We start from the raw sequence: 115,343 nt of genomic DNA, 5'->3' as shown, positions 1-115,343 counted from the left end.
GCCCGTCGGTCGTTTCGACCTCGCACGCGATCAGCGTGTCGACGCCGAACGCGGTCGCGATCGGGCGCGTGATGAATTCGTTGGTTGCCGTCACGACGCAGCACAGGTCGCCTGCATCGAGGTGCTTGCGCACGAGCTCGAGTGCGGCGGGCGTCATCGCGGGACGGATCACCTCGTGCATGTACTGCTCGTGCCATTGCGCGAGCTGCGCGCGCGAATACTTCGCGAGCGGCGTGAGCATGGCCGTGAGGTACGCGTGGATGTCGAGCTTGCCGGCCTTGTAGTCGGCGAAGAACTGATCGTTCTGACGCGAGAAGCTTTCCGCGTCGACGATGCCGAGCTTCACCATGAAGCGGCCCCATTCGTGGTCGCTATCGGTCGGGATCAGCGTGTGATCGAGGTCAAAGAGTGCCAGATTAGTCATGGAAGCGCATTTTACTCGAAGCGGTTCGGGCCCGTGCCCGGTGGTGTGATGTCGTCGCCGGGACGCGCCAGCATCCGGCGCAGCAGCGGCAGCGTGACCGCGCGTTTCTGCTCGAGCGAGAAGCGGTCGAGCGCGTCGAGCAGCGCCATCAGGCTCGGCATGTCGCGGCGGAAATGGGTCAGCAGGTAGGCGGCGATGTCGTCGGTGAGCGCGATCCCGCGCTCCTTCGCCGCGAGCTTGAGCACGGCGATCTTGCCGGCGTCGGACGGCGGCGACAGGTGGAACACGAGCCCCCAGCCGAGGCGCGTGCGCAGATCCTCGCGCACGTCGAGCGCGAGCGGCGCGGCGGGGCCCGCCGCGACGAAGGCGCTCGACGGGTGCGCGCGCACTTCGTTGAACAGGTTGAACAGCGCGACCTGCTGCGCGTCGCTCATCCGGTCGCAGTCGTCGATCGCGTAGATGCCGATGCGCGGGTCGAACGTGAACGCGCCGAGCGGGCTCTGCGGCGTCAGGTAGCGCGCGTAGCCGTACGACGCGTCGCTCACGAGCGCCTGCAGCAGATGGGTGCGGCCGCTGCCGGGCTCGCCCCAGATGTAGAACGACCGGTCCGGCACGGGGCCCGCCGCGAGCGCGAGGTCGAGCTTCTGCAGGCGCGTGACGAGCTCGTCGTTCTCCTCGCTCATGATGAAGTTGTCGAACGTGGCGGGCGGCGGCGTGCCGAGATCGAGCGTCAGTTGACGGGTCACGGCAGTCACGATGCGGGTCGGTTGAAAAAACGCGTGCCGTACGCCGGGCACGCGCGGGGGAATACGGCCCGGATGGCTGCACACGCGACCGCACGCACGGCGCCGCGCCGGTTTCGGCGCGGTTCGCTCGGCGATGAAAACGGGGACGTGTTGACCAAGATGCAATCCCTGACGATTCGGTGCTGGGAATTCCGGCCAACGGGCCGGCTTCGGGTAAAATCGCATTTTACCGACCTTCTCGCATTCCCCCATGAATCCTCCGAAATCCGCTCCCGACGCTCAGGGTCTGTCCTACCGCGACGCAGGCGTCGACATCGACGCAGGCGACGCGCTCATCGACAAGATCAAGCCTTTTGCGAAGAAAACCCTGCGCGACGGCGTGCTCGGCGGCATCGGCGGGTTCGGCGCGCTGTTCGAAGTGCCGAAGAAGTATCGCGAGCCCGTGCTCGTGTCCGGCACCGACGGCGTGGGCACCAAGCTCAAGCTGGCGTTTCATCTGAACAAACACGATACGGTCGGCCAGGATCTCGTCGCGATGAGCGTGAACGACATCCTCGTGCAGGGCGCCGAGCCGCTGTTCTTCCTCGACTACTTCGCGTGCGGCAAGCTCGACGTCGACACGGCCGCGACGGTCGTCAAGGGCATCGCGCACGGCTGCGAACTGTCGGGCTGCGCGCTGATCGGCGGTGAAACGGCCGAAATGCCGGGCATGTACCCGGACGGCGAATACGACCTGGCAGGCTTCGCGGTCGGCGCGGTCGAGAAGAGCAAGATCATCGACGGCAGCACGATCGCCGAAGGCGACGTCGTGCTCGGCCTCGCATCGAGCGGCATCCATTCGAACGGTTTTTCGCTCGTGCGCAAGATCATCGAGCGCGCGAACCCCGACCTGTCGGCCGATTTCCACGGCCGGTCGCTCGCCGACACGCTGATGGCGCCCACGCGCATCTACGTGAAGCCGCTGCTCGCGCTGATGCAGAAGATCGCCGTGAAGGGCATGGCGCACATCACGGGCGGCGGCCTGGTCGAGAACATTCCGCGCGTGCTGCGCGAAGGCCTCACCGCCGAACTCGACCAGAACGCCTGGTCGCTGCCGCCGCTGTTCAAGTGGCTGCAGGAGCACGGCGGCGTGGCCGACGCTGAAATGCACCGCGTGTTCAACTGCGGGATCGGCATGGCCGTGATCGTCGCGGCGGCCGATGCCGACGCCGCGATCGCCGACCTGGCCGCCGCCGGCGAACAGGTGTGGAAGATCGGCGTCGTGCGCGCGAGCCGCGAAGGCGAGGCGCAGACCGTCGTGGTCTGACGCACTGCCGCAACGGATGCAGCAGGCAAAACCGCCCGGAGTCGATCCGGGCGGTTTTTTTTCGGGCATCGCGCCGCCGCTTACGTCGACGGAAGCGGCTTGCCGGCCGGGCGCGCGGCGGCCAGCAGCGGCGGTATCAGCAGATAAAGCAGCGCGGCCGCGGCCCATACGAGCCCCGGCCACGTCGCGCGTGTCGCCGCATAGGCCGCGGTGACGACCAGCGGCCCGCCGACGCCGATCAGGCTCGCCACGCTTGCGAGCGTGCCCTGCAGTTCGCCCTGGCGCGCATCGTCGACCTGCCGCGAGAGCATCGCCTGCAGCGCCGGCAGCGTCATGCCGCCCGCCGCGAACAGCGGCAGCAGCGCGAACGGCACCCACGCGGCGGACGCGAACGCGATCGCGACGAGCCCGAGCGCGTCGCCCGCAAGGCCCATCGCGAGTGCGCGTCGCTCGCCGAGCCGCGCGATCAGCGGCCCGATCGCGAACGCCTGCGCGAGCGCGTGGCACGCGCCGTAGCCTGCGAGCGACAGCCCCGCGATCGGCGTCGACCAGCCGAAATGCGCCTGACCGTACAGGATCCACAACGTCGCGGGCGCCTGCGACACCAGCGCCACGATCACGTAGATGCCGAGCAGCGGCACGAGCGCGGGCGTGCCGCTCAGTCGCCGCAGGCTCGCGAACGGGTTGAGTGCGACCGCCGGGCGGCCTGCGTGCGCCGAGGGCGGCCGCGATTCCGGCAGCGCGCGCCAGACCAGCACGAGATTGAGTGCGTTGAGCGCGGCCGCCGCGACGAACGGCGCACGCAGGTGCAGCGCACCGAGCAGCCCGCCGATCAGCGGGCCCGCGATGAAACCGATGCCCATCATCGCGCCGAGCTGGCCGAAGCGTCGCGCGCGGTCGGGTTCGGCCGTGACGTCGGTGACGCACGCGGTCGCGACCGCGACGTTCGCGCCCGTGATGCCCGCGATCAGCCGCCCGACGTAGAGCCATGCGAGCGTCGGCGCGAGCGCCATCAGCAGGTAGTCGAGCGCGGCGCCCGCGAGCGACACGAGCAGCACGGGCCGGCGGCCGAAGCGGTCGCTCAGCGCACCGAGCAGCGGTGCGCACAGGAACTGCGCGAACGCGTACAGCGCGAGCAGCACGCCGTAGTGCGTGTCGATGCTGCCCGCGCCGGCAAGCGCGCGCAGCAGCCCGGGCAGGATCGGCATCACGATCCCGACGCCGATCGCGTCGAGCAGGACCGTGGCCAGGATGGCAATCAGGGACGGATTCAAGAGCGTAACTCTATCGATGATAGAGTGAGGATTATTCCACAGTTTCCCTATCGGTGATAGAGATGAAGGACGCAGGGGCGCGGCTGACGCGCGACACGGTATTGCGTGCGGCCCTCGAGCTGCTCGATGAAGCGGGGATCGACGGGCTGTCGACGCGGCGGCTTGCCGAGCGGCTCGGCGTGCAGTCGCCGACGCTTTACTGGCATTTCCGGAACAAGGCCGAACTGCTCGACGCGATGGCCGAGGCGATCATGCTCGAGCGTCACGACGCATCGCTGCCGCAGCCGGGCGACGCGTGGGATGCATGGCTTGCCGACAACGCGCGCAGCTTCCGCCGCGCCTTGCTCGCCTATCGCGACGGCGCGCGGCTGCATGCCGGCACGCGGCCGCGCGCGCTGCATTTCGGTTCGATCGAACGCAAGATCGCGCTGCTCGGCGACGCGGGTTTCGCGCCGGACGAAGCGGTGGACGTGATGTATGCGCTGGGCCGCTTCGTGGTCGGATGGGTGCTCGAGGAGCAGGCGGAACCGCCCGCCGCTGCCGATACGCCGTTGCCCGATGCGGCCGACTATCCGCTGCTCGCGCAAGGGTGGGCCGCGCTGCGCGAGCGCGGCGGCGATGACGCGTTCGAGCGCGGCGTCGCGTTGATCGTCGACGGCGCGCGCGCGCGTCTGGCGGCGCGCAAGCCGGGCTGATCGCCGGCCGCGCGCAGCGCGTTCAGTCCGTCGCGCGGCCGTCCAGCACGCGTTCGAGCGCGTCGAGTGCGCGGGCGGTCGAATCGGGCGCGATGCAGTCGACGACGATCCGCTCCGGCATCGCGCGCAGCCAGGTGATCTGGCGCTTGCAGAGCTGACGCGTCGCGAAGATGCCCTTGTCGCGCATCGTCCGGTAGTCGGTGTCGCCGTCGAGGAATTCCCACGCCTGGCGATAGCCGACGCACCGCATCGACGGCAGGTCGGGGTGGAGATCGTCGCGGCGGCGCAGCCGCTCGACTTCGTCGAGGAAGCCCGCGTCGAGCATCGCGTCGAAGCGCTGCGCGATCCGCGTGTGCAGGACCGCGCGATCCGACGGCTCGAGCGCGACCGGCACGAAGCGGTAAGCGGCCGCCGCATCGTCCGTGCGGCGCGGCGCGGCCAGCAGCACCGACATCGGCTGCCCGCTCAGCATGAACACTTCGAGCGCGCGCTGGATCCGCTGCGAATCGTTCGGCGCGAGCCGCGCGGCCGTGTCGGGATCGACTTGCGCGAGCCGCGCATGCAGCGCGGGCCAGCCGTCGCGCGCGGCGTCGGCGTCAAGCGCCGCGCGCACGTCCGGATCGGCGCCCGGCAGGTCGTTGAGCCCCTGCGTCAGCGCCTTGTAGTACAGCATCGTGCCGCCCGCGAGCAGCGGCGTGCGCCCGCGCGCGGCGATCTCGCCGATCAGCCGCAGCGTGTCCGAGCGGAAACTCGCGGCCGAATAGGCGTCGGCCGGATCGATGATGTCGATCAGGTGATGCGGCACGCTCGCGCGCTCGTCGCGCGACGGTTTCGCGGTGCCGATATCCATGTCGCGGTAGACGAGCGCCGAATCGACGCTGACGATCTCGATCGGGCGGCGCGCGGCGAGCGCCAGCGCCGCGGCCGTCTTGCCCGAAGCGGTGGGGCCGAGCAGGCAGGCGATCGTCGTCGGGCGGGCGTGCGGTGCCGCGCTCATTGGCCGCGCATGAAAAGGCGGTCGAGATCGTTCAGCGTGAGCTGATACCACGTCGGCCGGCCGTGGTTGCACTGGTCCGCGCGCTCGGTCGCTTCCATCTGGCGCAGCAGCGCGTTCATCTCGTCGAGCGTCAGGCGCCGGTTCGCGCGCACCGCGTGGTGGCATGCGAGCGTGCCGAGCAGTTCGTGCTGGCGCTCGGTGAGCACGCGCGAGCCGCCGAACGCGTGCAGATCGGCGAGCACCGCGCGCGCGAGCGACTGCAGGTCGGCGTCCTTCAGCAGCGCCGGCACGGCGCGGATCGCGAGCGTGGTCGGCGACAGCACCGCGAGATCGAAGCCGAGCGATTCGAGCGTGTCGCGTTCTTCCTCGACCGTGCCGATCTCGACCGGCGTGGCCGTCATCGACACCGGAAGCAGCAGCGCCTGCACGGCGACCGAGCGGTCCGCCAGCGCGTTCTTGAACTGCTCGTACAGGATCCGTTCGTGCGCCGCGTGCATGTCGACGATCACGAGGCCGTGCGCGTTCTGCGCGAGCACGTAGATGCCGTGGATCTGGCCGAGCGCGAAGCCGAGCGGCTGTTCGTCGTGCGTGGTGGCGGCGATCGGCGATACGGTGAAACCGGGCAGCGGCGCGACCGACGCATCGGCCGGATCGCGCGCGACGGTGGTCGTGCCGTCCGGTGTGCCGGCGCCGGTATCCTTGCGGCCGAACATGGCGTCGTAGAGCGCGAGCGGCTGCGCGACGGGCAGCGTGCCCTGCGTCATGCGCGCCTGGCGCATCCAGGTGTTGCCCGCCGACGAGGACGACGGCGACGAGAAGCCGCTGCCGCCCATGCCGCCGCTCGCGTGGCCCTGGCTCTGTCCGAGCGGCGTGTCCAGGAACGACGACGGCCCGCGCGGCGTCGCTTCGATATGCGCGGCATGGCCGCCCGCCGTGGTTTCCGGCGACGCGCCCGCATGGCGCGCGAGCGCGCGCTGGACCGCATGGAACACGTACTGGTGGATCGAGCGCGAATCGCGGAAGCGCACCTCGATCTTCGACGGATGCACGTTCACGTCGACCGCTTCCGGCGGCAGGTCGAGAAACAGCACGTACGACGGATAGCGATCGCCGTGCAGCACGTCTTCATAGGCCGCGCGCACCGCGTGCGTCAGCAGTTTGTCGCGCACGAAGCGGCCGTTGACGAAGAAATATTGCTGGTCGGCGCGGCCGCGGCTGGCGGTCGGCAGGCCGGCGCAGCCGTAGACGGCGAGCGGGCCGGCCTGTTCGTCGAGCGGCAGGTGCGCGGTCGCGAAGCCGTCGCCGAGGATCTTCGCGACACGCTGCGCGGGCTCGGTCGCGTTCCAGTGCTCGACCGCCTTGCCGTTGTGCAGCACCGAGATCGCGACGTCCGGCCGCGCGAGCGCCGCGCGGCGGATCATTTCCAGGCAGTGGCCGAACTCCGTTTGCTCGCTCTTCAGGAACTTGCGCCGCGCGGGCGTGTTGAAGTACAGCTCGCGCACCTCGATCGTCGTGCCGACGGCGCCGGCGGCGGGCGACAGCACGCCCGTCTGCGCATCGATCTTGGTCGCGTGCGCGGCGTCGGCCGTGCGGCTCGTGATCGACATCTCGGCGACCGACGCGATCGACGCGAGCGCTTCGCCGCGGAATCCGAGCGTCGCGACGGCCTCGAGCTCCTCGAGCGAGCGGATCTTGCTGGTGGCGTGGCGCATCAGCGCGAGCGCCAGCTCGTCGGGCGGAATGCCGCAGCCGTCGTCGGTGATCGAGATGCGCTTGACACCGCCTTCTTCCAGCACGATGCGCAGCGTCGCGGCGCCTGCGTCCATCGCGTTCTCGAGCAGCTCCTTGACGACCGACGCGGGGCGTTCGACGACCTCGCCGGCGGCGATCTGGCTGATCAGCTGGTCGGGCAGGGGCTGGATCGCGCGCGGCGGGCGCGGAGCAGGGGCGGGCGCGGCGCCCGCGGCCGTTTCGGTGATATCGGACATGGCCGAATTATAGCGAGGCGGAGAATGCGTGCCCGGTCCGCCAACGGCTACGTTTTTTCACGGAGCGCCAAGGTAGTTTCGGTATCATGGCTGCGTTGCGCGCGCCGCCTTGGCCGGCGGGCGCCTGCGCCATGTCCGGCGCGCTTCCGGCCGCTCCGGCCCTATCGCCTTCGAGGAATTGCATTTGGATACGCTGCTTCATTTCGTCAACCTGGTCCTGCATATCGACGCCTTCCTCGGCGATTTCATCCGGCAGTACGGCGCCTGGGTCTATCTCGTGCTGTTCCTGATCGTGTTCTGCGAGACGGGGCTCGTCGTGTTCCCGTTCCTGCCCGGCGATTCGCTGCTGTTCATCGGCGGCGCGTTCGCGGCGACGGGGGAAATGAACGTCGGCGCGCTGATCGTGCTGTTGCTGGTCGCGGCGATCGCCGGCAATACCGTGAACTACCTGATCGGCCGCTGGGTCGGCCCGAAGGTGTTCAATACCCATATTCCGGTGCTCGAGCGCTTCCTCGATCGCGCCGCACTGCAGAAGACCCACTCGTTCTACGACAAGCACGGCGGCAAGACGATCGTGCTCGCGCGCTTCATCCCGGTCGTACGCACGTTCGCGCCGTTCGTCGCGGGCGCGTCGTCGATGAGCGTCGCGCGCTTCCAGTTCTTCAACGTGGTTGGTGCGCTGGTGTGGGTGCTGCTGCTCGTGCTGCTCGGGTATTTCTTCGGCAATATTCCGTTCATTCGCCAGTACCTGAACGTGATCGTGCTGGCCGGGATCGGCGCCGCGGTCGTGCCGGTGGCGCTCGGCGCGGTGTGGAAGCTGGTGCGCGGGCGGCAGTCGGATGGGGTGGAGAAGACGGGCGGGCGTTGAGCGGGCTTCGTTTCGGTCGATGAAAAAGCGTGGCGGCTGTGAGGCGCCACGCTTTTTTTTCGTCCGGCGCCGCTGTTACGCGTTGCGGTGCGAGAGTGGGGTTTCGGGTGTCGTCGGGCGCCGGATCGAGGCCGGCAGTCGTGCGAACCGGGACGCGCCGCGGTTACGGCGCTGCGCGGCCGTAGGTATCTTCGAAACGGACGATGTCGTCCTCGCCGAGATACGAGCCGGACTGGACTTCGATCAGTTCGAGCGGAATCTTGCCGGGGTTTTTCAGTCGATGGGGGGTGCCGAGGGGAATGTACGTCGACTGATTCTCGGTCAGGATGATTTCCGACTCTCCATTTGTGACGAGCGCCGTCCCCTTCACGACGATCCAGTGCTCGGCGCGGTGATGATGCATCTGCAGGCTCAGTTGTGCACCGGGCGCGACGATGATCCGCTTGACCTGGAAGCGGTCGCCGGCGTCGATGCTCTCATACGAACCCCACGGTCGCGGAACACGACGGTGCGTCACCGATTCGAGTCGTCCTGAACGATTCAGGTTTTCGACGACCTTCTTCACGTCCTGAACGTGGTCGCGATGTGCGACCAGGACAGCGTCCGCGGTTTCGACGATGACGACATCCTGCACGCCGATCGCGGCAACCATCCGGTGTTCCGCGCGGATGTACGAGTTCGAGACTGTGTCCGTATGGATGTCGCCGGAAATGGTATTGCCTTGCGCATCGCGCGTGGCGATATCGGCGAGCGCGCTCCACGAACCGACATCGCTCCAGCCGAGCTCGGCGGCGGCGACCACGGCTGCGCGCTTCGTCTTCTCCATGACTGCGTAGTCGATGGAGATGTCCGGACACGCGGCGAATGCCTCGGTATCGAGGCGCAGAAAATCGTAGTCCTGCTTCGCATGCTCGAGCGCCCGTGCGGTGTGTCGGCCGATCTCGGCCGCATGTTGCGCGATATCGTCGAGGTAGGCCGACGCATTGAGCAGGAACATGCCGCTGTTCCAGTAATAGCGGCCGTCGTGGACGAAGGCCTCGGCTCGTTCGCGGTCGGGCTTTTCGAAGAACGCGTCGACGGCATGAGCGCTTCTGCCGGTGTCAAGCGCTTCGCCGCGGCGGATATACCCGTATCCGGTATGAGGTTCGGTGGGAGGGACGCCGAATGTGACGAGATGTCCGCGCTTTGCGACCGCGGCAGCCGTTTCGACGGCCGTGACGAATGCCGAAAGACTCTGGACGATGTGGTCCGACGGCAGCACAAGAAGCAACGCGTCCGGATCGTCACGCAAGGCGATTTCCGCTGCGACGGCAATCGCCGGTGCCGTGTTGCGGCCAAGCGGCTCCAGCACGATGGTCCGTGGCTTGATGCCGGTGTGCTGAAGTTGTTCGGCGATCATGAAGCGATGCGCATGATTCGCGACGATGATGGGAGGGGCGACTCCCGGCACTTCGCTGGCGCGCAGGACGGTCTGCTGGACCAGGGTTTGCTCTCCTGCCAGTTTCAGATATTGCTTCGGGTAGTTGCTGCGGGACATCGGCCACAGCCGACTGCCGTTGCCGCCGCACAGGATGATCGGGTGGAGACTCATGCGGAGATGCCGGGGTCAGGGCGATTGGATCGTGGCTGGATTGCCGGGGGAGTCATTCTAGCAAAGCGCTGAGGGCCGATCTGTTTGCCCGTGGTTGCCGGCCCTGACATGACCGAGGCGGCCGCGCACGAAGCGGTGTGGCAGCAGGTGCGCGGGCGCCAGTCGGACCGGTACGCATAAGACGGGCGGGCGTTAAGCGGGGCGCTTGCGGTTCTGTTCCGGGAAATTGATAAAGCGTGGCGGTTGATGTCGCCACGCTTTTTTCGTCCGGTGCTGTCGTTACGCGTTGCGATGCGAGATCGGGGTTTCGGGCGTCGGGTATTGAGCGTCGCGGAACGTGTCGAGGATCACGCGATTGGTGTCGCAGTACACCTGCCAGTAGTTCTCGGGTGCGGTGGACGGGCGCACGAACAGCAGCGGGCCTTCCGGCGTGAATTGCAGCACGCCGACGTCCGGCGCCGGGCTGGTCAGCACGTTCGGGATCTGCTGGATCGACGTTTTCAGGCGGTTGATCGCGTCGACCGCGTCGACGCCGTTCGCGATCTTCGCAGTCAGGTCGACACGGCGGTACGACGTCGCGCTGTAGTTCGCGATGTTGTCGGAAAAGATCTTGTTGTTGCCGACGATCGTCACGATGTTGTCGGGCGTGATGATCGTCGTGCCGAACAGGCCGAGCTCCTTGACCGTGCCCGTGACGCCGCCGGCGTTGATCACGTCGCCGATCTTGAACGGGCGCAGCACCTGCATGAACACGCCGGCGGCGAAGTGCGCGAGCAGGCCGCCCCAGGCGGTGCCGATCGCGAGGCCGAGGCCGGCGAGCAGCGCGGCGAACGAGGTGGTCTGCACGCCGAAGATCTGCAGGATCGCGAGGATCAGCAGGACCGTCAGCAGCACGCCGACGACGGAGGTCAGGTAGTCGGTGAGTGTCGGGTCGACCTTGCCGCTGCGGCGCACGACCTTGCCGAGCAGGCGGGTACCGATGCGGATCGCCCAGCGGCCGACGAACCACAAGACGATCGCGGCGAGCAGGTTGAGGCCGAAGTCGAGGCCGCGGGTCATCAGGAATTGCTGGGCGGTGGCGAGATCGATCATGCGTTCTCCGAAGTCAGGATTAAAAAGGGCGGCGCATGCAGCGGGTGGGTGGCGCTTTTATAACCTGACCAGGGAGGAACGGGCAACCCGCCTTACATTGCTTGACGTAATGAAAGGCGGGCAGCATGCGGTTGCGTGCTGCCCGTTTGCGGAGGGGACAGGCCCTGAGCAGCTGGCGCCTGAATCAGCTCGGGCGTGACGTATCGGACACCGTTGCTCGGCGATGGCTGATCGGTTTCAGCGCATCGCCCGGTCGCGAAAGTACTGCCGTCCCTGCCATGCCGCATAACGAAGCGCATTGCGACTCCAGCGTATCGCCTTGACGAGCGGACGGGCGCGGTTTCCGCGTATTTTCTCGAGCGGACGGGCGGCATTCGGGGCGAGTTGCCGGGCGATCGCCTCGGGTGTCGTGAACAGCGAGAGCTGCCAGTCCCAGTAGATCGCGTAACGCAGCAGCACCCCCGCCGTCAGCATGTCGAGCGAGAGCCTGCGCTCGCGCCACGGCTGTTCCAGCGCGTCGTGCGTCAGTCCCCAGCCGGCGTAGAAGGGCAGGCCATACGTGTGGACTTCCTTCCCGCGCATCAATGCGTCGAAGCCGGCGAGCGACGAAAGTGTGTGCAGCTCGTCCGCCACGTCGATCAGCGAGATGAGATCCGCGTCCGCGTCCACGATGTCCGCGAGGTCTTGCGCATCCACGAGTCCCGCACGATTGCCCGACAGCACGTCCGGATGCGGCTTGTAGACGATGAAGGCGTCCGGTCGCCGCGTACGCACTTCCCGCAGCAACGCCTCCGACGTGGCAATCGTGCCGGTTCCCAGGCGGATCGACGCGTCGTCCGCAACCTGGCCCGCCACGAGCACGATGCGCTTGTCTCGCGGAATGTGCCAGGTCGGTGCCAGGCGGCCGAGATTGTATTTCGTGAGGCCGAGCTGCACGATCGTCTGCCTTAGCGCGGCCGCGCGCCGCAACTCCGGTTCGTCGAACGTGGCCTGGTTCAGGATGACGGTCAGGTCGCTCGGGCGACTTGCGTCGAAATACAGGCCGCGGCGGTCGATGACCTGGCTGCACGGCGGCGACATGTCGGAACCGAGTCCCGTCGAGTGGATGAAGCCGTCTTCGATTCGGATGCGGGCGACGCCGTCAGCCAGGCCCTCGGCAGAACGCCCGCCCCATATCGCCGCCTGTTCGTCCGCGTGCGCGTCGCCCGGATCCGCTATCCAGCGCAGCGCTCCGCCGCCTGCGGACAGATAGGGCGTGGCGTACGGCCGCTTCCACCATTGGAAGCGGATGCCGGCTACCCGACCGAGATCGCCGAAGCGTGCGGCGACGGCGTGCTGCAGTTCAATGCTGTCGAGCACGTTCTCTAGCGCGCCCTGGGTGCCGCGTGCCGGGTCGAGGTAATGCGCAAGTTGCAGGAACGCCGCATCGAACAACGAGAAGACGGACGGGCGGGCGCGGCGTTCCGGCATCGCAACGCGATCCCGCGTCAATCCCCAGCCCGCGTAATAGGGCGTGCCGAACACATGAACGGGGACGCCGGCCAGCAGCGCTGCCATCCCTTCGGACGCGCCGACGACATAGACGGCGTCGGCGCGTCGAAGCACGTCGCGCAGGGAATGTGCGACGTCGAGCACGCGAGCCTGCCCGGGCAACTGGTGCTGGTTCGACAGCCAATCGCCGGCGCCTGCATCGGCGGAACGCAGGATCCACGGATCGGCGTCGGGATGTGCGATGCGCACGGCATCCATCATCGCGGCAAAGTTCCGTCGGCGGTGCCTTGCCGGCGTGCAGATGTCGGTACGCGAGGTTTCGCGTTCGTCGATGAGCACAATGCGGTTCCCGCGGCCGGATTCGTGCCACGCCTCGGGCAATTCGGCCAGGCGGTGCCGAACGTGCAAGGCGTCGCTGTCCAGCACGCGGCGAATCAGATCGCGACATCGCGCATTCGCGTCGACGGCGTCAGTGGCCTGCAGTGTGCGTTCGAGTGCGGCGACGAGCCCGCCGTGCGCAGCCAGATCGGGCGGGATGCAGAACCACGAAAGCGGCGGCGCATGTGTCGCATGCCGGGCGAAGACGGGGCCGGGGCAGACCGGGTAGACGGTGCGCCCCATCGACGCAAACGCTCGCGCAAGCGCGGCGCCCGCGGGCGAATCGATCCAGATGAACGGCGATCTTCCCGTCAGCCAGCCGACCATGTGCTTGCCGCGTGCGATTGCGCTGGCGTCGAATGACCGGATTCCTGGCGTCATCGGGGGTTCGGTGGTTACCCGCGTCATTTACCGGAGCGACTCGAGGAAGCCATCGATGCGCTCGAAATGCTCGGCCCAAGTCGGTGCGTGAAAGCGCTCGATCCGCGCGATCTGGCTCGCGCGCTCGATGCTGTCCGCCCGGGCGTATGAGCGAATCCGCGTGAGCCATCCGGGTCCGTCGAGCGGGTCGAGGTAGTCGGGAATGTCCGACGCGATTTCGTGAAAGACAGGCAGGTCGCTGGCGAGCACCGGCAGGCCCAGCATCAAAGCCTCGACGAGCGGCATGCCGTAGCCTTCGGTGAACGACGGGAAGATGAGCGCGCGCGCGTGCTGCAGCCATGCGTGCAGCCGCTCGTCGCTGCAATCCGACTCCTCGATGACCGCGTCGCGAATTGTTGCGCAGCGCTCCAGCATGTCGACGACGTTCTCGCACTCCCAGCCGCGCCGGCCGATTACGATGAGTTTGGGCGCGGCATCCCCCATTTGTTCGACCAGCCGCCGCCACACGTGCAGGATGAACCAGTGGTTCTTGCGCGGTTCGATCGTGCTGAGCATCACGAAATAGGGGGCGTCGAGTGGAGCCGGGCTCGGCGGATGAGGTTCCACTGCCGGTGCGAGCGGAGCGACGACGACCGGCGGGAGCGGCAGCGCCGCCTTCCGTGCTTCGTTCGCCAATTCGTCGTAGGTTGCCTGTGAATTGCTGATCAGGCCGCTCGCGTGTCGCAGCGCGGTATGGATACGGAGACGATGCGATGCGTCGACGCCGGGGCGGCAGTACTCTGCATGCGTCAGCGGAATCAGGTCGTGGACCATGAAGACCGAGCGCGCGTTGCGTTGCGCCATCGCCCGATAGTAACGGGTGAACTCCATCCCGTTGTGACTGGTATGCAACAAAATTGCGCGATCGAATCGGGCGGGCCGCAGCCGGTTCAGTAACGCGGAAGCAACAATCTTGCGCAGCGCCCATCGGTCGCGAGCCGACGACAGCAGCAGCGAAAACAGCTTTTGCGAGTCATTTTCCGTTAAAACAGTCGAAAAGCCGCGTTCGCTCAGGACGGCACGTGCGCGATCGCCATATCGACGGATGTAGGCCAGTCCTACCCGGTCTACTCCGGTGGGGATCAGGCCGTCATAAAAGCGGGTGGCAAGACGAGTGACGTCTAGAAGTATTTTTGTCACGCAGGTGCAATGTAGTTGTGCGTGCGGAATGAAAAATGTTTCCGTTTGCCGAAGCCTGACGGCTCATGCAACAATTCCGCCGGGCAATTTTATGGCATCTCGGATGGCGGGACAATTCGCAAGTGCGCGTCCATTGATCAGTTCAATGTCGAGCATGCCAAACAAATTGAAGCTTGATGTCAGATTTACCGAGCCGTGCGCCCTTGCGCGCGGCCGCAATGTACCACCGAGCCCGCTCCCGTTAGCGTCAAACCGGCCCCGCGCCTTAGCGGGCCTGGGAGTTGGCTGCGCGTAAGCCGGGGTTGCTGGATTGAAAGAGGCCGAGGGAACGGTGAGGTTGTATATCGGCGTTTCGGATGCGTTACGCCGGTAAGTTCTCCGGTACATCTTACATTGTGCGGTAAAATCCGGCGGCCTTTGAATGACTGGATTGGTAAATGCAGAGTTTAAATCGCAGTGTTTGGTTGGCTGCTGCCATCGGCGGCGCCATTGGGTTGGCTGCGTGCGGGGCCATTCCCACGTCCGGACCGAGTCGTTCCGAGATTAATGCCAGTGGTGGTGGCGGCACCGATCAGGTTAGCTCGCAAGGGATTCAGGTCGTCGACGTGACGGACCAGGTTGCGCGGCAGCTCTACGCCGGACGCAAGAGTGCGGATTTTGCCTCGGCGCTGGGCGACAATTCGGCGTTTCAGCAACAACTGGGCGTGGGCGACGTGGTTGAGGTGTCGATCTGGGAAGCGCCGCCGGCGACGCTGTTCGGCGGTGGCGTAAGTGACTCCCCGACGCCCAGCGGGGTGCCGACCGGTGCGCGGCTGACCAAGCTGCCGACGCAGGTGATTGACGGCAACGGCAACATCAGTGTGCCTTTCGCCGGTGCGATCAAGGCAACGGGCCGTACGCCAAGCCAATTGCAAGCGTATATCGCAGCGCGTCTCAAGAATATCGCGCACGATCCGCAGGTCCTGGTGCAACTGGCGCGTAACGAGACCTCGTACGTCACCGTCGTGGGAGACGTATCGAGCAGTACGCGCATGCAATTGAGCGCGCGCGGCGAGCGCGTGCTCGACGCGCTTGCGGCGGCCGGCGGCGTGAAGCAGCCGATCAACAAGACCATGATCCAGGTGACGCGTGGCGAGACTGTTGCGCTTGAACCGTTGGACACGGTGATCCGCGATCCGCGCCAGAACGTACCGCTGAAGGCGGGTGACGTCGTCACTGCATTGTTTCAGCCCTACAGCTTTACTGCGTTCGGTGCGACGGGCAAGAACGAGGAAATCAATTTCGAGGCGCAGGGCATTACGCTGGCGCAGGCATTGGCGCGGGCAGGCGGCTTGCAGGACTCGCGTTCGGATGCGAAGGGCGTCTTCATTTTCCGGCTGGAAGACCAGCAGGCGCTCAAGTGGCCCAACCAGCCCGTGCGAACGACGGCAAACGGCAAAGTCCCGGTCATTTATCACATCAATCTGAAAGATCCGGATTCGTTCTTCGTGGCGCAAAGCTTCATGATGGATAACAAGGACGTCCTTTATGTCTCCAATGCGCCGGTGGCAGAACTGCAGAAAGTGCTGAACCTGGTGTTCTCCGTGGCCTACCCGATCGTGTCTGGTGTTCAGACGTTCAAATAATTATGAAATTCCTGAAGCGCGTTAACCGTTTGTTTTTGATAACGGTTGTTATACCCACCATCATTGCGATCATTTATTTTGGTCTCATCGCTAGCGACCAATATACGTCGGTCAGCAGCTTCCTGATTCGCAGCCCGCAACAGTCCAGTTCCGTGGGCCTGGGGGGGCTTTTGAAGGGGGTCGGGGGATTTTCGCAATCGGAAGGTGATGCATATACGGTTCAGAAGTACATTCTGTCTCGTGATGCGATGGTGGTGCTGGATAAAGAGCAGCACATCAAATCTGAATTTAAAAACAGCTCGATAGATTTCGTTAACAGATTTTCTCTGTTCGGTTTGAACGACAGCTTCGAAAAATTTTACATCTACTATGGAAAGAATATTGTCGATGCAAAAGTCGAGGCCGACTCGCCAATCGTGACTTTGAGTACCAATGCGTACGATGCACGTCTCGCATGGAGCATGAATAAACGTCTGCTGGAATTGAGCGAGCAGATCGTCAATCAGATGAATATCCGTGCTCGTGCCGATCTGATCAATACGGCTCAGCACGATGTTGACATGGCAAAGGAGAAGGACAGGGCCGCTACACTGGCGCTGGCACACTATCGGAATACCGCAGGTGTGATCGACCCGGAGCGCCAGTCCACCATTCCTTTGCAACAGGTTGGAAAGTTGCAGGATGATTTGATCGGCACTCGCGTGCAGATTGCTCAAATGGAGCGGTTGTCGCCGAGCAATCCGGGACTGCCGACGTTGAGGGATCGTGCCAAATTGCTGCAACAAGCCATCGATCAGGTGAGCCAGCGTGTTGCCGGCGAGCGAGGCGGTTCGCTGGCCAGCAAGGCCGCCGAATTCCAGCGATTGACGCTCGAGAAGGAGGTTGCCGACAAGATCCTTGCCGGGGCGATTACCCTGTTGGATCAGGCGCGTGTCGAGGCTGAGCGCAAGCAGCTTTATCTCGAGCGCATTTCCGAACCCAGCGTGCCTGACTATGCGATGAACCCGCGCCGTGGACGAGCCATACTCGCTACCTTCCTGCTCGGTCTGATTGTATGGGGCGTGTTGACGATCGTCATCGGGGGAGTGAAGGAGCACCATGACCGGTGATTATCGTCCGCCGACCTTTTGGGAGCAGTCGCGTATCCAGATAAGAGTCATCTGGGCATTGTTGATGCGCGAAATGATCACTCGCTTTGGCAGAGAAGGGCTAGGGGTACTCTGGATGATGGCCGAGCCTGCCATGTTTGTGGTCGGTGTGATGGTTATCTTCAGTCATACGGAAACAAGGGCGAAGTATTCGGTGGCTGAGTATTTGGCCGTCAGCTATCCGACTTTGTTGTTTTGGCGAAATGCAACCAGTCGGATGACCAAGGCCATCGAGTCCAATCGTACCCTGCTGCATCACAAGCCGATTCGGCCGATGGACATATTGTACGCACGGATCATTCTGGAATTTTCGGGAGCAACTGCTTCGTTTTTCGTGCTGTATGCGGTGCTGGTGGTGGTCGGTATTTGCCAGTTTCCGGCCGATTTGCTCGCCATGATTGTCGGGTATTTTTTGGTTGTCTGGTTTTCGTTCAATTTTGTCATAACCATGGCGGCGTTGTCGGAATTGAGCGAGACGGTCGAAAGGCTTTCGCACATAATTTTGTATCTGATGTTGCCGTTCACCGGGGTATTCATTCCCTTGTACGTATTGCCGCCGAAAATCGCGGAGATGATGACGTATTTCCCGCTAATTGATGCGGTTGAATACTTCCATCATGGTTATTACGGGGACAGGATGCCGACGCTGTATTATCTGGATTATACGGTGATGGTTTTGGCGGCATTTACTCTCTTTGCTTTATCGATTGCGCATTACGCCATCAAGCGTGTGCAATTGAACTGAGGTCGAGCATGATTGAACTGCGCAACGTGTCCAAGCGTTATCCGATCCATCATGGTCGGTCCCACCGGGAGGTACTCAAAGATGTCAATCTGCGCGTCCAGGCGGGGGAGCGGTGGGGTATTCTTGGTCGGAACGGTGCGGGAAAATCAACCCTGATTCGTATCATCAGTGGCTCGGATCGTCCGCACACGGGAGAAATCGTCAAAACGATGTCGGTGTCGTGGCCGTTGGCATTTGGCGGTACGTTCCAGGGGAGCCTGACTGGCAAGGATAATGTACGCTTGATTTCTCGTGTGTACAATGTCGATTATCGAAAAACGCTCGACTTGGTCGAAGACTTTGCTGAGCTTGGTGCATATCTCGATGAACCGGTCAAATCGTATTCTTCCGGCATGGCATCGAGGTTGGCATTTGCCATTTCGATGTCAATTGAATTCGACTGCTTCCTGATTGATGAGGGTATGTCGGTCGGGGATCATCGATTTCATCAAAAATGTAATGTTGAGTTATTCGAGAAGCGTGGCGATCGAGCCATGATTATTGTGGCGCATCAGACCGATCTTATCCGTAACCACTGCAGTCATGCTGCCGTTCTGGAGAATGGCACGCTCAGGGTTTGCGATACGGTTGAAGATGCGATTCAAATTTACGAGTCGCTTTGAGAGAGTGGCGATAAATCTTCCGGTTTTTTGGAAGATTCCGAATGTTGAGAGATGAAGGAAAGAAAATGATTCGGGAAGCGGATTTGGCTGATTTTCGTGCTAGCAACAAGTTCGACGCGGATTGGTATCGGAATGAGTACCTGGACGTAGCGCTCCTGGGTATGGACCCTGCATTGCATTATCTGTGGCTGGGTCGCCAATTGGGTCGCCGGCCAGGGCCGAACGCAGAATCTGCCGAGATGCTGACTGCCCCGAGGCGGCGTGTCACCCAGGGACTGGGTGTTGAAGAGCGGATCATTTGGCGTGAGAGTCTCGTCTCGGGCCCTTCAGTAGCGGCTGTAGTGCATGTCTATTATGCTGACCTGATCGATGAGGTATGTGCGCATCTTGCGAACATACCCTATCGTTTTTCGGGTTTCTTCGCTATTCGCAGTTCCGACATGATCGAGCTGATCAAGGAGTCGCTCGCTCGCCATGGTGCTGACTGCGACGCCCATTTCGCGGTAACGCCTAATCGCGGACGGAATTTCGGCGGTTTTCTGGTGGACTTCCGGAAGGCTGTGCGTGCGCACGACGTATGCGTGCATATCCATACGAAAAAATCATTGCGTACGGGCACGGAGCAGCGTGACTGGCGAGGCCACCTGTTTGACGGTTTGCTCGGTGATCGGAGCAAGGCGGCAACCATCCTCAATCGTTTTGCCGAGGACGAGCGCATCGGGCTGATTTTCCCGACGACGTATGAAGGTATGCCGTCGTGGTGCCACCATTGGTTGAGTGCAGGGCATCGCGTCCACGAGATCGGTTCGATGCTGGGCATTCACGACTTGCCGCGCCGGGGATTGATCGATTTTCCGGTTGGCTCGATGTTCTGGGCGCGCACCTCGGCGATTGCGCCGTTGCTGGATTTTGATTGGACGTACGAACACTTCGAACCGGAGCCGATGGCCGATGATGGCACCATGGCGCACCTGGTGGAGCGTGTGCTGGGTGTGTTGTGCCGGGCTAAAGATTTCGATTTTCTCGAATTTTCGCCGAGCGAGAATATTTTCCGGCGTAATTGGAGCGAAAAGTTGCTGCACCATCACAAAGAGGCATTGGCCGGCGCCAGCTGGAATGCGGACAACTGTGATGTTTTGTCGTTCGATTTCTACGATACGCTGTTCTGCCGTCGTGCTTTTACGCCAGATGATGTCCATAATTACATCGGCTGGGCGCTGCACATGCGCGGTGTAATTGATGCCGAGGGGGATTTCTACCGGTATCGAAAGGCGGCTGAAGAGCGTGCGCGTGTTTGTAGCGGCAAAGGAGATGTGACGTTAGATGACATTTATGCCTATTTCCCGTCGGTCTGTGACTGGTCGGTTGAAAGTGTCATCCTTGCTCGCCAACTGGAGTGGGATATCGAGGTGCGCTGCCTCGTGCCGCGGCAAGATGTAATCGAGTTGGCGTGGCGAGCCAAACGGCGCGGTGCGCGGGTCATTATTATCAGCGACTCGTATATGCCGCGTCACTTCTTCGAACAGGTTCTTGCAGAACACCAGCTGACATCCCTGTTCGACGAACTGTATATATCCTCGGAGGTGGAACTCCGCAAGGATAGAAGCGATATCTGGCCGTGGATTAAGGCCAAAGAGGTGGATGGGCGCCGTTACTTCCATGTAGGCGATAACGAGCACTCTGATATCCAGAATTCGTTGGCTGAAGGTCTGGGCAGTACATATGTGCTTAATACGACCGTGCAGGCACATTTGTGTGGTCTGGGCCCGCTGGAGAATTGGCGGGTCAGTAGTCCTGGCTGGCGCGATGGCATCGTGCACGGGCCGGTAGTGGCGCGGCTGTGCAGCAATGCATTCCTCGGCCGGGATGGTTATCGACCGCTGGTCCTGAACGATACTCGCGATACGGGTTATGCCGTCCTTGGGCCTTTGCTTTTTGGCTTCCTGACCTGGGTGCTCGGGCGGGCCAATCGCGAAAAGTGCGAGCGGGTATTTTTCCTTGCGCGGGAAGGGTGGTTCCTCATTCGGCTGTACGAGCAAATGCGTGCGGCTTTGGCTCCCTTGGGTATTGTGCTGCCGCAAGGTCAATACCTGGCAGTTTCTCGTCGAGCGGTAATGGGGCCGATGGCTGCGGTCAGCTTCGAGCCGGAATTTATCGTTCGCGGATCGCCGTTCCGTGGAACGGTGGGCGAGCTCTTGAAAGCGCGGCTGGGGCTGGACATCGGCGCGGGCATTCCCGGGGTCGCGGTCGAGATCGATACCGGGGCCGATCGTGCCGGCGCGATCGCCGTACTGGAACAACTGCGCGAACCGATCGTCATCGCAGCTAGCGAGAAGCTGGTGCGGTTGCGTCAATACCTTGCGCAGGAAGGCGTGGACCAGCCTGGTGGGTTGATCGTGGACGTCGGTTACAGCGGCACGATTCAGTCGGCGCTGCAGACCGTCACCGGTGTGGGTCTGTCAGGGGCTTACATGGTTACCTCGCAGGCCGCGAGCGACGTGGTTGCGCGGGGAGGTAGTGCCATCGGCTACTTCTCTCATGACTATACCCCTTGCGTAGTGCGAAATTACTCCATGATTCTGGAGGCAGTGCTGACCGCTCCGCATGGCTCGACCGTGGATTATGTGCAGAACGCTCATCGGATCGAGCCGGTGTTCGGTTCTTTGGGTAGCGCCCAGCGTGATTTCGCCTATCTTGAAGAGTTGATTGCCGGAGCGAGCGCCTATATTGGGGACTTGTTGTCCAGCTACGGGCCGGAAGTCGTGATGGCCACTTATTCTCCGGGCGAGTGTGAGGCAGGGCTCCGCCAGCTCGTTGAAGGCATTTTGCGTCCGCCTGCCGAGTTCTGGCGCAAGCTTAATGTTGAAAACGACTTTTGCGGAGATGGCGAGCTGGATATCAGTCGCCTTTACGGGTTGGGTTGAGTGCAGGATCGGTGAATTGAGCGATTCTCAATGAATATTTTAAGGAATGGTCATGCATGACACGGCATATGTAATCGGTGGTTTGGTCATGAGTACCTATTTGCCGTCGAGCTCTGCAAAGATACTTGAAATTGGCGCACAAAATGTCAATGGCACACTGAGGGATCACGCACCCCGTAACGCCGAGTATGTCGGATTGGATTTCGAGGCCGGCGACGGGGTCGACGTTGTTGTCACTGGTCTGCGCGATTGGAATGTGCCGGAGGCACATTTCGATCTGGTCATGGCATCGTCGGTTTTCGAGCATGACAAGGCCTTTTGGCGGACATTCATTGAAATGTGCAGGAGGACGAAGCCGGGTGGGCATATCTATATCAGTGCCCCTTCCAATGGCCTCGTGCACCGCTTTCCGAAAGACTATTGGCGCTTCTATCCCGATTCGGGTCTGGCGCTGGAAGAGCTGGCTCGCGAGGAAGGTTTCGATATTACGTTGATCGAGAGCTTCGTTGCGGAGCGCGAGGCGGATCTCTGGAACGACTTCTGTGCCGTGTTTCGACGCGGCCCGTGCGATACCGATCTTAATCGGGATTTTGTTCACGGCAAGATTCGCTGTACCAATGCGATTAACTGGCGTTCGTCGTTGATCGTCAATGCAGTCAACGACAGTGAGGATATGCGCCTTCTGGGACTGGCGCGCGAGGACGTGCGCCGCACGACCGAGCACAAGCAGTTTCTGGAGTCGCAGATTGGTGAACTCAATGTACGAAATAATGCAACTGAAGGGCGGCTATACGACCAAACGCGCCTGACCGAGCAGCAGCTCGGACAGTTGCAGGCATTGGGTGACGAGGTCGCCCGCGAGCAGGAGCGTCGGCGCTTTCTCGAGGTACAGCTTTCCGAGCTTGCGGTGCAGAAAGCTGAAAGCGACGAACGCCTGCAAGGTCAGATTGAATTGAACGAGCAGAAGTCCACGTTGTTGCAGGCGCTCGGCGAGCAGCTTGTAAATGAGCAGAACAACTCGGCAGAGTTCCGACGATCTTTCGAGGTACAACTCTCCGAGATGGCCACACAAAAATCAGTGAGCGAAGAGCGTTTGCAGATGCAGGTAAACCTGAATGAACAGCAATCCCGGCAGATGCAGACGTTGAGCGACGGGTTTGCAAAGGAGCAGACTAATTCTGCCGAACTTCGTCGATCCATCGACGCGCTGCTTTCCGAGCTGGCAGTTCAAAGAGCGGCGAGTGACGAACGCTTGCAGGCGCAGGCCGATCTGAACGAGCAACAATCCGGGCAGATACAGGCATTGCTCGAAGAGCTTGCAACCGAGCGGGCCAGCTCCGAGGAACTCAGGCGGTCCGTCGAGGTGCAACTGAGCGCTATTACTGCTTCGAAGCCAACGCAGAAGGAAGTGGGCAAAGAGTATCTGCAGTCCCAGGCGGTTCCGGGTAAGGTGCGAGGAGAAACGCTGCCGATGCTGGCCGTGGAATCTCCCCAGGAGGTCGTTGAAGTCGTTGCGCCCCGGCATGCTTTCGAAGAGAAGCTTGGCGAGCTTACCAGCCAGAAATCCGAAGTCGAGACGCGGTTGCGTGAACGTTTTCGCGAAATCGCCGGGTTGACACGGGTGATCCAGGAGCGCGATCAGCAGCTTTCTGATCTGCGAATGCAGAAGCAGCATCAAATGGATGTGTGCGATGAGCGGGGCAGGCAATTGCAGGCGCTCGCAGCAGAGCTTGCGCAAGGAAAAGCCAACTCGAACGCACTTCAGCGCTCCTTGGAAGCCAATATTTTCGAGCTTTCCGCGGCGAAAGCGTCGAGCGATGAGCGTTTGCAGGAGCGTTTCCGTGAAACTGCCCATTTGACACGAATGATTCAAGAGCGGGATCGGCGTATCTCGGAAGTACAAATTCAAATTGAATGGTTGTGTCGGGTCGTCTCTGTCTTGACAAAGGGATTTTCTACTTCGAGCAAAGCTCGTGCGATGGCTTGGTTGCCTACCTATTTCAGCCATAAGGCACAGAAGGCATCATTGAAAGAGCATGGTTTGTTTGACCCGGATGATTATGTCGCGACTTACCCGGACGTTTTAAAGGCAAACACGGATCCTTTGCGGCATTATATTAATCACGGCATCAAGGAAGGGCGTGTTATAAAAAAGTGAGCGATGGCTGCGATCGATGTCTTCGTTCAGTTAAATAATGCTGATTTTATAAATTTGCAAGGGTTGTGGTAAATGTTGCTTATTACGGGTGGTGCGGGATTTATCGGTGGAAATTTTGTTCTCGACTGGCTTGCCGGCTCTGACGAGTCCATTGTCAATCTCGACAAGCTGACTTATGCCGGGAACCTGGACACCTTGAAGTCTCTGGACGGTGATTCGCGCCATCATTTTGTTCGTGGCGACATCGGCGATCGTCAACTCGTCTCGAAGCTACTTGCCGAATATCGACCGCGTGCCGTGATCAATTTTGCTGCCGAGTCGCATGTCGATCGGTCGATTGACGGCCCGGGCGATTTCATTCAGACGAACATTGTCGGGACATTCAACCTTCTTGAATCGGTACGCGCGTACTGGTCGAACCTCGGTGCGGACGAGCGTCAGGCATTTCGTTTCCTGCACGTCTCTACCGACGAAGTGTTCGGCACGCTCGGCGCGAATGATCCGCCGTTCACCGAAACCAATACCTACGAACCGAACAGTCCGTATTCGGCGAGCAAGGCTGCGTCGGACCACCTCGTGCGCGCGTGGCATCACACGTACGGATTGCCGGTGGTGACGACCAACTGTTCGAACAACTATGGTCCGTATCACTTCCCCGAGAAGCTGATCCCGCTGATCATCCTGAATGCCCTTGCCGGCAAGCCGCTGCCGATCTACGGCGATGGTCAGCAGATCCGTGACTGGCTCTACGTCAAGGATCACTGCTCGGCGATCCGCGCGGTCCTGGCGAATGGCGCGCTGGGTGAGACCTACAACGTTGGTGGCTGGAACGAAAAGCCGAATATCGAAGTCGTGCATACGATCTGCGCGATCCTCGACGAACTCCGGCCGCGTGAGGACGGCAAGTCGTATGCGGACCAGATCAGCTTCGTACAGGACAGACCGGGCCACGACCGACGTTACGCAATCGATGCGCGCAAGCTCGAGCGCGAACTCGGATGGAAGCCGGCCGAAACCTTCGATACCGGTATCCGCAAGACGGTCGAGTGGTACCTGACGAATCAGGCCTGGGTGACGAACGTCACGAGCGGCCAGTATCGTACGTGGATCGAACGCCAATACGGAGACGCATGATGCCGCGCGTCCTGATTACAGGTTCGAACGGTCAGGTCGGCTTCGAATTGCGGCGCGCACTCGCTCCGCTCGGGGAAGTGATTGCACTGACGCGACGCGACGCAGACCTCGCTGATCCGGCGAGCCTTGTCGCCGCGCTGGATCGGTATCGCCCCGACCTGATCGTGAATCCTGCCGCCTACACGGCGGTGGACAAGGCCGAGAGCGAGCCGGAGCTGGCCCGGGCAGTCAATGCGGGGGCCCCCGGCGCGATGGCTCGATGGGGGGCGGCTCACAATGTGCCGCTCGTTCACTTCTCGACCGATTACGTGTTCGAGGGCACGGGTGTGACGCCGTATCGCGAAGACGCACCGGTCAATCCTCAGTCGATCTATGGGGCAACCAAGTGTGAAGGCGAGAATGCGGTTCGTCAGGCCTGCGCGCAGCACCTGATTCTTCGGACGAGCTGGGTCGTGGGCGCGCATGGCGGCAACTTTCTCAAGACGATCCTGCGCCTTGCCCGCGAGCGGGACCAGCTTCGCATCGTGGCCGATCAGACCGGCGCGCCCACGTCGGCTGCGTTGATCGCCGACGTGACGGCCCACCTCGTTGCCCGCTATTTCGCGGATCGCAAGAGCTTTGCGTTCGGCACATACCACCTCGCGGCCTCGGGCGAGACGAATTGGTGCGAGTATGCGCGTCACGTCGTGGCGCTTGCGGAAGCGCGAGGCCTTGAACTAAAGTTGCGCTCGACCGATATCGTGCCAATTGAGACGCATGAATATCCGCTGCCGGCAAAGCGGCCGATGAACTCACGCCTCGACTGCAGCAAGCTGATGTCGACGTTCGGCATATCGCTCCCCGATTGGCGAAACGGCGTTGATTACGTCTTCGAGCAACTGCACGACTGACACGGAACAAGACAAGCATGAAGCGCAAAGGCATTATTCTCGCCGGAGGGTCGGGTACCCGTCTCTATCCGGCGACACAGGCGGTCAGCAAGCAACTGCTGCCGATTTACGACAAGCCGATGATCTACTATCCGCTCAGTACGCTGATGCTGGCGGGGATTCAGGATGTTCTGATCATCTCGACGCCGCAGGATACGCCGCGTTTCGAGCAGTTGCTGGGCGATGGCTCCCAGTGGGGGATGCGTCTCCAATACAAGGTGCAGCCGAGCCCGGACGGGCTTGCCCAGGCATTCCTGCTCGGTGAGTCCTTCATCGAAGGCGACCCGTCGGCGTTGATTCTCGGCGACAACATTTTCTATGGCCATGATCTCGGCGGCTTGTTGAAAGGGGCGGCCGACATGACTTCGGGCGCGCAGGTCTTCGCGTACCACGTTCAGGATCCGGAAAGGTATGGCGTCGTCGAGTTCGACTCGACCGGCAAGGCGATCAGTATCGAAGAAAAGCCCGAGGTTCCGAAATCGCATTACGCGGTGACCGGGCTCTATTTCTACGACGAGCACGTGGTCGAGCTTGCGAAGTCGTTGAAGCCGTCGCGGCGCGGGGAGCTGGAGATCACCGATCTCAATGCGCTCTACCTGAAGGATGGCTCGCTCAACGTGCAGACCATGGGGCGGGGTTTCGCGTGGCTCGATACCGGCACGCACGATTCGATGCTCGAGGCCTCGCACTTCATCGCCACGATGGAGCATCGACAAGGGCTGAAAATTGCATGCATCGAAGAGATCGCGTATCGCTTCGGCTATATCGACGAGGAACAACTCGAGCGTCTCGCGCAACCGCTTAGCAAGAACGGTTATGGCCGGTACCTGCAAAGTATTCTGAAAGAAGGAAGAGCCCGGTGAACGTAATAGCGACCGCCATTCCCGACGTAAAGATTTTCGAGCCGAAAGTATTCGGCGATGCGCGCGGGTTCTTCTACGAAAGTTTCAATCATCGCGTCTTCGAAGAGGCGATCGGGCATTCCGTCGAATTCGTCCAGGACAATCATTCGAAATCCGCAAGGAACGTCGTTCGAGGCCTGCACTACCAGATCGATCACGCGCAGGGAAAGCTGGTTCGGGTCGTTGCGGGGGAGGTGTTCGATGTCGCGGTCGATATCCGTCGCACGTCGCCGACGTTCGGCCGATGGGTCGGCGTGATGCTGTCCGCCGAGAACAAGCGCCAGCTGTGGATTCCGGAAGGTTTCGCGCATGGCTTCGTTGTCGTTTCCGACACGGCGGAGTTCTTGTACAAGACCACCGATTACTGGCATCCGGCCGCCGAACGAGCGATCCGCTGGGACGATCCGACGCTCGCGATCGAATGGCCCATCTCGGGCGAAGCGCTGGTGTCCGGCAAGGACGGAGCGGCGCCCGCTTTCAAGGATGCCGAGTACTTTTGAGTTGCTTCCAGCAAGTCCATGTTTGACTTCAACGCCCTGCGCCTGACGTGGGGAATGCCCTTCCTGGTCGATCGGTCCGATGCCGCATCGTGCTTGCCGGCAGATCGACCGGGGTCCCGGGCTTATCTGGTCAACGTCCAGTTGTTGCCGGGTTGGTACATGATCGAGCTTCGCGCGGCCGGTCATGCGGCGCAGTTGCGAGCCCGGTTGCGACTGCCCGGCGGCGCATCGTCTGCAACGCTTGCGACGGCGCTCAGCGCGCGGCAGGTGAGCAAGCGAATCGTTCATCTGCCGGTGCGCGGCAAGATCGAAATCGAGATCGATTGCGACGATCGGTCGGTCGATCGAATCGAGACGTTCCGGCTTGCCAGGGTCACGACGCGGTTCGCACATTCGCGCATCATGACCAAGCTTGGTGCGCTGCACCCGAGGTACAAGCCCTGCGGCGACGATTACGACCTGACGGATGCGGGGCATGGTCGCGTCGACATGGCGCAGGCGTGGCGCGATTACTGCTGCCTGTTCGACGAATCGGAGCTCCTGGTCGAATATCCGGACTGGGTTCGTCACTTCGATACGCCGGCCCCTGACACGTACCGCATCATGCGGGACAACCTGCGCCACTTCGCCGACGGTCCGGCGTTCGCGATCGGCATGGAGGTGGCGGATGAATCAGCGTCGCACCGGGAGGCGGCAATCCGCTCGATCGCCACGCAGATTTACCCGCACTGGCAACTTCTGATCGTCGATCGACGTTCCGGCGCCGATCGCGGCGCGCTGATTCCCCAGGATCTCCGTGCCGATGCGCGCATCCGTGTCATTTCGGACGGTGCTGCCGATGAAGCGCATTCGGCGCTGGATCGGGCGCTCGCCGAAAGCGGTCATTGGGTCCTGTTCGTCGGGCAGCACGATGTGCTTCCACTGCATGCCCTCTATGTCGTGGCTGACGCGATCAACCGACGCCCCGACGCCGACCTGATTTACGCGGATGAGGACAGTATCGGCATCGACGGTGTGCGCCACAGCCCGCGCTTCAAGAGTGACTGGAGCGAGGATCTGATGCTTTCGTCGGATCTGTTTACCGGCCTTGCCGTTTATCGACGGGACGTTTTCTCGTCGTCCGGCGGGCGTGACCATTGTCACGGGGTTGCATCGCGCTATGACATGACGCTTCGCTGTCTCGCGCATACCGGCCGAGACAGGATCCTGCACATACCGCGCGTGCTTTACCATGTCCGGGCCCAACCCGAAACAGTCCAGGATCCGGCGGCGCAACACGATGCACGCGACGCCGGCCGGATGGCGGTCGTACGCCACCTGTCGCGGACGGGTGTTCGAGCGACGGTTTCGTCGACGGAGCATGGTCGTCACGTCCGGTATCCGTTGCCGGAGCAGGCGCCGCTCGTCACGCTCGTCATTCCGACTCGCAACGGATTCGCGCTGCTCAGCCAATGCGTCGATTCGATTATCGGGAAGACGCGCTATCGGGCCTTCGAAATCATCATCGTCGACAACGGGTCCGATGATCCGGAAGTCCTCGACTACATGGAGCGGGTTTCGGTCGAGCACGGCGTACGCATCCTTCGGGACGATCGCCCGTTCAATTACTCCGCACTCAATAATCGCGCGGTCGACATGGCTCGGGGCGAGTTCGTCGCACTCGTCAACAACGACGTGGAAATCATCGACGGTGACTGGCTCGACGAAGTGATGGGGCACGCGTTGCGCCCGGAGGTCGGTGCTGTCGGCGTCAAATTGCTCTTTTCGAACGGAACCGTTCAGCATGCGGGTGTCATCGTCGGACTCAGCGGCTGCGCCGATCACCTGCATCGCGGATTGGGGCGCGACGAACCGGGATACCTCGCGCGTGCGGTAACGACGCAATCCCTGTCCGCCGTAACGGGCGCATGCCTCGTCGTCCGACGATCCCTGTATCTGCAACTGGGGGGATTGAACGAGCGCGATCTCGCCGTTGCATTCAACGACGTCGATTTCTGCCTGCGCGTTCGGCAGGCCGGCTACACGGTGGTCTGGACGCCGCATGCGGTGCTGTATCACCATGAGTCCGCGACGCGCGGGCGGGACGATACCGAGGAGAAGATGGCGCGGGCCGCGCGAGAGATCGCGTACATGCGTCATCACTGGCGCGACCTGATCGAGAATGACCCGGCTTACAACCCGAATCTGTCCCTCGATCGATTCGATTGTCAGCTCGCGTGGCCGCCGCGTGTGGTGTCTCTCAAGCGTCTTGCGCTCGGAGCGGTGAAATCGTGAATGCAGATGGCTGGCAGGCGATGTGCCGAATGCTGCCGCTGATCTGATCCATCCCTTCAGCGTCCGTCGCCATATGGGCGGGGCGAGGGACGACTGCATGACAGCGCGTGTACGCTAGCGACTGATGCGCCCGGCTGCGCCGCTGCTTCGCGCTTCGTGACTGCGCGGCTCGAGTTTTTGCCCGCAGCCCGTATGCGCCGGCTGCCCTGCATCTCCGTCGATACGCTTTTCGTCGGGGAAGCCGGGGTCTCGCGTTGGTGCGTCATGCCGTCGATCCAGATTCATCTATTTTCAATCAATATGAAAGATTTTTTCCTGTCGATGGTTCGTCGAGAGGTTCGATTCAAGGTCAATCCGGTGCGGGATCTGATCTTGTCGGGGGCGACGTCGGTCGACTGGATGTCGACGGGAGACCATCCTGTTTTTGACCTTGAACCGGAAGACGAGGGCGAGGCTGTTCCATCCGGCTGGGTCTATATCGAGTCCCGGTTGAACAGACGGGGCGCGTCTCTGGTGGCCCGGCTGTATGTCGATACCGGCTCGGGATTTGCCGAGGCGGAATCTTTCGCCCTGCCGGCGGCGCGCACGGGAAATATCAAGCAGATCGTCAAGATTTCACGCAATGCTCGCCGGCTGCGCCTGTCGCCAATGCGAGGCGAGGGCGCAATCACGCTGGAATTCTTGCGGATAACTGAAATATCGGCGGCGGAACGAATTGCCAGAATGGCCGAATGGGTCGCTGGAGATATAATAAAATTCAGGAAAACCGATCGCGCTAAAAAATATGATATTACCTGGCGGCGTTTGCTGGTCGACCTGAATGGCGCCTATGAAGATTGTGCGAAACTGAGATTCCATTCCGTTCCTTTGGGTTACAAGGAGTACGTGGAAAAATTCGATACCCTGCACCGCTCGGATATCGAATCGATCCGGCGGCACGTAGGTTCGTTCAAGCGGCACCCGGTGATTTCGATTCTTGTTTCGGTGTGCGGATCGTCGCTGGATCATCTGGAATCCGCCGTTCAATCGGTCCTGAAGCAGATTTACGAGCACTGGGAGTTGTGCATCGCTGTCGACGAGAACGATGCGTCAAGGGTTGCTGAATATCTGGAATCTGTTTCGGAAAAGGATGATCGTATAAAAGTTGTTTTTCTGAACTCGGGCGGAAGTTCGTCGGCTTTGGCGAATGGTGCCCTGGGTTTGGCGACCGGGGAGTTTTCTGCGATTCTCGGGGGAAGTGATGTTCTTGCGGCCCATGCGCTCTATCTATTTGCTCTTAAGATCAATGAGATCGACGGGCTGAATCTCATATATTCGGACAACGACGAAATCGATGGTGGCGGTAATCGGGGCAACGTTTGTTTCAAAAGCGCGTGGAATCCGGATTTGTTCTTTTCCCGTGACATGATTTCGGGCTCGGCCGCATACAGGACATCTCTCTTGCGTGAGACAGGTGGGTTTCGAGTCGAGCATGAGGGTTGCCAGGAATACGATCTCACGCTCAGGTGCGTAAAGAGCAGCGCACCTTCCCAGATTTGCCACATTCCGCGCGTGCTCTATCATCTTCGTCAATGCGGCGAACGGGGAGTGATCGATTCGGATTCGGGGTGCGGCGAGTGGAGCGCAAAAAGAAGCGCACTTTCCGAATTTTTCAAAGATCAGCCGGGAGTGAGTGTTTCCAGAGGAAGCCTGGCCGGCACCTGTCGAGTGAAATACCCGATACCCGTTCCCGCGCCCAAGGTCACGATAATCGTACCGACTCGAGACGGTGGGCCGTTGCTGAAAAAATGTATTGTCAGCGTACTTGAAGGAACTGCCTGCGAGAATCTGGAAATCATTGTCGTGGACAATCAAAGCGAGGACAGGGAGACAGTCGATTTTCTGAAGTCTCTGGCTCCGAGAAGTAATGTCGTCGTTTTGAAATATGATTTCCCTTTCAATTATTCATCGATCAATAATTTTGCGGAAAAGCATGCATCTGGCGATGTCTTGTGTTTTCTCAATGACGATGTGGAGGCAATCGAGCCGGACTGGCTGGGAGAGATGGTCGCGCATGCGTTGCGTCCGGATGTCGGTGCAGTAGGAGCGAAGCTTCTGTATGCCGACGGATTCGTCCAGCATGCAGGTGTCGTGATGGGGATCGGGGGCTTCGCGAGCCATGCGCACCGGTTGTATCCGTCGACCCACCCGGGGTATGCGGGAAGGGCGGCCCTTGTGCAGAATTTCTCGGCGGTCACGGGGGCCTGCCTGGTCATGCGTCGGGACGTATTTCGTGCGGTTGGCGGTTTCGACGAGAAAAACCTTCCGGTCGCGTTTAATGACGTGGACCTGTGCCTCCGCGTACGGGAGGCAGGCTACAGGATAGTGTGGACGCCATATGCGGTCCTGCATCACTTCGAATCCTACAGCCGGGGGGACGATCAAATGTCGCCCGAGAAGCGGGCCAGATTTAACAGGGAGAAGAATTTCATGCTCTCCCGGTGGCGTACCGATCGAATGGACGATCCATATTACAATCGGAATTTGACGCTCGATCGGGAGGATTTTACGATTGCCGATTTCCCGAGAATGTATGAGCCTTGGAGGGACTGGTCGGCATGATCGGTATTGACTCTATTGTTTTCGGTCTTGTGCATGGGCATTGGGCTTCATGGAGTTATATAAGCTTGGGCTGTTCCGCGGCATCTTTTGGGGCGTCTCGGGGTGGATTGAATAAAGTAACGCGGAAGGAATATTCATGGATGTAAAAAAGCGCCTGCTGCCTGGCATTCCACTGATTGAATCACCTCTTTTCGATTCCGAGATTGCCCAGGCGGAGCTGACGCCCGGCGAGCGTGAGATCGCGGTCGCGCTGAACCGTAACGGTTATGCCGTGATCGATTTTCCCGATCCTGAACTCGATACGCGGATTGCACGTATTCGGGAACGCCTGACGTCGAGATTTGCCGACACGGGGTTGAGTCCCGAGGGCGTGTTCTATGCTTCCGGCCGTATTCAGGACGCGTGGATCAACGATCCGGACGTGAAGGAGATTGCCACCAATCGTGCGCTGCTGGATTTGCTCGGACGCCTGTATGGGCGCGCTGCATTTCCGTTCCAGACGCTTAATTTCCGGGTCGGTACGCAGCAAAAGATGCACACCGATGCAGTGCATTTCTCGTCGATTCCGCAACGCTTCATGTGCGGCGTATGGGTCGCCCTGGAGGATATCTCCGCGGAGGCCGGACCGCTCCAGCTGGTTCCCGGGTCGCATAACTGGCCCATGATTGACAACGCAATGGCTGGTCGACACGGGTATGGCGTGTCCAGCGAGTCGGCGCAACTGCCGTACCAGGAAATCTGGGATGCGATGGTGGAGGCAAAGGGCGCCGGCACCAAGACCTTTGAGGCACGGAAAGGGCAGGCGCTGATCTGGTGCGCCAATCTGCTGCATGGGGGGAGTCTGCAAATCGACCCGACCATGACGCGCTGGTCACAGGTGACGCATTATTTCTTTGACGATTGTGTTTACTATACGCCCGCGTTTTCCGACGAATACCTGGGGCGTTTGCAGCTTCGCAATCTGGTCAGCGTTGTCGACGGGACGAAAAAACCCAATTCGTATCTGGGTGAAGAGATCAAGCCTCCCGCCCGAACCTCGCCGCGTGCGTCGCGAACCCTGGTGAAAAAATTGAGCAAATGGATGAAATCTTCTTGATTCCATTGATTCGGTCGCGCGATTGAAAATGTCTTGCGCGGCCGACAAGGCCCCGAATTCAGCGTAGTTCGCTTGAGGCGGGGCTCTTCCGGTTTGCTGGAACGGGCTCGTCGCGTGAATGCCTGCTTCTTCAGATAAGGCGCCCATCACACGACGGCAGCAAGTGCGCGTTGTGCTGAAAGGGTGTTTTGCCCCGATGGCGGCTTCGAGCGTCGCCTTCGCTGCGGCTGTACCTGTGTCGGTGCCCGATAGACATCGTTAAGTACGGTTACCGCTGATTTCAGATCTTTCCGGTTCACGAACGCCGGCGAGCTGGGTGGAGTCGGCGATACGGGTCTGGATGGTCGCTTCGCGAAACGTCAGGCTGGTTGCCTCCCGGAAGCCCGCTAGCTTCCGGCAACGACCGTCAGGATGTCCTGAGCGTCGTGCCGCTTCCGGCCGTTGGCGGGGCGCAGCCATGATTTGGCGCTCCTGGTCGGATCAATCCGGAGGGCGGCAAGTCATATGGCCCGTCGTGGGCCGTAGCCCGCCGCCAGGCAGTTCGTGAACGGATGGATCTCGGAATGGGCGACCTGCCCTCACATCTGATTCCCGATTCGCAGCAGGCAGCGGTCCGGAGCCGTCCCCGCTACATACTTGCATCCGCTTTTCCAGCGCACGCTTTCTTCCTTCCTGCTGCCGAACCTGCCCCGCGCAGCTTTCGGTCCGCTCTCTGTATCCCCGCACTGACGTACCCGGTCAGTCCTCGGCCATGTGACGCCGCGCGGGGGGAGCGCCAGCGCGTCAAGCGATGCGCTTCGGTATGGCGATCGTCCCGGCGCGCGCGTTGCGCGGCCGAAATCCGGTTCCGTATTCGACGCGCGCACGGCGCAATCGACCATGCGCTCATCGTCCGATTTCAACTCCGACGCACCTTTGGCGTGGTCCCTAATCGCTCTGCCAGCGTCTGAGGCCGATTGTCGGTGGGGGCTGGCCGGTTCCGTGCGGTAGACCTGGCTGGAGCGGTGAGCCTAAAGGGTCGATGGTGCTCACGTAAACAGTGGGACCAAATGCGATCCCCTGGAGCTTCATGGGTGCTTTGTAATCAAGTGTAAAGATATGTGTATTTCCGGATCGACACTTGAGGCGTGAAGGCATGTATAAGCCGAGGGGTTATACAAGAAAAACCTCGAATACGGCTGATTCGCCCGGTGTTTTACTTGATCTTGCGTATGTCAAGTCCGGACCGTGGATATCTTGCCGTGCGTTGCTTGATTGCAACGATCGGGGCGTGCATTGTTACGTTTTCTTTATTTTTGTTGAGAAATATTTAACTGTTGGCAAAATGTATGTCAATTGTAAAACAATATCCACAATGAAGTCATAAGTCTGTAGGTGGCCCGATTCGCCGGCCGGTCGGATTGCGACATCAACCGGACGGGGCGAAATCGCGGTGTGCGGCTTTGGCCGGCGCGATCGTGACAATCGAGAGATCATGAGCATTAGCGAAATTTTCCGAGTGGTTGGAACCGACATTACCGACAGTGGCCGGACTCCGGTCTCGGTTCTGCGAAAGCCCAAAATATTGAGTATTGGCGGGTGCGTTACCGAAGTCCTCTCCGGAAGGATGAGTCGACTGGCAAATGTTACGCATCTGTGGCGTGTAAGCGTACCGTGCTTGATGTCGAAGAAGGTCGATGGGCGTACCTATTTCGAATCGTACGACCCGCAATTGTCCGAGCGAATCAATTTTGAGTTGACGAAGCAGGCGTTGCATAAACTCAAGACAGGCGGGTACGAATTTATACTTTTTGATCCAACCAGCGATTTTACCAACGATTACTACGAGAAAGACGGCTGCATTATCTCGGATCTGGAAGCGGCGGTAATGGGGCCCAACTGGAAGTTGCCGGACGGGTTCGTGGATAGTGGCTGGGTCAAAATATCACCCAAGAGTCATCAGTATTTAGAGATTTATTATCACTATCTCAAGGAGCTGATTGAGCTATCCGAGGAGATTGGTGTCCCGCTTATCGCCATGAAGCGGCGAACGTGCGTTAACAAAATCACCCATGACGGTGTGACCGGCCTGGGCGACCCCGATTCGGCGGAAGTCAATTGGTGGGTTGATCTGCTCTGGAGCAAAATTGATGGCTTGTCGGGAAGATTGAGTATTCTCGATCTCAATTCTCGTTTCTCGATTACGTCGTTCGATGTTCCTTACGGTGAAGGGAAATTTCACCCAATCGAGGAGTTTTACGATTACGCGGCTTTCAAATTAATGGGGCTAATGAGATTGGGTGATGATCTGATCTCGGAAGTCATGTTTGATGTGTACAGGGAAAGGGCAAGTCGCCGTCTGGTCACGCATTCCGAGCGGGAAGGTCTGCGTCAAGAACGCGACGGCCTGGTTCAAGAGCGAGACGGCCTGGTTCAAGAGCGAGACGGCTTGCGTTACGAGCGCGACGGTTTGGTTCATGAGCGAGACGGCTTGCGTTACGAGCGCGACGGTTTGGTTCATGAGCGGGACGGCTTGCGTTATGAGCACGACCGGGTGATGCATGAGCGGGACGGCCTGCGTTACGAACACGACCAGGTGACGCATGAGCGAGACGGCTTGCGTTACGAGCGCGACGGTTTGGTTCATGAGCGGGACGGCTTGCGTTACGAGTACGACGGTTTGATTCGTGAGCGAGATGGCCTGATTCAAGAGCGGAATGGGTTGGTGCACGATCGGGATGCCCTTCGGTTATCTCTCGATCACCTCGCAGCAGAGCGGGATTTAATACTGTCTCGCGAGACTGAAGGCGCACGTATTGCATCCGAGTACCATGCGCAGGAATTGAGGGCGCTCACGGAAGCGCGAGATACCGCTCTCGCCGAAAATGCGGCTAACGTTTTGGCGGTGGGGAATTTGGAAAGGGCTTACGCAGAACTCTCGCGTCAGCATGATGAACTGTGCGTTCAGCGAAGCCGTCTTTTCAATGAGTTGCGATTGGAAGGCGGGCCAATGGCCTTGCGTGACGTGCTCCCGCTGGCCAGGGCATGGCGGCCTGTTCTCCGGTGCATCGGGAAGATCAGGCGATGCTGTCGGCGATTGATCGGGCGCGGCAATCATGACGCGACGCATTGCAGCGAGATCCATGGGCAGTAAGGCGTCGACCTTGGTGCTCGGTTTCGTCGCCGGTCGAGCCGGCTGAGCGCACGCATGCGCCCCGTGAGAAATGGGGCTCGCAACCGACGAGATCTCACGGATTGGGTGGGGAAGTTGCGTTCGCTGCACGAGATTGCGGTCACCGTGTCTGGGCAATTGCACTTGCGTGCTGGCGGGCTGCATTCCCGGGTGTGACGCCCGAGTGCTGCGACGATGGAGCGCTTCACGACGTACCGTCGTACCGCCTGTTGGCGATCTGAATGGCTTGAGCCGCGATCGTTGTGGTCTTGACTTTTGCGTCCGATCCGGATCCGGGCGTGACGCAGGCGCATGGTTGTGCGATGTGTCCGGAGACAAAAGCGTCATGGCATGGCGGCGTCGAGGAAGGGCGCCGATGTGCGTGTCAGCTTGAGCGCGAACCGGCTCACTCTCAAAAACGTGACACCAGTACGAGTCGGTCTCGGCGAACACCCGATGTCGTTTTTTTGACGACGACAGATATTTCGCGTTTGTAATGCAATGGGGTATCCTCCACACCTCCGGCGGTCGTTGCCGCTTCATTCTGCTTGTTAGCTTGACACGAAAGCTTGTGTTATTTACACAATTCTTACAGTTTTATAGCGTAAAATTTCGTGTTCCCCCAGGTTTCCATTCAATAACCTAGATGCCGCGCTCGTTTCTCGTGCTGCAAGGCACTGCCTCGCTTTTTTTCTATCGGCTTTCACGCGCGCTCCAGGATAAGGGGTTTGCTGTCTACCGCGTCAATTTTTGTGGTGGTGACTTGTTGTATGGCGGGGCGGGGACTGTTTTAAATTACCGCGGCGGAGTCGGGGATTTGCCCCAATGGTATGACGATATTGTGCGGCGCGAGGGGATCACTGACGTCATCATGTTCGGCGACTGTCGCGACATTCATCGCGAGATGTTGTCGGTCTCGACGGCGCATGGCTTGCGCGTTCACGTATTCGAAGAGGGCTACGTTCGTCCGCACTGGATCACGCTGGAACGCCACGGCGTCAACGGGCGTTCGCTGCTGCCGCGCGACCCCGCATGGTATCTGCAGCAACGCAGCGTGACGCCGCCCGCCAGGCAATGGCACGCCACCGGCTACAACCTGTACGAGCGCGCCTTTCACGACATTACGTATCGATTTGCGAACACGGTGTGCTGGCCCCGGTTCCCGAAGTATCGCAGTCATCGACCGAAAAACGGCTTTTTCGAATATTCGGGGCTGGCGGTCCGGATGCTTCTGCAGCGCAAGCATCGACGTGAAGCGGAGGAGGTCACGCGCGAATTGCTCGATAGCGGGCGGCCCTACTATCTTTTCCCATTGCAATTGAATTCGGATGCGCAAATCGTCGTGCATTCGTCTTTCGATGGAATTCGGGCGGCGATCAGCCGTGTCCTGGAGTCTTTCGCGCGATATGCACCGCAAGACGCGTTGCTGGTCATCAAGAATCACCCTCTGGATACAGGGCTCATCGAATACCGTAATTTTTCGCTTAAAATTGCGCGTGCCGCTGGCATGGAGAATCGGATCCGTTTCATCGATGCCGGTCATCTTCCGACATTGCTCGAACACGCCCGCGGGGTCGTGCTGATCAACAGCACGGTCGGCTTGTCCGCACTGCACCACCAACGGCCGCTGGTTGCGCTGGGTACGGCTATCTACAATTTCAGCGGCCTGACCTGGCAGGGCGATCTCGACGACTTCTGGTTGCGAGGCGTGCCGCCGGACATGGATCTCTATCACGCGTTCCTCGACTATGTGATGCATCACACGCAGATCAACGGCGATTTCTACACCCGGACCGGCATCGCGATGGCCATTGCGGGCGCGGTTGCCCGGCTAGAGCAGGCGGATGACTAGGTCGTCGGCCCGGCATGTCGTCGTCACCGGCGCAAGCGCAGGCATCGGCCGCGCGCTTGCGCTCGCGTACGCGCGGCCCGATACCGTACTCGGTATCGTCGGCCGGAACGAAGTGCAGCTCGAATCGACCGCTGTCGCTTGCAGGGCGCGCGGCGCACACGTGATCACCGGCATCGTCGATGTACGAGAGTCCGAACCGATTCGCATGTGGTTGCATCGATTCGACGACCAGTATCCGATCGACCTGCTCATCGCCAACGCCGGTGTCGCGAGCACGTTGTCCTCGGCGTCCGACTGGGAGGGCATCGATCGTATTGCCGCCGTCGTCGACACGAACTTATACGGCGCGATGCACACGATCCTTCCGGTTATCGAGCGCATGCGCGCCCGCCGGCATGGCCGTATCGCCGCGGTCAGTTCCCTGGCTGCCCTTCGCGGGATGGCCATCTCGCCCGCCTACTGCGCGAGCAAGTCGGCGATCAAGGCCTATGCCGATTCCGTCCGTCCGCTGCTGAAGCGAGATGGGGTCGAGGTTTCGGTCATTCTTCCCGGTTTCGTCAAAACGTCGATGAGCGACGTTTTTCCCGGCGACAAACCTTTCATGTGGACTGCCGAACAGGCCGCCGCATACATTCGCAAGAAACTCGATGCCGGGCGAGCGGAAATCGCGTTCCCGGGGCTGCTTGCATTCGGCATGCGCCTCCTGACCCTGCTGCCCGTCACGCTGGCCGATGCGATTCTGGACAAGCTTTCGTATCTGCCCGGCAAGGAAGATGTAAATTGACGGGCGCAATCTGGCTCACGTTTGCCATTGCGGCCGGCGTGTCGTTCCTGCCCGACCGGATCGCCGTTCCGCGCTCCGCGGTGCGGCGTCGTGCGGATGCGCTGCTTCTGCAGGTGCTCGCCGTCGTGTTCCTCGCGTCGCTGATGTTGCTTGTCACCGCGCGGCCGGTTTTCGCATCGTCCGTCGCGGTTGCGCTGGTCGGACTCGTTGCGGTGGTCAGCAACGCCAAATACGAATCCCTTCGCGAACCGTTCGTGTTCACCGATCTCAGCCTTTTCAGCCAGTTGTTCGCGCATCCGCGGCTCTATCTGCCGTTCCTGAGCGCAGGCAAGATCGTTGCGATCGGCGCGGGCATCGTGCTCGTCGTTGCCGGCTATCTTGCCGAGACGCCCGTCGCGCCGCGTCCGACGCTGGCGCTGGCGACCGTCGTCGTGTTGACATTTTTACTGGCGCGTTACATCGCGGCGCGCCTGCCGTTGGCGATTGACGCCAACGCAGATCAGCGCCGTCACGGTTTTTTCGCAGTCTTCGTCGCATATTTGCTGAACGGCATGCGTCCCGCGACGTTCGAAGCATTCCGGCGCACGGTCGAGGCGGGGCCTTTCGCCGCTGGCGCGTCGATGCAGCGCCCCGACGTCATCGTGATCCAGAGCGAGTCGCTGTTCGACGTGCGACGCGTCTCGTCGGCGATCGCGCCCGGTGTGCTCGCGAATTTCGACCGGGCGAGACGCCAAGCGGTCCGCTATGGCGAGCTCTCGGTACCGGCATGGGGCGCCAACACGATGCGCACCGAATTCTCGATGCTGACCGGCCTGTCGTCCGAGCAGCTCGGCTACGCGCGCTTTTATCCGTATGCCTTCGTGCGCCGTGCGTGCGCGTCGATCGCAAGCTGGTTCGCTCGCGGCGGTTACGACACGCTGGCGATTCATCCGTACTACGCCGATTTCTTCGGCCGCAATCGCGTCTTTCCGTTGCTCGGGTTCAACACATTTCTCGACATCGAATACTTTGCCGACGCGTCGCGCGCCGGTCCGTATGTCTCCGACGCAGCCGTGCTGGACGCCGTGATCACCGAGCTGGAACGGGAGCGGGAGAAGCCGCGCTTCATTTTCACGATGACGATGGAAAATCACGGCCCGCTGCATCTCGAGGAGGTTTTACCCGGCGAATCGTCTTCAAGGCATACTCTCGGCGAAGACGCCGCCTGGCGCGACCTGACAGCATACTTGCGGCACATTGAAAATGCGGACGCAATGATCGGGCGCCTGCTCGATCATTTGCGTACCAGCGATCGTGAAACAGTCGTTTGTTTCTACGGCGACCACGTTCCCGCTCTGCCTCATGTTTTCGAAAAGCTTGGCGTTTCGCCGCAACGCAGCGACTACTTCATTTGGCGGAACTACGGCACCGATACCCCCGAATGCAGGAATCTGGCGGCCGAGGAGCTCGGATCGGCACTGCTGCATGTGATACAAGATCACGGAAATCGCACGGAACAACCGTGCGCATCCGAGAAAGCGACATAAAAGATGAACAGTAAGATTGCAATAGTTGGGATAGCTTGTCGGTTTCCCGGGAGTGCGAACAATCTCGGCGACTTCTGGCGACTCCTGCGCGACGAGCGCGACGCCGTGACCGAAATCCCCGCCGACCGTTTCGGCACCGATTTCTACCAGCACCCGTCCAAGCGCGAACCGGGCAAGAGCTACACGTTCTCGGCCGGCGTGCTCGACAACGTCGCCGGCTTCGACGCCGCGTTCTTCGGCATTTCGCCGCGCGAAGCGACCCAGATGGATCCGCAGCAGCGCCTCCTGCTCGAACTCGCGTGGGAAGCGTTCGAGGATGCGGGCGTGCGCCCGGCCGACATGCGCGGCAGCAACTGCGGCGTCTATGTCGGCGTCGCGAGTACCGACTACGGCAGCCGCAGCATGGACGATCTGAACGCGATCGATCCGTATTCGGCGACCGGCAACACATTGAGCATCGCGTCGAACCGCGTGTCCTACCTGTTCGACCTGCGCGGCCCGAGCATGTCGGTCGACACGGCCTGTTCGTCGTCGCTCGTCGCACTCCACCAGGCCGTCAAGGCGCTGCAGTCCGGCGAGGCCGACATGGCGCTCGCCGGCGGCGTCAACCTGCTGCTGCACCCGTTCGGCTTCGTCAGCTTTTCGAAGGCGTCGATGCTGTCGCCGCGCGGCCGCTGCCGCGCGTTCGATGCGACCGGCGACGGTTATGTCCGCTCCGAAGGCGGTGCGTTCGTGCTGCTCAAGCCGCTCGATCGCGCACTCGCCGACGGCGACACGATCCATGCGGTGATCGCCGGCTCCGGCGTGAACTCGGTCGGCCATTCGCCGGGCGGCATCAGCGTGCCGGGTGCATCCGCGCAGGCGTCCTTGCTGCGCAGCGTGTACGCGCGCGCGGGCATCGATCCGCAATCGCTGGCGTATATCGAGGCGCACGGCACCGGCACGGCGGTCGGCGATCCGATCGAGGCGCGCGCGCTGATCGACGTCGTGTCGGGCGGGCGCCCGGCGGACCGTCCGCTGCTCATCGGCTCGGTGAAGACCAACATCGGCCACCTCGAGACGGCATCCGGGATGGCCGGCCTGCTGAAGGCCGTGCTGTGCCTGAAGCATCGCGCGGCACCGCGCTCGCTGCATTTCGTCACGCCCAATCCGGGCATCGATTTCGACGGCGGGCGCCTGCGTGTCGTCGATCGCTACATGCCGCTCGATGCGGGCGATGCACCGCTGACGGTCGGCGTCAACTCGTTCGGCTTCGGCGGAACGAACGCACACGTGGTGCTGACGGAAGCGCCGGCCGCAAGCGCGGCGCCGGCGGCCACGCCGGAACCGGCTCACGCGCCGTCCCCGCTCGTCATGACCGCGCGCAGCGCGAACGCGCTTGGCGCGCTCGCGGGCCGCTATCTGGCGGCGCTCGAGAACGGCGGCGACTGGCAGGCGCTTGCCGCCGCAGCCGCCCGCCGTCGCCAATGGCTCGAACATCGTGCAATCGTTGCGCCGGCCGACGTGGCCGAAGGCCGTGCGGCACTCGCGGCGCTGGCCCGGCCGGCACCGGAAGGGGTGCCCGCATGCGTGGCGACCGGGCACGCCCAGGCCGACGCGGCGCGCACCGCGCTCGTCTTCTCGGGCAACGGGTGCCAGTGGGTCGGGATGGGCAATGAGCTCTACGCGGAGAACGCCGTCTTCCGCGCGGCGCTCGACGAAGTCGACGCGCTGTGGTGCGCCGACGGCAGCCCGTCGCTGGTCGACGTGATGCGCGGCGGCCCGAGCGCGGAATGGCTGGCCGGCGCGGGCACCGAGTGGCTCGCCGCGACGGAGAACGCGCAGCCGCTGCTGTTCGCGATCCAGGTCGGCATGATCCGCGTGATCGACGCGCGCGGGATGCGTTACGACGCGGCAATCGGCCATAGCGTCGGCGAAATTGCCGCCGCGTGGGTGACGGGCGCGCTGTCGCTGGTCGACGCGGTTCGCGTGATCAAGATCCGCAGCCGCGCGCAGGCGATGACGCGCGGCAGCGGCCGGATGGCGGCCGTCGGCATCGGCGACGCGGCGGCACGCGAACTGATCGCGCGCCACGGGCTCGCGCGCCGGGTCGAGATCGCCGGCATCAACAGCCCGGACGCGGTGACGCTCGCGGGCGAACTGCAGGGCTTGCAGACGCTGGAGGCCGCGCTGCGCGGCAGCGGCAAGTTCTTCCAGATGCTGGATCTCGACTACGCGTTCCACAGCAGTCACATGGACCGCATCGAGCCGGTCGTGCTCGCCGAACTGGCGAGCCTGCGGCCGCAACCGGGCAACGGCACGTTCGTGTCGACCGTGACCGGCGGCGCGCTTGCCGGCGACGCGCTCGACGCCCGTTACTGGTGGCGCAATATCCGTGAGCCGGTGCGCTTCGGCGACGGCATCGCGCACCTGATCGAGCAGGGCGTGCGTCTGTTCGTCGAGGTTTCGCCGCATTCGATCCTGCGCACGTACGTGAAACAGGCGCTCACGGCCGCCGGCGCAACCGGCGTGGCGCTGCCGACGCTCAAGCGCGATCACGGCAGCGCGGCGATGCTGCGGCAGGCGATTCTCGCGGCGATCGCACACGGTGCGAGCGTCGACGCCGACCGCTTCGCACCGGGCGAAGCGCGTGTGGCGCTGCCGTGCTATCCGTGGCAGCGCGACCGCTTCTGGCTGATGCCGACCGTCGAAGGCTACGGCCTCGTCAATCGCCGCCGCGAGCATCCGCTGCTCGGCTATCGCCTGCATGAGCACGCCTTCGCGTGGGAAAACCAGCTCGATCCGGCGAAGCTGCCGATGCTGGCCGATCACGTCGTCGACGGCGGCGTGGCGTTCCCGGGCGCCGGATACGTGGAAATGGCGCTTGCCGCTGCACGCACCTTCTTCGATACGCCGGATGCGGCACTCGAAAACGTCGAGATCCGTACACCGGTGGTCTTCCAGCCGCAGCAGGCGAAACTGTTCCGACTCGTGATCGAGCCGCGCACCGCGACCTTCACGATCGAGACGCGCGACCGGATGTCCGACGGCGCATGGACGCTGAACGTGACGGGGCGGATGCTGGAAAGCGGCACGACGCTCGGCGACGCGAGCGTCGTGCCGCCGGGCATGCTCGATCGCCTGCTCGCGCAGCCGGGCGCCGACGGCGACACGCTGTATGCCAACACGGCGGCCATCGGCCTGGGCTACGGGCCGGCATTCCGCTGGGTCCGCACCGTGCGGGTCGCCGCGGACGACGATGCGGCACTGGCCGACGTCGCCCCGCCTGCCGCATGCGGCGACGCACAGGCACGTTCCGCCTATCTGCTGCATCCGGCCCTGATGGACAGCGGGTTCCATCCGCTGTTCGCGTTGCTGGCCGCGCACGCGCGCGAAGGCGAGCATCCGGCTTACGTGCCGGTGCAGATCGGCCGGGTCGACTACCTGCGCGGCGACACCGTGGCACGCGTGCTCGCGCGGATCGACCGGCGCAGCCCGCACTCGATCGTCGCGCATTTCGAATTCCTCGACGCACAGGGCGCGATCGTCGCGCGGCTCGGCGGTTGCCGGTTCCGGCGCGTCGATCTGGTCGGCCGCCGGCAGAACCTGCCTGCGCGCTTCGTCTACCGCCTCGAGGAAACGCCGCTGCCGGGCGACGTCGACGCGGCCGGTCTGCCGGCCCCCGACACGCTGCTCGCACAGGCTGTCGCGCGGCTCGACGGCGCCGGGCACGATGCCCGGCGCACGCTGCACCTGACCGAAATCCTGCCGCTGCTCGACGTGCTGGCGAGTCTCTATGCGCTCCGCGCTTTCGAGTCGCTCGGCGCGTTCGCCGGCGCGTGGCAGCCGGCGGCCGGGCGCGCGGCGCTGGCCGCACGTCTTGCCGACATGCTGATCGAGGACGGGCTTGCGCGTCGCGACGGCGAGCGCCTCGTGCGCGACGACGCGGCGTGCGCGGCACTGCCGCCGCTCGACGAGCTGTGGCGCGGGCTGCTGGCCGAATCGCCGGGGCACGTGGCCGAGCTGACGCTGCTCGCGCATTGCGGCGCGGCGTTGCCCGACGTGCTGAATGGTACGAAGGACGGCGAACGATTGCTGTCGCCGACCGGGCACAGCCTGGTCGAGCAACTCCTGGCTGCATCGCCGACCTGGCAGCACGTGCATGCGCTGCTGACGGCAAGCGTCGAGCAGGCGGTCGATGCGTGGCAGCCGGCGCGCCGTTTGCGCGTGCTGGAACTGGGGGCGACCGACGGCGACGTGCTGCAGACGCTCGGCATGCATCTCGCCGGGGCGCGCTGCGATCACACGATCGCAGCCACGGCCGGCCAGCTGGCCGGGTTCGACGCGGATGCGGAATCGGCGGTGCGCACGGTTGCGCTGCAGTCGGGCGAACGGCTGTCGCTGGCGGCCGACGAAACCGGGCCGTATGACCTGATCGTCGCGAGTCGGGCGCTGTACGGGCGCCACGACGCGGCCGACGCGCTGAACGTGATGCGGTCGTGGCTGGCGCCGGGCGGATTGCTGCTGCTCGCCGAGTCGCGTCGCGGCCGCTTCGCCGACATCGTGTTCGGCGCGCAGCAGGCTTCGTCGACGGAAGCCGGCGCGCCCGTGCCGCCGGCGCCGGCGGATCTCGAGGCGGCGCTCGAGCGCGCGGGCTACGTCGACGTCGCGCGTCACGTCGAGCAATCGCTCGATCTGGACGGCACGCCGACCTTCGTCATCGCGCGCAATCCCGCGAGTGCCGCTGCCGCGCAAAGCGGCGGCGACCCGAGCGATCTCGATACGCTGGCGCGCAGCGAGCAATGGCTCGTGATCCACGCGCCGGATGCCGTCGGCAGTTTCGGCGGGCGGCTGGCCGATGCGCTGGTGCGTGCGGGCTATCCGGCCGATATCGTGGACATCGCGCACGCGGCCGACGCGATCGAGTCCTTGCCGGCCGGGCAGCCGGCGCATGTCGTGTTCTGCGCGCCGGAAGCGCCGCTGGCGGAATCGGCGGCGGGAGACGCGCTGATGGCCGCGCAGCGCAACGGCGTGATCGCGCTTGCGGCGCTCGTCCGCGCGCTCGGTGCGCAACCGAACGCGGCCACGCGGCTGACCGTCGTCACGCGCGGGGGCGCGCCCTTCGCCGGGACCGCGAACACGCATCCGGACCAGGCGACGCTGTGGGGCCTCGGTCGTGTGCTGGCGAACGAGCATCCGGAACTCGCGTGCCGGCTGATCGACGTCGACCGGACGGCGGACCGGGTACCCGATGCGCTGATTCGCGAACTGACCGGCCCGGCCGTCGAGGAGGAAGTCGTCCTGGGCGCACGCGGGCGGCTGGTGCCGCGCATGCTGACGGCCGTGCAGGCCGCGGCCCGCAACGATCGCGCGATCGCCCGTGCGTCCGTGCTCGCATTCGATGCGCCGGGCTCGCTGCGCAATCTCGAGTGGTTCGCGCTGCCGGAAAGCGCGCTGGGCGCGGACGAGGTGGAAATCGAGCCGGCCGCGACCGGCCTCAATTTCCGCGACGTGATGTATGCGATGGGGCTCCTGTCCGACGAAGCGGTCGAGACCGGCTTCGCGGGCGCGACGATCGGCATGGAGCTGTCCGGCCGGGTCGTGCGGGTGGGCGACGCCGTCACGGCGTTCGCGCCGGGCGACGCGATCCTCGGCTTCGCGCCGGCTTCGTTCGCGACGCGCGTCAGGACGCGCGCGCAGGCGATCGCGCTGAAACCCGAGCGCCTGTCGTTCGAGGAAGCGGCCACCGTGCCGACCACGTTCTTCACCGCGTATTACGCACTGGTCGAACTCGCGCGTCTGCGTCGCGGCGAGCGCGTGCTCGTGCACGGCGGCGCGGGCGGTGTCGGGATCGCCGCGATCCAGCTTGCGCGCCACTTCGGCGCGGAAGTGTTCGCGACGGCCGGCAGCGACGAGAAGCGCGAGTTCGTGCGCCTGCTCGGCGCCGATCACGTACTCGATTCGCGCAGCCTCGCGTTCGCGGACGAGATCCGCACGCTGACGGGCGGGCAGGGCATCGACATCGTGCTGAATTCGCTTGCCGGCGAGGCGATGGTGCGCAGCATCGACACGCTGCGTCCGTTCGGTCGTTTCCTCGAGCTCGGCAAGCGCGATTTCTACGAAAACAGCCATATCGGGCTGCGGCCGTTCCGTAACAACATCAGCTATTTCGGCATCGATGCCGACCAGTTGATGGGCGCGCTGCCGGAGCTGACCGCACGCCTGTTCGGCGAAGTGATGGCGCTGTTCGCGGCCGGCGTGCTGCATCCGCTGCCGTATCGCGCGTTTCCTGCCGAGCGGGCGGAGGATGCATTCCGCTACATGCAGCAGGCGCGCCAGATCGGCAAGGTACTCGTGACCTACCCGTCGGGCACGCCGGCGCCGACTCGCGGCGGTGCGCGTGCCGGTTCGCTGGCGCTCGATCCGCATGGCGCGTACCTGGTGGTCGGCGGTACGGGCGGGCTCGGTTTCGCGAGCGCGCGCTGGATGGTCGAGCGCGGTGCGCGACGGCTGACGCTCGCGAGCCGTTCCGGCGAACTCGCTGCCGCGGCGCGCGAGGAAGTCGCGCACTGGCGCGAGACGCTCGGCGTCACGGTCGACGTCGTGTCGTGCGATGTGACCGACGCGACTGCCGTCGACGCGATGATCGCCGCGATCGTCCGCCGCGACAGCCCGCTCAAGGGCGTGCTGCATTCGGCGATGTCGATCGACGACGGCCTCGTGCGCAATCTCGACGATGCGCGCATGGCCGCGGTGCTGGCACCGAAGGTGGCCGGCGCATGGAACCTGCATCGCGCGACGCGCACGCTGCCGCTCGATCTGTTCGTGGTCTATTCGTCGGCGACGACCTATCTGGGCAATCCGGGGCAGTCGAACTACGTCGCGGCCAACACGTTCCTCGAGGCGCTCGTCGAACATCGCCGCGCGGCAGGATTGCCCGGCACCTTCATGGCCTGGGGGCCGCTCGAGGATGTCGGCTTCCTGGCGCGCCACGCGGATACGCGCGAAGCGTTGCAGTCGCGGATCGGCGGCGCGTCGATCACGTCCGGCGAGGCGATGGTCGCGCTCGAGCGGGTGCTGGTCGCGGGCGCGGCCGGCGAAGCCGTGGTCCGGCTCGACTGGCACGCCGTTGCACGCGGGATGCCTGCCGCGAAGGCGCGCCGGTATGCGCTGCTGCAATCGCAGGCGAAGGGCGGCGACGCGCGCGACGGCGGCACGCAACTGCGGGAAGAAGTGCTCGCATTGCCGCGAGACGAAGCGATCGCGCTGGTGGCCCGGACGCTGCAAGGGCAGATCGCGCGGATCCTGCACATGACGCCGGACCGGATCGCGCTCGACAAGTCGGTGCTCGACATGGGCATGGATTCGTTGATGGGGATGGAGCTCGGCCTTGCGGTCGAGGAGGCGTTCGAGGTCAAGCTGTCGGTGATGGCGATCGCGGAGGGCGCCTCGGTGACGACGCTGGCCGGCCGCATCGTCGATTCGATCGACGCAGCGACCGCTGCCGATGCCGGCGCCGCGACCGATACCGCGCAAGAAGCCGTCGCGGCGCTCGCCGCGAAGCATGCGATCGGCGGCGACGCGCGCGCGATGCTCGACACGCAGCCGGTGGCCGTTGCGGGCCAGGCGGCGCCGACGTTCGAGGTCGCACGATGAGCGCGCCGTCCGGCTGGGCGACGACTCAGGGCACGCTGGCACGTCCGCTGGCGATCGACGGCCACGGGCTGCACACGGGGCGCCGGGTGGCCGTGCGGATCCTGCCCGCGCGTCCGGAAGACGGCGTGACGGGCATCGCGTTCCGCCGCGTCGCGCAGGGGCGCACGCTCGCGACGCTGCCGGTCGATCCCGCGCTGCGCCGCGCCCAGCCGCTGTGCACGATGCTGCGCAATGCCGACGGCGTCGGCGTGCGCACGGTCGAGCATCTGCTCGCGTCGCTGCTCGCATGCGAGATCGATCACGCGATCGTCGAGATCGATGCGGAGGAGGTGCCGATTCTCGATGGCAGCGCCGCGCCGTGGGTGGACGCCATCCGCGCGTGCGGCCGCGTCGCGCTCGATGCGCCGAAACGCTTCATCCGCGTGTTGCGGCCGGTCGTCGTTACCGATGGCGCGGGCGACCAGCGGCGCGAAATGCGGGTCGAACCGGCGCCGCGTTACGAACTGAGCGTGCACAACGATCTGCGCGGCTTCGGCGACATGCACTGGGATGGTGCGCTGACGCCGGCCGCATTCGCGACCGAGATCGCGCCGTCGCGTTCGTACGGGCGCGTGAAATGGGCCGTGCCCGCGATCGTCGCCGGTTACCTGCGCGGGGTGCCGATCCTGCGCGGCGCGCGGCCGTCGTGCACCGCGTCCATCGTCGGCAATCGCGTGCTGGGCGGGATGCGGCTGCCGGAGGAGTTCGTCCGGCACCGCGTGCTCGACCTGGTCGGCGATCTGGCACTGGCCGGCGCGCCGCTGCTGGCGCGCGTGAGCGCGTGGCGGCCGAGCCACGAGATGAATTTCCGGCTGGTCGACGCGCTGCTCGCCGAGCGCGATGCGTGGCAGTGGGCCGAGTTTCCTGACGCGTGACACTACGCTTTTTCATGATGCGCGGCGTAACATAGCGTCTTTTCGAGATATAGCGAAGGAAGCAATGGCATTGGGAGAGCATCTGCGCCAGCAACTGGCGGCGAAAGCGCTGAAACGGCAACTGGAGCGCGCGACGGATGCTGCCGCGGCACCCGGCGTGCCCGCCTCGCTCGCGGCGCAGACCGCATCGGCGCGCAGCCGTTTTGAATCGATGCCGCAGTATCAGCAGGTTCGGATCATGCGCGAGATGGGCGAGAAATTGCGGGTCGATTCGCCGTTTTTCCGTGTGCACGACGGGGTTGCCGGTGCGACGACGCAGATCGGCGGCCGCGAGTACCTGAACTTCGCGAACTACAACTACCTTGGGCTTGCCGGCGATCCGGGCGTGTCCGCGCGCGCGAAAGCCGCGATCGACCGTTACGGCACGTCGGCATCCGCGAGCCGGATGGTCGCGGGCGAGCGCCCGGTGCAGCGCGACCTCGAGCGCGCGCTGGCCGCGTTCTACGAGACCGACGACTGCGTCGCGTTCGTGAGCGGCCACGCGACGAACGTGACCGTGATCGGCGCGCTGTTCGGCCCCGGCGATCTGGTCGTTCACGATGCGCTGGCGCACAACAGCATCGTGCAGGGCGCCCAGCTGAGCGGGGCGAAGCGGTTGAGCTTCGCGCACAACGACTGGCAGGCGCTCGACGAACTGCTGTCGCGCGTGCGCCGCGAATACCGGCACGTGCTGATCGCGATCGAAGGGCTGTACAGCATGGACGGCGATTTCCCCGACCTGCAGCGCTTCATTGACGTGAAGACGCGCCACGGCGCGTTCCTGCTGGTCGACGAGGCGCATTCGCTCGGCGTGCTCGGCGCGACCGGCAAGGGCATCCGCGAGCATTGCGGCGTCGCGCCCGACCAGGTCGACATGTGGATGGGCACGATGAGCAAGACACTGGCGGGCTGCGGCGGATTCATCGCCGGCTGCCAGCCTCTCGTCGACATGCTGCGCCATCTGGCCCCGGGCTTCCTGTACAGCGTCGGGCTGGCGCCGACGCTCGCCGAAGCGTCGCTGGCCGCGCTCGAACGCCTGCAGGCCGAGCCGGAGCGCGTCGCGCAGTTGCAGGCGCGCGGGCGGCAGTTCCTGACCGAGGCGCGGGCCGCCGGCCTGAATACAGGCACGAGCGCGGGCTACGCGGTCGTGCCGGTGATCACCGGCAGCTCGCTGAAGGCCGCGCAGTGGGCCAACGCGATGTTCGACGAAGGGATCAACGTGCAGCCGATCTTCTATCCGGCCGTCGAGGAAAAGGCGGCGCGCCTGCGCTTCTTCATCTGCTCGACGCATACGCCGGAGCAGATCGGCCGGACCGTTGCCGTGTTGTCGCGACTCGCGGGGCGTAGCGCATGACATCGACCGGCGCGTTCGCGCAAGCGGTCCCGCGCGCCGGCGAGCGCGTGCGGTTTCGCGCGGCCGATGCCGCCGACGCGGCGTCGTGCGCGCCGCTCGTGTTTGCATCCGGCGTGGCGGAATTCGGGTTCTTTCTCGGCGAAAGCGACGCGCGCTGCATCGCCTTCCTGCAGCAGGCGTTCCGCTCGCGTCACGGGCGCTTCTCGTGGCGCCGGCATCGCGTCGCGGTCGCCGACGACGGCGCCGTGCTCGCGGTGATGGCGATTCATGACGGGCGGCGGACGACGTTCGACGACGTGCATGTCGTGTGGGCGCTCGGGCGCTTCTTCGGTGTGCGCCGCACGATCGGCCAGTTGTTGCGCGGGCTGATCCTGGAAACGGAAATTCCGGCGCCGAAGCGCTCGCAGATCCTCGTCGCGCACTGCGCGACCGACGAGCGGCAGCGCGGCACGGGCATCTTCAGTGCGCTGTTCCGCGATGCGCTCGATACCGGCGCGTTGCCGACCGACGGCGGCCGCGACGTCGTGCTCGACGTGCTGACCCGCAACGTGCGGGCTCGTACGCTGTACGAACGGCTGGGGTTCGCGGCGCTGCCGCGGCCGCGCGCCCGTTCGCGCCGGCTGCCCGCCGAACTCGATTCGATCAGGATGCGGTTCCCGGGCCGCGCCTGACGGCGCGGCGGCGTCATTTGTGCCGCGGACTGAACGGCCGCTGCTCTACATCGGCCCCCTGGGCGACGATCGCCATCCCCTCCGGCACTTCCTCCCATGCATCGCGCAGGTCGACGAGCGGCTCGGATACGACCATGAACGCGTCGTCGCCGGCCTCGGCGATGCGCGGATTGTGCGGATACAGCTCGTGCAGGTGCCTGAACGACGTACTGTGGAACAGCGAGCGCGACTGCCGTTCGCTCGAATAGCGCACCGCGACGATCCGTTCGCCGTCGGTCGCGCAGATCGTCATGTTGAGCGGATCGGCCACCCGATGCCGCGCGGCGGTTTCCTCGACCACGCCGGCCATCCGCTCGAGCGCGGGCAGCGGCGTCTGCTCGAGGCCGTACGTGAGCGCAAGGCGGAACATCAGCTCGGAATCGGTCGAGCCCTCGAGTGTCGGGAACAGCGCGGGATCGACCTTCATCGTCAGGTCGCGGCGCAGTTTGTGGAAGTCGCGGATCAGCCCGTTGTGCGCGAACAGCCAGCGGCCGTGGCGGAACGGGTGGCAGTTGGTTTCCTGCACGGGCGTGTCGGTGGCCGCCCGGATATGCGCGATGAACATCCGCGAGCGGATCGCGCGTGCGGCCTCGCGCAGGTTGCGGTCGTTCCACGCAGGATGCACGGAGCGGTAGCGGAACGGCAGTTCGTCGGGGCGCCCGTACCAGCCGATGCCGAAGCCGTCGCCGTTGGTGGTCGTGGCGCCCAGCTCCGAATGCAGGCTCTGGTCGATCAGCGAATGCTTCGCACGGAACAGCACGGTCTCGAGGTGGATCGGATTACCCGTGTAGGCGAGCCAGCGGCACATGGAGCGCTCCTTCGCGATGGATCCTCCGCGCATGGTAGCCGACTTTGCGACGCGTCCGTGCCCGTGCGCGCCCGGCCGGCCATTCGGGCAGGTACGCCGGCCAATCTTCATACCTCGTTCGCCCGGATGCGCGAGGCGCAACCGGGCGGCCATGCAGCCATGCAGCCGGGCGCCGCCGCGCGCGGGCAGCGCCGCGGCCGTCAGGTTCAGTCGCCGAGCGCGTCCATCACGCGCGCCGAATAGACGAGCGCGGCGCCCGCGTTCAGTGCCACCGCGACGCCGAGCGCTTCCGCCACTTCCTCCTTCGTCGCGCCATGCTTGACGGCTTCCGCGGTATGCACGGCGATGCAGCCGTCGCAGCGCGTCGTGACGGCCACGGCGAGCGCGATCAGCTCGCGCGTCTTGGCGTCCAGATGGCCCGTCTTGGCGCCGGCGCCGGACAGCGCCTTGTAGCCGGCCAGCGTATCGGGCGACAGCTTGGCGATCTCGCCGATGCGCGTCGAGAGTTCCTTCCGGTATTCGTTCCAGTTCAGCATGATGCGTCCTTTCGAGAAGTGGTGAGGAGTGCGGCGGGTGCCGCGATCTCGGGCGATGCACGGCTATTCTGATCGTTCGCGCGGAGGGTTTCGATACGCCGGCGCGTGAATTTTTTGCGCAACCGCGTCATTGCTGCCCCTGGGTCAATGGTTGCCGCCGGGCCGCCGCCGTGCGCAGCGGGAAATGCAACAGCGCGAAATGTAAGACTGTGGGCGTTGCCGTCTTTGCGGGTGTCAAAGCTGCTACCATGCGCGAAACGCAACTCAACGAAAACGTTTTCGAACAACAAGAAAGAGAGGGCAAAGCAATGAACCAGACCACCATCCAGCAGCCGTCGTTCGCGTTTGTGGCCGCGTCGTGGGCCGCGCTGCTCGCCGGTTTCGCGGCGTTCCTGATCGGGCTCTGGAATGCCGGCATGCAGCTCAACGAGAAGGGCTACTACTTCACCGTGCTGGTATTCGGCCTCTATGCGGCGATCTCGCTGCAGAAGACCGTCCGCGACCGCGCGGAAGGCATTCCCGTCACCGCCATCTACTTCGGCCTCAGCTGGATCGCGCTGCTGCTGTCGATCGCGCTGCTGATCGTGGGGCTCGTCAACGCGACGTTGCAGTTGAGCGAGAAGGGCTTCTATGCGATGTCGTTCGTGCTCGCGCTGTTCGGCTCGGTGGCCGTGCAGAAGAACACGCGCGACCTGCAGAGCGCAAAGCCGCGCTACAGCGAAGCCGATTCCGCGTCGTCCGTCCAGGAGTGACGGCCGCGAAGCGGGTGCCCGCGAGGCCGCCCGCTGCGTGACGACGGTCGCTCCGCATTGGCCGGTGCGCCCCCGGGCTGCCCGCCCGATCGTTTCATCCATGCCGTCGCGCATGACGATGGAGATATTCCGAATGGCAGACATTACAGAAGCCGCGCCGGGCACGTGCGCGGCCGCCCGTGCCGTGGCGCCGAAAGCCGCGCTCGTGCTGGAGACGAACAACCTGCGGGGCGGCGCGGGCCTCGCGCAGGCTGTCGACAGCCTGAAGCGCCTCGTGTCGGCGTTGTCCAGGCAGACCGTGCCGCCCGCGGCACTCGCGCAATGGATCATCACGCACGACGGCTTGCCGGCCGACGCGTGCGCGCAGATCGCCGCACTGGCGGGGCGCCCGATCGACTTCGTCGAGATCGGCGCGAGCACCGGCTACTACGATGCGAAGAACGACGGCTTCGATCGCGTCGACGCGGACCGCTGCGACATCGTCGTGTTCGGCGATGCCGATTGCCGGCCGGCCGACGACTGGCTCGAGCACCTGCTCGCGCCGTTCGCGCGCGCCGGCGACGATGCGCCCGTCGCGGTGGCCGGGCGGACCAGCTATGCGCCGAACGTGCTCGGCACCGCGCTGACGTCGATCGATTTCATGTATTTCCCGAGCCCGCTGCGCGACGGCGCAACGCGCAACTTCTACGCGAACAACGTCGCGTTCCGGCGCGACGTGTTCGCGCAATTCCGCTACGAGCCGCTCGACGGCGTCTATCGCGCGCATTGCCAGGTGATGGGGCTGAGGATGCAGGCGGCCGGCGTCGCCGTCGAATTCGCGCCCGGCGCGCATACCGAGCATCGGCTGCCGGACACGCATCGCGAATCGCTCAAGCTGCGCTGGATGCGCGGCGAGGACAGCGTCGGGCTGACACCGTATCTCGTGAGGGCCTATCTGCCGCGCGGGTGGCAGTGGCTCGGCCGCAGCGGCCCGCTCGGCCCGTTCTGCGTGATGGCCATGCGGCTCGGCTACAGCCTGCGCGCGCTCGATCGCCAGCAGTTGCCGCCATTGGGCGCCGGCCGCTATCTCGCGGCCGTCGGCGTCACGATCGCCGCGTCGGCCGTCGATACGCTCGGCGCGCTCGTGCGCGGCTTCAGGCCCGGCGGGCGCGCATCGGCCCGGCGCGATCTCGAAGCGCTGTCCTATCACCGTCATTGAAGCACCGCCGCGCCTCGCGGCGCGGCCGCGATACGCCGCCACCCTGCATCCATTCCGACGACGACCATGCCCTCACTCGCCACCCGTATTGCCTGTCTTGCCCTGTTTGCCGTCAGCGCCGGCGCCCATGCCGCGCCGGTCGATCATGCGGGGCGCGGGATTTACCATTTCGCGTCGCAAAGCGGCTGTCCGTTCGCGAGCGCGGCTGCGGAGGAGTGCAATCGCGTCGCCCTCGATGCGCCCGACGTGCATGCGAGCATCGATACCGACGCACACGCGATCGTTTTCTCGAGCGACGCGACGCGCCACCCGCAGGACGTGCTCGGCGACGTACTGCTGCAGGGCACGGGTATCGACGCCAGCGGCCGGCGCGTGCCGCTGAGCGTGCACGTGCTGCTGCGCCGCGACGGCGCGAAATGGGACCGCGACGTGTACGTCCACGCACCCGTGCACGGCCGCTTCACCGATGTGCGGATCGATCCGTATCGCGTGCGCGTGAAGGAGGGCGACGCCGAGCGCGACGTGCTCACGCCGGACGAAACGCAGGCGCTGTTCGCGCATCCGTCGCTCGCGTCGCGCCTTGCGCGCCATCTGGTGCAGGTCAGTGCGACCGATCCGAAGCAACCGTCCGCGGACGACATCACGATTTCACTCGGCGTCAGCGGCCTGGCGAAGTCGGTTGCGCGCGCAAGCTTTACGTCGAATGCGCCGCGCGATGCCGACGTCGGGCATGCGCTCGCCTCCGGCACGTGGTCGATCCGTTTCGATGCGTTGAGCAATCACATTCCGGTCTGGGTCGCGCAACGCGAGTTGTTCCTGTTCGGCCTCGACGGCAGCGCGCTCGTGAAGGACATCCGCGAGCGCGGCTTCCGGAAGAACGACCGGATCGAGTTCGGCGCACGCGACGGCAGCGGCTATCTGCGCGTGAACGGCCGCGAGGCGGCATTCGCCGGCGCGTCCGCGTCCGCGCATGCGTTCATGCAGGAAAGCTTCGTCGGCCTGATCCTCGGATGGCGTCGGGATCCGGCCGCCGCCGCGGGCGCCGCGACGAAATCCGCAGCCGCGCGCGGCGTGCCGGCATGATCGCGACCGGCGAACTGCCCGCGGTGCACGACGCGCGTTTCGGCTGTCTCGATGCGCCCGTGCCACGCGGCGCGGCGCGGGTGCGCGCGTATCTCGTCGATCGCATCAAGCGGGCCGCGATCCGGCGGCTGCATCGCAGCACGCATGGCGAGCGCTGGATGCTGCGCGTCTACCTGATCGGCGAGGAAGCGACCGAGTGCGCGTTGCACGAGGACTGGGCCGGACAGCCGCCGGATTGGCTCGCGCCGCGGATCGAGCAGCATCTCGCGGACGAGCGCCGTCACGCGGCCGCGTTTGCCGATGCGCTGCGTGCACGCGGCGTCGCGGCGTCGACCGGGCCGCACGAGCCCGACTGGCTGAGCCGGCGCAAGATCATGCGATGGCGCAGGCTCGCGCGGCGCCACGCGCCGCATTTCGCGCAAGGCGTGCTCGTGACGGCCTACGCGACCGGCCTGTGCGCGGAACAGATGGCGATGCGCGTGCTCGCGCGCCACTGCGCGACGATCGGCGCCGCGCATCCGCTGTATCCGCTGCTCTCGCGCGTGCTCGCGGACGAGACGCGGCACGTCCGGCTGTGCTCGGACACGCTGCGCCGGCTTGTCGCGCCGTCCGAGGTCGTGCATCTCGCCGCATTGCTGAACGAGATCCGCGCGATCGAAGCCGGTTTCGGCGTGAGCGGCGCGCTGGCGATGTACGCGGCCGGCTGGTTCCAGTCGCTGCGCCCGCGCGCATGATGCCGCGAATCGTCTATCTGGCGACGGCCGATGCACGCGGCCACCTGATGCGCGCGCAACTGCTCGTGCATGCGTTGCGCGCGGCCGGTGCGCAGGTCGACGTGCTGACGACGTCCGATGAAGGGCAGGCGTTCCTGGCCGCGTTCGGCATCGACGCGGCCGTGCTGTCCCGTCACTACGCGGTGCAGTTCGACGAACGGCAGAACATGCTGCGCGACGCGACCGATCGCAATGTCGCGCACTACGTGTTCAGGCCGACGCGCATGCTGCGCGACATCGCGCGGCTGCGGACGCTCGTTCGCGATGCGGCGCTCGTGATCAACGATTCGTTTCATCCGGCGCTGCTGTTCATGGGCGCGATGCCGGGCTGGCGGCGCCGTGTCGTTCACGTGTACGGCGGCAGCCTGCGCCGCGCGCTGACCGCGAATTTCGATGCACGGCTGCCGCCGGTGCTGGCGCGCGCTTTCGCGCGGATCGTCGACTGGCAGATCGATTCGGCGCTGGGCCGCATCGAGCACGATTTTGCGTACGAGGTTGCCGACGCCGCGCAGCGATCGCACCCGCATTGCCGCTTGCCGACGCCGGTGCCGGTCGTGAACGGGCCGCCGGTGTGCGAGCCGGCGGCCGCGGCCGTTTATCTGAATCCGCACTTTCGCGACGTCGCGCTCGCCGATGCACTGTCGGCCGGCATGCGCGACGCGGGGCTCGCCGCACACCGCGTGGGCGAGGGCTACGCCGGGCACGACGGCTGGAGCGGCGTCGACGCCGACTGGGCGACGCGCGCCGCGCACGCGCCGCTGATCGTATCGGCGCCCGGCATGGCCGCGCTGTCGATCGCGCGCGTGTATCGCCGCCCGATCCTGCTCGTGCAGTCCGACCAGCCCGAGCAGGCGAGCAACGCCGCGCGCGCGGCACGGCTGCAGCTCGTGCATCGCGTCGTGACGTGGCGCGGCGACGCGGCCGCGTTCAGGCGGGAGGTCGGGCAGGCCGCCGCCGCGCTGATGCGCGATCCCGGCACGCCGGCCGGGACGAGCGCCGGCCGCGAACAGGCGCGTGCGCGCGTGGCCGCATGGACGTCGCGCATCCTCGCGCTGTCTTTGCAGGCCCGTGCACGCGATTTGGATACGCGATGCGAGGCACCGGCGCGACGATGAACAGGCTTTCGTTTCGAGACGACCGTCGGGCCGCTATCCGCCAGATGCTGGCCGCGACGTTCGGCATGGCAGCCGGCCTCGCGATCTTCTTTCTGCTGGAGCGCGGCGTCACGCCGCGCTACGTGCTTGCGACGGCGCTCGACGAGCGGATTCCGTTCGTCGCGGCGTCGTGGTTCGTCTACGTCGGCTTCTTCCCGTTCGTGATCGCGCTTGCCGGGCAGGCGCGGCCGGCGGCGTTCGCCGCGTTCAGGGACGCCGTGCTGATCGCGTTCGGGTGCGGGGTCGTCTGCTTTCTGCTGTTTCCGGAAGCCGTGCCGCGGCCCGACGTCGCGGAGATCGGCAATGCGTTCGTGCGCCATCGCCTCGCGCGCATGTGGCAGCTCGATCTCGCGGCCAACGGCTTTCCGAGCCTGCATGTCGCGGTGACCTGTCTCGCCTGCCGGATGCTGGCGGAGCGGCAACGGCGCGCGGCAGCGGCGATCGGCCTGCTGATCTGCGTGTCGACGCTGACGCTCAAGCAGCATACGGTTGCCGACGTGCTGGGCGGCATGGCGCTCGCGGCGGTCAGTGCGCTGTGGGTCGAACGGCGTTCGCTGCGCAGGGGGCTCGCGTGACGGATGTCCTGCTTCACCCTGCCGGGTCGAATGCCGGGCTCGCTCGGTTCGCGCCCGATGCCGCGCTGTTTCGCGTGAGCGCGTTGCGCGTCGGCGCGGCGCTGGCGGGCGACTGGCTGATGATTGCCGCTGCGTTCGCGCTGGCGGTCGCGTTCGCGCATCCGCTCGGGTATGTCTGCGCCGCGATCGTGATCGCGCGCAGCCAGCTCGCGCTCGCGGTCATGATGCACGAGGGGGCGCACGGATTGCTGGCGCGGAACCGGCGCTGCAACGACGCGCTGGGCCAACTGTTCGCGGCCGGCCCGCTGTGGCTGTCGCTGCGCACCTATCGCGCGGGCCATCTGAAACACCATCGCGCGCCGATGCAGCCGGACGATCCCGTGGCGCTGCTGTTTGGCGTGCACGACTATCCGGTGACGCGCGCGCGGCTGATCGGCCGCCTGCTCGCGTACGCATGCGGGATCGGCTACGTGACGAGCGTCGTGAAGCTCGCGCGCGGCGAGTTTGCGCATGCGTTGCCGAAGGTCGGGAAGTCGCGCGCGTATGCCGTGTGGGAGGTCGCAACGATGCTGACCGGCAACGGCGTGTTGCTGGGCGTGCTCACGCTCGCCGGACATCCGCTGCTGTACGTCGGGCTATGGATCGTGCCGTCCGTCACGCTGCTGCCGCTCGCCGGGCAGGTGCGCGCGATCTTCGAGCACGCGGGGCTGCCGGCCGGCGACGACCAGAGCCGCAACGCGCGCACGATTGCGCGGTGTTCATGGCAGACGTTCCTGTTCGGCCCGCACGCGATTCATTTTCATATCGAACATCACCTGTTCCCGCGCATGCCGTTCCATCAGTTGCCGGTCGTGCACCGGCAGCTCGCGCAGCGGCGGTTGCTGCCGGACGGCAATCTGTACGCGGGATACGGTGCGGTGCTGCGCGACGTGAGCGTGCGCTGATGCGTCCCGTCGCGCGGTGTTTTCCAATTTCCAGGAGCAAGCCAGTGAGAGTCGATTTCAAGCCGCGGGTCCTGCATCGGGCGGCGCTTTCCGTGGCGCTCGCAGTGCTGGCGGCCGGTGCGGCCGCGCAGACGGCGCCCGCGAAGGCCGGGGCGCCCGCCGTCATTGCGGTCGGGAACGGCCCCGCCGGCATCGCGTTCGGTCCGGACGGCAAGCGCCTGTACGTCGCGAGCAACGGCGACAACACCGTCGCGGTCATCGACGTCGCGGTCGGGCAGCGCATGCGCGATCTCGGCGATCGCCCGGCGAAGGCGCCGAAGGACGGCTGTCCCGACAATTTCTGTCGCGGCGTGGGGGCGACGGGCATCGCGATCGCCGCCGACGAACGTCATGCGTACGTGAGCTCGATGCGCCCCGATTCGCTGGCGAGGCTCGACCTCGACAGCGGGCAAGTCGACAGCGTCGCGAAGGTGCAGCGCTTTCCGCAAGCCGTCGCGGTGTCGCCGGACGGTGCGCTCGCCTATGTGCTGAACGTGGTCGCCAATTCCGTATCGGTCGTCGATCTCGCGACGTTCCGCACGCTCGGCAAGCCGATTGCATTGAGCGGCGGGAACGCCGCCAATCAGCCGTTCGGGCGGCCGGCGGCGCTCGCGCTGTCCGCGGACGGCCGGCGCCTGTTCGTGACGAACGGCGTGGCGGGCGGCATCGACGCCTTCGATACGCAAACGCGCGCGCAGGTCGGCACGATTCCCGATGCCGATGCGTATGACCTCGCGGTCGAGCCGGGCTCGGGCAATCTGGTCGCGCAGTTTCGCGACGGTATCGCGGCCTACGACGCGAACACGTTGAAGCCGCGCCAGGCCGCGCAATATTGCCGCGCGTTGACGAGCTATCACCTCGCGGTCAGCCCGGACGGCCGCATGGTGGCGTTCAGTCTGCCGCAGGAGAACACGGTGCTGGTTGCCGATCGCGCCACGGGCATGCTGCGCGCCGCCTACCGCACCGGCGAATGGCCGCTCGCGCTGGCGTTCAGTCCGGACGGCAGCCGGCTCGCGGTGCTCAATGCGAGCCAGGACGGCAGCGTGTCGCTGTTCGACGTGCGCGATCCGGGGCAACTGGCCGGCTATGTGGCCGCCAGCGGCGAGCTGTTCTGCCGGCCGGCCGCGCAGGCCGCTTCGGAGTGAACGACGGGAATCGTCCGGCTTGCAGTGCGCGATGCGCGTGCCGGCAGCGGGCATGAATGGAATGGCAAGGAGAAAAGGATGATCCGGATGACGAACGGATTCAGCGTGCGTATCGCCACTTGCGCGGCCGTGGCCGTGCTGCTGAGTGCATGCGGCAATGTTCCGCTGGCAGGCGGGCCGTCGCTCGAATGGGTGGCCGGCACGCCGGGTTCGGAGGGCAACCTCGACGGCGCAGGTGCGGCCGCGCGTTTCGCCGGCGGCTTGCGGCTGCACGCGGATCGCGACGGCGGCGTGCTCGTGGCCGACAAGTACGCGTCGACCGTGCGGCATATCGATGCGCAGGGCCACGTGACGACGCTGGCCGGCCGCAGCGGCGTGCGTGCGTATCGGGACGGCGCGTCTTCCGTTGCGCGCTTCGACCAGCCGGGCGATGCGGTGCGCGCGCCGGACGGCACCGTCTACGTGGCCGACGCCGGCAATTCACTGGTGCGCGCGATCCGTCCGGACGGCACGGTTGCGACGATCGCGGGCGTGCCCGGCCAGTCGGGCGATGCCGACGGTCCGCACGGGGTCGGGCAGCTCGATCACCCGGACGTCATCGCACTGGACGGGCAGGGCCGGCTCTGGACGCTCGAGCAGTACACCGGCCATCTGCGCATCGTCGGCACCGACGGTTCGGTGGCCACATGGAAGCAGCCCGACGGCGATTGCATGCCGGCGGGAATCCGCGCGATCGCGGCGAGCCCGGACGGGGCGATCTGGATGACCGACGGCAAGACGTTCGGCCACGTAACGCCCGCCGGTTACACGCCACTGGTGTCGTGCGGGGCAGCCGATGCGCCGGGCGGCGCGAATGCCCCGAGCGACGCAGCCGCCGCGGCCGAGGCCGCCGCCGTGCGCGTGCCGCCCGAAGCGGGCCCGGTTGCGGCGCTGGCCGGCAGCGTTCCGTTCATCGGGGCCGCGCCGGCGAGCGGGCATGACGAGAACGCCGCAGCGAACGACACGCGCGACGATCCCGACTACCTCGCGCTTGCGTTCGATGGCGCAGGGCGGATGATCGCGGCCACCGCACGGTCGATCGTGACCGTCGGCGCCGACGGCAAGCCGGGCGCGACCGTGCGTATCGCGCAGCCGGAGTCGCGTCGCGGCGGTTCGGGCGATCGCGATCTGACGTCGCTGGCGATCGACGGATCGGGCCGCCGGCTGGTGACGACCGGCAGCGGCGAGGTCGTCCTGCAGGCGGCGCCGGACGGCCGCCTGCTCGCTTACGCGGGGCTGAGCGGCAGCGGCGACGCGTTGCCGGCGGCCGAAACGGCCGACGCGAAGGTCGTCCGCCTGCCCGGTTCGGTCGACGACGATTTCGCGATTGCCGCCGACGGTACGATCTACTACGTCGACCGGCTCGACGACGCGATCTACCGGATCGCGCCGGACGGCAAGGGCGAGCTGTGGGCCGGCGCACCCGACGACAAGGGGCGCGCCGACGGGCCGCGGCTGAACGCGCGTTTCCGCTATCCGTCGGGGCTCGCGCTGGATGCGGCGGGCAACCTCTATGTCGCGGACAGCGGCAACGCGCTGATCCGGCGGATCGATCCGCAGGGCAACGTGCAGACCGTGAGCGGCAAGGCCAGCGACGAGACGCGGGTCGACGGCCCGTTCGCGCAGGCGACTTTTTGGCGGCCGCGCTACCTGCGTTTCGATCGCGATGGCCGGCTGTACGTGCTCGACGACAGTCCCTATGTGGCCGGCACCGGTGCGAGCATCCGTCGGCTGGATTTCTCGACGGGAACGGTGACGACGGTGGCGCGCGAGGCGCAGCAGTACAAGATTCCACGCGAAGACGTCGAGCGTTTCGTCGCGAGCAGGCGGCGGCCCGGCAGCTACGAGGATCTGGCGATCGGACCGCAAGGGCAGTTGTACGTGCTGAGTCGCGACGTGGTCTGGCAGATCGACCCCGCGACCGGCGCTCACCGGATTCATTTCCTGCCCGGGCCGTGGCCGGCCGCGGAGCACGCGTACTACGGCGCGCTTGCCGGCGCGAAGTCGCGCGACGAGGAAGACCGTCTGACGAACAACCTGATCAGTTGCGACTGGACGTGGTGCATGCCCGACCGGATCGCGGCCGATGCGAACGGCAACGTCTACGTGAGCGACAGCGGCAACCACACCGTGTTGCGGATCGACGCGCGGGGCGACGCGGCGGTGATCGCCGGGCAGCTCGGGCTGCGCGGCAATCGGCCGGGCGCACTGCCGGGATCGCTGAATCGTCCGGCGGGCATGGCCGTCACGCCGCAGGGCGATCTGCTTGTCGAAGTCGGGGAGAAGGGAATCGTGCGGTTGCGCGCGCCGGGCGCGGCGGCGGCCCAGGTGCCGGTGGCGGCAGCGACGGCGGAAGGGGCCGTGGCGGCGAGCGGGCGTCAGCCTTGATCGCCGGGGCGATTGCCGCCTGCCCGCCGGCGGGCGGGCCGTGCGTCGTCCGGACGTGGCAGGCCTGATGGCCGGCGTAGCGCGCAGATTCAATTGCGTTGCGCTGGCGCTCGGCGCGCTCGCGGCGTTCTGGAGCGTGACGTCAATCGACGAGCAACTTGCTTTCATGCGGACATCGGTCGCCGTCCAGGGGACGGTCGTCCGGTTGAACCACGGCGCACATCACCCGCAGATCGAGTTCGTGACGCGAAGCGGCGAGCGCGTATCGTTTCCGGGGAGCTTCGTGTCGACGGAGGTCGGCGATACCGTTCCGGTTCGCTACGATCCGGCCAGGCCGCGGATCACCGCGCAAGTCGATACGTTCACGAACAACTGGCTCGATTCGCTGATGGCGATCGCTTTCACGATCGCGCTTCTTTATGCCGGCCTGACGGGCCAATCGCTGCTTTCGCGGGCCGGCGGGACCGGACGCGGTTGAGCGCGCGGCGGGCTTGCAGCCGATGGTGCGCGAGTTCCGGCAGGGCGGGGTGCAAGGGGCTGGCGGGTCGTGCCTGGTTCGAACGCGTGCTCGCACTGCCGAGCCCGGCTGCACCAGGCGACAGACGCAAAAAAGCCTCCGCAGGGGAGGCTTTGATTGCACTATCGAAGATAGTTGGTAGGGTGGGAGGGACTCGAACCCTCGACTCTCTGATTAAAAGTCAGATACTCTAACCAACTGAGTTACCACCCCACGTTCTTGAAACCTGTCACTGTCAGGTCGTTGCCTCAACAACTTGGCTTCGACCCGAAGAGCAAAAGATTATAGTGGCGGGTTATTGGTCTGTCAACAACCCGCCGCCATAATTATTTGATGGTTTCGAGCTTGCCCTGTGCCGTCTGCGCTGCATTCGACCCGGCATACTGCGAAACGACCTGCTCGTACGTCTTCTTCGCGGCCGCTTTCTGGCCTTGCTCGAGCTGGTTCGTGCCGATGGCCACGAGCGCATCGGCCGCACGCGGGTGCTGCGGGAACTTGCTGACGATCCCTTGCCACGTTGCAGTCGAGCCGCGGTAGTCGCGCAGCGCGTATTGCGCATTGCCGTACCAGTACTGTGCGGTCGGCTGGTACGGACTCTGCGGATACTTCGCGATGAACGCGCGGAACGAAGCCGCCGCCGCCTTGAAGTTGCCGTTGCGGAACTGCTGCTGCGCCGCGCTGAGCGCGTCGGTTTCACCCGGCTGCACGGTGCCTTCCACGCCGTCGATCGTCGCCTGCTGCGGCTCGAACTTCTTGAGCCGCGTGTCGAGATCCTGGTAGTACTCCTTCTGCTGCCGCTCGAGCGTCGTCAGCCGGTTCGTCAGGTCCTCGTTCTCGCCGCGCAGCGTCGCGACCTGCTGGTTCAGCTGGTCGATACGGCCGGTTTGATCGATGATCGTCCGCTGGGCGGCCGACAGCTGGCTGGCCAGGTTGTCGCTCTTGCTGCGCAGATCGAGCACGGCGCGGCGCGCGTCGTTGTCGTCGAACATGCCGGCGTGCGCCGGCGCGGCCGACCACGCCGCGCCGGCGACGCAGAATGCTGCGGCAATGCGCAGCCAGGATACACGGTGCGTCATACGGCGATTCTTCCGTTACTTACTGTTGGTAGACGAGGTCGGCGCGACGGTTCTGCGCCCACGATGCTTCGTCGTGACCCGTTGCCTGCGGTTTTTCCTTGCCGAGGCTCACGGCTTCCATCTGCGAATCGGACACGCCGAGCAGTGCCATCGCACGGCGGACGGCTTCCGCACGCTTCTGGCCCAGCGCGAGGTTGTACTCGCTCGTGCCGCGTTCGTCGGTGTTGCCCTGGATCAGCACGTGGCGCTGCGGGTGGCTCTTCAGGTACTGGGCGTGTTGCTGCATCAGCGGCTGGTAGTCGTCCTTCACCGAATAGCTGTCGAAGTCGAAGTAGATGCTGCGCTTCGCGAGCGGGCTGTTCGGGTCGTTCAGCGGATCGACGTTCACTTGCGCGACATTGTCGGCGCTCGGCTGGGTGCTGACCGCGCCCGCGTTGTTCGCGTTTTCGTCGAGCTTCACGCCCGACTTGCACGCTGCGAGCGCGCTGATCATCATCACGGCCAGGGCCAGACGAGCTTTATTCGACATCATGGTTACTCTCCTTGTGGTCATTGCATGAAGGGCCCCCACGACGGCTCACGAACGGAGCCGCCCTGGACGGACAGGATTTGCGGCGGCGCGCTGCCGTCGGAGGGCACTGCAGCCAGAACGTTGCGACCACCCGACTGGGTGGCGTACAGAAGGTACTGGCCGTTTGCCGCGAAGCTCGGCGATTCGTCGCGATTCGTATTCGTGATGGCGTTCGCCGCGCCGGTCTGCAGATCCTGCACGTACAGCTTGAAGCCCCCACCCGTGCGGGAGATATAAGCGAGCAGCTTGCCGTCCGGGCTCACGCGCGGGCTCGTGTTGTAGCTGCCGGTGAAGGTCACGCGCTGCGCGCCGCCGGCGCTTTCGCCCTGCGCGGACATCCGGTAGATCTGCGGCGCACCGCCGCGATCGCTCGTGAAGTAGATCCAGCGGCCGTCCGGCGAGTAGAACGGCTCGGTGTCGATCGAGCCGCTCTGCGTGAGGCGGCGCAGGCCGCCGCCGGTCGAATTGACCGTGTAGATCTGCGTGTTGCCCGTCAGCGACAGCGCGACGGCGAGCGTGTTGCCGTCCGGCGACCACGCCGGCGCGCTGTTGTTGCCCTTCTGGTCGGACACGATGTAGCGGCGGCCGGTCGGCAGGTCATGGATGTAGACGATCGGCTTCTTGCGCTCGAACGAGACGTACGCGACCTTGGTGCCGGTCGGCGACCAGGACGGCGAGATGATCGGCTCGGTGCTCGACAGCGCGATGCGCGGGTTCTGGCCGTCCGAATCCGAGATCTGCAACTGGTAACGGTTGCCGGTCTTGATCACGTACGACAGCCGCGTGGCGAACACGCCGCGCACGCCGAGCAGCTTCTGGTAGATGTAGTCGGCGATCTTGTGGCCGGCGGTGCGCAGCGTGGTGTCGGTGGCCGTCAGCGACAGGCCGCCGAGGCTTTGCTGCTTCACGGTGTCGTACAGGATGAAGTTGACCTTGTACTGGCCGTTCGACTCGCGGTTGACGCTGCCGGCGACGAACGCGTTCGCGCCCTTGGCCTTCCACGCGCCGAGATCGACCGATGCGGTCTCGGGGACGGGCGTGCTGCCTGCGTCGATGTTGGTGAATTTGCCGCTGCGGGCGAGGTCGGAGCGGACGATCGACGTGACCTGCTGCGGCAGGTTCGCCTCGTTCGTGAAATTCGCCGTGGCAATGGGGAACTGGGTCGACCCGACACCGGTGATCAGCACGTTGACCTGGGCGTTAGCGGCGCTGCCCGCCGTAATCAGACACGAGGCCACGAGTGCCCTGAAACCTAGCTTTGTCATCAAACTCATGCTTCTTGCTTCCCGTATGACTTGAATCGCTGCGCAACCGCAGAGACAGTAAAAATACCCGATTCGTTCCCGTCTGACAGCGATGCCCGGAGTTTAAGCGCATTTCCTTTCACTCCGCAGCCCTGAAGGTAATCGTAATGTCCGACGGGGTACGACCGTTAGAATCGGGCGGCAACGGGACCGACGCGCGGATCGCGTTGATCACGGCTTGATCCCACCCCGAATTCCCGCTGGAGCGGGAAACCGATGCGCTCAATACGTCACCGGACGGCGTGCACCGAATCTTGACGACGGTGGTCAGGCCTTCTCGCTCGCCGCTCCAGAAGATGTTCGGTTTGACGCGGCGGCGCACCTTGTCGGCATAGCCGGGCGTCGCGGCATTGCCGCCGGAACCCGTGCCCGTGCCGCTCTTCGCGAGGCCTTCGCCGCCGCCTTCGCCGCCGCCGGACAGGCCCTGCATCTGCGCGAGACGTGCGCTGCGCTCGCGGTCGAGCTTCGCGTTCGCCGCCGCAGTTGCCTTCGCATGCGCTGCGGCTTCGGCCTTCGCCTTGGCCTGCGCTTCCGCCTTTGCCTTCGCGGCCGCGTCGGCTTTCGCCTTCGCCGCCTGCTGCGCGTCGAGCTGCGCCTGCTTCTGGAGTTTCTGCTGTTCGAGCTTCTGCTGCTCGCGCTTTTGCTGTTCGGCGAGCTGCTGTTGCCGGAGCTTGTCGGCCTGCTTCTGCCTGTCGCGCTCCTCGGCCTTCTGCGCGGCGAGTGCGGCGGCCTGTTGCGCCGCGAGCTGCGCGCGCCGGGCGTCCTCTTCCTGCCGGGCCTTCAACTGCTGCGCGCGGCGCTGCTGCTCGAGCAGCGCTTCACGCGCCGCCGCTTCCTGCTGCCGCTTCTTCTGCTGCAGCGCGATGTCGGCCTGCTCGTCGCGCACCGGGGGAGGGGGCGGCTCGGCCTTCACGGGCGGCGTCACGACCGGCGGCACGACGGGCCGCGGCGCGGGGACGTCGGGCACTTCGGTCCACAGCTCGGCTTCGGAGCCGGCCGGCGTGCTGTTCTGCCATTGCACGCCGTGATAGAGGAACAGCGCGAGCAGCACGTGCATCAGCGCGGCGAGCGCGAATGCGCGCCAGGTGCCGCGCTCGCGGGGAGGCTGAGGCGGGTAGGCGGTGCTGCGGTTGGGTTGCTGCCGGTTCATTGCGATTTGACGAGGAGGCCGACGCGCTTGACGCCGCGCGCCTTCAGATCGGACATCACGGTCATGACTGCATCGTACTGCACGGTCTTGTCGGCCGCGATGACGACCGGCTGGTCGGGATGGTCGGCCTGCCGGGCCGCGATGAAGCTGTCGAGCTCGGCCTTCGTCATCGTGTCTTCCTGGGTCGCGCCCGAGTCGCCCTTGTACTTGACGCTCATCGTGCGGTCGGCCTTGATGTTGACGACGACGGGCGGCGTCTGCTCCTGCGGCGCGGCGTTGCCGACGGTCGGCAGGTTGATGATCGACGGGGCGACGAGCGGTGCGGTGACCATGAAGATCACGAGCAGCACCAGCATGACGTCGATGTACGGCACGACGTTGATGTCGGCCATTGCACGGCGCGAGCGGCCGCCGCGCATGCTGGATCGGATGGGGCTTCCTGCCATGGCGCGCTCCTTACTGGGCCTGACGCTGCAGGATGTTCGAGAACTCTTCGATGAAGGTCTCGAAGCGGATCGCGAGGCGGTCGATGTCGTGCGCGTAGCGGTTGTACGCGACCACCGCCGGAATGGCGGCGAACAGGCCGATCGCGGTGGCGACGAGCGCCTCGGCGATTCCCGGCGCGACGTTCGCGAGCGTCGCCTGCTGTACGTTCGCGAGGCCGCGGAACGAGTTCATGATCCCCCAGACCGTACCGAACAGGCCGATGTACGGGCTGACCGAGCCGACCGACGCGAGGAACGCGAGGTTCGCTTCGAGCACGTCCATTTCACGCTGGAACGACGCGCGCATCGCGCGGCGCGCACCGTCGAGCACGAGGCCCGGATCGCTGATGCGCTTTTCCTTCGCCTTCAGGAATTCGCGCATCCCCGATTCGAAGATGCGCTCGAGCGCGCCGATCGTGTGGCGGTTGTTGGCCGCGCTCTGGTAGAGCGCCTGCAGGTCGCCGCCCGACCAGAAATCCTTCTCGAAGCGTTCGGTCTGCGCGCGTGCGCGGCGGATCGCGAACCACTTGCGGAAGATGAAGGTCCACGACATCAGCGACAGCAACAGCAGGAGTCCCATCACGGCCTGGGCCAGCACGCTCGCGTTGAGGACGAGGGAAATGATCGACAGGTCTTGAGAAGTGTTCATAGAGGTTTGAGTAACGTCCCTTCGGGGGTGCCCGGCAAGGGCGTCCGGTCTGCGTACGGCGCGGCGCGCCGGCCATGCCTGACGCCGAACCTTGCTTAGTATCGAATCAGAAAGGCAAGTTCATGGGCTTTGTCTAAACGGCGCTCAGACGCGCTGCGTTGACAATACGGTGTGCCCGGTGTCGACGGCGGGCCCGCGCTGCAGCGCGGCGAGCACGGCCGGCGGGATGGCCGCGGGCCGGATGCCGGTACGGTCGACGCAGCCGAGGCGGATGTGCCCGGCCACGAGCAGCGTGTCTCCGCACCAGGCTTCCTGCGACAGTTCCACCGACGCGCGGCCGATGCGTTCCGGCCGGTTCGTGATCGCCAGCGTGTCGTCGAGTCGCGCCGGCGCGCGGTAGTCGAGCGACGTGCTGCGGACGACGAAGATCGCGCCGGTATCGTCGGCGAGCCGACGCTGGTCGATGCCGCACGCGCGCAGCCATTCGGTGCGGGCGCGTTCGAAGAACTTCAGGTAGTTGGCATAGAAGACGATGCCGCCTGCGTCGGTATCCTCGTAGTACACGCGTACCGGCCAGATAAAGCCGGAGGGCGCGTCCGGGGAGCGGGTAGGCTGAGTCATGGCGCGCATTCTACCGGAAGGCCGAGGCCCGATTCGTAACCGATTCGTAACGGAATGTAGTACGCCGTAGCACAACGCGGGCCGGCCCGAGGCCGGGCCCGCGGGCTTCAGCCGCGGTAGACGGTCGGGCCGCCGGGTGCCTGCGCGATCGGCATCAGCTCGATCGTGTTGACGTTGACGTGTGCCGGGCGGGTTGCGATCCAGTAGATGGTGTCGGCGATGTCCTCGGGCATGAGCGGCTGTACGTTGTGGTAGACGTTCGCTGCTTTTGCGTCGTCGCCGCGATAGCGGACGTTCGAGAACTCGGTGCCGCCGCACAGGCCGGGCTCGATGTCGGTGACGCGCAGCGGCGTGCCGAGCAGGTCGGCGCGCAGGTTCAGGCTGAATTGCCGGACGAATGCCTTGGTGGCGCCGTACACATTGCCGCCCGCATAAGGGTACGAACCCGCGACCGAGCCGAGGTTGAAGATATGGCCGCGGCCACGCGCGATCATGCCGGGCAGCAGCGCGTGCGTGACCGTGACGAGGCCCGCGCAGTTCGTGTCGATCATCGTGTGCCACTCGTCGAGGCTGGCCTTTTGGGCCGGCTCGACGCCGAGCGCGAGGCCGGCGTTGTTGACGAGCACGTCGAGCGCCGCGAACTCCGCGGGAAGGGCGGCCGGCACCGCCTCGACGGCTGCGCGGTCGCGCACGTCGAGCTCGAACGGCAGAAGGGAATCGCCGAGCTCGGCGGCGAGTGCGTCGAGACGATCCTTGCGGCGCGCGGTCGCGACGACGCGGTGGCCGCCCTTGACGAAGGCACGGGCGATGGCGGCGCCGAAGCCGGCGGACGCGCCTGTGACGAACACGATCATTGCTGCTCCTGGTCGATGACAAAATAGCGGGTGAGATCCCGCAAGCCTACTGAGATTGCCGCACCGCGGCAAGGCGTCACAGCGTTCCGGCACGGGCGCGTAGAGTCTGGCCCCAATTGCCTCCGGCGGCCTGCCGCGCGGTTGCCTATTCATGACGCATCCAATACACTAACGCGCTCATCACCCCTGCGTGACTGGCGATAAGAACCCTTCGGGTTCAAGGTGGAGCATCCCACCGTGAAGCGCGGGGCGCCGTTTTTGCCGTTCGCCTGGGCAGCCGTTGTGCGCCGTCGCGTGCATTGCCGGTGGCTGTCCTGCCTCGCGTCATACGGATCCTTCCGCCACGTCGAGCCGGTCCCGCCTGCAATGCCTCGTACTCGGCCACTCCGGTCAACCTGTACACACTTAACGGAAACCGTATGTTTGACAGAGCCCAAAGCACCATCGCGAACGTCGATCCCGAAATCTTCGCGGCGATCGAGCAGGAAAACCGCCGCCAGGAAGATCACATCGAGCTGATCGCGTCGGAAAACTACACGAGCCCGGCGGTGATGGCTGCGCAGGGCTCGCAGCTCACGAACAAGTACGCGGAAGGTTATCCGGGCAAGCGCTACTACGGCGGCTGCGAATACGTCGACGTCGTCGAGCAGCTGGCGATCGACCGCGTGAAGCAGCTGTTCGGCGCGGAAGCGGCGAACGTGCAGCCGAACTCGGGTTCGCAGGCGAACCAGGGCGTGTTCTTCGCGATGCTCAAGCCGGGCGACACGATCATGGGCATGAGCCTCGCGCACGGCGGTCACCTGACGCACGGCTCGCCGGTGAACATGTCGGGCAAGTGGTTCAACGTCGTGAGCTACGGCCTGAACGAGCAGGAAGACATCGATTACGAAGCGGCGGAGAAGCTGGCGCAGGAACACAAGCCGAAGCTGATCGTCGCGGGCGCGTCGGCGTTCGCGCTGAAGATCGACTTCGAACGACTGGCGAAGATCGCGAAGTCGGTGGGCGCATACCTGATGGTGGACATGGCGCACTACGCGGGCCTGATCGCGGCGGGCGTGTACCCGAACCCGGTGCCGCACGCGGATTTCGTGACGACGACGACGCACAAGAGCCTGCGCGGCCCGCGCGGCGGCGTGATCCTGATGAAGGCGGAATTCGAGAAGCCGATCAACTCGGCGATCTTCCCGGGGATCCAGGGCGGCCCGCTGATGCACGTGATCGCGGCGAAGGCGGTGGCGTTCAAGGAAGCGCTGTCGCCGGAGTTCAAGGCGTACCAGGAGAAGGTGGTCGAGAACGCACGCGTGCTGGCCGAGACGCTGGTGAAGCGCGGTCTGCGGATCGTGTCGGGCCGCACGGAAAGCCACGTGATGCTGGTGGACCTGCGCGCGAAGAACATCACGGGCAAGGCGGCGGAAGCGGCGCTCGGCGCGGCGCACATCACGGTGAACAAGAACGCGATCCCGAACGATCCGGAAAAGCCGTTCGTGACGAGTGGCGTGCGGCTGGGTTCGCCGGCGATGACGACGCGCGGCTTCGGTCCGGCGGAAGCGGAGCAGGTGGGCAACCTGATCGCGGACGTGCTGGAGAACCCGGAAGATACGGCGACGATCGAGCGCGTGCGCGCACAGGTCGCCGAGCTGACCAAGCGTTTCCCGGTCTATCGCTGATCGACGATGCGCTGCCCGTTCTGCCGGCATGACGACACGCAGGTCGTTGACTCGCGCGTGTCCGAAGATGGCGCCGCGATTCGGCGGCGCCGTCGCTGCTCGGCTTGCGACAAGCGCTTCACGACGTACGAGCGGGTCGAGCTGTCCCTGCCGTTCGTCGTGAAGAAGGACGGCAGCCGCACCGAATTCGACCGTCGCAAGATCGTCGCCAGCATGCAACTCGCGCTGCGCAAGCGGCCGGTTGCCGCGGACGCGATCGACGCGGCGGTCGCCCGCATCGAATATCAGCTGCTCGCCACCGGCGAGCGTGAAGTGCGTAGCGAGAAGCTCGGCGAACTCGTGATGAACGAGTTGCGCGGCCTCGATACGATCGCCTATGTCCGCTTCGCATCGGTGTATCGCCGGTTCGAGGACGTTTCCGAATTTGCCGACGTGATCGAAGAGTTCCGTCGCGCTTCTCCCGCCAAGGCGCCGCGTAAGCGCTGACGCGCTGCGTCCGTTCATCGTTTTCTCCGCTGGTTCAGTTCGCGCCGATTGTGTCGGTCGCGGCCGCATGCCGCCAGTCGGCCGTTCGGCAAATGGCGTTCACTCGCACGCGTCGCTACCCTTTTCGCATCATGTTGGCGAAGGACGACTGCGATGCGGCTGCGCTCTCACCCCCTGAATGAAGTGGCTCGACGCCCGGGCGGGTTCACGCTCGTCGAGCTGATGGTCGCCATCTCGTTGGCCGCCGGGCTCGCGCTGTATGCGGCGCCCGCGTTCGACCAGTGGCGCATGCGCGAACGCGTGGATGCACGCTCGCGCGCGCTGCTCGGCGCGCTGTCGTTCGCGCGCACCGAGGCGGCGCGTCTCGGTACGCGCGTCACGCTGTGCCGGGCCGGGGCCGGCGGCACCTGTCTGCGGGCCGGTGAGCGGAGCGATCCGGCCGAATGGTCGTGCGACTGGATCGTCAGCGGGCAGGTCGACGGGCAGTCGCGTGTGCTGCGACGCTATCCGCGCGATGCCGAAGTGGCCGTCGCGGGGGCCGCGCACGATCTGGCGTTCGCGCCGCCGGTCGGTCAGGCCATCGGCGGGATCCGGCGTTTCGAATTGCGGCCGCGCCGTAGCGGGCCGGACGCAGACGACGCGCGCGTTTCCCGTTGCGTGCGGATCGCGGCAGGCGGTCGGGCGCGCGTCGTCGCCGGCCGTTGCGACGCGGCGTGATCGCGATGGGTAATTTCATGCGCGGCACGTCGCTGATCGAGGCGACGCTGGCCATCGCGCTGCTCGCAACGGTGATGCTGGCGGTGGCCGGCAGCCAGCTCACGATGGCGCGTGCGCAGCAGGCGACGATCTGGCGCGAACGAGCGCTGTGGCTGGCCGATGCGCGGATCGAGCGCTCGCACGCGGCCCCGGAGGCCGGCGACGGTCTCGCGGCGCTGGCGGCGGCGTCGTTGCCGGGCGGTGCGATCTCGCGTGCCGACGGGCCGGATGGCGTTCGCTACGCAATTGTCGGCTGGCGGAGCGACAATGCGGCTGCCGCGTCGCGATGCGACGAGGCACGCGTATCGGCGCGGCCGCCGGCGTGTGTCCGGGTGCCGTTCCGGGAGGCAGGCGCCGATGAACGCTGATCGCCGCGGCCAGCGCGCGCATACGCTGCTCGAAGTGTTGATTGCGATGACCGTTGGCCTCCTTGTGCTCGCGGCGGCCGGTGCGCTGTACCACGCACAGCGTGTCGCGCAGCGGCGTGCGGAAGACGGGTTCCGGATGCGCGACGCGGCCGCCTCCGCACTGACGCTGATCGGCCAGCAGATCCGGATGGCAGGATTCCGGCCGCTCGATGCCGACGCGGGGGCGTCGTTGCCGCCCGTGTTCGGCTGTTCGATGGCGCGCGTGAAGGGCGATGGCGCACGGGTGCGGTGCGAACCCGCACGCGCAGCGTCGGATGCGTTGCTGATCCGGTATGTCGGCGATGCCGTGTCGACGTGGCCCACCGTGAGCGGCCAGGTGTCGGATTGCCTCGGACAGGGCGTCGGCGTGCCTGGCGAACGTGCGCCGGTCGAGAACCGCTTCGATGTGCACGTCAGTCCGTCGACGGGCGAGCCCGAACTGTATTGCGAAGGAAACGGCCGTGCCGGCACGCCGCAGCCCGTCGTGTCGGGAATCGATCAAATGCGGGTGCGCTATCTTCGGCGCGGCGGCGCGCAGTTCGTCGACGCCGATGCAATGCGCATCGACGATTGGCGTGAGGTCGTGGCCATACATGTCTGCGTGCGGGCGCGTGGCGAACCGATGCGCGAGCCGGCGCGGCATGCCGACTGCGGTGGCCGCGCTGTTGCCGCGCAGGACGGCCGCGCGCGTTTGACGCTCGATCGTATCGTCGCGTTGAGGAATTCCACGGCCGCGTTCGACGATACGTTGCGTGCCCCAACTCTGGCCGGTGAGGCGCCGCGATGAACGGAGCGGGGCGGTACAGGCCGGCGCGGCTGCGATGCGTCGCGACAGGCCACCCGCAACGGGGCCTCGCGACAAGCGGCGTCAAGCCGCGGCAGTCCGCCGGGGCGGATGTCCCGACGACGCGCGGGCACGAGCAGCGCCTACACTTGCGGTCAACTGGTCGTGGCCGGCGTCGCGATGTGGGCCTTGCATTGCCTGCGGTGATTGCGGTCGGGGCAGCGGTTGCAGCGCTGACGGGCACATGGTTCGAAGCCGCGCTGACGGAATCGCGCCGCACGCGCGCCTTGTCCGATCGGCTGGTTGCATTCCACGCGGCCGATGCTGCGCTGGCGGCATGTACCGCACGATTGCGCGCGGGCTCGGCGCCTTACGTGAGCGAAGGCGAATCGTACGCGGAGCCGCAAGCCTGGCGGCGCATGCCGGCGCTGGCGGCCGCCGAAGCGTTCGCGCCGTTCGCCGGATGGCCGATGGCCGCGCAGCCGCCGCGGTGCCTGATCGAGGCGTGGCGCGGGGCGGGGCCGGTCGGCGCCCGCGCGTATCTCGTCACCGCGCGCGGTGTCGGCGCGCATGCGTCGAGCGCCGTCTGGCTGCAGCATCAGGTCGCGATCCTCGACGGGCATGTCGTCGCGTTGCGCTGGCGACACGTTGCGACGGTGTTTCGATGAGCGGCCGCGTTTTCGCACCCCGGTCGCCGGGTCTCACGCTGATCGAGCTGATGGTCGCGCTTGCGATCGTCGCGGTGCTGGCCGGATGGGGCATTCCGTCGTATCGCGAGCATGTCGCGCGCGTTCATCGCGCGTCGGCGGCGGCCGCGCTGTTCCAGGCATCCCAATATCTCGAAATGCTGGACGGCGCGCCGCCTTCGACGCTGCCCGATGCGCTCGCGCAGGCGCCGCCGGACGGGCGCGCGGTCTACCGGTTGACGCTCCGGCTACCGGACGGCGACGATTCGCCGGTGAGCTACGAACTGCAGGCCAGCCCGCTCGACACGGGGCCGATGCGCGACGATGCCTGCGGCGTGTTCACGCTGCGTTCCGACGGGACGAAAGGCAATGCGCGAAACGATGGCGCCGATGCGTCTGGCGCAGCTTGCTGGGGCGTGCGTTGAGCTTGCACGGGCGGCGCGCGGCGGCACATGGCCGTGCGCACCGGATGGCGGCGGTCAGTCGTCGCGCGCGTCGAGCCCGCGCTCGTCACGGGATTGCTTCCAGATCCGGTAGACCTCCCATGCGGCGAAACCGAGCGTGCCCCATTTCAGCGCGGGCCCCGCGCTCGCGCGCAGCAGCGAGCGGACCGGTTTCGCGAGCACGAGCGATGCGAGCGAACTCAGCATCGGGTACTGGTTGACGAGCTGGCCGAGGTTTGTGTTCAGGTTTTTTGCGGACTGGCTGAACTTGCTGCCGGACAGGCCGGGGACGAACACCTTGAGCCAGCTGAAGCGCGTGACGGCCTGGCGCATTTCGCCGGCTGCCTCCGCGAGTTCGAGCCGCTCGACTTCGGATCGCAGGATCAGCAGTTCCTTGCGGAGCGCGCGGTGCTGCGACGCGCTCCAGTTCGATCGCGACGAATGGGAGCGGGGTGAATTGCCCGTGACGTTCTGGCTCATGGCGCGTCGGCGAAGTAGGTGGGTGGGATGAGCGCGACTGCGTTCACGGCTTGCCGCGGAACAGTTCGCGGTCTTTCTCGATTTCGGCGAGCGTCGCCTCGAACACGATCGGCGCATTGCGCAGGCGCGTGCGCGCCTTCAGTGCGCACGCGATACCGCCGGCGGCGTACAGCGCGGTGATGGCCGCGAGCGATTGCCAGCGGTAGGTATCCCAGAACGCGATTGCGACGAGCACGGTCAGGCTGATGAACGCCATCGTGGCGAGCATCATCGCGGCGAGCCCGAGGAACAGCACGCCCATCAGGCGCTCTTTTTCCTCGGCGAGCTCGATGCCCACCAGTTCGAGGCGCGTTTGCAGAAGTCCGATCGCGGAGCCGACGAGGCGGCGCAGCGGTCCGTGGCCGGACGGCTGCGAGGTGGTGTCTGTCGTCATGGGTGAGAGGCTTGCGCGTGCAGTGAGCGGCTAGGACAAAGCCGGCCGGCGGGAACCGCCGGCTGGCTTCGACGTCCGTCGGCCGCGATGCGGCCAACGGGACGTAACGGCGCAGAACGCGTTACTTGCGGTTGATCAGCAGGCCGATCAGCACGCCGACGCCGGCGGCGACGCCGATCGACGTCCACGGATGCTCGTGCACGTAATCGTCGGTCGCGCGTGCGGCCTTCTTGCCTTTCTCGACCACCACGACCTGGACGTCGGCTGCCTTTTCCTTGGCCTGCTTCAGGCGCGACATGGCCTTCTCGCGCAGCTCGGCCGCACGGTCGCCCGTGCTGCTCGCGGCTTGCTTGAGCAGGTCTTCGGCGTCCGAGAGAACGGTTTTGATATCCGACATCAGTTTCTCCTTGTTGATTTCCGACATTGCAACTCCCTTCGTGCTGTCATGCTGCAGGTTCACATCGTAGCGAAACCCCTGCCTGCTGGCGAGCCGGGAAGATACACGGGGACAGTGCAAGACTGCATGGTAAACGACTTGTAATCATCAACAGAGCGGCAAACGGGGTGAAAAGTTTCCCACCGGCGCGTCCGTCTTGCGTCGATGCCGGTCAAAAATGACAAAAAAGTATGAATATCAAACGGAATAATCGTTCGCACGAGCCATTGCTTCCCGTAAGCTGACAGACTTTCCCGCGCCGTCCGGCGCGCGGTTTCAACCAGCATCGTTCGAGGAGGGAACACCATGAGTCTGCGTCTTGGCGACATCGCACCGGATTTCGAGCAGGAATCGAGCCTGGGCCCGATCAAGTTTCACGAGTGGCTGGGCAACAGCTGGGGCGTGCTGTTCTCCCATCCGGCCGACTACACGCCGGTGTGCACGACCGAGCTCGGGCTGACCTCGAAACTGAAGGGCGAATTCGAGAAGCGCAACGTGAAGGTGATCGCGCTGTCGGTCGACGGCGTCGAATCGCACAAGGGCTGGATCAACGACATCAACGACACGCAGTCGACGGTCGTCGGCTTCCCGATCATCGCCGACGCGGACCGCAAGGTTTCGCAGCTGTACGACATGATCCACCCGAACGCGAACGAAACGCTGACCGTGCGTTCGCTGTTCGTGATCGACCCGAACCGGAAGGTGCGGCTCATCATCACCTACCCGGCCAGCACGGGGCGCAACTTCGACGAAGTGCTGCGCGTGATCGACTCGCTGCAACTGACCGACAACTACAAGGTCGCGACGCCCGGCAACTGGAAGGATGGCGACGATGTCGTGATCGTGCCGTCGCTGCAGGACCCGGAAGAGCTGAAAAAGCGCTTCCCGAAGGGCTACAACGCGGTGCGTCCGTATCTGCGCCTCACGCCGCAGCCGAACAAGTAAGCAGCGGCTGCGCGTGAGCGCGCTACCGGGCCGGCGGCCCGGTAGCGCGCCTCCGAAGCAAAGCGGCCCGCCCGGCAGTGATGCCGGGCGGGCCGTGTCTTTTGCGCGTGCGCGGCGCGGTTGTCGGGCGCGCCGCGTGCCCGGACGATCAGAAGAACGCCTGGATCCCGGTTTGCGCGCGGCCGAGGATCAGCGCATGGATGTCGTGCGTGCCTTCGTACGTGTTGACCACTTCGAGGTTCACGAGGTGGCGGGCGACGCCGAATTCGTCGGAGATGCCGTTGCCGCCGAGCATGTCGCGCGCGAGCCGCGCGATGTCGAGCGCCTTGCCGCACGAGTTGCGTTTCATGATCGACGTGATCTCGACGGCCGCCGTGCCTTCGTCCTTCATCCGGCCGAGCCGCAGCACGCCTTGCAGGCCGAGCGTGATTTCGGTCTGCATGTCGGCGAGCTTCTTCTGGATCAGCTGGTTGGCGGCGAGCGGCCGGCCGAACTGGTGGCGGTCGAGCACGTACTGGCGCGCGGTGTGCCAGCAGGACTCGGCGGCGCCGAGCGCGCCCCACGCGATCCCGTAGCGGGCCGAGTTCAGGCAGGTGAACGGGCCGCGCAGGCCGCTGACGTTCGGCATCAGGTTCTCTTCCGGCACGAATACCTCGTCGAGGACGATCTCGCCGGTAATCGACGCGCGCAGCCCGACCTTGCCGTGGATCGCGGGCGCCGACAGGCCTTTCCAGCCCTTCTCGAGGATGAAGCCGCGGATCGTGTCCTTGCCGTGCTCTTCCAGCTTCGCCCACACGACGAACACGTCGGCGATCGGCGAGTTCGTGATCCACATCTTCGCGCCGGACAATGCGTAGCCGCCGGGCACCGGTTTCGCGCGCGTGACCATGCTGCCCGGATCGGAGCCGTGGTTCGGCTCGGTCAGCCCGAAGCAGCCGATCCATTCGCCGGTCGCGAGCTTCGGCAGGTATTTCTGTTTCTGCGCTTCCGAGCCGAATTCATGGATCGGCACCATCACGAGCGACGACTGCACGGACATCATCGACCGGTAGCCCGAATCGACGCGTTCGACTTCGCGCGCGATCAGCCCGTAGCTCACGTAATTGAGGCCGGGGCCGCCGTATTGCTCCGGAATCGTCGGGCCGAGCAGGCCGATTTCGCCCATTTCGCGGAAGATTTCGGCGTCGGTGCGCTCGTGGCGGAACGCCTCGGTGACGCGCGGCGCGAGTTTGTCCTGCGCGTAGGCCTGCGCGGCGTCACGCACCATCCGCTCTTCTTCGGTCAGTTGCTGGTCGAGCAGCAGCGGATCGTCCCAATGAAAAGTTGCAGCACTCATCGTCTCATCTCCTGTCGGCCCGAGTTGGCGCTTCAGCGCCTACTCGGGCCCCATGCTTCGCGGTCGGCGCCGAGTCGGCGCTTCAGCGCCTGCTCGGGCCCCATGCTTCGCGGTCGGCGCCGAGTCGGCGCTTCGGCGCTCGTTCGGGTCTCATGCTTCGCGGTCGGCCCCTGATTCAACCAGGCCTCTGCCCAAGGTTTGCTTGACTGAAGTTCCGCTGTGCGGAACAATGTTTTGCAAATCGAACCCAGTGTAGCATCAGATGACACTTTCAACCATCGACGAAACCACGATCGACGAACGCAAGTTCGTCGTCGCGCTCGCACGCGGGCTGGACCTGCTGCGCGCGTTCCGGCCCGGCGAGACGATGCTCGGCAATCGCGACTTCGCGGAGCGTACGGGGTTGCCGAAGGCGACCGTCAACCGGCTCGCCTACACGCTGACCGTGCTCGGCTACCTGCGCTACGACGAGATGCTCGGAAAGTATGCGCTCGACGCCGGCGTGCTTTCGCTCGGCTACGCGCTGCTGTCCGGCTCGGGAACGCTCGACCTCGCGCGGCCGCACATGCAGGCGCTCGCGCGCGAGATCGGCGCGGCCGTGTCGCTCGGCTGCCGCGACGGGCTCGACATGATCTATCTGGAGACGATCCGCAGCGAGACCGCGCTGACGCTCGGGCTTGCGCCCGGTTCGCGGCTGTCGATGCTGACGAGTTCGATGGGGCGCGCTTACCTGGCCGTCCAGCCGGAAGACTTACGCCTGGCGCTCTACGCCGAATTGCACCGCGCGGCTGGCGGCGCGGCGGACGCCGATGCGCTCGTCGACGCCGCGCGGCAGGCGGTGGCCGAATTCCCGGCGGGCGGCTGCTGCTATTCGTTCCGCGCGTGGCACATGGACGTGAACGCGGCGGCCGTGCCGTTTCGCGAGCCGCGCGAGGGGCGCTGGCTGATCCTGAGCTGCAGCGGCCCCGCATCGTCGATGGACGAAGCGGTCTTCCGTACGCAGGTCGGGCCGAAGCTGAAGGCGCTCGCGCAGCGGCTCGGGCAGACGGCCTGAGCCCTACCGCACGCGGTAACCGTTCCGTCGCTGATGCCGGCGATAGCGAACGGCGCTGCCGCTGTTCCTGAACATTGCGCCGCCCGTCGGCGCCTGGCGCCGAGCGCGCCTTCTCGTCACGCGGCCCGCTCCCGAAAAGCCGCACGGCGTCCGATGCCTGCACCCGGCGGCGCGGCACAAGTCGTGCGCGCGCGCCGTTTCCCTCCGTTCAGGCCGTCACGACCTTCGCGAACACCGGCCCCTGCATGAAACGCACGTCGTACTGACGCAGCAACTCGCACTGCGTCTCGTCGACCACGCCGTCGAAGATCAGCGGAATGCGCACGCGCTGCGCATAGGCGACGAGCGCCTTGACCATCCCGTCGCGCAACGCGATGCCCGCATCCATCTTGATGTAGTCGGGGCGCGCCATGTCCGATTCGACCGCGAGGATGCGGCCCGGATCGGGCAGCTTGTCCGCGACCTTGAAGCCGTGATGCTGGTAGCTGCGCGTCAGGTAGCCGAGGAAGGTCTTGTGCGCGACCGCGACGGCCGGCAGCTCGATCACGATCCGCTCGGTCGGCAGCCCGAAACGCTGCAGCACCGACGAGAAATGCTTGCCGTGGTCGTATTTCACGCTCTTGAGCAGCCGTTCGTGTACGCGCAGGAACAGCAACCCGTGGCGCTGCGCGCCGAAGAAGTTGATCGCGTGCAGCGCGCGCGACAGACGGTCGATCGCGACGAGCGTCTGGTCGTCGACGGCCGAGTCGACCGGGTCGTGCGGGGTGCCCGTGACCAGCGTGACGGCCTGGAAGCCGAGCTCGTCGCCGTAGCGCTCGATCGCGTCGGCGAACGACGTCGATTGCGGCGCGCCGGGCATCGTCACGTCGTAGATCGGTTCGTAGGCGCTGCCGAGCGTGCGCTCCGGCAGATTCGCGCTCGCGGTGCCGCCTTCGGCGAGCGCGAGGTGATCCCGCAGATACGGCAGTTGCCCGGCACGGGCGACCAGCTCGGGAATGGTGGGCGGAATCATCGGCGTAAGAAGGAAAAACGGCGGCCGAACGGGCCGCCTCGTAGTTCGATATTAGCAGCGCGCGCCACGCTCGGCTTGGCGTTTCGCTCATATGGTTATCCCGTTTCCCGGCCGTCGCCTAGGGTTTACGTCGATTTCACTATTCGTAATTGGTTTTACTATTCGTAAATCCAGAGTTTGTCGCCGATCAAGAAATGCGGCGTTCGGGCGCCGTGCGACGGCGCCGTTCACGAATCAACAGGAAGCGAGGAGCGAGACGTGGCGGTTGACAGGAAAGGCGGACAGGCGCGCCGGCGGGCGACGGGCGGGATGACGGGCGCGCCGGCGAGCGCACGGCGGGGTTGAGGAGCGGATGGCGACCATGAGCATCGATTACCAGACGCTGAAGTTCGAGTACCGCCCGAGCGCGCAGGACGCGACCGTTCACCCGGTGGTGGTGGTCGGCGCGGGCCCGGTGGGCCTGTCGGCCGCGATCGACCTCGCGCAGCAGGGCGTGCCGGTCGTGCTGCTCGACGACGACGACACGCTGTCGACCGGCTCGCGCGCGATCTGCTTCGCGAAGCGCACGCTCGAGATCTTCGACCGGCTCGGCTGCGGCGAGCGTTTCGTCGACAAGGGCGTGAGCTGGCACGTCGGGAAGGTGTTCCTGCAGGACGAGCAGCTCTACGCGTTCGACCTGCTGCCCGAGGAGGGCCACGCGCGCCCCGCGTTCATCAACCTGCAGCAGTACTACGTCGAAGGCTATCTGGCCGAGCGCGCGTTCGAGCTGCCGAACATCGACATCCGCTGGAAGCACAAGGTGACGGGCGTCGAGCAGGCGGCCGGGCACGCGGTGCTGACGATCGAGACGCCGGATGGCGCGGCGACGCTGCGCGCGCGGTACGTGATCGCGGCCGACGGGTCGCGCAGCCCGATGCGCACGATGATGGGCCTCGAAAGCCAGGGCCGCACGTTCAAGGATCGCTTCCTGATCGCCGACGTGAAGATGAAGGCGGAGTTTCCGACGGAGCGCTGGTTCTGGTTCGATCCGCCGTTCCACCGCAACCAGTCGGTGCTGCTGCACCGCCAGCCCGACAACGTGTGGCGCATCGACTTCCAGCTCGGCTGGGACGCCGACCCGGTCGCCGAGAAGCAGCCGGAGCGCGTGATCCCGCGCGTGCGTGCGCTGCTCGGGCCGGATGTCGAGTTCGAACTCGAATGGGTGAGCGTCTACACGTTTCGCTGCCAGCGGATGGAGACGTTCCGGCACGGCCGCGTGCTGTTCGCGGGCGATTCCGCGCACGGCGTGTCGCCGTTCGGTGCGCGCGGCGCGAACAGCGGCGTGCAGGACGCCGACAACCTCGCCTGGAAACTGAAGCTCGTGCTCGACGGCAGCGCGGCCGACAGCCTGCTCGACACGTATGCCAGCGAGCGCGAGTTCGCGGCGGACGAGAACATCCGCAACTCGACGCGCTCGACCGACTTCATCACGCCGAAGAGCCCGGTGTCGCGCGTGTTCCGGGACGCGGCGCTGAAGCTTGCGCGCGACTGCGAGTTCGCGCGCAAGCTCGTGAACAGCGGCCGCCTGTCGGTGCCGGCGGTACTGGCCGATTCTCCGCTGAACACGCCGGATCGCGGCGGCGACGCCTTCACGGGCGCGATGCGGCCGGGCGCCGCGGCGGCCGATGCGCCGGTGCGCGCGCAGGGCGTGTCGGGCTGGCTGCTGCAGCATCTGAGCGGCGGCTTCACCGGCATGCTGTTCGGGTTGCCGGGCGACGCGGCCGCACTCGCGCGGGCGGTCGAAGGCCTTGCGCTGCCGGTGCGGCCGGTGCTCGTCGTGCCGGCCGGGCACGCGCGGCCGGTGGCCGGCGTCGACGTCGTGGAGGACGTCGACGGCCTCGCGGCGCAACGCTACGACGCGCAGCCCGGCACGTTCTACCTGTTGCGCCCCGACCAGCACGTCTGCGCCCGCACGCGCACGCTCGACCGTCAGGCGCTTGCCGACGCGCTGGCGCGCGCGACCGGCGCACGCTGAACCCGCATTTGCCACGACAACGACACCGGAGACTCCGTCATGCCCCCCCTCGATACCCGTCCGCGCCTGGCCGATCCGGACGCGTTCTACGAAGCGCTGATCGACATGCATCGCGACCTGTCCGACAGCGACAGCCAGCTCGTCAACGCGAAGCTGATCCTGCTGCTCGCGAACCAGATCGGCGACGCCGACGTGCTGCGTGAAGCGATGGCGCTCGCGCGGCAGGGCGTGACGCCGCCCGTGCACCCGGTCGCCGAGGCCGTGCAATGAGCGCGGCGCCGACCCATGCGCGCGTGCTCGAAGTCGAGGGCGTGATCGACGAGACCCGTCGCCCGGGCTTTCACTGGATGCTGCTGGTGCTGTGCGGGCTGTGCCTCGTGATCGACGGTTTCGATGCGCAGGCGATGGGCTATGTCGCGCCGAGCGTGATCGCCGAATGGGGCGTGCCGAAACAGGCGCTCGGCCCGGTGTTCAGCGCGAGCCTGTTCGGGATGCTGCTCGGCGCGCTCGGGCTGTCGGTGCTGGCCGACCGGATCGGTCGGCGCCCGGTGCTGATCGGCTCGACGCTGTTCTTCGCGGTGACGATGCTCGCGACGCCGTTCGCGGGCTCGATTCCCGCGCTGATGGCGCTGCGCTTCGTCACGGGCCTCGGCCTCGGCTGCATCATGCCGAACGCGATGGCGCTCGTCGGCGAGTTCAGCCCGGCCGCGCATCGCGTGAAGCGGATGATGTTCGTGTCGTGCGGCTTCACGCTCGGCGCCGCGCTTGGCGGTTTCATCAGCGCCGCGCTGATTCCGGCGCTCGGCTGGGGTTCGGTGTTCTTCGTGGGCGGCGCGGTGCCGCTCGTGCTCGCGATCGCGATGGCCGCGCGGCTGCCCGAGTCGCTGCAGTTCCTGGTGCTGCAAGGGCGCGTCGCGCAGGCGCGCGACTGGCTCGCGCGCTTTGCGCCGCAAGCCGGCATCGATGCGGACACGCGGCTCGTCGTGCGCGAGCGTGCCGCGACCGGCGCGCCGGTCGCCGAGCTGTTCAGCCACGGCCGCCTGCCGGTCACGCTGCTGCTGTGGGCGATCAGCTTCATGAACCTGATCGATCTGTACTTCCTGTCGAACTGGCTGCCGACCGTGATGCGCGACGCCGGCTATTCGCAGGGCACGGCCGTGATGGTCGGCACGGTGCTGCAGACGGGCGGCGTGATCGGCACGCTGTCGCTCGGCTGGTTCATCGAACGTTACGGCTTCGTGCGCGTGCTGTTCGCGTGCTTCGCGTGCGCGGCCGTGTCGGTGGGGCTGATCGGCTCGCTCGCGCATGCGCTGCCGTGGCTGCTGGTGGTCGTGTTCGCGGGCGGCTTCTGCGTGGTCGGCGGGCAGCCGGCGGTCAACGCGCTCGCGGGCCAGTATTACCCGACGTCGCTGCGCTCGACGGGCATCGGCTGGAGCCTCGGCATCGGCCGGATCGGCTCGGTGCTCGGGCCGCTCGTCGGCGGACAACTGATTGCGCTCAACTGGTCGAACGGTGCGCTGTTCCATGCGGCCGCCGTGCCCGTGCTGTGCTCGGCGCTGTTCGTCCTCGGCCTGGCGGGCGTGACCCGGCGTGGCGGCGCGCAGGCGCCGAACGCCGCCTGAATTGATGGAGAAAGGAAACGATGACGCTTGACCTGTCGAAACCGGCGACCGCCGGCTACCTGAGCGGATTCGCGAACGAATTCGCGACCGAGGCGCTGCCCGGCGCGCTGCCGCACGGCCGCAACTCGCCGCAGCGCGCACCGTACGGGCTGTATGCGGAGCAGCTGTCGGGCACCGCGTTTACCGCGCCGCGCGGCCACAACCGCCGCTCGTGGCTGTACCGCATCCGGCCGGCGGCCGTGCACCGGCCGTTCGAGCCGTATGCCGGCCCGCAGCGGCTCGTGTCGGAATTCGCCGACTCGACCGATGTGCCGCCGACGCCGCCGAACCAGCTGCGCTGGGATCCGTTGCCGATGCCGGTCGAGCCGACCGATTTCGTCGACGGGATGGTGACGATGGCCGGCAACGGTTCGGCCGCCGCGATGAACGGCTGCGCGATCCACCTGTACGCGGCGAATCGCTCGATGCGGGACCGCTTCTTCTACAGCGCGGACGGCGAACTGCTGATCGTGCCGCAGCAGGGGCGGCTGTTCATTGCGACCGAATTCGGCCGGCTCGACGTCGAGCCGTTCGAGATCGCGGTGATCCCGCGCGGCGTGCGTTTCTCCGTCGCGCTGCCGGACGGCGATGCGCGCGGCTACCTCTGCGAGAACTTCGGTGCGCTGCTGCGCCTGCCGGATCTCGGCCCGATCGGCTCGAACGGTCTCGCGAACCCGCGCGACTTCCTGACGCCGCAGGCCGCGTACGAAGATCGCGAGGGCGCGTTCGAGCTGATCGCGAAGCTGAACGGCCGCCTGTGGCGCGCGGACATCGGCCATTCGCCGCTCGACGTCGTCGCGTGGCACGGCAACTACGCGCCGTACAAGTACGACCTGCGCCTGTTCAACACGATCGGCTCGATCAGCTACGACCATCCCGATCCGTCGATCTTCCTCGTCCTGCAGTCGCAGAGCGATTCGCCGGGCGTCGACACGATCGATTTCGTGATCTTCCCGCCGCGCTGGCTGGCGGCCGAGGATACGTTCCGCCCGCCGTGGTTCCACCGCAACGTCGCGAGCGAATTCATGGGGCTCGTGCACGGCGCGTACGACGCGAAGGCCGAAGGCTTCGTGCCGGGCGGCGCGAGCCTGCACAACTGCATGTCGGGCCACGGGCCCGACGCGGACACGTTCGAGAAGGCGTCCGCGAGCGACACGACGAAGCCGCACAAGGTCGACGCGACGATGGCGTTCATGTTCGAGACCCGCACGCTGATCCGGCCGACGCGCTACGCGCTCGACACCGCGCAACTGCAGGCGGACTACTTCGAATGCTGGCAAGGCATCAGGAAGCACTTCAATCCGGAGCAACGTTGACGTCTCCGCCTCCCTGACGGGGGGCGATTCCCACGGCTGGCGATGCACGTCCGCACCGGAGAATGTTCAACGCAGCGTCGGTATCGCGATCATGCACGACACCACGGCCATTGCAGCACCACGCGCTCGTTCGCAATCCCGCGATACCTTTCGGCCGCGTCGTGCCGTCGTTCGACCGGTGCGACGAACAGGACCGGGTAGAACCGCTTTCGCCGGCTTCCTCGAACGGGGTTCCGTGCGCGATCGCGTTGTAACGGAGCGGGTGAGCGCGTGTCGTTGCAGACGTACTTCACCGCACGGCTCTGCGCGTCAAGCAGTCCGTCGGACGACTTCACCCGGTAGCGACAGACGAGCATCGTACCGGCCAACTTAACGATGAAATGCGGCTGTCAAACAGCGGCATTCCCTTCCACCTCGCCGTCAAAGGCGGGGTTACTCGGAGTATTTGATGAGCGATACCCAAGACTGGCGCGCGACGCTCGACCCGGCCCGCAAGAGCTGGGTCGAGTCGGCGAACGATCCCGCCTGCGATTTCCCGATCCAGAACCTGCCGTTCGGCATCTTCAGCGATGCGACGCACGCGGCGCGCCGCGCGGGCGTGGCGCTCGGCGACCAGATCGTCGATCTGGCGGCGCTCGCGCGCGCGGGCCTCGTGACGCTGCCGGCCGGCGCCGATGCATTCGCCGCGCCGACGCTGAACCCATTCATCGCGCTGGGCCGCGATGCGTGGCGCAGCGTGCGCGTGCAACTGTCGGACCTGTTCTCGCGCGACGACGCACGGCTGCGCGACGATGCGGCGCTGCGCGCGCAGGTGCTGGTCGCGCAGCGCGACGCGACGCTGCATCTGCCGGTCGAGATTCCCGGCTACACCGATTTCTATTCGTCGAAGGAGCACGCGACCAACGTCGGCTCGATGTTCCGCGATCCGAAGAACGCGCTGCTGCCGAACTGGTCGGAGATGCCGATCGGCTATAACGGCCGCGCGTCGTCGGTGGTCGTGAGCGGCACGCCGGTGCGGCGCCCGAACGGGCAACTGAAGCTGCCCGACCAGGAGCGGCCGGTGTTCGGCGCGTGCCGCAAGCTCGACATCGAACTCGAGACGGGCTTCATCGTCGGCCGCGGCAACGCGCTCGGCGAGCCGATCGCGTGCGAGGACGCCGAGGCGCATATCTTCGGGATGGTGCTGCTGAACGACTGGAGCGCGCGCGACATCCAGCAGTGGGAATACGTGCCGCTCGGCCCGTTCAACGCGAAGACCTTCGCGACGACGATCTCGCCGTGGATCGTCACGCTCGACGCGCTCGAACCGTTCCGCACCGCGCAGCCCGAGCAGTCGCCGCAGCCGCTCGCGTACCTGCAGCACGCGGGCCGGCACGGGTTCGACATCGCGCTCGAAGTGACGCTGCGTGCCGAAGGCGCGGCCGAGGCGACGTCGATCAGCCGCACGAACTTCAAGCACATGTACTGGACCATGGCGCAGCAGCTCGCGCATCACACGGTCTCGGGCTGCAACACGCGGGTGGGCGACCTGATGGGTTCGGGCACGATCAGCGGGCCGACGAAGGATTCGTTCGGCAGCCTGCTCGAACTGACGTGGAACGGCAAGGAGCCGGTTGCGCTGACCGGCGGCGGCAGCCGCGCGTTCATCGAGGACGGCGACGAGCTTGCGCTCGCCGGATGGTGCCAGGGCGACGGCTATCGTGTCGGCTTCGGCACGTGCGTCGGCAAGATCCTGCCGGCGTTGAACGCGTAACGCGCCGCGCAGCACGCTGGTGAGCATGACGGCCCGCATCGCGCGGGCCGTCGTCATTTGTGCGGAGCGATCGGCATGAGGGTGACCGGGCGGCGCGCGTTCGCGCCGTCGTCACACCGCGCGCTGCAACGCGGCGCGCCGCTCCCACAGCGCGGCCGCGACGAATGCCGCGACGCAGGCGATCAGCACGCCGACCAGCGCGTGGCTGCCCAGTTGCTCCATCAGCGCGCCGGCGACCAGCGGGCCGCCGAAGCTCGCGGCGCTCCACGAGGCCGACACGAGCGAACTCGCGGTGACGAGCGCCGCCCCGCGGAAGCGTTCGCCGCACGCGACGAGCGACAGCGTGTAGATGCTGCCGGCCGCCGCGCCGAGCACGAACAGCAGGGGCCAGCACAGCCACGGGTTCGCGATCACGAACGGCAGCAGCGGCAGGCCGGCCAGCACGATCCAGCCGGCGCCGAGGTGCACGCGTTCGCGGCCGAGCTTGTCCGCGAGCCAGCCGATCGGGAACTGCATCGCGGTGTCGCCGAACAGCATGATCGACGCGAGCAGCACGGCCGTGGCGCTCGCGACGCCGTGATCCATCGCGTAGAGCGGCAGCAGCGACAGCGCGAGCGTGTCGAACAGCGCGAAGAAGCCGGTGCCGATGATCAGCGCGGGCATGCGCGGCAGCACGTCGAGCCAGCGGTCGTGCGCCTCGTGATGCGCGTCGTCGCCGGCGAGCGGCGCGCGCCGGATCGTCGCGAGCGTCGGCAGCGCGAGCAGGAACAGCGCGCCGCACAGCGCGAAGCGGATGTGCGTCGCACCGGCGATCTGGCTCACGAGCACCGGGCCCGCCATCTGGAACAGCGTGAAGTTGGTTGCATAGATCGCGACGACGCGGCCGCGCGTCGAATCGTCGGCGAGCTGGTTGACCCACGCCTCGCCGATCGTGAACAGCAGCATCAGCGCGGCGCCGCACAGCACGCGCAGCGCGCCCCACAGGATCAGGTTCGACGTGAACTGCATCAGCGCGGTGGCCGTCGCGAGCAGCACGACCGACACGACGATCGCGCGGCGCGAGCCGATGTGCCGCGCCAGCGCGGTGACGAACGGGACGATCGCCAGGCCGCCGAGGGCCTGCGCGGCCGTCAGCATGCCGACCACGTTGGTGCCGTGTCCGGCTTCGGTCAGCGCGAGCGCGGTGAGCGGCAGCGTGGCGCCGGTGCCGAGGCCGACGACCGCGACGCTCAGGATCAGCGCGAGGAAATCGCGATTGAGAATGGCTTTCATCGGCCGGGATGCTACACCGTGGACCTTGAAAGGTCCATGAAGGCCATCAGGTTCGCGTGGAGTTGTGCGCGCAACGAATCGACGGCCGTCGCATTACACGTATTCGCTCGGCGCGACCACCGGGCGCCGCTCGAGCGATGCCGACCACAGCGTGAGCGCCAGCGCCGCGACGGCCATCGCGACGCCGACCCACGGCAGGTTCACGAGCGGCACGCCCGAGCCGATCGCCATCCCGCCGAGCCATGCGCCGGTCGCGTTGCCGAGGTTGAACGCGCCCTGGTTCAGCGTCGACGCTAGGTTCGGTGCATCGCTCGCGCGATCGACGATCAGGATCTGCAGCGGCGGCACGATCGCGAACGCGAGGATGCCCCAGACGAAGATCGTCGCGAGTGCGGCGAACGGCGCGTGCATCGTGCCGGCGAACAGCGCGAGGACGAGGCCGATCAGCGCAAGCGTGGCGATCAGCGACGGCATCCGGCGCCAGTCGGCGAGCTTGCCGCCGAGCGTGCCGCCGACCGTCAGCCCGAGGCCGAACAGCAGCAGCACGTAGGTGACCTGGCGCGGCGAGAAGCCCGTCACGTCCTCGAGGATCGGCGTGATGTACGTGAACACGCTGAACAGGCTCGCGGAGGCGAGCACGCTGATGCCGAGCACCATCAGCACCTGCGGGTGTTTCAGCACGCTGAATTCGCGCGTGATGCTGGTGTCGGGCATCGCGAGATGCTTCGGCAGGCACACGGCGAGCGCGGCGGCCGCGGCGATGCCGATGCCGGTGACGGCCCAGAATGTCGCGCGCCAGCCGAACGCCTGGCCGAGCGCGGTGCCGAGCGGCACGCCGAGCACGTTCGCGAGCGTGAGGCCGGTGAACATCAGCGCGATCGCCTGTGCGCGGCGGTTCGGCGCGACGAGGTTGCTCGCGACCACCGAGCCGATTCCGAAGAACGCGCCGTGGCAGAACGCGGTGACGACGCGCGCGGCCATCAGCACCGCATAGTCCGGGGCGATCGCGCAGAGCAGGTTGCCGGCGATGAACAGCCCGATCAGGCCCATCAGCGCGCGCTTGCGCGGCATTTTCGCGGTGACGACCGCGAGGATCGGCGCGCCGATCGTCACGCCGAGCGCATAGCCCGACACGAGCATCCCGGCGGCCGGGATCGACACGCCGAGATCGCGCGCGACATTGGGCAGCAGCCCCATGATCACGAACTCGGTAGTACCGATTCCAAATGCGGCGACGGCGAGGGCGAAAAGAGGCAGGGGCATCGCGGTAGGCTCGGGAAAGGCCGTCGCCCGGGCCGGGCGCAGGATGCGCGGGACGGGCGGACGGTGAAGCGGACGACGGACGACAGCCGCGATTCTACTTCAGTGAAAACCCCTAAGCGCGGGGTCAAAACGGATGTTGCCGGCGTGCGACGCGGCCGCCGCAGCGATGCTCACAGTGTGGGATTCGCCCGGCTATGCGGCCGGAAACCGGCCGCGGGCGGCGGCGGGGGCGGGCGTCAGACGGCGCGTTTCAATGGATCGCTGGCGTTTGCGGTCGATGCGCCTGCACCTGCCGTATCGGCGTCTGCCGGTACGTCGACAAGCGTCGATGGCCCGCTGGCGCTTGCGGTCGATGTACCTGCACCTGCCGTATCGGCATCCGCCGGCGCGTCGGCAGGCGTCGATGGCCCGCCGGCGGCGTCGAGCGCGGCCGGATCGTCCCAGCCGTTCTCGTACAGGCACGCTTCGAGCGGCATGCGCGCGGCCCAGCGCTCCTCCTCGAGCATCGGCTTCGCATAGAACGCGTCGACGTGCCCGATGCACAGCACGGCGATCGGCTTCGCGCCGTCGGGCATGCGCAGCAGCGCGCGCAGCGCATCGACGTCGAACAGCGACACCCAGCCCATCCCGAGCCCTTCGGCGCGGGCTGCGAGCCACATGTTCTGGATCGCGCACGCGGCGGACGCGAGATCCATCTCCGGCAGCGTGCGGCGGCCGAACACGTGGCGCTCGCGGCCGTCCGCGAGCGCGACGACCAGCAGTTCGCCGGATTCGCGCACGCCTTCGACCTTCAGCCGCATGAATTCGTCCTGGCGCTCGCCGAGCGCGTGGGCGGTCGCGCGGCGCTCGGCCTCGACCAGCGCATGGATCGCGGTGCGCAGCGCGGGATCGGTGATGCGGATGAAGCGCCACGGCTGCATGAAGCCGACGCTCGGCGCGTGATGCGCCGCGCGCAGCAACCGCGCGAGCGCGGCCGGATCGACGGGCGCCGGCGTGAAGTGGCGCATGTCGCGCCGTTCGAAAATGGCGCGATAGACGGCGGCGATGTCGGAGTCGTCGAAACGCATGGGCGGCACGGGCAGGGGAGAACGTCGGCGCAACGATATCAGACCGTGCGCGGGCCGCGTTACATCAGTCGAAACAAAGTGCGGAATTGTTGCCTGAATCCGGATAGGGAACCCGGACGCGCCGATTCAGCGGGCCGCGCTCACGACGTTGGCGGGCGTGCCCGCATGCCATGCCTCGATGTTCAGCAGCGTCGTGTGCGCGATCTCGGCCAGCGCCTCGCGCGTGAAGAACGCCTGGTGCGACGTGACGATCACGTTCGGGAACGTCAGCAGGCGCGCGAGCACGTCGTCCTGCAGCGGCAGGTCGGAGTGATCCTCGAAGAACAGCCCGCTTTCCTCTTCGTACACGTCGAGCCCGAGATGGCCGAGCTGGCCGCTCTTGAGCGAGTCGATCAATGCCTGCGCATCGACGAGGCCGCCGCGGCCCGTGTTGATCAGCATCGCGCCGTGCTTCATCTGCGCGAGCGTCCGCTCGTTGATCAAATGGTGCGTCGACGGCAGCAGCGGGCAGTGCAGGCTGACGATGTCGGCGTGGCGCAGCAACTCGTCGAGCCCGACGTAGCGTGCGCCGAACGCGATCAGCTCGTCGTTGTACGGCGGCACCGAGTGCGCGAGCACGTGCATCCCGAAGCCCATCATGATCTTCGCGAACACGCTGCCGATGATGCCGGTGCCGATCACGCCGACGGTCTTGCCGTGCAGGTCGAAGCCGAGCAGGCCGTTCAGCGAGAAGTCGCCTTCGCGGGTGCGCGCGACGGCGCGCGGCAGCCGGCGATTGAGCGCGAGGATCAGCGCGACCGCATGCTCGGCGACCGCGTGCGGCGAATAGGCGGGCACGCGTACGACCGTGATGCCGAGCCGCTCGGCGGCGGCCAGGTCGACGTGATTGAAGCCCGCCGAGCGCAGCGCGATCAGGCGCGTGCCGCCGTCCGCCAGCCGTTCGAGCACGGCCGCGTCGACGGTGTCGTTGACGAACGGACAGACGACGTCGTAGCCGTGCGCGAGGATCGCCGTTTCCGCGTCGAGGTGCGACGGCTGGAAGTGCAGCCGATAGCCGAACTGCCGGTTGGCGGCGGTAAACGAATCGCCGTCGTACTGCCGGCTGCTGAACAGGATCACGCGCACGCTGCACCTCCAATGGCTGACGCGCGCAGTTTACTGCAGGCCCGTGACGATGTCGGCGCGTTCGGGCCCGCGTGACGGCCGGATGAAGCCGTAGTCGGTCCGCTCGCGGGCCGCCGGTGCGCTGAAGTGATCGAGCGCGTGCTCGACGAAGCTGCGCGTGCGGGCCGGCACGTACTGGCGGTTCGGGTAGACGAGCGACAGCTGCGTGTCGGGATCGTCGATCCGGTAGCCGGCCATCAGCCGGACGAGCTTGCCGCTGGCGAGTGCGTCGGCGACGCACGGCTCGGGCAGCACCGCGATGCCGGCGCCGGCCACGGCGGCCGCCTGGACGAGCGCGAGCTGGTTGACCGTGCAGGCCGGGCGCACCGTGACGGAATGCGCGACGCCGTCGTGACCGACCAGTTGCCACGCGGGCGCGTGCTGGTGCGGCGCGAGCGTGACCCAGTCGTGGCCCGGCAGGTCGTCGGGCAGGCGCGGCTCGCCGCGTCGCTCCAGATAGGCGGGCGCCGCGCATGCGACGAACGGGTTCGGCGCGAGTGCGTGGCCGATCAGCGTCGGATTGCCTTCGAGCCGGTTGCCCGTGACGATGCCGACGTCGTAACCCGAATCGAGTACGTCGAGCGGCCCTTCGGCAACGGTCAGTTGCACGCGCAACTCGGGGTAGCGGTGCCGGAAGCTGCTGACGAGCGGCGTCAGCGCAAGCGGCGACAGCAGGCCCGACGCGACGACGCGCAGCGTGCCGGCCGGTTCGCGCACGGCGTGCGCGACGGACGATTCGAGGTGGTCGAATTCCTCGAGCAGCGCACGGCAGCCGTCGAGGTAGCGCACACCGGCCTCGGTAAGCGACAGGTTGCGCGTGGTGCGGTGGATCAGCCGTGTGTTCAGGTGGCCCTCGAGCATCGCGATCGAACGCGTGACGAGTGCATTGGACACGCCGAGATGGTGCGCCGCGCGCCGGAAGCTCTGCTGCTCGGCGACGCAGACGAATACACGCATGGTCTGAATCTGGTTCATGGCTCGCGTATTTCTGGCCCGGTTGATTGATTATGGTAGTGATTTTTCGCCGCGCAACCTCGAAAGCGCATCGCACGGCCCCCAGTTCTCCTTCGTATCGAAAAATCGTTTTTTTCGATTCCGCAGATGATTGTTCAATACAGAAGCGATATCCGTCAACCTGAGAAAAGGGGCGGGTTGCGGAAAATCGAAATAGAAGGTACCGGTTAAACGCGGCGACGCCTCGGGCGCCTGCCGTTCAAAGGCGGCAGGATATTGGGGTGTACGTCGGCGTGACGAATATTTGTTATTTGAATCAATGACTTGATTGGAATTTCATCGGGCTCGCTCCGGTAATGGATGCAATCGATCCCCAATACATGCCGCGATAATAGATGTTTTTAGGCGCATGCGTGCATTGCGTTTTTGGATTCCATGTGGCGATTTTTATCGCGCATCCGGCCTATTTTTTCGATACGCAAGTCGTGCTGAACCGTCGGTATCGGGGAATCACGGCGTTATTGGCGGAGAAAATCGCGCGGATGGAACCGTTTCACTACCGGCCGGGATTGCCTTTCGAATCCCGCGCGCCGGCAGGCAATGCCGCTCGGCCGGCCGGCCCGGTCGGGCGACCGGGCCACCGGCGCGCTGTCCGGTCGCGTGTGCCTCTTGCGCGAGGCCGCGGAACGCGGAATGATCGATCAGTTCGCCAGGCAGCGCGGCGAGCGTCCGTGCACTTCCTTTCTTCACCTCTGACCAGCCATGTCCATCGATTACTCGCCGATTCCCTGTCCCGTCGTCGTGCCGCTCGACGCGATCCTGCCCGAAGAACCGCTGCTGATGATGGGGGCCGGCCCGGTTCCGATCCCGGCCGCCGTGGCGAAGGCGAACGCGGTCGTGATCAACCACCTCGGCGCGACGATGGCGAAGATCATCGAGCAGGTGAAGGAGATGGGGCGCTATGTGTTCCAGACGCGCACGAAGTGGGTGCTCGGTGTCGCGGGCCCCGGTTCGGCCGCGATGGAAATGGCGATCTCGAACCTGGCATGGCGCGGCACGCGCGTGCTGTCGATCCGCAACGGCTTCTTCAGCGCGCGGATGGCCGAGATGGCCACGCGCGTCGGCGCCGAGATCGCGACGCTCGAAGTGGCCGATCGCTCGGTCGCGAGCCTCGACGAGATTGCCGACGCGATTGCCCGCGAACGGCCCGAGATCGTCACGATCGTGCAGGGTGAGACGTCGAACACCGTGTGGAACCGCGACCTGCGCGACATCGCGGCGCTCGCGAAGGCGGCCGGCGCGCTGGTCGTCGTCGATGCGGTGTGCACGCTGTCGACGATGCCGCTCGAGATGGACGCGTGGGGCATCGACGCGGTGATCACCGGCGGCCAGAAGGGGCTGTCGTCGATCCCGGGCGTGTCGCTGATCGCGTTCTCCGATGCCGCGTGGGAGCGCATGAAGCATCGCCCGGAGCCGAACGCGCACTGGTGCCTCGACATGGCGCTCGCGGAGAACTTCTGGCACAACGCGGGCTACCACTACACGGCGCCCGTGTCGGGCGTGCTGGCGCTGCACGAGGCGTTGCGGCTCGTCTGCGCGGAGACGCTCGAAAGCCGCTTCGCCCGCCATCTGCGCTGCTCGCTCGCGCTGCAGGCGGGCGTCGAGTCGATGGGGCTCAAGCTCTATGCGCCGAAGGCGTGCCGTCTCAACTCGGTGGTCGGGATCGAGACGCCGGAAGGGCTTACGCCGGGGATGGTCTGCGGCCATATCTCGAAGCACTACCAGGTCGAGATTTCGGGCTCGTTCGGGTTGCCGATCGTACGGATCGGGCAGATGGGCGAGCAGTGCCGCGAACACAACCTGTTCCGCACGCTGCATGCGTTCGGCCGCACGATGGTCGACCTGAAGGTGCCGATCGACCTGCCGGCCGGCGTCGCGGCGCTCGAGCAGGAACTGTCGCGACGCGGCGCTTAAGCCGCCGGCGGGCCGCGCTCAGCGGCCCTGCATCGCGCGCCGGTAGGTATTCGGCGTCGTGCCGTGCGCATCGCGAAAGCGGTGGCTGAAGTGGCCGGCGTTCGCGTAGCCGCAATCGGCCGCGATCTGCGCGAGCGGCAGCGAGGTCGTGCGCAGCAACTCGCGCGCCCGCGCCAGCCGCTGTTCGGCCACCCACGCGTGCGGCGCGCGGCCGAACGACAGCCGGAACATCCGCGAGAAGTGGTATTCCGACAGCGCGGCGACGTCGGCGAGCTCGCCGAGCGTCAGCGGCTGAGTCAGGTACGTGTCGATGTAGTCGCGCACGCGGCGGCGCACGGCCGGCGCGAGCCCGCCGCGGAACGACGTATCGGTGCGCGTCGTGCTCTGCCCGCGCAGCAGCAGGCTCATCACTTCGTGCGCGGTTTCGTTCACGCGCAGCCGTTCGTCGGCGTCGTCCCAGCCTTCGAGCGCGAGCCCCCGGAGCAGGGCGGCGACGCGCGCATCCTCGAAATAGGTGCGGTCGGCGAGCTTCAGTTCGCGCGGCTCGCGGTCGAGCTCGCGGATCGCGCGCTGCGTGAAGTGCTCGGGCAGGAAATACAGGTGGATGAAGTGCATCTCGCCGCGCACCCACCAGCGCGATTCATGGTCGCCCGGCAGCGCGCACAGCAGGCTCGGCGCGCCGTAGCGCGGCACGCGCTGGCGTTCCGTCCGGTAGCCGCCGTCGAGGTAGCACGACAGCGTGTGGTGGCCCGGCTGATCGTAGATCGTCTCGCTTTCGTCGGTGATGCGCGTCCATTCGGCGATCGCGAGATGGTCGCCGAGCCACGCGAAGCGCTCGAGCGTCGCGTTCGCTTCGGCGAGCGTGCGGCAGACCGACTGCAGGCCGAACGGCAGGTCGCCGCCGGCCAGGGCGGCGGCGCGGTCGACGGGCGGGGCGGAGAGGGAGAAGCTCATGATGCGCCGAGTATAAGCGGGCGCACGGCGGCGCGTGCGGCGGCCCGAAAAAGACCGCAAATCCGGACAATCGGCGCGCACCGGCCGGCGGCATAGTCGAAATCCCGTTTCACCCGATTTCCGGATGTCGCCATGAACCTGTCGCTTTATTTCGTCACCGTGCTGATCTGGGGCACCACCTGGATCGCGATCAAGTGGCAGCTCGGCTCGGTGCCGCCGCCCGTGTCGATCGCGTGGCGCTTCTGGCTCGCGGCCGCCGTGCTGTTCGCGCTGCTGCGCGTGATGCGCCGGCCGGCCCGCCCGCCGCGCGAAGCGTGGCGCTACCTCGTCGCGCAGGGCTTCGCGCTGTTCTGCCTGAACTTCCTGTGTTTCTACTATGCGGAGCAGGTCGTGCCGAGCGGCCTCGTCGCCGTGATCTTCTCGACCGCGCCGCTGCTGAACTCGATCAACGGCCGGTTGTTCATGGGTCGCCCGCTGCGGCCGTCGGCGATCGCCGGCGCGCTGCTCGGCCTGGCCGGCATCGCATGCCTGTTCTGGCAGCAGATGGCCGGCCATCTCGACGACCACGCGACCTGGACGGGGCTTGCGATCGCATTCGCGGGCACGATGTGCTTCTCGGCCGGCAACCTGCTGTCGAGCCGGATGCAGTCGATGGGGCTGCATCCGCTCGCGACCAACGGCTGGGCGATGCTGATCGGTGCGGCGATCCTGACCGTCGGCAGCGCGGCGGCCGGGTTGCCGTTTGCGCCCGACATGAGCCCGCGCTATCTGGGCGCGCTGGTCTATCTGGCCGTACCGGGCTCGGTGATCGGCTTTACCGCCTATCTGACCCTCGTCGGCCGGATCGGGCCGGAGCGCGCGGCGTATTGCACGGTGCTGTTTCCGATCGTCGCGCTGGCCGTGTCGACGGTGTTCGAGGGCTACCAGTGGTCGCCGCTCGCGGTGATCGGGCTGCTGCTCGTGGTGGCCGGCAATCTGGTCGCGTTCGACCTGACGCGCCGGTTGTTGCTGCGGACGGCGTGAGCGCGGCAGCCGGCATGCCGGCCGCAACACAAGAAAAAGCCCGCGCGATGCGGGCTTTTTCTTTGGGCACTTGCCTCGGCGGCCGCTGCGCGACCGGCCGCCGTGCAACGGGCCGGCGCGCTCAGGCGGCCGCGCCGCTTCCCGCCATCCGGGCCTGCCGCTGGTACAGCACCATCGACAGCGCGACGCCCGCCGCCGCCGCGGCGGCCGCGAACAGGAACACCTGCGGATAGCCGAACGCGCCCGCGACATAGCCGGCGAGCGGGCCCGTGATGCCGAGCGACAGGTCGAGGAACACCGAATACGCGGACAGCGCCGCGCCGCGGCTCGCGGGCGGCACGAGCGCGACGGCCTCGACGCCGAGCGCCGGGAAGATCAGCGCGAAGCCGAAGCCCGTCAGCGCGGCGCCGACGAGCGCCACGTGCGGCACGGGCGCGAGCCACAGCAGCACGAGGCCCGCGCACTCGAACGCAAACGACACGATCGCGACGCGGAAACCGCCGTAGGTCTTGATCGTGTTCGCGAACAGCAGGCGCGCGCCGATGAACAGCGTGCCGAACACGGTCAGCGACAGCGCGGCGTTGGGCCAGTGGCGCGCCGCGTAATACAGCGTGACGAAGGTCGCGATCGACCCGAAGCCGGCGGAGCCGAGCGCGAGGCCGAGGCCGTGCGGCAGCACGCGCGTGAACACGCTCGCATACGACATCCGTTCGCCGTGCACGAGCGGCACGGAAGCGATCAGGCGCGCGAGGTAGAAGCCGGCGGCGGCCAGCGCGATCACGATCACGCCGATCAGCGCCGGATTCAGCGTATGCGCGATCGCGACGCCGACCGGCGCGCCGAGCGCGAGCGCGCCGTAGGTCGCGATGCCGTTCCACGAGATCACCTTCGCGTTGTGCGTGACGCCGACCCGCCCGATACCCCACAGGATCGCGCCGGTGCCGCACAGGCTCTCGCCGACGCCGAGCACGAGCCGGCTCCCGACCAGCAGCACGAGGCTCGCGACCGGCCAGTGCGCCAGCAGCAGGGCCACCAGCAGCAGCACGCCCGACACGCCGCAGCCGATCAGCCCGCGCAGCACCGTCTGCTTCGGGCCGAGCGTGTCGGCCAGGCGCCCGGCGAGCGGCCGCGACGCGAGCGTCGCGAAATACTGGACGCTGATCGCGCCGCCCGCGACGATCGCGGAAAAGCCGAGATCGTCGTGGACGAAGCCCGGCAGCACCGCGAGCGGCAGGCCGATGGTCAGGTAGCAGATGAACGTGAAGCAGACGACGGACACGATTTGCAGCGTGACCGCGAACCCGCTGCGCGGCGGTATGGCGGAATCGGTGGACATGGGGTCGGAACGAATGGGTGAAACGTGACGGAACGGGAGGCGGCGAAAAACGGAATCGGGATTTTCCCATGGAACCGGTTTTCACGCAGGTACCATTTAGTTAATCGCGACCCGATTTCGTCGGGCGCGTCCCGGCGATGCGGATCGGCGCGCGGCGCGTCGCGGGGCAACGCGCCGGACGGCGCCGGCGCTTCGTCCGGGCCCATATCGCGGCAGTTATATGGGCCTCATGCGTGATGGGCTATGGGTTGCGAGATTTGACGGTGATAGCGTGCAAACTGTCAGAAAGACGTCGGTCGAGCGCACGCCGCAGGCCGCCTAGCCCCCATTTGAAGAATCATAGAGACATGAGTGAGCCGATCCGCTTCTACCATCGTCACGCGATCCGCGAAGTCAGCGGCGCGGACGTCACCCGCACCGTGCTGCAGTACCTGCGCGAGGACGCGCATTGCACCGGCACCAAGGAAGGCTGCGCGGAAGGCGACTGCGGCGCGTGCACGGTCGTCGTCGGCGAGCTGACCGATACCGGCGCGGTCGAGTTCAAGGCCGTCAACGCTTGCATCCAGTTCCTGCCGACACTCGACGGCCGGGCGCTGCTGACGGTCGAGGACCTGCGCCAGCCGGACGGCACGCTGCACCCGGTGCAGCAGGCGATGGTCGATTGCCACGGTTCGCAATGCGGGTTCTGCACGCCCGGTTTCGTGATGTCGATGTGGGCGCTGTACGAGAAGCACGGCCACGAAGGCTGCGGCGGCGGCGCGTGCGCGAAGGAGACGAGCGTGCCGACGCGCACCGAGATCGCCGATGCGCTGACGGGCAACCTGTGCCGCTGCACCGGCTACCGCCCGATCGTCGATGCGGCCGTGCAGATGTTCGGCGCGGCAGGCGAAGGCGCGTCGGCGCCGGTCGACGCGGCCGCGCTGGCCCGCACGCTCGCGTCGCTCCGGCGCGACGACACGTTCGACTACACGACGGCCGGCGGCGCGCGCTTCGCGGCGCCGCGCACGCTCGACGCGCTGGCGGCGCTGAAGGCCGCGCGGCCCGACGCGCGCATTCTCGCGGGCAGCACCGATATCGGCCTGTGGGTCACGAAGCAGATGCGCCGGCTCGACGACCTGATCTACGTCGGCCAGATCGCCGAACTGCGGCGCGTCGTGGAGCGCGACGACTGGATCGAGATCGGCGCGGGCGTGACGGTCGAGAAGGCATATGCGGCGCTCGCCGGCACGTATCCGGAACTGACCGAGATGTGGAAGCGCTTCGCGTCGCTGCCGATCCGCAATGCCGGCACGATCGGCGGCAACGTCGCGAACGGCTCGCCGATCGGCGACTCGATGCCGGGCCTGATCGCGCTCGGCGCGCGGGTCGTGCTGCGCGGCGGCGACACGGTGCGCGAGCTGCCGCTCGAGGCGCTCTATACGGGCTACCAGCAGAAGGACATGGCGCCGGAGGAATTCGTCGTCGGCCTGAAGGTGCCGACCCGCACCGGCGCGCGCGAGAAGCTGCAGTTCCGCACCTACAAGCTGTCGAAGCGGTTCGACTCCGACATCTCGGCCGTCTGCGCGGCGTTCGCGTTCATCGCGGACGGCGACACGCTCCGCGAGCCGCGCATCGCGTTCGGCGGGATGGCCGCGACGCCCAAGCGCGCGACCGCCACCGAAGCCGTGCTCGACGGCGCGCAGTGGCACGAGGCCACCGCGCAGGCCGCGATGCAGGCGCTCGAGCGCGACTATCAACCGCTCTCCGACATGCGCGCGACGAGCACCTACCGTCTCGATACCGCGAAGAACCTGATGTACCGCTTCTGGCTGGAGACGCGCCCGCACGATCCGCTGCCGCCGCACGCCCTCAGCGTGCGCGAAGTGGCCGCCGAAGCCGGCACCGGCGCGGCGTGCGTCTGAAGACGGAGAACCCCGACGATGAACCAGCAAGCAGAACCGTTCCTGAGCACCCTCGATCCGCAAGCCGACGCCGCGCAGGTCCACGTATCGCGCGCGCATGAATCCGCGCACCTGCACGTCAGCGGACGCGCCACCTACACCGACGACATCCCGACCGTCGCGGGCACGCTGCACGCGGCGCTCGGGCTGTCGGCGAAGCCGCACGCGCGGATCGTGTCGATGAACTTCGACGCGGTGCGCGCGACGCCGGGCGTGGTCGCCGTGTTCACGGCCGACGACATTCCCGGCGTCAACGATTGCGGCCCGATCATTCACGACGACCCGGTGCTCGCCAAGGGCATCGTGCAGTTCGTCGGCCAGCCGATGTTCATGGTCGTCGCGACGTCGCACGAAACCGCGCGGCTCGCCGCGCGCCGCGCGCAGGTCGACTACGAGGAACTGCCGGCGATCCTGACCGCACAGGAAGCGCGTCGGGCCGAAACCTACGTGATCCCGCCGCTGAAGCTCGCGCGCGGCGACGCGGCCGCGCGGCTTGCCGCCGCGCCGCACCGCGAGTCGGGCGAGATGCTGCTCGGCGGCCAGGAGCAGTTCTACCTCGAAGGGCAGATCGCGTACGCGGTGCCGAAGGACGACGACGGGATGCACGTGTACTGCTCGACGCAGCATCCGAGCGAGATGCAGCACCTGGTCGCGCACGTGCTCGGCGTCGCGTCGCACAACGTGCTCGTCGAATGCCGCCGGATGGGCGGCGGGTTCGGCGGCAAGGAATCGCAGTCGGGCCTGTTCGCGTGCTGTGCGGCGCTCGCCGCGTGGAAGCTGCTGTGCCCGGTGAAGCTGCGCCCGGACCGCGACGACGACATGATGATCACCGGCAAGCGGCACGACTTTCATTACCGCTTCGACGTCGGCTACGACGACGACGGCCGCATCGACGGCGTGGCGCTCGACATGACGTCGCGCTGCGGCTTTTCCGCCGACCTGTCGGGCCCGGTGATGACGCGCGCGGTCTGCCATTTCGACAATGCGTACTGGCTGGGCGACGTCGACATCGCCGGCTATTGCGGCAAGACCAACACGCAGTCGAACACCGCGTTCCGCGGCTTCGGCGGCCCGCAAGGCGCGTTCGCGATCGAGTACATCCTGGACGACATCGCGCGTTCGCTCGACCGCGATCCGCTCGACGTGCGCTACGCGAACCTGTACGGCAAGACCGAACGCAACGTGACGCCGTACGGGCAGACGGTCGAGGACAACGTGCTGCAGGAACTGCTCGGCGAACTCGAGACGACGAGCGACTACCGCGCGCGGCGCGCGGGCGTGCGCGCATTCAACGCGCGCAACACGGTGCTGAAGAAGGGCATCGCGCTCACGCCGGTGAAGTTCGGCATCGCGTTCAACGTCACGCATTTCAACCAGGCCGGCGCGCTGGTGCACATCTATACCGACGGCTCGGTGCTCGTGAACCACGGCGGCACGGAGATGGGGCAGGGGCTCAACACGAAGGTCGCGCAGGTCGTCGCGCACGAGCTCGGCATCCGCTTCAGCCGGATCCGCGTGACGGCGACCGACACGAGCAAGGTCGCGAACACGTCCGCGACGGCCGCGTCGACGGGCTCCGACCTGAACGGCAAGGCCGCGCAGGATGCGGCGCGCCAGTTGCGCGAGCGGCTCGCGGTGTTCGCGGCGAAGCAGTTCGGCGACGGCAAGGCCGATGCGGCGGACGTGAAGTTCGGCAACGACGTCGTGTGGATCGGCGGTCACGGCGTGCCGTTCGGCGAAGTGATCGCGAAGGCGTACCTCGCGCGCGTGCAGCTGTGGTCGGACGGCTTCTACGCGACGCCGAAGCTGTACTGGGACCAGTCGAAGCTGCAGGGCCGGCCGTTCTACTACTATTCGTACGGCGCCGCCGTGTCGGAAGTCGTGATCGACACGCTGACGGGCGAGATGCGCACGCTGCGCGTCGATGCGCTGCACGACGTGGGCGCGTCGCTGAACCCGGCGCTCGACATCGGCCAGGTCGAAGGCGCGTTCATCCAGGGGATGGGCTGGCTCACGACCGAGGAGCTGTGGTGGAACAAGGGCGGCAAGCTGATGACGCACGCGCCGTCCACGTACAAGATCCCGACGGTGAACGACACGCCGCCCGAATTCAACGTGCGGCTGTTCCAGAACCGCAACGTCGAGGACAGCATCCACCGTTCGAAGGCCGTCGGCGAGCCGCCGCTGCTGCTGCCGTTCTCGGTGTTCTTCGCGGTGCGCGACGCGGTCGCGGCGGTCGGCGATTACCGGGTGAACCCGCCGCTCGACGCGCCGGCCACCGGCGAATCGATCCTGCGTGCCGTGCAGGCGGTGCGCGCGGGTCGGGCAGGCTGAGATGAAACGCTCCCCGCCCGCTTCGTTCGCCGCCCCCGACGGGGGCAGTCAGTCGCCCTGGTACGGCCCGGCGGAGGTCGATATGAAACGACTTCCGCGCTCACTGCGTTCGCTGCCCCCCGAGGGGGTGGTCTGCTCCCCCGGGACGGCCCGACGGAGGCTGACGTGAACGGCCCCGCCCGCTCGCTTCGCGCCGCGCCGGTCCCGGCGTTCGCGCAGGGCACCGGCCGGCGCAACCGCGCGAGCGGCACGCCGGTGCCGATGCACGTCGTGCTGTTCGGTGCGGGGCACGTCGGTCACGCGCTCGTCACGCTGCTCGGCGCGCTGCCGTGCGTCGTGCAGTGGGTCGACACGCGCGACGAACTGTTCCCGGACGAATGTCCGCCGAACGTGCAGCCGGAGCCGACCGACACGCCGGAGGCGGTGGTCGACGCCGCGCCGCCCGGCACGTACTTCCTCGTGATGACGCACAACCACGCGCTCGATTTCTCGCTCGCCGCGCGGATCATGCGGCGGCGCGATTTCGCGTACTTCGGGATGATCGGCTCGCGCACCAAGCGCGTGAAGTTCGAGCGCCGGCTGGCCGCGCGCGGCGTCGATCCGGCGAGGCTGGTGGAGATGGTGTGCCCGATCGGCGTCGCCGGCATCGTCGACAAGGCGCCGGGCGCGATCGCGGTGGCCGTGTGCGCGGAACTGCTGCAGGCGCGTTCGGGCATGCCGGTGGCCGATGCGAAGGCAGCCGCGTCGGCGCCTGCGCGCGACGACGCGGCCTGTGCGCGGTAACACCGTGTCGCCGGCGCATCGCGGCGCGTTTTTGCATACACTGCACGACGACGCGCGGCAGCGGGCCGCGTCTTTTTTCGTGCACGCACCATGTCCGATCACCGGGTTTATCTCGACGCGCTCGAAGCGAGCCTCGTCGCCATCGAGCGCTGGCTGTCCGGCGCCGACACCGCGCCTGCGTCGCTCGACGCACTGCTCGCGCCGTTCTCCACCGATTTCACGATGATCCTGACCGACGGCCGCGCGGTCGACCTCGACGGCACGCGTGCGCTGTTCGCGAAGCTCGCCGGCGCGAAGCCGGGGCTGCGCATCGCGTTGTCGGAAACCCGCGTGCTCGCCGCCGACGCGTCGCATGCGACGATCACCTATCTCGAAGCGCAGCATGCGGCATCGGGCGCGCTGCCCGCCCGTCGCGCGACGGCCGTGTTCGAGTGCGACGCGGCGGGCGTCGTGCGCTGGACGCATCTGCAGGAAACGTTCTGCACGGCCTGAGCGGCCGCGCGGCGGCTCAGCGCTTGCGGCCGCGGGCGACCGTCAGCTCGTCGGACACGCTCTGCATCAGCGCGCACAGCCAGGCGACGTCGGTCGGGCGGTCGGGCTGCGGATGCGTGAGCAGGTAGCTCTTGATGCGCGGGAACGGCACGGGCGGCGTGACGACGACGAGCGGCAGCAACTGCGCATAGTGCGTCGCGAAGCGGCGCGTCGTCGTGAAGATCAGGTCCGCCTGCAGCAGTACCTGCGGCACGATCCCGAAATACGGCAGCGTCGTCACGATGCGTCGCGCGAGGCGCGCGCGTGCGAGGCCGATCTCGATCGCATTGCGCTTGTCGCCGGTGTACGGCGTGGGCGCGACATGTGCGGCCGACGCGTAGGCCTCGCGCGTGAGCGGCACGTGCGCTAGCGGGTGCGCATCGCGCATCAGGCACACGATCGTGTCGGAGAACAGGTCCTGGCGCGCGAACTGCGGGTCGGGCTTCGGCCAGTTGCCGATCACGAGATCGAGCGCGCCCGATTCGAGCGCGCCCGCATGGTCGAGCGCGGGATTCAGCGAATCGATTTCCAGGTGCGCATGCGGCGCCGCGTCGCGAAAGCGCTCGATCAGCGTCGGCATGAAGAAATCGTTCAGGTAGTCGGGCGCGGCGACGCGGAACGTGCGTCGCGCGGAAGACGGATCGAAATCGCCGTGCGGCGTCGCGATGAAGTCCACTTCGCGCAGCGCGCGCGACGCGGCTTCGAGCAGCGACGCGCCATATTCGGTCGGCACCATTCCGGATTTGCCGCGCACGAGGATCGGGTCGTTCAGCGTCTCGCGCAGCTTGCGCAGCGCGGTGCTGATCGCGGGCTGGGTCTGGTTCAACCGCAGGGCGGCCTGCGTGACGCTGCGCTCGAGCAGCAGCGTGCGCAATACGCGCACGAGCCAGATGTCGAGCGAGGCGGTACGGTCGTCGTCTTCCATCGATGCGGGGTGATTCGGGCGAAATTGGAGGCGGTCGGGATGCGAACCGGGCATTCCCGGGGCATGGATCCCGTCATGCGGGGTGGCCGCGAGAACGGCCCCTAACCTTACCGCAGCCGCGCGTTGCCGTGCGTAATACCGGCCATCACGCCCGCCCCTTGGGCAGCGTGCTGATGCGCGTGACCTCGTGCGATTCGAGCCAGTTCGGCGTGCGCGCGCAGTACAGCACCATCGGCAGCGCGTCCTCGCCCCAGAACAGTTGCCGGTTCATCCAGAAGGTCGGTACGCCGAACACGCCGAGCGCGATCGCGTCGGCGTTGTTGCGGGCCAGTTGCGCGGCGGTCCCCTCGAATTCGATCAGCGCGTCGCCGTGGCCGACGCCGACGCGCTCGCACAGCGCCGCGAAGCCTTCCGGCGTCGACGGATCGTTGCCGTCGCGCCAGATGAAGCGGAACATCTCCAGCACGGTCGCGATATCGGCGCGCAGCGCGATCGCGAGACGCAGCAGCTTGTCCGGATCGAACGGATGCGCGGGCGGCATCTTGAAGCGGATGCCGAGCTGTTCCGCGCGGAACAGCGCGTGACGGTACGTGAACACGCGTTTGGCCGGCACCTCGGCGCCCGGGCGCTGCCCCCAGTGGCGCTGCAGGTCGGCCAGCGACACGGCGACCGGCTCGAACGGCACGTCCGGCCACTTGTCGTGCTGCTCCAGCAGCAGATAGGAGAACGGCGACACGAAGTCGAAGAACCAGGCGGGCTGGGCGGTATCGAGGCCGGTTGTCATGGCGATCTCCAGTGGGGGCGCATGCCGCGCCCGGCGGCGCCGCCCTCCATGTTACGCGGCGGCGCGCGCATGCGGCAATGATCGCGGATCGTCCGCCTATGCGGAACCGGGAGTCGCCCGGGGGGGATCGCCGGCCGGCGGCGCGGCCCCGGCGCCGGCCGCCGGCGGGCCGCCCGTGCCGGGCGGATGCGCCGGCGCATCGTGGTCGTGCGCGGTGAGCCGCTCGCGCACGAAGCCGATGTGCTCGCGCAGCACGTAGAACTGCCCGGCGTACGCGAGCGGCATCTTCATCCGGTTCACGGCTTCCTCGATGTCGTCCAGCTCGTCGAGCAGCTGGACGCGTTCCTCTGCGGTGTGCTCGCCGAGCGCGCTGCGCTCGAGCGCGATCAGCGCGCCGTACCAGCGGTAGATGCGCGAGCGCACGCGCCAGCCGTACAGCGACGGCACGAGCCGCAACCCGGGAATCAGCACGACGATCAGCGGCACGACCACGACCAGCAACCGGTCGACGAGGCTTGCGACCCAGAACGGCAGCCGCCGGTACAGGAAGGTCTTGCCCGACTTGTAGTAGCGCGCGGCGTCGTCGGACAGCGGGAAGCCGCGCGTGACGGGCGACGGGAACTCGCCCGCGTGCTGCAGGATCGTCGCATGGCCGTGCACCTCGCGCGCCGCCTCGATCAGCAGGTCGGACAGCGCGGGGTGCAGCGAGTCGCGCGCGACCAGCTCGATCGTCGGCGCGACCGTATGGATGTCGGCGGGCGGCAGGTTCCGGCCGAGATCGTAGACGCCCATCGGCAGCGTGATCGCGGTCAGGTACGGAAAGCGCCGCGCATACGCCTCGGCCTGCGTGAACGAATACACGTGCACGCCCGGCGCGCGGAACAGCTTCGCCATCACCGGAATCTGCGTCGAGTCGCCGGACAGGAACGCCGCGTCGATCTTGCCCTCGAGCAGCGCGGTGGCGGCGTCCTCGCCGGCGGTCGGCAGCAGCTCGGTCGAGCCGCCCGGCACGATGCCGTTCATTTTCAGCAGGGCGAGGCTCAGCTCGCGCGCGCCGCTGCCTTCCGTGCCGAGCGCGAGCCGCTTGCCGTTGAAGTCGGACAGGCGCGCGACGACCGGGCCGCGGTACATGATCGCGAGCGGCACGTAGCCGATGCTGCCGAGCGACACGAGGTGTTCGTCGCGCTCCTTCGGGCCGATGCCGCTCTGAACGAAACCGACGTCGACCGGCGCGTTCGGGTTCGACAGCCGGGCGAGATTTTCGGCAGACCCTTCGGACGACTGGACGTCGAGCGTGACGCCGTTCTTCGCGAGGATCTCCTTGTACTTCTGCGCGGCATTCCAGTACGTGCTGCCGGGCGGCCCGGACGAAATCACGAGGGTGGACGGCGGCGCCGGCTGGATCAGCCGGACCGCGAGCCAGACGGCCGCGGCGGCGAGCAGCACGGTGGGGCCGATCGACAGCGCGAGGTCGCGCCACGACACCGCGACGAAGCGGGCGAGGATGCGGCGGGGCGGGCGGGGGCGGGCTGGCTTCATGGGTCGGCGGATGACGCTGGCGTGACGCATCGGTGACGGTCGTCGCGGGCGATGCGGAGTCTCGCGGCGATGGTACCCGGTTTCGCCGCGCATGCGCGAGTCGGGCGCGGCTGCGCGGCGACAGCGGCGGGGCCGCCGCGTCAAAAGCTTTGCGCTTCCGCGGGCGCTGGATTACATTGTGCGACGCAGCCGCGCCCGATTCGCGCGCGACCCGGCACGCAATGAGACCGGGCGCGTCCGGCCGGCGGCTGCCCGGCCCGGCCGGCCCGCTTTCGCGCGCGCCGGCCGCCGGCCCGTCTCGCCTCTCTCGCATCGCCGTGGAATACACCGGCCGTCCCGCCCGTTCGCGCGCGGGCCGACTGTCTTTGGGGGTATTCGGCCGTTCTGTGCATGGCCGTTCCGGAGTAACAAGGAGATAGCATGAAGTCGATCGTGTTGAGAGCGTTGAGCGTTGCCGCCGTGGCGGCCTGTCTGTCGGGCAGCGTGTATGCGCAGTCGAGCGACGCCACGGCCGCCGAGGCGCCGGCAGCCGCGTCGAAGGCCGCGGCGAAAACCGCGAAGAAGGCAAACCGCAAGCTGGGCTACGCGGTGCGCAAGGCGATTACGAAGGAACAGGGCGTGGACGTGGCGAACCTCGTCGTGCGCTCGAAGGGCGGCGCGATCACGCTGGAAGGCACGATGCCGGCCCAGGACCAGATCGACAAGGCCGAAGCCGCGGCCAAGGGCGTGAAGGGCGTCACGTCGGTCTCCAACCGGCTGACGGTTCAGCAGCAATAACGCCGGGCGGCGGCGCGCGAGCACCGCGTACGCCCGCTGTCGCGCGGGCCCCGGCACGCCGGGGCCCGTCGCGTTTCAACGGCCGCGAGCCGCGCGCGACGCGGCGGCGGACCGATAACGATACCGAGAGGGCGGCGATGACGAGGCACGGCTGGGGCAGGCGGATGGTTTTCGGCGCGGCGCTGGCCGCGGTCGCGATACTCGGCGCCTGCAACGACGACGCGTCGGCCGAGCGCAACCGGTTGCCCGGCTTCGTGTCGGGCAGCGTGCGCACGATGGCCTACGACGGCGCGAGCGACGACCTGCTGACCGCCGGCCTCGGCAAGACGGGCCTCGGCGCCGCGAGCGCGCCCGGTTTTGCGAACGCATCGCGGCCGACGAATGCCGAGCTGCGCCGGCTGGCGATCTGGTCGAACTACCGCGCGCTCGTGGACATGAGCGGGAACGGCGGCTACGGCCGCTTCTGGGGGCCGAACGTCGACCTCGACGGCAACGATACGCTCGGCGAAGGCAAGATCCCCGGCACCGAATATCTCGCGTACTCCGACGACGGCAGCGGCAGCAAGAACGTGACGCTGCTCGTGCAGGTGCCCGCCGGCTTCGATCCTGCCCGGCCGTGCATCGTCACCGCGACGTCGTCGGGCTCGCGCGGCGTGTACGGCGCGATTTCCGCGGCCGGCGAATGGGCGCTCAAGCGCGGCTGCGCGGTCGCCTACAACGACAAGGGCGGCGGCAACGGCGCGCACGAGCTCGGTTCCGACACCGTCACGCTGATCGACGGCACGCTCGCCAACGCCGTACTGGCCGGCACCGCAAGCCTGTTTACCGCGAACGTGACGAGCAGCGATCTCGCCGCCTTCAATGCCCGTTTCCCGAACCGCTACGCGTTCAAGCACGCGCATTCGCAGCAGAATCCCGAGCAGGACTGGGGCCGCGTGACGCTGCAGTCGGTCGAGTTCGCGTACTGGGCGCTCAACGAGCAGTTCGGACCGCTGATCGACGGCTCGCATCACGGCGTGCGCTATCGCGCCGGCGACATCACGACGATCGCCGCATCGGTCAGCAACGGCGGCGGCGCGGCGCTCGCGGCGGCCGAGCAGGACACCCGCAACTGGATTACCGCGGTCGTGGTCGGCGAACCGCAGATCAACGTGCGGATGGCGCCGAACGCGGTCGTCCGCTCGGGCGGCCAGCCGGTGCCGTCGTTCGGCCGGCCGCTGGCCGACTACGCGACGCTCGCGAACCTGTTGCAGCCGTGCGCGGCCGCATCGGCGTCGCTCGCCGGCGCGCCGTACCTGAGCGCGCTGCCGGTCGCGACCACGCAGTCGATCCGCACGCAGCGCTGCGCGACGCTCGCCGCGGCCGGGCTCGTGTCGGGCGCCGACACGCAGAGCCAGGCCGCCGACGCGCTCGCGCAGCTCCACGCGGCCGGCTACCTTGCCGATTCCGACCTGCTGCAGGCGCCGATGTGGGATTCGCAGGCGATTCCGGCGATCGCGGTCACCTATGCGAATGCGTACACGCGCTCGCGCGTGACCGACAACCTGTGCAATTTCAGCTTCGCGACGACGAACCCGGCGACGGGCGCCGTCGCGCCGCCCGCCGCATCGCCGATGCCGGCCGTGTTCGGCGTCGGCAACGGCGTGCCGCCGACAGCCGGCATCGACCTGGTGTTCAACACGGGCGCGGGTATCGACCACCGGCTCGCGACGCCCGATGCCAGCTTCGCGGGCGCGCTGTGCCTGCGCCAGCTGTGGACGAACGGGATGCTGGGGATGCCCGCGAACGTCGACGCGGTGCGCGTGAACGCGAACCTGCAGGGCAAGCCGGCGATCATCGTGCAGGGCCGCAGCGATGCGCTCGTGCCGGTGAACCACGCGTCGCGCGCCTACGTCGCGCAGAACGGCATCAGCGAGGGGGCGCGCAGCCAGCTCGTGTTCTACGAAGTGACGAACGGTCAGCACTTCGACGCGTTCCTGCCGGTCCCGGGCTTCGACACGCGCTTCGTGCCGGTGCACTACTACAACCTGCAGGCGCTGAACCTGATGTGGCGGCACCTGAAGAACAACGCGCCGCTGCCGCCGTCGCAGGTGATCCGCACGGTGCCGCGCGGCGGCACGCCAGGCGCCGCGCCCGCGCTGACGGGTGCGAACCTGCCGCCGATCTCGGCCGCGCCGGGCGCCAATGCGATCACGGCCGGCGCCGGCACGATCGACGTGCCGCTCTGACGGCGCCCGCCGCACAGCCCTCGCGAAGCCGGACCGTCGTCCGGCTTTTTCTTTTGCGCCGCATGGAATCGGTCCCGAACCGTCTTTTTTCGGAATGGCGAGTTCCGTAACAAATTATTACTTTACGGCGTTAAATCGGGGTCCTATTATGCGCCGGTATTTTCACTTAATTTAATAAATTCCAGATACGAGATATTCCTTTCTGTTTGTTTAATCGATCCTTTCGATTTTATTAAATCGGCTTGAAATGCGATTGGTCGATGTCGCGCGATTAATCGGCATTTCGTCGAGGGGGATCGTTTATCTGTTCGAAGCGAGGCGTCCAGAGCGGACGGGCTTTGCGGGGCATGCTTTTGCCGTCGATTTTCTGCGTCAACGGATGCGTGCAGCGAATTCGCATTGCTGCGAATTATTGAATGGTCGACCGCAATGGAATTGATTCCATTACGGGTTGAGAAAAATATGGGTGGGGTAAATCGTGCCGGTCGGCATTTGCCGATTCGGTAAAAAACTCGGAGTGCATCGCATAACGAATGCATTCCCGGTGCGGAGCGCCGGCGCAAATGATCCTTTGCGGCCGGCGACATTTATCGTTCTGTTCGAGAGGCAATAATGACGACACGGAAGTCCTTGAAAGACGGTTTCGCGCTATTCGGAACGACACTGAGCGTGCCGCTCGCCGCCGCCGCGGCCGCAGCACTGCTCGTCACGGGGTGCGGCGGCGACGACGGGTCGAGCCCGGCCGCCTCGGCCGCTGCCGCAGCCGTGACGACGGCCGGCGGCAGTTCGTCGGCCAGCACCGGTACGACGGCGGCCGCGGCCGACCAGCCGTACGTCGACACCGACGTGTACGGCACCGGGCCGAACGACGCGGTCACGGATTCGACGGAAGGCGCCGCGGTCGTGCACCGCCAGGTCACGATCGGCGGCAAGACCATCAATTACACGGCCACCACGGGCCACCTGACCACGATCGATCCGACCACGTCGGCGCCGAACGCGAAGATGTTCTACGTGGCGTACACGCAGGACAATCCGGACCCGTCGAAGCCGCGTCCGGTCACGTTCTTCTACAACGGCGGCCCCGGCTCGTCGTCGGTCTACCTGCTGCTCGGCTCGTACGGGCCGAAGCGCCTGCAGTCGTCGTTCCCGAACTTCACGCCGCCTTCGCCGTACAAGCTGCTCGACAACCCGGACAGCCTGCTCGACCGCACCGACCTCGTGTTCATCAACCCGGTCGGCACCGGTTACTCGGCGGCGATCGCCCCGGCGAAAAACAAGGACTTCTGGGGCACCGACCAGGACGCCCGCTCGATCGACCGCTTCATCCAGCGCTACCTGACCAAGTACTCGCGCTGGAATTCGCCGAAGTTCCTGTACGGCGAATCGTATGGCACCGCCCGCAGCGCGGTCGTGTCGTGGGTGCTGCATGAGGACGGCATCGACCTGAACGGGATCACGCTGCAGTCGTCGATCCTCGACTACTCGAACTCGCTGTCCGCGGCGGGCATCTTCCCGACGCTCGCGGCCGACGCGTTCTACTGGAAGAGGACGACCCTCAACCCGACGCCGACCAATCTCGACGCGTACATGGTCCAGGCGCGCAACTATGCGGACAACACGCTTGCCCCGCTGGTGCAGAAGCCGAACCCGCAGGACGGCGGCCTCGTGAACGTGCGGCTGAACCTGAACCTGCAGACCGCGCAGCAGATGGGCTCGTACATCGGCACGGACCCGACGTCGCTGATCCAGACCTTCGGCAACCCGGCCGCGCTCGGCAACGTGCCGTCGTCGGACGACAACCCGCCGTACACGTTCTTCCTGACGCTCGTGCCGGGCACGCAGATCGGCCAGTACGACGGTCGCGCGAACTTCACGGGCAAGGGCATCGCGCCGTACATCCTGCCGAACTCGGGCAGCAACGATCCGTCGATCACGAACGTCGGCGGCGCGTACACGGTGCTGTGGAACAGCTACATCAACACCGACCTCAAGTACACGTCGACGTCGTCGTTCGTGGACCTGAACGACCAGGTCTTCAACAACTGGGACTTCAGCCACACGGACCCGACCGGCGCGAACAAGGGCGGCGGCAATACGCTGTACACGGCCGGCGACCTGGCGTCGACGATGAGCGTGAACCCGGACCTGAAGGTGCTGTCGGCGAACGGCTATTTCGACGCCGTCACGCCGTTCCACCAGACCGAGCTGACGCTTGCGCAGATGCCGCTCGACCCGACGCTCAAGGCGCAGAACCTGACGATCAAGAACTATCCGTCGGGCCACATGATCTACCTGAACGACGCGTCGCGCACCGCGCTGAAGGGCGATCTCGCCAGCTTCTACGATGGCATCCTCGCGAACCGCACCGCACTGCAGCGCGTGTTGAAGCTGCAGGCGCGCACGCAGCAGCTCAAGCAGCAGCAACTGAAGCAGCAGGGGCAGTAAGCGCGACGGGCGGCGCACAACGCCGCCCCGAACGGATGACAGCCCGATCGGCACCGGCCGGTCGGGCTGTTTTCATTTGGCGGCGGCGACGGGCCGGCGCGCGCCTGGAGAGAATCGCGGTTGCTTCGCCTACGCGAGCACGAGCCGCACGCCGACCGCGACGAGCGTCGCGGCGAGCAGGTTGCGCAGCAGCCGCTCGGGCGCGCGCGCCGACAGCAGGCTGCCGAGCACGATGCCGGGCAGGGAGCCGAGCAGCAGCGACAGCAGCATCGACCAGTCGACCGAGCCGAGCAGCCAGTGGCCCATGCCGGCGACGAGCGTGAGCGGCACCGCGTGCGCGATGTCGGAACCGACGATGCGGGTCGTCGCGAGCGCCGGATAGAGCAGCAGCAGCACGGTTACGCCGATCGCACCGGCGCCGACCGACGTCATCGACACGAGCACGCCGAGCACGGCGCCCGTCAGCACGGTCGACCACAGCGTGCGGGCGGGGCTCGGCGCGAGCGGATTGCGCGCCGCGAACGCGGCGAGCTGCGGCCGGAAGATCAGTGCGAGCGACGTGAGCAGCAGCGCGACGCCGAGCACGAGCTGGATCATCCGGGCGGTGCCGGGCGAGTTCATCCCGTGCGTGTGAAGCCACCACAGCGTGACGGCCGCGGCCGGAACGCTGCCCGCCGCGAGCCGGCCCGTGATGCGCCAGTCGATCGAACCCTTCAGGCCGTGGACGAGCGTGCCGGTGGCCTTGGTCGCGGCGGCGTACAGCAGGTCGGTGCCGACCGCCGTCGCGGGGTGGACGCCGAACAGCAGCACGAGGATCGGCGTCATCAGCGAACCGCCGCCGACACCCGTCAGGCCGACGAGGATGCCGACGAACAGGCCGGACAGCGAGTACAGCAGATCGATATGGGGAAGCGACATCGGATGCGGGCGGTTATGCGGCGTCGGCGGCGGCGCGTGGATCAAGGTCCGCCATTGTCGCAAAAGTGGCGGGCCGACGTACGGCTTCGTCAAATTCGCACGATGCGCGCGACGGGGCGCGCTATGCGCGTGCGGGCAGTTCGCAGCCGTCGGGGCCGCACGCGGCCGCGTCGCTGCCGGCGAGTTCGACGATGCCGTCGCGCCATGCCTGGTCGAGTGCCTGCGCGAACGCGTCGGCCGGCTGCGCGCCCGACACCGCGTAGCGGCCGCCGAACACGAACAGCGGCACGCCGCGCCCGCCGATCTGCTCGGCGCGCGCGATGTCGGCCTCGACTTCGGCACGGTACGCGTCGCTGCGCAGCACGGCGTCGACGGCCGAGCGCTCGAGGCCGGCCTCGACCGCGAATTCGGTCAGCTCGGCGTGATCGAACAGCGAGCCATGTTCGCAGAAGTACGCGCGGTACAGCCGCTCGGTCAGCGTGTGCGCCCGGCCGGTCGCTTCCGCGAGCTTCACGAGCCGGTGGCCGTCGAGCGTATCGCCGACGAGCGTGCCGGGCAGGTCGTAGCGCAGCCCGACGCTCGCGGCCGCATCGGTCACCTGGCGCAGCATCTGGTCGACCTGCGCGGGCGACATCCGGTACTTGCCGGCGAGCATCGCCTCGACCGGCTCGACGGGCTGGCCGGGCATCAGCCGGTAGGCGCGCAGCGCGACGTCCACGCGGTCGGCGTGCGCGAATGCGGCGAGCGCCTCGTCGAAGCGGCGCTTGCCGATCCAGCACCACGGACAGATCAGGTCGGACCAGATTTCGACGGTCAGGGTCGGGCGGGCAGTCGGGGCGGGCATGGTCGTCATGAGCAGTTCGGATAAAAAATGTAACCGGGACTATATCATTTAATGTATCGGCACCTCGGCGCGGCCCGCGTCATGGGCAACAGGGGCGGGCCCGCCGTATCACGAAGCATAGACACGGAAGCGGCGTCCCGGTAGCGGCTGCCGGCGCCGGCAGCCGCCATGCGTTGCGGCGAACCGGCTGCGCGGGACGGTTCGCTCAAGCGTCGCCCTGCGTTTCCTTCAAGTGCTTGAGGTGCTTGTAGACCGTCGCGCGGCCCATCCCGAGCACGTTCGCGACGTAGTTCGCCGCGCTCTTGCCGCGAAACGCGCCTTCCGCGTAAAGCGCCTCGACGAGCTCGCGCCGGTGCTCGCGCGTGAGCCCGTTCAACCCGACCTGCCGCTCGCGCAGCCAGCCGTGCAGGAACGTGTTGATCCGCTCCTGCCAGTCGTCGCGGAACAGTTCATCCGGCTGGGCGACGACGCCCGCGCCCTTGATGAACAGGTCGAGCGTCGCGCGCACCTCGTCGAACACCGCGATATTGAAGTTGATGCACATCATCCCGGCCGGGCGGCCGGTGTCGTCGAACAGCACGTTGCTGACGCAGCGCATCCGCCGGCCGTCCCAGTTCAGCTTCTCGTACGGGCCGATCACGCGCTCGCGGGCGGAATGATCGATTTCCTCGAGCGCGGAGTCGTCGCCGATCTCGCGCTTCGACAGGTTGTTCGCGAGATACAGCACGGTCTGGTCGTGCAGGTCGTGGATCACGACTTCCGCGCAGGGAAAGAACAGCGCGGCGATACCGTCGGCGATCGGCGCGTAGCGGGTGAGCAGCAGGTCTTTGACGGGGGATTTCTTCTTGCGCATCGGTATCGCCATCTCGGGTGGGCGGGGGC

The 115,343-nt window shown here is 66.2% G+C and carries 94 protein-coding genes, 1 tRNA gene, 1 pseudogene and 1 riboswitch (1 of these 97 running past the window's edge); of the genes and pseudogenes, 57 read left to right on the top strand and 39 right to left on the bottom strand.

What is annotated here, in order from left to right:
* Both GQ56_RS0116075 and hda read right to left on the bottom strand, forming a co-directional pair.
* Positions 1-424, bottom strand: the 5' portion of a protein-coding gene (locus GQ56_RS0116075; RefSeq protein ID WP_031399625.1) for a histidinol-phosphatase. 254 nt of this gene lie to the left of the window's left edge; only the first 424 of its 678 coding nucleotides appear in the window; its start codon is at positions 422-424; the stop codon falls past the left edge of the window.
* Between the two features lie 11 nt (positions 425-435).
* Positions 436-1,170 carry a DnaA regulatory inactivator Hda gene (gene hda / locus GQ56_RS0116070; protein ID WP_031399624.1) on the bottom strand — a complete coding sequence of 245 codons (735 nt, stop codon included), beginning with the start codon at positions 1,168-1,170 and terminating at the stop codon, positions 436-438.
* Positions 1,171-1,420: 250 nt separating this feature from the next.
* Between hda and purM the strand changes: the two genes are divergently transcribed.
* Complete coding sequence (purM, locus tag GQ56_RS0116065) at positions 1,421-2,476, top strand: phosphoribosylformylglycinamidine cyclo-ligase (RefSeq protein WP_031399623.1); 1,056 nt, start codon at positions 1,421-1,423, stop codon at positions 2,474-2,476.
* Between the two features lie 80 nt (positions 2,477-2,556).
* Here purM and tet read toward each other — a convergent pair whose 3' ends face one another.
* The gene (tet, locus tag GQ56_RS0116060) at positions 2,557-3,750 is read right to left on the bottom strand and encodes a Tet(A)/Tet(B)/Tet(C) family tetracycline efflux MFS transporter (protein WP_031399622.1); all 1,194 of its coding nucleotides are present in this window, start codon (positions 3,748-3,750) and stop codon (positions 2,557-2,559) included.
* Positions 3,751-3,812: 62 nt separating this feature from the next.
* On the opposite strand from tet, the gene tetR reads away from it, so the two are divergent.
* Positions 3,813-4,445, top strand: coding sequence for a tetracycline resistance transcriptional repressor TetR (gene tetR / locus GQ56_RS0116055; RefSeq protein WP_031399621.1), 633 nt, complete (start codon positions 3,813-3,815; stop codon positions 4,443-4,445).
* A gap of 22 nt (positions 4,446-4,467) precedes the next feature.
* Here the strand turns inward: tetR and miaA are convergent, their stop codons facing one another.
* Both miaA and mutL read right to left on the bottom strand, forming a co-directional pair.
* Complete coding sequence (gene miaA, locus GQ56_RS0116050; protein WP_031399620.1) at positions 4,468-5,442, bottom strand: tRNA (adenosine(37)-N6)-dimethylallyltransferase MiaA; 975 nt, start codon at positions 5,440-5,442, stop codon at positions 4,468-4,470.
* A complete protein-coding gene (gene mutL, locus GQ56_RS0116045; RefSeq protein ID WP_031399619.1) occupies positions 5,439-7,430 on the bottom strand; it encodes a DNA mismatch repair endonuclease MutL in 1,992 nt (663 codons plus the stop codon). Before mutL ends, miaA begins: the two co-directional genes overlap by 4 nt.
* A gap of 184 nt (positions 7,431-7,614) precedes the next feature.
* On the opposite strand from mutL, the gene GQ56_RS0116040 reads away from it, so the two are divergent.
* Positions 7,615-8,298: a DedA family protein gene (locus GQ56_RS0116040; protein WP_031399618.1), complete on the top strand. Its 684-nt coding sequence runs from the start codon at positions 7,615-7,617 to the stop codon at positions 8,296-8,298.
* A 163-nt stretch (positions 8,299-8,461) separates the two neighbouring features.
* Here GQ56_RS0116040 and GQ56_RS0116035 read toward each other — a convergent pair whose 3' ends face one another.
* From GQ56_RS0116035 to GQ56_RS0116015, 4 genes are all read right to left on the bottom strand, one after another.
* Entirely contained in the window at positions 8,462-9,889 is a 1,428-nt protein-coding gene (locus GQ56_RS0116035; RefSeq protein ID WP_031399617.1) for a mannose-1-phosphate guanylyltransferase/mannose-6-phosphate isomerase, read from the bottom strand.
* A 279-nt stretch (positions 9,890-10,168) separates the two neighbouring features.
* Positions 10,169-10,981 (bottom strand): mechanosensitive ion channel family protein, encoded by an 813-nt coding sequence (locus GQ56_RS0116025; RefSeq protein ID WP_031399616.1) that lies wholly within the window; start codon positions 10,979-10,981, stop codon positions 10,169-10,171.
* A 237-nt stretch (positions 10,982-11,218) separates the two neighbouring features.
* On the bottom strand, positions 11,219-13,231 hold the full coding sequence (locus tag GQ56_RS0116020) for a capsular polysaccharide biosynthesis protein (protein WP_031399615.1): 2,013 nt from the start codon (positions 13,229-13,231) through the stop codon (positions 11,219-11,221).
* A 27-nt stretch (positions 13,232-13,258) separates the two neighbouring features.
* The gene (locus GQ56_RS0116015) at positions 13,259-14,410 is read right to left on the bottom strand and encodes a glycosyltransferase family 4 protein (RefSeq protein WP_031399614.1); all 1,152 of its coding nucleotides are present in this window, start codon (positions 14,408-14,410) and stop codon (positions 13,259-13,261) included.
* A gap of 437 nt (positions 14,411-14,847) precedes the next feature.
* Here GQ56_RS0116015 and GQ56_RS0116010 point away from each other — a divergent pair, with 437 nt between their 5' ends.
* The 21 genes from GQ56_RS0116010 (at position 14,848) to GQ56_RS0115905 (ending at position 51,034) form a co-directional block, all read left to right on the top strand.
* Complete coding sequence (locus GQ56_RS0116010) at positions 14,848-16,035, top strand: polysaccharide biosynthesis/export family protein (protein ID WP_031399613.1); 1,188 nt, start codon at positions 14,848-14,850, stop codon at positions 16,033-16,035.
* A 2-nt stretch (positions 16,036-16,037) separates the two neighbouring features.
* Positions 16,038-17,144 (top strand): capsule polysaccharide export protein, encoded by a 1,107-nt coding sequence (locus GQ56_RS0116005; protein WP_031399612.1) that lies wholly within the window; start codon positions 16,038-16,040, stop codon positions 17,142-17,144.
* Positions 17,134-17,928 carry an ABC transporter permease gene (locus GQ56_RS0116000; RefSeq protein WP_031399611.1) on the top strand — a complete coding sequence of 265 codons (795 nt, stop codon included), beginning with the start codon at positions 17,134-17,136 and terminating at the stop codon, positions 17,926-17,928. The genes GQ56_RS0116005 and GQ56_RS0116000 overlap by 11 nt, the downstream gene beginning before the upstream one ends.
* Positions 17,929-17,936: 8 nt before the next feature.
* Complete coding sequence (locus GQ56_RS0115995) at positions 17,937-18,590, top strand: ABC transporter ATP-binding protein (protein ID WP_031399610.1); 654 nt, start codon at positions 17,937-17,939, stop codon at positions 18,588-18,590.
* Positions 18,591-18,631: 41 nt separating this feature from the next.
* Positions 18,632-21,514 carry a rhamnan synthesis F family protein gene (locus GQ56_RS0115985; protein WP_081894919.1) on the top strand — a complete coding sequence of 961 codons (2,883 nt, stop codon included), beginning with the start codon at positions 18,632-18,634 and terminating at the stop codon, positions 21,512-21,514.
* 88 nt (positions 21,515-21,602) lie between these two features.
* Positions 21,603-23,672 carry a class I SAM-dependent methyltransferase gene (locus GQ56_RS40165; RefSeq protein ID WP_161788565.1) on the top strand — a complete coding sequence of 690 codons (2,070 nt, stop codon included), beginning with the start codon at positions 21,603-21,605 and terminating at the stop codon, positions 23,670-23,672.
* Positions 23,673-23,744: 72 nt separating this feature from the next.
* Positions 23,745-24,806, top strand: a complete 1,062-nt coding sequence (gene rfbB, locus GQ56_RS0115975) for a dTDP-glucose 4,6-dehydratase (protein WP_031399606.1) — start codon at positions 23,745-23,747, stop codon at positions 24,804-24,806.
* Positions 24,803-25,696, top strand: coding sequence for a dTDP-4-dehydrorhamnose reductase (rfbD, locus tag GQ56_RS0115970; protein ID WP_043301433.1), 894 nt, complete (start codon positions 24,803-24,805; stop codon positions 25,694-25,696). The genes rfbB and rfbD overlap by 4 nt, the downstream gene beginning before the upstream one ends.
* A 17-nt stretch (positions 25,697-25,713) precedes the next feature.
* Positions 25,714-26,598 carry a glucose-1-phosphate thymidylyltransferase RfbA gene (gene rfbA / locus GQ56_RS0115965; RefSeq protein WP_031399604.1) on the top strand — a complete coding sequence of 295 codons (885 nt, stop codon included), beginning with the start codon at positions 25,714-25,716 and terminating at the stop codon, positions 26,596-26,598.
* The gene (rfbC, locus tag GQ56_RS0115960; RefSeq protein ID WP_031399603.1) at positions 26,595-27,137 is read left to right on the top strand and encodes a dTDP-4-dehydrorhamnose 3,5-epimerase; all 543 of its coding nucleotides are present in this window, start codon (positions 26,595-26,597) and stop codon (positions 27,135-27,137) included. The genes rfbA and rfbC overlap by 4 nt, the downstream gene beginning before the upstream one ends.
* An 18-nt stretch (positions 27,138-27,155) precedes the next feature.
* Entirely contained in the window at positions 27,156-29,411 is a 2,256-nt protein-coding gene (locus tag GQ56_RS0115955) for a glycosyltransferase family 2 protein (protein WP_081894918.1), read from the top strand.
* 192 nt (positions 29,412-29,603) lie between these two features.
* Positions 29,604-32,012 (top strand): glycosyltransferase family 2 protein, encoded by a 2,409-nt coding sequence (locus tag GQ56_RS0115950; RefSeq protein WP_235212705.1) that lies wholly within the window; start codon positions 29,604-29,606, stop codon positions 32,010-32,012.
* Between the two features lie 136 nt (positions 32,013-32,148).
* Positions 32,149-33,108 carry a phytanoyl-CoA dioxygenase family protein gene (locus GQ56_RS0115945; protein ID WP_031399600.1) on the top strand — a complete coding sequence of 320 codons (960 nt, stop codon included), beginning with the start codon at positions 32,149-32,151 and terminating at the stop codon, positions 33,106-33,108.
* A gap of 1,474 nt (positions 33,109-34,582) precedes the next feature.
* Positions 34,583-36,241: a hypothetical protein gene (locus GQ56_RS0115940; protein ID WP_235212704.1), complete on the top strand. Its 1,659-nt coding sequence runs from the start codon at positions 34,583-34,585 to the stop codon at positions 36,239-36,241.
* Between the two features lie 664 nt (positions 36,242-36,905).
* The gene (locus GQ56_RS0115935; RefSeq protein ID WP_031399598.1) at positions 36,906-38,111 is read left to right on the top strand and encodes a capsule biosynthesis protein; all 1,206 of its coding nucleotides are present in this window, start codon (positions 36,906-36,908) and stop codon (positions 38,109-38,111) included.
* Positions 38,104-38,895 (top strand): SDR family NAD(P)-dependent oxidoreductase, encoded by a 792-nt coding sequence (locus GQ56_RS0115930; RefSeq protein ID WP_031399597.1) that lies wholly within the window; start codon positions 38,104-38,106, stop codon positions 38,893-38,895. The genes GQ56_RS0115935 and GQ56_RS0115930 overlap by 8 nt, the downstream gene beginning before the upstream one ends.
* Positions 38,892-40,421 carry an LTA synthase family protein gene (locus GQ56_RS0115925; RefSeq protein ID WP_031399596.1) on the top strand — a complete coding sequence of 510 codons (1,530 nt, stop codon included), beginning with the start codon at positions 38,892-38,894 and terminating at the stop codon, positions 40,419-40,421. Before GQ56_RS0115930 ends, GQ56_RS0115925 begins: the two co-directional genes overlap by 4 nt.
* 3 nt (positions 40,422-40,424) lie before the next feature.
* Entirely contained in the window at positions 40,425-48,056 is a 7,632-nt protein-coding gene (locus GQ56_RS0115920) for a type I polyketide synthase (protein ID WP_031399595.1), read from the top strand.
* Positions 48,053-48,970, top strand: coding sequence for a UDP-3-O-acyl N-acetylglycosamine deacetylase (locus GQ56_RS0115915; protein WP_031399594.1), 918 nt, complete (start codon positions 48,053-48,055; stop codon positions 48,968-48,970). Before GQ56_RS0115920 ends, GQ56_RS0115915 begins: the two co-directional genes overlap by 4 nt.
* Before the next feature lie 64 nt (positions 48,971-49,034).
* Entirely contained in the window at positions 49,035-50,363 is a 1,329-nt protein-coding gene (locus GQ56_RS0115910) for an aminotransferase class I/II-fold pyridoxal phosphate-dependent enzyme (RefSeq protein WP_031399593.1), read from the top strand.
* On the top strand, positions 50,360-51,034 hold the full coding sequence (locus GQ56_RS0115905; protein ID WP_031399592.1) for a GNAT family N-acetyltransferase: 675 nt from the start codon (positions 50,360-50,362) through the stop codon (positions 51,032-51,034). The genes GQ56_RS0115910 and GQ56_RS0115905 overlap by 4 nt, the downstream gene beginning before the upstream one ends.
* A 13-nt stretch (positions 51,035-51,047) precedes the next feature.
* Here GQ56_RS0115905 and GQ56_RS0115900 read toward each other — a convergent pair whose 3' ends face one another.
* A complete protein-coding gene (locus tag GQ56_RS0115900) occupies positions 51,048-51,881 on the bottom strand; it encodes a class II glutamine amidotransferase (RefSeq protein WP_031399591.1) in 834 nt (277 codons plus the stop codon).
* Positions 51,882-52,087: 206 nt separating this feature from the next.
* On the bottom strand, positions 52,088-52,417 hold the full coding sequence (locus GQ56_RS0115895; protein WP_031399590.1) for a carboxymuconolactone decarboxylase family protein: 330 nt from the start codon (positions 52,415-52,417) through the stop codon (positions 52,088-52,090).
* A 308-nt stretch (positions 52,418-52,725) separates the two neighbouring features.
* On the opposite strand from GQ56_RS0115895, the gene yiaA reads away from it, so the two are divergent.
* The 10 genes from yiaA (at position 52,726) to GQ56_RS39365 (ending at position 62,985) form a co-directional block, all read left to right on the top strand.
* Positions 52,726-53,169 (top strand): inner membrane protein YiaA, encoded by a 444-nt coding sequence (yiaA, locus tag GQ56_RS0115890; protein ID WP_031399589.1) that lies wholly within the window; start codon positions 52,726-52,728, stop codon positions 53,167-53,169.
* 133 nt (positions 53,170-53,302) lie between these two features.
* Complete coding sequence (locus GQ56_RS0115885) at positions 53,303-54,367, top strand: glycosyltransferase (RefSeq protein WP_031399588.1); 1,065 nt, start codon at positions 53,303-53,305, stop codon at positions 54,365-54,367.
* A 66-nt stretch (positions 54,368-54,433) separates the two neighbouring features.
* Positions 54,434-55,450, top strand: coding sequence for a hypothetical protein (locus GQ56_RS0115880; protein ID WP_043301432.1), 1,017 nt, complete (start codon positions 54,434-54,436; stop codon positions 55,448-55,450).
* Entirely contained in the window at positions 55,447-56,184 is a 738-nt protein-coding gene (locus tag GQ56_RS0115875) for a hypothetical protein (RefSeq protein WP_031399586.1), read from the top strand. The genes GQ56_RS0115880 and GQ56_RS0115875 overlap by 4 nt, the downstream gene beginning before the upstream one ends.
* Positions 56,181-57,338 carry a glycosyltransferase family protein gene (locus GQ56_RS0115870; protein WP_031399585.1) on the top strand — a complete coding sequence of 386 codons (1,158 nt, stop codon included), beginning with the start codon at positions 56,181-56,183 and terminating at the stop codon, positions 57,336-57,338. The genes GQ56_RS0115875 and GQ56_RS0115870 overlap by 4 nt, the downstream gene beginning before the upstream one ends.
* The gene (locus GQ56_RS0115865) at positions 57,335-57,952 is read left to right on the top strand and encodes a phosphatase PAP2 family protein (protein ID WP_031399584.1); all 618 of its coding nucleotides are present in this window, start codon (positions 57,335-57,337) and stop codon (positions 57,950-57,952) included. The genes GQ56_RS0115870 and GQ56_RS0115865 overlap by 4 nt, the downstream gene beginning before the upstream one ends.
* Positions 57,949-58,896: a fatty acid desaturase family protein gene (locus tag GQ56_RS0115860; protein ID WP_031399583.1), complete on the top strand. Its 948-nt coding sequence runs from the start codon at positions 57,949-57,951 to the stop codon at positions 58,894-58,896. Before GQ56_RS0115865 ends, GQ56_RS0115860 begins: the two co-directional genes overlap by 4 nt.
* A gap of 44 nt (positions 58,897-58,940) precedes the next feature.
* Positions 58,941-60,080 (top strand): beta-propeller fold lactonase family protein, encoded by a 1,140-nt coding sequence (locus GQ56_RS40160; RefSeq protein WP_161788564.1) that lies wholly within the window; start codon positions 58,941-58,943, stop codon positions 60,078-60,080.
* A gap of 87 nt (positions 60,081-60,167) precedes the next feature.
* Positions 60,168-62,507 carry an NHL repeat-containing protein gene (locus GQ56_RS0115850; RefSeq protein WP_152601767.1) on the top strand — a complete coding sequence of 780 codons (2,340 nt, stop codon included), beginning with the start codon at positions 60,168-60,170 and terminating at the stop codon, positions 62,505-62,507.
* Positions 62,508-62,574: 67 nt separating this feature from the next.
* Positions 62,575-62,985 carry a DUF3592 domain-containing protein gene (locus GQ56_RS39365; protein WP_052001110.1) on the top strand — a complete coding sequence of 137 codons (411 nt, stop codon included), beginning with the start codon at positions 62,575-62,577 and terminating at the stop codon, positions 62,983-62,985.
* A 175-nt stretch (positions 62,986-63,160) separates the two neighbouring features.
* On the opposite strand, the gene GQ56_RS0115840 is transcribed toward GQ56_RS39365, so the two are convergent.
* The 9 genes from GQ56_RS0115840 to GQ56_RS0115800 form a co-directional block, all read right to left on the bottom strand.
* A tRNA-Lys gene (locus tag GQ56_RS0115840) sits at positions 63,161-63,237 on the bottom strand.
* A gap of 113 nt (positions 63,238-63,350) precedes the next feature.
* Positions 63,351-64,100, bottom strand: a complete 750-nt coding sequence (ybgF, locus tag GQ56_RS0115835; protein ID WP_031399579.1) for a tol-pal system protein YbgF — start codon at positions 64,098-64,100, stop codon at positions 63,351-63,353.
* A 19-nt stretch (positions 64,101-64,119) separates the two neighbouring features.
* Positions 64,120-64,632: a peptidoglycan-associated lipoprotein Pal gene (gene pal / locus GQ56_RS0115830; RefSeq protein ID WP_031399578.1), complete on the bottom strand. Its 513-nt coding sequence runs from the start codon at positions 64,630-64,632 to the stop codon at positions 64,120-64,122.
* Between the two features lie 17 nt (positions 64,633-64,649).
* Positions 64,650-65,945: a Tol-Pal system beta propeller repeat protein TolB gene (gene tolB, locus GQ56_RS0115825; protein WP_031399577.1), complete on the bottom strand. Its 1,296-nt coding sequence runs from the start codon at positions 65,943-65,945 to the stop codon at positions 64,650-64,652.
* Positions 65,946-66,054: 109 nt separating this feature from the next.
* Positions 66,055-67,125 (bottom strand): cell envelope integrity protein TolA, encoded by a 1,071-nt coding sequence (gene tolA / locus GQ56_RS0115820; RefSeq protein ID WP_031399576.1) that lies wholly within the window; start codon positions 67,123-67,125, stop codon positions 66,055-66,057.
* Positions 67,122-67,571, bottom strand: coding sequence for a protein TolR (gene tolR, locus GQ56_RS0115815; protein WP_031399575.1), 450 nt, complete (start codon positions 67,569-67,571; stop codon positions 67,122-67,124). Before tolR ends, tolA begins: the two co-directional genes overlap by 4 nt.
* A gap of 10 nt (positions 67,572-67,581) precedes the next feature.
* Positions 67,582-68,259: a protein TolQ gene (gene tolQ, locus GQ56_RS0115810; protein WP_021157170.1), complete on the bottom strand. Its 678-nt coding sequence runs from the start codon at positions 68,257-68,259 to the stop codon at positions 67,582-67,584.
* Between the two features lie 144 nt (positions 68,260-68,403).
* Complete coding sequence (gene ybgC / locus GQ56_RS0115805) at positions 68,404-68,889, bottom strand: tol-pal system-associated acyl-CoA thioesterase (RefSeq protein WP_031399574.1); 486 nt, start codon at positions 68,887-68,889, stop codon at positions 68,404-68,406.
* A 98-nt stretch (positions 68,890-68,987) separates the two neighbouring features.
* A complete protein-coding gene (locus GQ56_RS0115800) occupies positions 68,988-69,734 on the bottom strand; it encodes an SDR family NAD(P)-dependent oxidoreductase (protein WP_031399573.1) in 747 nt (248 codons plus the stop codon).
* A 180-nt stretch (positions 69,735-69,914) separates the two neighbouring features.
* Positions 69,915-70,016, top strand: a riboswitch (ZMP/ZTP riboswitch).
* Between the two features lie 137 nt (positions 70,017-70,153).
* On the opposite strand from GQ56_RS0115800, the gene glyA reads away from it, so the two are divergent.
* The 7 genes from glyA to GQ56_RS0115765 all read left to right on the top strand — a co-directional run bounded on the left by glyA (position 70,154) and on the right by GQ56_RS0115765 (position 74,945).
* Positions 70,154-71,401 (top strand): serine hydroxymethyltransferase, encoded by a 1,248-nt coding sequence (glyA, locus tag GQ56_RS0115795; protein ID WP_031399572.1) that lies wholly within the window; start codon positions 70,154-70,156, stop codon positions 71,399-71,401.
* 6 nt (positions 71,402-71,407) lie between these two features.
* Complete coding sequence (gene nrdR / locus GQ56_RS0115790) at positions 71,408-71,887, top strand: transcriptional regulator NrdR (RefSeq protein ID WP_031399571.1); 480 nt, start codon at positions 71,408-71,410, stop codon at positions 71,885-71,887.
* 153 nt (positions 71,888-72,040) lie between these two features.
* Positions 72,041-72,604, top strand: a complete 564-nt coding sequence (locus GQ56_RS0115785; RefSeq protein WP_031399570.1) for a GspH/FimT family pseudopilin — start codon at positions 72,041-72,043, stop codon at positions 72,602-72,604.
* A 5-nt stretch (positions 72,605-72,609) separates the two neighbouring features.
* Positions 72,610-73,011: a type IV pilus modification PilV family protein gene (locus tag GQ56_RS0115780; RefSeq protein WP_235212703.1), complete on the top strand. Its 402-nt coding sequence runs from the start codon at positions 72,610-72,612 to the stop codon at positions 73,009-73,011.
* The gene (locus tag GQ56_RS0115775) at positions 73,001-73,837 is read left to right on the top strand and encodes a PilW family protein (protein ID WP_043301431.1); all 837 of its coding nucleotides are present in this window, start codon (positions 73,001-73,003) and stop codon (positions 73,835-73,837) included. Before GQ56_RS0115780 ends, GQ56_RS0115775 begins: the two co-directional genes overlap by 11 nt.
* 203 nt (positions 73,838-74,040) lie before the next feature.
* Positions 74,041-74,502, top strand: coding sequence for a pilus assembly protein (locus GQ56_RS0115770; RefSeq protein ID WP_031399567.1), 462 nt, complete (start codon positions 74,041-74,043; stop codon positions 74,500-74,502).
* Entirely contained in the window at positions 74,499-74,945 is a 447-nt protein-coding gene (locus tag GQ56_RS0115765; RefSeq protein ID WP_031399566.1) for a type IV pilin protein, read from the top strand. The genes GQ56_RS0115770 and GQ56_RS0115765 overlap by 4 nt, the downstream gene beginning before the upstream one ends.
* Positions 74,946-74,999: 54 nt before the next feature.
* Here the strand turns inward: GQ56_RS0115765 and GQ56_RS0115760 are convergent, their stop codons facing one another.
* From GQ56_RS0115760 to GQ56_RS0115750, 3 genes are all read right to left on the bottom strand, one after another.
* Positions 75,000-75,443, bottom strand: a complete 444-nt coding sequence (locus GQ56_RS0115760; RefSeq protein WP_031399565.1) for a DUF3318 domain-containing protein — start codon at positions 75,441-75,443, stop codon at positions 75,000-75,002.
* 43 nt (positions 75,444-75,486) lie between these two features.
* Entirely contained in the window at positions 75,487-75,876 is a 390-nt protein-coding gene (locus tag GQ56_RS0115755) for a phage holin family protein (protein WP_031399564.1), read from the bottom strand.
* Between the two features lie 121 nt (positions 75,877-75,997).
* On the bottom strand, positions 75,998-76,300 hold the full coding sequence (locus tag GQ56_RS0115750; protein WP_006494044.1) for a DUF883 family protein: 303 nt from the start codon (positions 76,298-76,300) through the stop codon (positions 75,998-76,000).
* Between the two features lie 318 nt (positions 76,301-76,618).
* Here GQ56_RS0115750 and GQ56_RS0115745 point away from each other — a divergent pair, with 318 nt between their 5' ends.
* Positions 76,619-77,257, top strand: a complete 639-nt coding sequence (locus tag GQ56_RS0115745) for a peroxiredoxin (RefSeq protein ID WP_031399563.1) — start codon at positions 76,619-76,621, stop codon at positions 77,255-77,257.
* Positions 77,258-77,405: 148 nt separating this feature from the next.
* Here the strand turns inward: GQ56_RS0115745 and GQ56_RS0115740 are convergent, their stop codons facing one another.
* A complete protein-coding gene (locus GQ56_RS0115740; protein WP_031399562.1) occupies positions 77,406-78,593 on the bottom strand; it encodes an acyl-CoA dehydrogenase in 1,188 nt (395 codons plus the stop codon).
* Between the two features lie 262 nt (positions 78,594-78,855).
* On the opposite strand from GQ56_RS0115740, the gene GQ56_RS0115735 reads away from it, so the two are divergent.
* A complete protein-coding gene (locus tag GQ56_RS0115735) occupies positions 78,856-79,647 on the top strand; it encodes an IclR family transcriptional regulator (protein WP_031399561.1) in 792 nt (263 codons plus the stop codon).
* A 208-nt stretch (positions 79,648-79,855) separates the two neighbouring features.
* Here GQ56_RS0115735 and GQ56_RS0115730 read toward each other — a convergent pair whose 3' ends face one another.
* Positions 79,856-80,659 carry an EAL domain-containing protein gene (locus GQ56_RS0115730; protein WP_031399560.1) on the bottom strand — a complete coding sequence of 268 codons (804 nt, stop codon included), beginning with the start codon at positions 80,657-80,659 and terminating at the stop codon, positions 79,856-79,858.
* Positions 80,660-81,011: 352 nt separating this feature from the next.
* On the opposite strand from GQ56_RS0115730, the gene GQ56_RS0115725 reads away from it, so the two are divergent.
* The 4 genes from GQ56_RS0115725 to hmgA are packed head-to-tail and all read left to right on the top strand — an operon-like array spanning position 81,012 to position 85,650.
* A complete protein-coding gene (locus GQ56_RS0115725; protein ID WP_031399559.1) occupies positions 81,012-82,673 on the top strand; it encodes an FAD-dependent oxidoreductase in 1,662 nt (553 codons plus the stop codon).
* A 39-nt stretch (positions 82,674-82,712) separates the two neighbouring features.
* The gene (locus GQ56_RS0115720; RefSeq protein ID WP_031399558.1) at positions 82,713-82,943 is read left to right on the top strand and encodes a DUF2783 domain-containing protein; all 231 of its coding nucleotides are present in this window, start codon (positions 82,713-82,715) and stop codon (positions 82,941-82,943) included.
* Positions 82,940-84,295 carry an MFS transporter gene (locus GQ56_RS0115715; protein WP_031399557.1) on the top strand — a complete coding sequence of 452 codons (1,356 nt, stop codon included), beginning with the start codon at positions 82,940-82,942 and terminating at the stop codon, positions 84,293-84,295. Before GQ56_RS0115720 ends, GQ56_RS0115715 begins: the two co-directional genes overlap by 4 nt.
* A 20-nt stretch (positions 84,296-84,315) precedes the next feature.
* The gene (gene hmgA, locus GQ56_RS0115710) at positions 84,316-85,650 is read left to right on the top strand and encodes a homogentisate 1,2-dioxygenase (RefSeq protein ID WP_031399556.1); all 1,335 of its coding nucleotides are present in this window, start codon (positions 84,316-84,318) and stop codon (positions 85,648-85,650) included.
* Here hmgA and GQ56_RS41320 read toward each other — a convergent pair.
* A pseudogene (locus GQ56_RS41320) lies at positions 85,631-85,909 on the bottom strand (zinc ribbon domain-containing protein); the annotation flags it as partial. The gene hmgA and the pseudogene GQ56_RS41320 overlap by 20 nt on opposite strands.
* Positions 85,910-86,098: 189 nt before the next feature.
* Between GQ56_RS41320 and fahA the strand changes: the two are divergent.
* Positions 86,099-87,403, top strand: coding sequence for a fumarylacetoacetase (gene fahA, locus GQ56_RS0115700; RefSeq protein ID WP_031399555.1), 1,305 nt, complete (start codon positions 86,099-86,101; stop codon positions 87,401-87,403).
* Positions 87,404-87,514: 111 nt separating this feature from the next.
* Here fahA and GQ56_RS0115695 read toward each other — a convergent pair whose 3' ends face one another.
* From GQ56_RS0115695 to GQ56_RS0115675, 5 genes are all read right to left on the bottom strand, one after another.
* On the bottom strand, positions 87,515-88,675 hold the full coding sequence (locus GQ56_RS0115695) for an MFS transporter (protein ID WP_031399554.1): 1,161 nt from the start codon (positions 88,673-88,675) through the stop codon (positions 87,515-87,517).
* Between the two features lie 93 nt (positions 88,676-88,768).
* Entirely contained in the window at positions 88,769-89,938 is a 1,170-nt protein-coding gene (locus tag GQ56_RS0115690) for an MFS transporter (RefSeq protein ID WP_031399553.1), read from the bottom strand.
* Positions 89,939-90,174: 236 nt separating this feature from the next.
* Entirely contained in the window at positions 90,175-91,005 is an 831-nt protein-coding gene (gene bluB / locus GQ56_RS0115685) for a 5,6-dimethylbenzimidazole synthase (protein WP_235212702.1), read from the bottom strand.
* 126 nt (positions 91,006-91,131) lie between these two features.
* On the bottom strand, positions 91,132-92,130 hold the full coding sequence (locus GQ56_RS0115680; protein WP_031399551.1) for a 2-hydroxyacid dehydrogenase: 999 nt from the start codon (positions 92,128-92,130) through the stop codon (positions 91,132-91,134).
* A gap of 30 nt (positions 92,131-92,160) precedes the next feature.
* Complete coding sequence (locus GQ56_RS0115675) at positions 92,161-93,144, bottom strand: LysR family transcriptional regulator (protein WP_031399550.1); 984 nt, start codon at positions 93,142-93,144, stop codon at positions 92,161-92,163.
* A 741-nt stretch (positions 93,145-93,885) separates the two neighbouring features.
* On the opposite strand from GQ56_RS0115675, the gene GQ56_RS0115665 reads away from it, so the two are divergent.
* Positions 93,886-95,097: a pyridoxal-phosphate-dependent aminotransferase family protein gene (locus GQ56_RS0115665; RefSeq protein ID WP_031399549.1), complete on the top strand. Its 1,212-nt coding sequence runs from the start codon at positions 93,886-93,888 to the stop codon at positions 95,095-95,097.
* Positions 95,098-95,115: 18 nt separating this feature from the next.
* Here GQ56_RS0115665 and GQ56_RS0115660 read toward each other — a convergent pair whose 3' ends face one another.
* Positions 95,116-96,051: an AraC family transcriptional regulator gene (locus GQ56_RS0115660; RefSeq protein WP_031399548.1), complete on the bottom strand. Its 936-nt coding sequence runs from the start codon at positions 96,049-96,051 to the stop codon at positions 95,116-95,118.
* Between the two features lie 132 nt (positions 96,052-96,183).
* Here GQ56_RS0115660 and GQ56_RS0115655 point away from each other — a divergent pair, with 132 nt between their 5' ends.
* On the top strand, positions 96,184-97,074 hold the full coding sequence (locus GQ56_RS0115655; protein WP_031399547.1) for a DMT family transporter: 891 nt from the start codon (positions 96,184-96,186) through the stop codon (positions 97,072-97,074).
* A gap of 121 nt (positions 97,075-97,195) precedes the next feature.
* Here the strand turns inward: GQ56_RS0115655 and GQ56_RS0115650 are convergent, their stop codons facing one another.
* Complete coding sequence (locus GQ56_RS0115650) at positions 97,196-98,410, bottom strand: MFS transporter (RefSeq protein WP_031399546.1); 1,215 nt, start codon at positions 98,408-98,410, stop codon at positions 97,196-97,198.
* Between the two features lie 347 nt (positions 98,411-98,757).
* Between GQ56_RS0115650 and xdhA the strand changes: the two genes are divergently transcribed.
* The 4 genes from xdhA to GQ56_RS0115630 all read left to right on the top strand — a co-directional run bounded on the left by xdhA (position 98,758) and on the right by GQ56_RS0115630 (position 103,959).
* Positions 98,758-100,311 carry a xanthine dehydrogenase small subunit gene (gene xdhA / locus GQ56_RS0115645; protein WP_031399545.1) on the top strand — a complete coding sequence of 518 codons (1,554 nt, stop codon included), beginning with the start codon at positions 98,758-98,760 and terminating at the stop codon, positions 100,309-100,311.
* A gap of 18 nt (positions 100,312-100,329) precedes the next feature.
* Positions 100,330-102,684, top strand: a complete 2,355-nt coding sequence (xdhB, locus tag GQ56_RS0115640) for a xanthine dehydrogenase molybdopterin binding subunit (protein WP_031399544.1) — start codon at positions 100,330-100,332, stop codon at positions 102,682-102,684.
* 165 nt (positions 102,685-102,849) lie between these two features.
* On the top strand, positions 102,850-103,467 hold the full coding sequence (xdhC, locus tag GQ56_RS0115635; RefSeq protein WP_052007262.1) for a xanthine dehydrogenase accessory protein XdhC: 618 nt from the start codon (positions 102,850-102,852) through the stop codon (positions 103,465-103,467).
* Between the two features lie 90 nt (positions 103,468-103,557).
* Positions 103,558-103,959, top strand: coding sequence for a polyketide cyclase (locus GQ56_RS0115630; protein ID WP_031399542.1), 402 nt, complete (start codon positions 103,558-103,560; stop codon positions 103,957-103,959).
* A 16-nt stretch (positions 103,960-103,975) separates the two neighbouring features.
* Here GQ56_RS0115630 and GQ56_RS0115625 read toward each other — a convergent pair whose 3' ends face one another.
* The 3 genes from GQ56_RS0115625 to GQ56_RS0115615 all read right to left on the bottom strand — a co-directional run bounded on the left by GQ56_RS0115625 (position 103,976) and on the right by GQ56_RS0115615 (position 107,246).
* On the bottom strand, positions 103,976-104,923 hold the full coding sequence (locus GQ56_RS0115625; protein ID WP_031399541.1) for a LysR family transcriptional regulator: 948 nt from the start codon (positions 104,921-104,923) through the stop codon (positions 103,976-103,978).
* A 145-nt stretch (positions 104,924-105,068) separates the two neighbouring features.
* On the bottom strand, positions 105,069-105,707 hold the full coding sequence (locus tag GQ56_RS0115620; protein ID WP_031399540.1) for a DsbA family protein: 639 nt from the start codon (positions 105,705-105,707) through the stop codon (positions 105,069-105,071).
* A 96-nt stretch (positions 105,708-105,803) separates the two neighbouring features.
* Positions 105,804-107,246 (bottom strand): TAXI family TRAP transporter solute-binding subunit, encoded by a 1,443-nt coding sequence (locus GQ56_RS0115615; protein WP_031399539.1) that lies wholly within the window; start codon positions 107,244-107,246, stop codon positions 105,804-105,806.
* Between the two features lie 420 nt (positions 107,247-107,666).
* On the opposite strand from GQ56_RS0115615, the gene GQ56_RS0115610 reads away from it, so the two are divergent.
* From GQ56_RS0115610 to GQ56_RS0115600, 3 genes are all read left to right on the top strand, one after another.
* Positions 107,667-108,023: a BON domain-containing protein gene (locus GQ56_RS0115610; protein WP_031399538.1), complete on the top strand. Its 357-nt coding sequence runs from the start codon at positions 107,667-107,669 to the stop codon at positions 108,021-108,023.
* Between the two features lie 137 nt (positions 108,024-108,160).
* Positions 108,161-110,251, top strand: a complete 2,091-nt coding sequence (locus tag GQ56_RS0115605; protein ID WP_031399537.1) for a D-(-)-3-hydroxybutyrate oligomer hydrolase — start codon at positions 108,161-108,163, stop codon at positions 110,249-110,251.
* A gap of 612 nt (positions 110,252-110,863) precedes the next feature.
* Complete coding sequence (locus GQ56_RS0115600; RefSeq protein ID WP_031399536.1) at positions 110,864-112,699, top strand: S10 family peptidase; 1,836 nt, start codon at positions 110,864-110,866, stop codon at positions 112,697-112,699.
* Between the two features lie 129 nt (positions 112,700-112,828).
* On the opposite strand, the gene GQ56_RS0115595 is transcribed toward GQ56_RS0115600, so the two are convergent.
* From GQ56_RS0115595 to GQ56_RS0115585, 3 genes are all read right to left on the bottom strand, one after another.
* Positions 112,829-113,617 carry a sulfite exporter TauE/SafE family protein gene (locus GQ56_RS0115595; RefSeq protein WP_031399535.1) on the bottom strand — a complete coding sequence of 263 codons (789 nt, stop codon included), beginning with the start codon at positions 113,615-113,617 and terminating at the stop codon, positions 112,829-112,831.
* A gap of 121 nt (positions 113,618-113,738) precedes the next feature.
* Positions 113,739-114,470: a DsbA family oxidoreductase gene (locus tag GQ56_RS0115590; protein WP_031399534.1), complete on the bottom strand. Its 732-nt coding sequence runs from the start codon at positions 114,468-114,470 to the stop codon at positions 113,739-113,741.
* Between the two features lie 196 nt (positions 114,471-114,666).
* Positions 114,667-115,343: helix-turn-helix transcriptional regulator (locus GQ56_RS0115585; RefSeq protein ID WP_031399533.1), on the bottom strand; the 677-nt coding region annotated here is incomplete at its 5' end.

Origin of the sequence: Burkholderia paludis, from assembly GCF_000732615.1 — a bacterium.
GTDB lineage: Bacteria > Pseudomonadota > Gammaproteobacteria > Burkholderiales > Burkholderiaceae > Burkholderia > Burkholderia paludis.
This window is presented reverse-complemented; position numbering and strand designations above follow the sequence as displayed.

Bases quoted from the DNA above. Each gene is read 5' to 3' on its own strand.
- purM (WP_031399623.1), top strand. From the start codon at position 1,421: ATGAATCCTCCGAAATCCGCTCCCGACGCTCAGGGTCTGTCCTACCGC.
- tetR (WP_031399621.1), top strand. From the start codon at position 3,813: ATGAAGGACGCAGGGGCGCGGCTGACGCGCGACACGGTATTGCGTGCG.
- miaA (WP_031399620.1), bottom strand. From the start codon at position 5,442: ATGAGCGCGGCACCGCACGCCCGCCCGACGACGATCGCCTGCCTGCTC.
- mutL (WP_031399619.1), bottom strand. From the start codon at position 7,430: ATGTCCGATATCACCGAAACGGCCGCGGGCGCCGCGCCCGCCCCTGCT.
- GQ56_RS0116035 (WP_031399617.1), bottom strand. From the start codon at position 9,889: ATGAGTCTCCACCCGATCATCCTGTGCGGCGGCAACGGCAGTCGGCTG.
- GQ56_RS0116025 (WP_031399616.1), bottom strand. From the start codon at position 10,981: ATGATCGATCTCGCCACCGCCCAGCAATTCCTGATGACCCGCGGCCTC.
- GQ56_RS0116020 (WP_031399615.1), bottom strand. From the start codon at position 13,231: ATGACGCCAGGAATCCGGTCATTCGACGCCAGCGCAATCGCACGCGGC.
- GQ56_RS0116010 (WP_031399613.1), top strand. From the start codon at position 14,848: ATGCAGAGTTTAAATCGCAGTGTTTGGTTGGCTGCTGCCATCGGCGGC.
- GQ56_RS0116005 (WP_031399612.1), top strand. From the start codon at position 16,038: ATGAAATTCCTGAAGCGCGTTAACCGTTTGTTTTTGATAACGGTTGTT.
- GQ56_RS0116000 (WP_031399611.1), top strand. From the start codon at position 17,134: ATGACCGGTGATTATCGTCCGCCGACCTTTTGGGAGCAGTCGCGTATC.
- GQ56_RS0115995 (WP_031399610.1), top strand. From the start codon at position 17,937: ATGATTGAACTGCGCAACGTGTCCAAGCGTTATCCGATCCATCATGGT.
- GQ56_RS0115985 (WP_081894919.1), top strand. From the start codon at position 18,632: ATGTTGAGAGATGAAGGAAAGAAAATGATTCGGGAAGCGGATTTGGCT.
- GQ56_RS40165 (WP_161788565.1), top strand. From the start codon at position 21,603: ATGAGTACCTATTTGCCGTCGAGCTCTGCAAAGATACTTGAAATTGGC.
- rfbB (WP_031399606.1), top strand. From the start codon at position 23,745: ATGTTGCTTATTACGGGTGGTGCGGGATTTATCGGTGGAAATTTTGTT.
- rfbD (WP_043301433.1), top strand. From the start codon at position 24,803: ATGATGCCGCGCGTCCTGATTACAGGTTCGAACGGTCAGGTCGGCTTC.
- rfbA (WP_031399604.1), top strand. From the start codon at position 25,714: ATGAAGCGCAAAGGCATTATTCTCGCCGGAGGGTCGGGTACCCGTCTC.
- GQ56_RS0115955 (WP_081894918.1), top strand. From the start codon at position 27,156: ATGTTTGACTTCAACGCCCTGCGCCTGACGTGGGGAATGCCCTTCCTG.
- GQ56_RS0115950 (WP_235212705.1), top strand. From the start codon at position 29,604: ATGCGCCGGCTGCCCTGCATCTCCGTCGATACGCTTTTCGTCGGGGAA.
- GQ56_RS0115945 (WP_031399600.1), top strand. From the start codon at position 32,149: ATGGATGTAAAAAAGCGCCTGCTGCCTGGCATTCCACTGATTGAATCA.
- GQ56_RS0115940 (WP_235212704.1), top strand. From the start codon at position 34,583: ATGAGCATTAGCGAAATTTTCCGAGTGGTTGGAACCGACATTACCGAC.
- GQ56_RS0115935 (WP_031399598.1), top strand. From the start codon at position 36,906: ATGCCGCGCTCGTTTCTCGTGCTGCAAGGCACTGCCTCGCTTTTTTTC.
- GQ56_RS0115930 (WP_031399597.1), top strand. From the start codon at position 38,104: ATGACTAGGTCGTCGGCCCGGCATGTCGTCGTCACCGGCGCAAGCGCA.
- GQ56_RS0115920 (WP_031399595.1), top strand. From the start codon at position 40,425: ATGAACAGTAAGATTGCAATAGTTGGGATAGCTTGTCGGTTTCCCGGG.
- GQ56_RS0115915 (WP_031399594.1), top strand. From the start codon at position 48,053: ATGAGCGCGCCGTCCGGCTGGGCGACGACTCAGGGCACGCTGGCACGT.
- GQ56_RS0115910 (WP_031399593.1), top strand. From the start codon at position 49,035: ATGGCATTGGGAGAGCATCTGCGCCAGCAACTGGCGGCGAAAGCGCTG.
- GQ56_RS0115905 (WP_031399592.1), top strand. From the start codon at position 50,360: ATGACATCGACCGGCGCGTTCGCGCAAGCGGTCCCGCGCGCCGGCGAG.
- GQ56_RS0115900 (WP_031399591.1), bottom strand. From the start codon at position 51,881: ATGTGCCGCTGGCTCGCCTACACGGGTAATCCGATCCACCTCGAGACC.
- GQ56_RS0115895 (WP_031399590.1), bottom strand. From the start codon at position 52,417: ATGCTGAACTGGAACGAATACCGGAAGGAACTCTCGACGCGCATCGGC.
- yiaA (WP_031399589.1), top strand. From the start codon at position 52,726: ATGAACCAGACCACCATCCAGCAGCCGTCGTTCGCGTTTGTGGCCGCG.
- GQ56_RS0115885 (WP_031399588.1), top strand. From the start codon at position 53,303: ATGGCAGACATTACAGAAGCCGCGCCGGGCACGTGCGCGGCCGCCCGT.
- GQ56_RS0115880 (WP_043301432.1), top strand. From the start codon at position 54,434: ATGCCCTCACTCGCCACCCGTATTGCCTGTCTTGCCCTGTTTGCCGTC.
- GQ56_RS0115875 (WP_031399586.1), top strand. From the start codon at position 55,447: ATGATCGCGACCGGCGAACTGCCCGCGGTGCACGACGCGCGTTTCGGC.
- GQ56_RS0115870 (WP_031399585.1), top strand. From the start codon at position 56,181: ATGATGCCGCGAATCGTCTATCTGGCGACGGCCGATGCACGCGGCCAC.
- GQ56_RS0115865 (WP_031399584.1), top strand. From the start codon at position 57,335: ATGAACAGGCTTTCGTTTCGAGACGACCGTCGGGCCGCTATCCGCCAG.
- GQ56_RS0115850 (WP_152601767.1), top strand. From the start codon at position 60,168: ATGACGAACGGATTCAGCGTGCGTATCGCCACTTGCGCGGCCGTGGCC.
- GQ56_RS39365 (WP_052001110.1), top strand. From the start codon at position 62,575: ATGGCCGGCGTAGCGCGCAGATTCAATTGCGTTGCGCTGGCGCTCGGC.
- ybgF (WP_031399579.1), bottom strand. From the start codon at position 64,100: ATGACGCACCGTGTATCCTGGCTGCGCATTGCCGCAGCATTCTGCGTC.
- pal (WP_031399578.1), bottom strand. From the start codon at position 64,632: ATGATGTCGAATAAAGCTCGTCTGGCCCTGGCCGTGATGATGATCAGC.
- tolB (WP_031399577.1), bottom strand. From the start codon at position 65,945: ATGAGTTTGATGACAAAGCTAGGTTTCAGGGCACTCGTGGCCTCGTGT.
- tolA (WP_031399576.1), bottom strand. From the start codon at position 67,125: ATGAACCGGCAGCAACCCAACCGCAGCACCGCCTACCCGCCTCAGCCT.
- tolR (WP_031399575.1), bottom strand. From the start codon at position 67,571: ATGGCAGGAAGCCCCATCCGATCCAGCATGCGCGGCGGCCGCTCGCGC.
- tolQ (WP_021157170.1), bottom strand. From the start codon at position 68,259: ATGAACACTTCTCAAGACCTGTCGATCATTTCCCTCGTCCTCAACGCG.
- ybgC (WP_031399574.1), bottom strand. From the start codon at position 68,889: ATGCGCGCCATGACTCAGCCTACCCGCTCCCCGGACGCGCCCTCCGGC.
- GQ56_RS0115800 (WP_031399573.1), bottom strand. From the start codon at position 69,734: ATGATCGTGTTCGTCACAGGCGCGTCCGCCGGCTTCGGCGCCGCCATC.
- glyA (WP_031399572.1), top strand. From the start codon at position 70,154: ATGTTTGACAGAGCCCAAAGCACCATCGCGAACGTCGATCCCGAAATC.
- nrdR (WP_031399571.1), top strand. From the start codon at position 71,408: ATGCGCTGCCCGTTCTGCCGGCATGACGACACGCAGGTCGTTGACTCG.
- GQ56_RS0115785 (WP_031399570.1), top strand. From the start codon at position 72,041: ATGCGGCTGCGCTCTCACCCCCTGAATGAAGTGGCTCGACGCCCGGGC.
- GQ56_RS0115780 (WP_235212703.1), top strand. From the start codon at position 72,610: ATGGGTAATTTCATGCGCGGCACGTCGCTGATCGAGGCGACGCTGGCC.
- GQ56_RS0115775 (WP_043301431.1), top strand. From the start codon at position 73,001: ATGAACGCTGATCGCCGCGGCCAGCGCGCGCATACGCTGCTCGAAGTG.
- GQ56_RS0115765 (WP_031399566.1), top strand. From the start codon at position 74,499: ATGAGCGGCCGCGTTTTCGCACCCCGGTCGCCGGGTCTCACGCTGATC.
- GQ56_RS0115760 (WP_031399565.1), bottom strand. From the start codon at position 75,443: ATGAGCCAGAACGTCACGGGCAATTCACCCCGCTCCCATTCGTCGCGA.
- GQ56_RS0115755 (WP_031399564.1), bottom strand. From the start codon at position 75,876: ATGACGACAGACACCACCTCGCAGCCGTCCGGCCACGGACCGCTGCGC.
- GQ56_RS0115750 (WP_006494044.1), bottom strand. From the start codon at position 76,300: ATGTCGGAAATCAACAAGGAGAAACTGATGTCGGATATCAAAACCGTT.
- GQ56_RS0115745 (WP_031399563.1), top strand. From the start codon at position 76,619: ATGAGTCTGCGTCTTGGCGACATCGCACCGGATTTCGAGCAGGAATCG.
- GQ56_RS0115740 (WP_031399562.1), bottom strand. From the start codon at position 78,593: ATGAGTGCTGCAACTTTTCATTGGGACGATCCGCTGCTGCTCGACCAG.
- GQ56_RS0115735 (WP_031399561.1), top strand. From the start codon at position 78,856: ATGACACTTTCAACCATCGACGAAACCACGATCGACGAACGCAAGTTC.
- GQ56_RS0115730 (WP_031399560.1), bottom strand. From the start codon at position 80,659: ATGATTCCGCCCACCATTCCCGAGCTGGTCGCCCGTGCCGGGCAACTG.
- GQ56_RS0115725 (WP_031399559.1), top strand. From the start codon at position 81,012: ATGGCGACCATGAGCATCGATTACCAGACGCTGAAGTTCGAGTACCGC.
- GQ56_RS0115720 (WP_031399558.1), top strand. From the start codon at position 82,713: ATGCCCCCCCTCGATACCCGTCCGCGCCTGGCCGATCCGGACGCGTTC.
- GQ56_RS0115715 (WP_031399557.1), top strand. From the start codon at position 82,940: ATGAGCGCGGCGCCGACCCATGCGCGCGTGCTCGAAGTCGAGGGCGTG.
- hmgA (WP_031399556.1), top strand. From the start codon at position 84,316: ATGACGCTTGACCTGTCGAAACCGGCGACCGCCGGCTACCTGAGCGGA.
- fahA (WP_031399555.1), top strand. From the start codon at position 86,099: ATGAGCGATACCCAAGACTGGCGCGCGACGCTCGACCCGGCCCGCAAG.
- GQ56_RS0115695 (WP_031399554.1), bottom strand. From the start codon at position 88,675: ATGAAAGCCATTCTCAATCGCGATTTCCTCGCGCTGATCCTGAGCGTC.
- GQ56_RS0115690 (WP_031399553.1), bottom strand. From the start codon at position 89,938: ATGCCCCTGCCTCTTTTCGCCCTCGCCGTCGCCGCATTTGGAATCGGT.
- bluB (WP_235212702.1), bottom strand. From the start codon at position 91,005: ATGCGTTTCGACGACTCCGACATCGCCGCCGTCTATCGCGCCATTTTC.
- GQ56_RS0115675 (WP_031399550.1), bottom strand. From the start codon at position 93,144: ATGAACCAGATTCAGACCATGCGTGTATTCGTCTGCGTCGCCGAGCAG.
- GQ56_RS0115665 (WP_031399549.1), top strand. From the start codon at position 93,886: ATGTCCATCGATTACTCGCCGATTCCCTGTCCCGTCGTCGTGCCGCTC.
- GQ56_RS0115660 (WP_031399548.1), bottom strand. From the start codon at position 96,051: ATGAGCTTCTCCCTCTCCGCCCCGCCCGTCGACCGCGCCGCCGCCCTG.
- GQ56_RS0115655 (WP_031399547.1), top strand. From the start codon at position 96,184: ATGAACCTGTCGCTTTATTTCGTCACCGTGCTGATCTGGGGCACCACC.
- GQ56_RS0115650 (WP_031399546.1), bottom strand. From the start codon at position 98,410: ATGTCCACCGATTCCGCCATACCGCCGCGCAGCGGGTTCGCGGTCACG.
- xdhA (WP_031399545.1), top strand. From the start codon at position 98,758: ATGAGTGAGCCGATCCGCTTCTACCATCGTCACGCGATCCGCGAAGTC.
- xdhB (WP_031399544.1), top strand. From the start codon at position 100,330: ATGAACCAGCAAGCAGAACCGTTCCTGAGCACCCTCGATCCGCAAGCC.
- GQ56_RS0115630 (WP_031399542.1), top strand. From the start codon at position 103,558: ATGTCCGATCACCGGGTTTATCTCGACGCGCTCGAAGCGAGCCTCGTC.
- GQ56_RS0115625 (WP_031399541.1), bottom strand. From the start codon at position 104,923: ATGGAAGACGACGACCGTACCGCCTCGCTCGACATCTGGCTCGTGCGC.
- GQ56_RS0115620 (WP_031399540.1), bottom strand. From the start codon at position 105,707: ATGACAACCGGCCTCGATACCGCCCAGCCCGCCTGGTTCTTCGACTTC.
- GQ56_RS0115615 (WP_031399539.1), bottom strand. From the start codon at position 107,246: ATGAAGCCAGCCCGCCCCCGCCCGCCCCGCCGCATCCTCGCCCGCTTC.
- GQ56_RS0115610 (WP_031399538.1), top strand. From the start codon at position 107,667: ATGAAGTCGATCGTGTTGAGAGCGTTGAGCGTTGCCGCCGTGGCGGCC.
- GQ56_RS0115605 (WP_031399537.1), top strand. From the start codon at position 108,161: ATGACGAGGCACGGCTGGGGCAGGCGGATGGTTTTCGGCGCGGCGCTG.
- GQ56_RS0115600 (WP_031399536.1), top strand. From the start codon at position 110,864: ATGACGACACGGAAGTCCTTGAAAGACGGTTTCGCGCTATTCGGAACG.
- GQ56_RS0115595 (WP_031399535.1), bottom strand. From the start codon at position 113,617: ATGTCGCTTCCCCATATCGATCTGCTGTACTCGCTGTCCGGCCTGTTC.
- GQ56_RS0115590 (WP_031399534.1), bottom strand. From the start codon at position 114,470: ATGACGACCATGCCCGCCCCGACTGCCCGCCCGACCCTGACCGTCGAA.